Annotated in this window: 81 protein-coding genes and 1 pseudogene (1 of these 82 only partly in view); 39 read left to right on the top strand and 43 right to left on the bottom strand. The window is 70.1% G+C overall.

Translation table 11 applies throughout. The features are described 5' to 3' along the window. Positions 1-89 precede the first annotated feature (89 nt). Positions 90-5480 carry a GH92 family glycosyl hydrolase gene (locus tag HH310_RS01780; RefSeq protein WP_169173573.1) on the bottom strand — a complete coding sequence of 1797 codons (5391 nt, stop codon included), beginning with the start codon at positions 5478-5480 and terminating at the stop codon, positions 90-92. A gap of 546 nt (positions 5481-6026) precedes the next feature. Then, entirely contained in the window at positions 6027-7016 is a 990-nt protein-coding gene (locus HH310_RS01785; protein ID WP_169173574.1) for an ADP-ribosylglycohydrolase family protein, read from the bottom strand. A 228-nt stretch (positions 7017-7244) separates the two neighbouring features. Between HH310_RS01785 and HH310_RS01790 the strand changes: the two genes are divergently transcribed. The 4 genes from HH310_RS01790 (at position 7245) to HH310_RS01805 (ending at position 10082) form a co-directional block, all read left to right on the top strand. Next, positions 7245-7487: a hypothetical protein gene (locus HH310_RS01790; RefSeq protein ID WP_169173575.1), complete on the top strand. Its 243-nt coding sequence runs from the start codon at positions 7245-7247 to the stop codon at positions 7485-7487. After that, positions 7454-7762 (top strand): hypothetical protein, encoded by a 309-nt coding sequence (locus HH310_RS01795; RefSeq protein WP_169173576.1) that lies wholly within the window; start codon positions 7454-7456, stop codon positions 7760-7762. The genes HH310_RS01790 and HH310_RS01795 overlap by 34 nt, the downstream gene beginning before the upstream one ends. Then, a complete protein-coding gene (locus HH310_RS01800) occupies positions 7737-8801 on the top strand; it encodes a hypothetical protein (RefSeq protein WP_211191614.1) in 1065 nt (354 codons plus the stop codon). The genes HH310_RS01795 and HH310_RS01800 overlap by 26 nt, the downstream gene beginning before the upstream one ends. A gap of 561 nt (positions 8802-9362) precedes the next feature. Then, the gene (locus HH310_RS01805; protein WP_211191615.1) at positions 9363-10082 is read left to right on the top strand and encodes a hypothetical protein; all 720 of its coding nucleotides are present in this window, start codon (positions 9363-9365) and stop codon (positions 10080-10082) included. Here the strand turns inward: HH310_RS01805 and HH310_RS01810 are convergent. Further along, entirely contained in the window at positions 10075-11163 is a 1089-nt protein-coding gene (locus tag HH310_RS01810) for an aldo/keto reductase (protein ID WP_169173577.1), read from the bottom strand. The two genes, HH310_RS01805 and HH310_RS01810, sit on opposite strands and share 8 nt — an antisense overlap. A gap of 95 nt (positions 11164-11258) precedes the next feature. On the opposite strand from HH310_RS01810, the gene HH310_RS01815 reads away from it, so the two are divergent. Further along, positions 11259-12134 carry an AraC family transcriptional regulator gene (locus HH310_RS01815; RefSeq protein ID WP_211191617.1) on the top strand — a complete coding sequence of 292 codons (876 nt, stop codon included), beginning with the start codon at positions 11259-11261 and terminating at the stop codon, positions 12132-12134. Between the two features lie 26 nt (positions 12135-12160). Here HH310_RS01815 and HH310_RS01820 read toward each other — a convergent pair whose 3' ends face one another. Next, positions 12161-12514, bottom strand: coding sequence for a DUF1330 domain-containing protein (locus HH310_RS01820; RefSeq protein ID WP_169173578.1), 354 nt, complete (start codon positions 12512-12514; stop codon positions 12161-12163). 95 nt (positions 12515-12609) lie between these two features. Beyond that, positions 12610-13281 carry an SDR family oxidoreductase gene (locus tag HH310_RS01825; protein ID WP_169173579.1) on the bottom strand — a complete coding sequence of 224 codons (672 nt, stop codon included), beginning with the start codon at positions 13279-13281 and terminating at the stop codon, positions 12610-12612. A 71-nt stretch (positions 13282-13352) separates the two neighbouring features. On the opposite strand from HH310_RS01825, the gene HH310_RS01830 reads away from it, so the two are divergent. Continuing rightward, positions 13353-13919, top strand: coding sequence for a TetR/AcrR family transcriptional regulator (locus tag HH310_RS01830; protein WP_169173580.1), 567 nt, complete (start codon positions 13353-13355; stop codon positions 13917-13919). Here the strand turns inward: HH310_RS01830 and HH310_RS01835 are convergent, their stop codons facing one another. After that, positions 13920-14558 carry a TetR/AcrR family transcriptional regulator gene (locus tag HH310_RS01835; protein WP_169173581.1) on the bottom strand — a complete coding sequence of 213 codons (639 nt, stop codon included), beginning with the start codon at positions 14556-14558 and terminating at the stop codon, positions 13920-13922. It lies immediately after the preceding gene. Between the two features lie 174 nt (positions 14559-14732). Between HH310_RS01835 and HH310_RS01840 the strand changes: the two genes are divergently transcribed. From HH310_RS01840 to HH310_RS01865, 6 genes and pseudogenes are all read left to right on the top strand, one after another. Further along, on the top strand, positions 14733-17549 hold the full coding sequence (locus tag HH310_RS01840) for an AAA family ATPase (protein ID WP_282438364.1): 2817 nt from the start codon (positions 14733-14735) through the stop codon (positions 17547-17549). 78 nt (positions 17550-17627) lie between these two features. After that, positions 17628-18371: pseudogene (locus HH310_RS01845) on the top strand (alpha/beta fold hydrolase); the annotation flags it as partial. A 129-nt stretch (positions 18372-18500) separates the two neighbouring features. Further along, positions 18501-19331 carry an alpha/beta fold hydrolase gene (locus HH310_RS01850; protein WP_169173808.1) on the top strand — a complete coding sequence of 277 codons (831 nt, stop codon included), beginning with the start codon at positions 18501-18503 and terminating at the stop codon, positions 19329-19331. 45 nt (positions 19332-19376) lie between these two features. Continuing rightward, positions 19377-20210 (top strand): alpha/beta fold hydrolase, encoded by an 834-nt coding sequence (locus HH310_RS01855; protein ID WP_169173583.1) that lies wholly within the window; start codon positions 19377-19379, stop codon positions 20208-20210. A gap of 175 nt (positions 20211-20385) precedes the next feature. Beyond that, positions 20386-21048, top strand: a complete 663-nt coding sequence (locus HH310_RS01860; RefSeq protein ID WP_169173584.1) for a hemerythrin domain-containing protein — start codon at positions 20386-20388, stop codon at positions 21046-21048. 183 nt (positions 21049-21231) lie between these two features. Then, entirely contained in the window at positions 21232-22101 is an 870-nt protein-coding gene (locus HH310_RS01865; protein WP_169173585.1) for an alpha/beta fold hydrolase, read from the top strand. A gap of 50 nt (positions 22102-22151) precedes the next feature. Here the strand turns inward: HH310_RS01865 and HH310_RS01870 are convergent, their stop codons facing one another. Then, positions 22152-23573 (bottom strand): M1 family metallopeptidase, encoded by a 1422-nt coding sequence (locus HH310_RS01870; protein ID WP_169173586.1) that lies wholly within the window; start codon positions 23571-23573, stop codon positions 22152-22154. Positions 23574-23666: 93 nt separating this feature from the next. Here HH310_RS01870 and HH310_RS01875 point away from each other — a divergent pair, with 93 nt between their 5' ends. Beyond that, positions 23667-24242 (top strand): mismatch-specific DNA-glycosylase, encoded by a 576-nt coding sequence (locus tag HH310_RS01875; protein ID WP_169173587.1) that lies wholly within the window; start codon positions 23667-23669, stop codon positions 24240-24242. A gap of 156 nt (positions 24243-24398) precedes the next feature. On the opposite strand, the gene HH310_RS01880 is transcribed toward HH310_RS01875, so the two are convergent. From HH310_RS01880 to HH310_RS01890, 3 genes are all read right to left on the bottom strand, one after another. Then, positions 24399-26165, bottom strand: a complete 1767-nt coding sequence (locus tag HH310_RS01880; RefSeq protein ID WP_169173588.1) for a serine/threonine-protein kinase — start codon at positions 26163-26165, stop codon at positions 24399-24401. 62 nt (positions 26166-26227) lie between these two features. Next, positions 26228-26722, bottom strand: a complete 495-nt coding sequence (locus HH310_RS01885) for a sigma-70 family RNA polymerase sigma factor (RefSeq protein ID WP_169173589.1) — start codon at positions 26720-26722, stop codon at positions 26228-26230. 683 nt (positions 26723-27405) lie between these two features. Next, positions 27406-27897: a helix-turn-helix domain-containing protein gene (locus tag HH310_RS01890; RefSeq protein ID WP_169173590.1), complete on the bottom strand. Its 492-nt coding sequence runs from the start codon at positions 27895-27897 to the stop codon at positions 27406-27408. Positions 27898-28034: 137 nt separating this feature from the next. Between HH310_RS01890 and HH310_RS01895 the strand changes: the two genes are divergently transcribed. After that, the gene (locus tag HH310_RS01895; RefSeq protein ID WP_169173591.1) at positions 28035-30746 is read left to right on the top strand and encodes an AAA family ATPase; all 2712 of its coding nucleotides are present in this window, start codon (positions 28035-28037) and stop codon (positions 30744-30746) included. Between the two features lie 3 nt (positions 30747-30749). On the opposite strand, the gene HH310_RS01900 is transcribed toward HH310_RS01895, so the two are convergent. The 3 genes from HH310_RS01900 to HH310_RS01910 all read right to left on the bottom strand — a co-directional run bounded on the left by HH310_RS01900 (position 30750) and on the right by HH310_RS01910 (position 33261). Continuing rightward, complete coding sequence (locus tag HH310_RS01900) at positions 30750-31193, bottom strand: helix-turn-helix domain-containing protein (RefSeq protein WP_169173592.1); 444 nt, start codon at positions 31191-31193, stop codon at positions 30750-30752. Continuing rightward, a complete protein-coding gene (locus HH310_RS01905; protein WP_169173593.1) occupies positions 31190-31696 on the bottom strand; it encodes a sigma-70 family RNA polymerase sigma factor in 507 nt (168 codons plus the stop codon). The genes HH310_RS01900 and HH310_RS01905 overlap by 4 nt, the downstream gene beginning before the upstream one ends. A gap of 137 nt (positions 31697-31833) precedes the next feature. Beyond that, positions 31834-33261: an MFS transporter gene (locus HH310_RS01910; protein WP_169173594.1), complete on the bottom strand. Its 1428-nt coding sequence runs from the start codon at positions 33259-33261 to the stop codon at positions 31834-31836. A 131-nt stretch (positions 33262-33392) separates the two neighbouring features. Here HH310_RS01910 and HH310_RS01915 point away from each other — a divergent pair, with 131 nt between their 5' ends. Together HH310_RS01915 and HH310_RS01920 are read left to right on the top strand one after the other, a co-directional pair. Beyond that, positions 33393-36950 (top strand): serine protease, encoded by a 3558-nt coding sequence (locus HH310_RS01915; RefSeq protein WP_169173595.1) that lies wholly within the window; start codon positions 33393-33395, stop codon positions 36948-36950. Continuing rightward, positions 36938-37288, top strand: a complete 351-nt coding sequence (locus HH310_RS01920; RefSeq protein WP_169173265.1) for a CU044_2847 family protein — start codon at positions 36938-36940, stop codon at positions 37286-37288. The genes HH310_RS01915 and HH310_RS01920 overlap by 13 nt, the downstream gene beginning before the upstream one ends. Before the next feature lie 12 nt (positions 37289-37300). Here HH310_RS01920 and HH310_RS01925 read toward each other — a convergent pair whose 3' ends face one another. From HH310_RS01925 to HH310_RS01935, 3 genes are all read right to left on the bottom strand, one after another. Further along, on the bottom strand, positions 37301-40447 hold the full coding sequence (locus HH310_RS01925; RefSeq protein ID WP_169173596.1) for a S8 family serine peptidase: 3147 nt from the start codon (positions 40445-40447) through the stop codon (positions 37301-37303). 233 nt (positions 40448-40680) lie between these two features. After that, on the bottom strand, positions 40681-41934 hold the full coding sequence (locus tag HH310_RS44650) for an NAD(P)/FAD-dependent oxidoreductase (RefSeq protein ID WP_169173597.1): 1254 nt from the start codon (positions 41932-41934) through the stop codon (positions 40681-40683). Between the two features lie 345 nt (positions 41935-42279). Next, positions 42280-55215, bottom strand: coding sequence for a fibronectin type III domain-containing protein (locus HH310_RS01935; RefSeq protein WP_169173598.1), 12936 nt, complete (start codon positions 55213-55215; stop codon positions 42280-42282). 153 nt (positions 55216-55368) lie between these two features. On the opposite strand from HH310_RS01935, the gene HH310_RS01940 reads away from it, so the two are divergent. The 3 genes from HH310_RS01940 to HH310_RS01950 all read left to right on the top strand — a co-directional run bounded on the left by HH310_RS01940 (position 55369) and on the right by HH310_RS01950 (position 58808). Next, the gene (locus HH310_RS01940) at positions 55369-55713 is read left to right on the top strand and encodes a DivIVA domain-containing protein (protein WP_169173599.1); all 345 of its coding nucleotides are present in this window, start codon (positions 55369-55371) and stop codon (positions 55711-55713) included. A 112-nt stretch (positions 55714-55825) separates the two neighbouring features. Further along, the gene (locus tag HH310_RS01945; protein WP_169173600.1) at positions 55826-57490 is read left to right on the top strand and encodes a DEAD/DEAH box helicase; all 1665 of its coding nucleotides are present in this window, start codon (positions 55826-55828) and stop codon (positions 57488-57490) included. Positions 57491-57551: 61 nt separating this feature from the next. Then, a complete protein-coding gene (locus HH310_RS01950) occupies positions 57552-58808 on the top strand; it encodes a sugar ABC transporter permease (RefSeq protein WP_169173601.1) in 1257 nt (418 codons plus the stop codon). Positions 58809-58849: 41 nt separating this feature from the next. Here the strand turns inward: HH310_RS01950 and HH310_RS01955 are convergent, their stop codons facing one another. Next, positions 58850-61648 carry a family 43 glycosylhydrolase gene (locus HH310_RS01955; RefSeq protein ID WP_169173602.1) on the bottom strand — a complete coding sequence of 933 codons (2799 nt, stop codon included), beginning with the start codon at positions 61646-61648 and terminating at the stop codon, positions 58850-58852. Positions 61649-63014: 1366 nt separating this feature from the next. Between HH310_RS01955 and HH310_RS01960 the strand changes: the two genes are divergently transcribed. The 4 genes from HH310_RS01960 (at position 63015) to HH310_RS01975 (ending at position 69481) form a co-directional block, all read left to right on the top strand. Next, on the top strand, positions 63015-64070 hold the full coding sequence (locus HH310_RS01960) for a LacI family DNA-binding transcriptional regulator (protein WP_169173603.1): 1056 nt from the start codon (positions 63015-63017) through the stop codon (positions 64068-64070). Between the two features lie 830 nt (positions 64071-64900). Beyond that, positions 64901-65137, top strand: coding sequence for a DUF5318 family protein (locus tag HH310_RS01965; RefSeq protein WP_169173604.1), 237 nt, complete (start codon positions 64901-64903; stop codon positions 65135-65137). Positions 65138-65901: 764 nt separating this feature from the next. Further along, positions 65902-68172, top strand: coding sequence for a transglycosylase domain-containing protein (locus HH310_RS01970; RefSeq protein WP_248293556.1), 2271 nt, complete (start codon positions 65902-65904; stop codon positions 68170-68172). Between the two features lie 61 nt (positions 68173-68233). Next, entirely contained in the window at positions 68234-69481 is a 1248-nt protein-coding gene (locus HH310_RS01975) for an MFS transporter (RefSeq protein WP_169173606.1), read from the top strand. Here HH310_RS01975 and HH310_RS01980 read toward each other — a convergent pair. Continuing rightward, the gene (locus tag HH310_RS01980) at positions 69471-70868 is read right to left on the bottom strand and encodes an FAD-binding oxidoreductase (RefSeq protein ID WP_169173607.1); all 1398 of its coding nucleotides are present in this window, start codon (positions 70866-70868) and stop codon (positions 69471-69473) included. The genes HH310_RS01975 and HH310_RS01980 overlap by 11 nt on opposite strands. Before the next feature lie 114 nt (positions 70869-70982). On the opposite strand from HH310_RS01980, the gene HH310_RS01985 reads away from it, so the two are divergent. After that, positions 70983-73100 carry a DUF4153 domain-containing protein gene (locus HH310_RS01985; RefSeq protein ID WP_312033753.1) on the top strand — a complete coding sequence of 706 codons (2118 nt, stop codon included), beginning with the start codon at positions 70983-70985 and terminating at the stop codon, positions 73098-73100. 9 nt (positions 73101-73109) lie between these two features. Here the strand turns inward: HH310_RS01985 and HH310_RS01990 are convergent, their stop codons facing one another. After that, on the bottom strand, positions 73110-73802 hold the full coding sequence (locus HH310_RS01990; RefSeq protein ID WP_169173608.1) for a SprT-like domain-containing protein: 693 nt from the start codon (positions 73800-73802) through the stop codon (positions 73110-73112). A 333-nt stretch (positions 73803-74135) separates the two neighbouring features. On the opposite strand from HH310_RS01990, the gene HH310_RS01995 reads away from it, so the two are divergent. Further along, positions 74136-75128: a DUF4331 family protein gene (locus HH310_RS01995; RefSeq protein ID WP_169173609.1), complete on the top strand. Its 993-nt coding sequence runs from the start codon at positions 74136-74138 to the stop codon at positions 75126-75128. A gap of 14 nt (positions 75129-75142) precedes the next feature. Continuing rightward, positions 75143-76117, top strand: coding sequence for a hypothetical protein (locus HH310_RS02000; RefSeq protein WP_169173610.1), 975 nt, complete (start codon positions 75143-75145; stop codon positions 76115-76117). On the opposite strand, the gene HH310_RS02005 is transcribed toward HH310_RS02000, so the two are convergent. Beyond that, positions 76046-77065, bottom strand: coding sequence for a cytochrome d ubiquinol oxidase subunit II (locus HH310_RS02005; RefSeq protein ID WP_169173611.1), 1020 nt, complete (start codon positions 77063-77065; stop codon positions 76046-76048). The two genes, HH310_RS02000 and HH310_RS02005, sit on opposite strands and share 72 nt — an antisense overlap. Before the next feature lies 1 nt (position 77066). Beyond that, entirely contained in the window at positions 77067-78575 is a 1509-nt protein-coding gene (locus HH310_RS02010) for a cytochrome ubiquinol oxidase subunit I (protein WP_169173612.1), read from the bottom strand. 418 nt (positions 78576-78993) lie between these two features. Here HH310_RS02010 and HH310_RS02020 point away from each other — a divergent pair, with 418 nt between their 5' ends. Then, entirely contained in the window at positions 78994-79641 is a 648-nt protein-coding gene (locus tag HH310_RS02020; RefSeq protein WP_169173613.1) for a DUF4352 domain-containing protein, read from the top strand. Between the two features lie 22 nt (positions 79642-79663). On the opposite strand, the gene HH310_RS02025 is transcribed toward HH310_RS02020, so the two are convergent. After that, complete coding sequence (locus HH310_RS02025) at positions 79664-80797, bottom strand: flotillin family protein (protein ID WP_169173614.1); 1134 nt, start codon at positions 80795-80797, stop codon at positions 79664-79666. A 14-nt stretch (positions 80798-80811) separates the two neighbouring features. Next, positions 80812-81045: an NfeD family protein gene (locus HH310_RS02030; RefSeq protein ID WP_169173615.1), complete on the bottom strand. Its 234-nt coding sequence runs from the start codon at positions 81043-81045 to the stop codon at positions 80812-80814. 133 nt (positions 81046-81178) lie between these two features. Between HH310_RS02030 and HH310_RS02035 the strand changes: the two genes are divergently transcribed. Then, positions 81179-81718, top strand: coding sequence for a permease-like cell division protein FtsX (locus tag HH310_RS02035; protein ID WP_169173616.1), 540 nt, complete (start codon positions 81179-81181; stop codon positions 81716-81718). Positions 81719-81902: 184 nt separating this feature from the next. On the opposite strand, the gene HH310_RS02040 is transcribed toward HH310_RS02035, so the two are convergent. Next, positions 81903-82166, bottom strand: coding sequence for a hypothetical protein (locus tag HH310_RS02040; RefSeq protein WP_169173617.1), 264 nt, complete (start codon positions 82164-82166; stop codon positions 81903-81905). 697 nt (positions 82167-82863) lie between these two features. Between HH310_RS02040 and HH310_RS02045 the strand changes: the two genes are divergently transcribed. Next, a complete protein-coding gene (locus tag HH310_RS02045) occupies positions 82864-83418 on the top strand; it encodes a Uma2 family endonuclease (protein ID WP_169173618.1) in 555 nt (184 codons plus the stop codon). A gap of 158 nt (positions 83419-83576) precedes the next feature. Here the strand turns inward: HH310_RS02045 and HH310_RS02050 are convergent, their stop codons facing one another. The 12 genes from HH310_RS02050 to HH310_RS02105 form a co-directional block, all read right to left on the bottom strand. Continuing rightward, positions 83577-84374, bottom strand: coding sequence for an inositol monophosphatase family protein (locus HH310_RS02050; protein WP_211191618.1), 798 nt, complete (start codon positions 84372-84374; stop codon positions 83577-83579). Continuing rightward, positions 84371-85546: an alpha-D-ribose 1-methylphosphonate 5-triphosphate diphosphatase gene (locus tag HH310_RS02055; protein ID WP_211191619.1), complete on the bottom strand. Its 1176-nt coding sequence runs from the start codon at positions 85544-85546 to the stop codon at positions 84371-84373. Before HH310_RS02055 ends, HH310_RS02050 begins: the two co-directional genes overlap by 4 nt. A gap of 2 nt (positions 85547-85548) precedes the next feature. Beyond that, positions 85549-86283, bottom strand: a complete 735-nt coding sequence (locus HH310_RS02060) for a phosphonate C-P lyase system protein PhnL (protein ID WP_169173621.1) — start codon at positions 86281-86283, stop codon at positions 85549-85551. Between the two features lie 6 nt (positions 86284-86289). After that, positions 86290-88095: an alpha-D-ribose 1-methylphosphonate 5-phosphate C-P-lyase PhnJ gene (locus tag HH310_RS02065; RefSeq protein WP_211191620.1), complete on the bottom strand. Its 1806-nt coding sequence runs from the start codon at positions 88093-88095 to the stop codon at positions 86290-86292. Next, positions 88095-89207 (bottom strand): carbon-phosphorus lyase complex subunit PhnI, encoded by a 1113-nt coding sequence (locus HH310_RS02070; protein ID WP_169173622.1) that lies wholly within the window; start codon positions 89205-89207, stop codon positions 88095-88097. Before HH310_RS02070 ends, HH310_RS02065 begins: the two co-directional genes overlap by 1 nt. Beyond that, complete coding sequence (locus HH310_RS02075; protein ID WP_169173623.1) at positions 89207-89764, bottom strand: phosphonate C-P lyase system protein PhnH; 558 nt, start codon at positions 89762-89764, stop codon at positions 89207-89209. The genes HH310_RS02070 and HH310_RS02075 overlap by 1 nt, the downstream gene beginning before the upstream one ends. Beyond that, the gene (gene phnG, locus HH310_RS02080; RefSeq protein ID WP_312033788.1) at positions 89761-90186 is read right to left on the bottom strand and encodes a phosphonate C-P lyase system protein PhnG; all 426 of its coding nucleotides are present in this window, start codon (positions 90184-90186) and stop codon (positions 89761-89763) included. The genes HH310_RS02075 and phnG overlap by 4 nt, the downstream gene beginning before the upstream one ends. A 90-nt stretch (positions 90187-90276) precedes the next feature. Then, positions 90277-90984 carry a GntR family transcriptional regulator gene (locus HH310_RS02085; RefSeq protein WP_169173624.1) on the bottom strand — a complete coding sequence of 236 codons (708 nt, stop codon included), beginning with the start codon at positions 90982-90984 and terminating at the stop codon, positions 90277-90279. A gap of 162 nt (positions 90985-91146) precedes the next feature. Further along, positions 91147-91689: an HD domain-containing protein gene (locus tag HH310_RS02090; RefSeq protein WP_169173625.1), complete on the bottom strand. Its 543-nt coding sequence runs from the start codon at positions 91687-91689 to the stop codon at positions 91147-91149. Positions 91690-91720: 31 nt separating this feature from the next. Then, positions 91721-93268 carry a phosphonate ABC transporter, permease protein PhnE gene (gene phnE, locus HH310_RS02095; protein ID WP_211191622.1) on the bottom strand — a complete coding sequence of 516 codons (1548 nt, stop codon included), beginning with the start codon at positions 93266-93268 and terminating at the stop codon, positions 91721-91723. A 59-nt stretch (positions 93269-93327) separates the two neighbouring features. After that, positions 93328-94101, bottom strand: a complete 774-nt coding sequence (phnC, locus tag HH310_RS02100; RefSeq protein WP_211191623.1) for a phosphonate ABC transporter ATP-binding protein — start codon at positions 94099-94101, stop codon at positions 93328-93330. Further along, positions 94086-95057: a phosphate/phosphite/phosphonate ABC transporter substrate-binding protein gene (locus HH310_RS02105; RefSeq protein WP_169173627.1), complete on the bottom strand. Its 972-nt coding sequence runs from the start codon at positions 95055-95057 to the stop codon at positions 94086-94088. The genes phnC and HH310_RS02105 overlap by 16 nt, the downstream gene beginning before the upstream one ends. Before the next feature lie 470 nt (positions 95058-95527). Here HH310_RS02105 and lon point away from each other — a divergent pair, with 470 nt between their 5' ends. The 4 genes from lon to HH310_RS02125 all read left to right on the top strand — a co-directional run bounded on the left by lon (position 95528) and on the right by HH310_RS02125 (position 98930). Further along, positions 95528-97780 carry an endopeptidase La gene (gene lon, locus HH310_RS02110; protein ID WP_211191675.1) on the top strand — a complete coding sequence of 751 codons (2253 nt, stop codon included), beginning with the start codon at positions 95528-95530 and terminating at the stop codon, positions 97778-97780. An 88-nt stretch (positions 97781-97868) separates the two neighbouring features. Further along, positions 97869-98147, top strand: a complete 279-nt coding sequence (locus tag HH310_RS02115) for a hypothetical protein (RefSeq protein WP_169173629.1) — start codon at positions 97869-97871, stop codon at positions 98145-98147. Between the two features lie 58 nt (positions 98148-98205). Further along, positions 98206-98466 (top strand): hypothetical protein, encoded by a 261-nt coding sequence (locus tag HH310_RS02120; RefSeq protein WP_169173630.1) that lies wholly within the window; start codon positions 98206-98208, stop codon positions 98464-98466. A 110-nt stretch (positions 98467-98576) separates the two neighbouring features. Further along, positions 98577-98930 carry a protein-disulfide reductase DsbD domain-containing protein gene (locus tag HH310_RS02125; RefSeq protein ID WP_169173631.1) on the top strand — a complete coding sequence of 118 codons (354 nt, stop codon included), beginning with the start codon at positions 98577-98579 and terminating at the stop codon, positions 98928-98930. Between the two features lie 7 nt (positions 98931-98937). On the opposite strand, the gene HH310_RS44655 is transcribed toward HH310_RS02125, so the two are convergent. The 5 genes from HH310_RS44655 to HH310_RS02150 all read right to left on the bottom strand — a co-directional run bounded on the left by HH310_RS44655 (position 98938) and on the right by HH310_RS02150 (position 107770). Continuing rightward, positions 98938-100959: a TPM domain-containing protein gene (locus tag HH310_RS44655; RefSeq protein ID WP_312033757.1), complete on the bottom strand. Its 2022-nt coding sequence runs from the start codon at positions 100957-100959 to the stop codon at positions 98938-98940. 1158 nt (positions 100960-102117) lie between these two features. After that, positions 102118-104847: a bifunctional YncE family protein/alkaline phosphatase family protein gene (locus tag HH310_RS02135; RefSeq protein WP_169173632.1), complete on the bottom strand. Its 2730-nt coding sequence runs from the start codon at positions 104845-104847 to the stop codon at positions 102118-102120. Between the two features lie 3 nt (positions 104848-104850). Continuing rightward, a complete protein-coding gene (locus HH310_RS02140) occupies positions 104851-106176 on the bottom strand; it encodes an ABC transporter permease (protein WP_169173633.1) in 1326 nt (441 codons plus the stop codon). After that, a complete protein-coding gene (locus HH310_RS02145) occupies positions 106173-107084 on the bottom strand; it encodes an ABC transporter ATP-binding protein (RefSeq protein WP_169173634.1) in 912 nt (303 codons plus the stop codon). The genes HH310_RS02140 and HH310_RS02145 overlap by 4 nt, the downstream gene beginning before the upstream one ends. Positions 107085-107185: 101 nt before the next feature. Continuing rightward, positions 107186-107770, bottom strand: coding sequence for a class I SAM-dependent methyltransferase (locus HH310_RS02150; protein ID WP_169173635.1), 585 nt, complete (start codon positions 107768-107770; stop codon positions 107186-107188). A gap of 130 nt (positions 107771-107900) precedes the next feature. Between HH310_RS02150 and HH310_RS43495 the strand changes: the two genes are divergently transcribed. Together HH310_RS43495 and HH310_RS02160 are read left to right on the top strand one after the other, a co-directional pair. Further along, entirely contained in the window at positions 107901-109094 is a 1194-nt protein-coding gene (locus tag HH310_RS43495) for a histidine kinase (RefSeq protein WP_169173636.1), read from the top strand. Beyond that, entirely contained in the window at positions 109043-109711 is a 669-nt protein-coding gene (locus tag HH310_RS02160; RefSeq protein ID WP_169173637.1) for a response regulator transcription factor, read from the top strand. The genes HH310_RS43495 and HH310_RS02160 overlap by 52 nt, the downstream gene beginning before the upstream one ends. Positions 109712-109814: 103 nt before the next feature. Here the strand turns inward: HH310_RS02160 and HH310_RS02165 are convergent, their stop codons facing one another. Together HH310_RS02165 and HH310_RS02170 are read right to left on the bottom strand one after the other, a co-directional pair. After that, positions 109815-110978, bottom strand: coding sequence for a HAMP domain-containing sensor histidine kinase (locus tag HH310_RS02165; RefSeq protein WP_169173638.1), 1164 nt, complete (start codon positions 110976-110978; stop codon positions 109815-109817). A 26-nt stretch (positions 110979-111004) separates the two neighbouring features. Beyond that, a complete protein-coding gene (locus HH310_RS02170) occupies positions 111005-111649 on the bottom strand; it encodes a response regulator transcription factor (RefSeq protein WP_169173639.1) in 645 nt (214 codons plus the stop codon). Between the two features lie 110 nt (positions 111650-111759). Between HH310_RS02170 and HH310_RS02175 the strand changes: the two genes are divergently transcribed. The 4 genes in view from HH310_RS02175 to HH310_RS02190 are tightly spaced (each overlapping or abutting the next) and all read left to right on the top strand, a layout consistent with a single transcriptional unit that may run on beyond the window. Then, positions 111760-112392, top strand: a complete 633-nt coding sequence (locus tag HH310_RS02175) for a hypothetical protein (RefSeq protein WP_169173640.1) — start codon at positions 111760-111762, stop codon at positions 112390-112392. Next, entirely contained in the window at positions 112385-113458 is a 1074-nt protein-coding gene (locus HH310_RS02180) for a peptidoglycan-binding domain-containing protein (RefSeq protein WP_169173641.1), read from the top strand. Before HH310_RS02175 ends, HH310_RS02180 begins: the two co-directional genes overlap by 8 nt. Continuing rightward, positions 113455-114225 carry an ABC transporter ATP-binding protein gene (locus HH310_RS02185; RefSeq protein ID WP_169173642.1) on the top strand — a complete coding sequence of 257 codons (771 nt, stop codon included), beginning with the start codon at positions 113455-113457 and terminating at the stop codon, positions 114223-114225. The genes HH310_RS02180 and HH310_RS02185 overlap by 4 nt, the downstream gene beginning before the upstream one ends. Beyond that, positions 114222-115343, top strand: partial view of an ABC transporter permease gene (locus tag HH310_RS02190; protein ID WP_169173643.1) — the 5' portion only. It continues 63 nt past the right edge of the window; 1122 of the gene's 1185 nt are visible here — the first part of the coding sequence; its start codon is at positions 114222-114224; its stop codon lies beyond the right edge, outside the window. The genes HH310_RS02185 and HH310_RS02190 overlap by 4 nt, the downstream gene beginning before the upstream one ends.

The raw sequence follows: 115343 nt of genomic DNA on the forward strand, positions 1-115343 counted from the left end.
GCGTACGGGGAAAGGTCGATCAATCAATTCCGGACAATGTCAAAAATCAGGCCCCGCCGGCGAACCGGCGGGGCCTGAGTCTCACTTGCCTACTTGGTGACCGTGAACGGCAGGTCGACCCGGGTGGCCGACTCCGCACCGGTCAGGGTGACGCCGGTGGCACCCGGCACGGCCGCTCCCGGCACGCTCACCGTGGCGTCGGTGATGACGCCGTCGGCGTTGGCGTGCAGTGCCGTGACCGACAGGCCGGACCCGAAGGTGCCGCTGACGGCCTCGTTCGGGGCGAAGCCCGAGCCGTCGACGGTGATCGCGGTGCCGCGCGGCCCCGCGGTGACCGTCAGCCTGGCCTGCGGGTGGTAGGCCGGACGCTGCGGCTGCCCGGTCACCTGCACGTTGGCGTCGGTCGCGGACTGCTTGGCCGCCTTGGCCACCGTCACCTTGAACGTGACAGCGTTGCTGGACAGCGTGTCCCACGTCGTGACGTGCACCGTGTAGGTGCCCGGCTCGGCGTAGGTGTGCGTTCCGCCGATCGTCCCGGAACCGTCCACAGTGGCGTCCGACGGAACCATACCGTCGCCCCACTGGACCCGAGCGTGGTATCCGGTGGAGTCGGTGACGCCGCCGGTCACCGAGCCGAGCTGAGCGGTCAGCGCGACTCCGGCCGTGCCGGTCTGGTCTGCCGGGGCGGCCGTCGACAGCGAAGGGTGCGGAGTGCCGTCGTCGGCGATGGCGAACACGTGGATCCGGCCCGCCGTACCGGGGTCGCCGGTCTGCTTGGGCAGGGTCACCGAGACCGCGGTCTTACCGGCCGGGATCTGGTACGGCGTGGTGGCGAACAGGAACGGAACGGCAGCGTCCTTGTCCGTGCCGTGCAGCCGGTACGCCGACTTGGCCACCACGATGTTGCCGAACGACGGGGTGCCGCCGGCGTTGCCGCCCAGCGTCCAGTCGCTGTACTGGATCGGCGTGGTGGCGGTGCTGCCGTCACTGAACGTCACCGTGGCGGTGGTGTTCTGGTTGCCCTCGGTTCCGGTGCCGATGAACGAGATGTTCCTGGCGTCGGCGGGCAGGTGGAGCCCGATCGTGCTGCCGTTCCCGGTGACGTTGTCCGGCTGGTTGGCCGGCACCTCGGGCAACGTGAACGACAGAGGAGTTCCGGGCACCGCGGTCCGCTTGCCCTGGGTCACCCCGGCAGCCGCGAGGGCCTGCCGCGAGTATTCCCAGCCCTGCGTGTCGCAGTTCGCCCCGGGCACACCGTCGTCGCCGATGCAGACGCTGTCGAACGCGGCGGCCAGCCCGTCGGCCGAGGTGTACGCCACGTCGACGTCGACCGTCGCCGAGTCCTGGCTGGTCCCGTCGGTCACCGTCACCGAGGCCTGGTAGTGACCGGGCTTGGCGTAGGTGTGCGAACCGCTCACGCCGTACACCGCACGCGACGACAGGGCGACCGTACCGGCGGTGGCCGGCGTGCCATCGCCCCAGTCGACGGTGGCCTGGTAGCCGGTCGCGGTTCCGCCGGTCACGGTGGCCAGCGGCACCGACAGCGCCACCCCCGACCGGGCCGGCACGGCGGTCGCCGCGGTCACCGCGACGTCGCCGCCGCCGAGTTGGACGTCGCCGCCGGAGAGCAGCTCGATCTCGGCCAGGTTGGCCTGAGCGGCACCGGTGGTCTTGGTGACGACCAGACGGAACTGGTTGAAGCGGCCGGGACAATCAATCTGGAACGGCCGGGTCTGGTTCCGCGAGGCGAACACCTCACCCTTGCGGGTGTCCACAGTGGTCCACGTCTTGCCGTCGCGGGAGCCCTGCAGCTTCCAGTCGGCCGGATCGCCCGGGTTGGCGCCCGACGTCAGCGTGTAGAAGGTCGGGCCCTGCTTGCTGCCCCGGTAGGTCCAGTTCACCTGCGGGGTGCCCGAGGTGAACGTCATCTGCGTCGCGGACGAGTCGTCGAACAGCTTCGACGCGTCCTGACCGCCGGTCGTGGTGGCGGTGCCAAGGCCGGGGCCGGTGGTGTCCTGCAACGGCTGTGGTACGGCGTTGCCCTTGGTCAGCGACTCCGGCGTGTCGTTCTTGCCGGTGCCCCACGACGACGGCTTCGCCCCCATCTGGAACTCGATGGTGCCGCCGTGCGCGAACACCGACGAGTCGACCGAGACGCTGCTCTGCTTGTGCCCGTTCACCTTGACGCTCTGCACGTACACGTTCTTGGTGTTGTTGCCGGGCGCCTTGACGACGATGTCGCCGGCCTTGCGGTGCACGGTCATCTGGGTGAACTGCGGCGACCCGATGACCCAGTTGGGCGAGCCGTTCTGCAGCGGGTACAGGCCGAGCGAGCTGAGGATGTACCACGACGACATCTCGCCGTTGTCCTCGTCGCCCAGGTAGCCCTGACCGATCTCGCTGCCCACGTACAGCCGCTGCATGATCTCCCGTACGATCGCCTGCGTCTTGGACGGCGCCCCGGCGTAGTCGTACATGTACGGGATGTGGTGTGACGGCTGGTTGCTCATGCCGAGCTGGCCCAGCCGGACCGCGCGTGCCTCGAGCATCTCGTGGATGGTGGTGCCGTAGCCGCCGGGGCGGTCGGCCTTCTCCGGGGTGGCGAAGAACTCGTCGAGCTTCTGCTCCAGCGCCTTCTTGCCGCCGTAGAGGTTGGCGAGGCCGTTGCCGTCCTGCTGGGCGGTGAAGGCGTAGTTCCAGCCGTCGGTCTCGGTGTAGACGCCACCCCAGTCCAGCGGGTTGCCGGCCTGGAAGTTACCGGCGGCGTCGCGGCCCTCGAAGAACTTCGTCTTGGTGTCGAACAGGTTGACGTAGTTGCGGGCGCGCTGCAGGAAGTACTGCGACTGCTCCTTGAGCTCGTCGCGCCGCGACTTCGGCGTGGCCGGGTCCTTGGCCAGGGCCGCGCCCATGTTGCCGATGCCGTAGTCGTTGATGAAGCCCTCCAGCGCCCACGACACCGACTCGCCGGTCGAGGTCGGGGTGTAGCCGAGGAACAACGACGTCTGGATGCCCTTGCGGCCGACCTCGCTGCGTCCCGAGGACACCGTCGCGTCCTTCACCGCCGCGTCGTACGCCGCGAGCGGATCGGGCAGTTTCACACCGTTGAGGTACGCCTCGGCCAGCGCCACGTCCGCACTGGTGCCGGTCATCAGGTCGGCGTATCCGGGCGACGACCAGCGGGCGATCCAGCCACCGTCCCGGTACTGCTGGACGAACCCGTCCGCGATCTTGGCCGCGATGTCCGGGTAGAGCAGCGAGTACGCCGGCCACACCGTACGGTAGGTGTCCCAGAATCCGTTGTTGACGTAGATCTGGCCGTCCACGAGCTTGGCACCGGTCGTGGTCGGGGTCGACGAGCCGGTCGGCGCCGACACCGGGCTCGCGTACTGCCAGTGCGGCTTCGACGCGGTGCCGGTGTTCTCCGACTGCGAGTTGGGGTAGAGGTTGAGCCGGTACAGGTTGGAGTAGAGGGTGACCAGCTGGGTCTCGCTGGCGCCCGTCACCTCGACCCGGCCCAGGCGGTCCTTCCACGCCGCGGTCGCGGACGCGTGGATCTGGTCGAACGAATGCCCGGTGACCTCGAAGTCGAGGTTCCGCTTGGCCTGCTCGACCGAGATGAACGAGGTCGCGAAGCGCAGCGTCACCGACGGCCTGGCCGACGTGTCGAAGGTGGCCGACGCGGCCGCGGTTGCGGTCGGTGCGCGGTCGAACGCGCCGGAGAAGAACATCCGGGTACGCCCGGCCGACAAGCCGCTGCCGTTGTCGACGAAACCGGTGACGGTGCCGTCGGCGGCGATCGTGAACGTGCCGTTCTGCAGGACCAGGCTGCCGGTGGTCTGCCCGCTCGCGAAGCCGAACTGCATGATGCCGCCGTGGTCGGTCGGCGACATCTGCGCTGTCATGCCGTTCTGCAGCTTGACGCTGTAGAAGTCGGGCCGGGCGACCTCGTCGTCGTGGCTGAAGGCGAGTGCCCGGCTGCTCGGCTGCCCGGTCAGGTTGCCACCCGCCGGCACCGGCATGATCGACATCTGGTTGCGGTCGCCCATCCACGGGCTCGGCTCGTGCGAGATCGCGAGTCCCTGCAGCATCGGCAGGTTGGCGGCGTTGTTGGCCCGCTGGTACTCGTACTCCCACGAGTTCGACGTGGCGTTGGTGACCGGGGTGAGGAAGTTGAAGCCGTTCGGCACGGCCGAGATCGGCAGGTTGTTGCCGCGCGAGAAGCCGCCGGACGCGTTGGTGCCGCGCCGCGTGTCCACGTAGTTGGTGAGCGTGGACCCGTCGATCGAGGCCGCCGTGCCGGTGACCGTGACGTCGTCGAGCCAGCCCTGGAACTTCGTGTTCAGGGTGGCGCCCGGGTTGTCGTAGGCGAGCAGGATCCGGTCGATCGTCTTGCCGTTCGCGACCGTGCCGATGTCCGACTGCACCGCGTTCCACTCGTCGGCGACGAGCACCTTCGAGTCGCCCTGGCCGGCCGCGGTCAGCGCGTACCCGTGCTGGTCGATCGGCGACCGCTTGCTCAGGTAGCTGCCGTCGGTGAAGTGCAGGTCGACCGCCACGTAGGTGGACGGATACTGCAGGTCACCGTTGGTCAGCTCGGGGAACACCTTGTAGCTCAGCCGGGTCTTCGGCCCGACCGGGAGGCGCACGTCAAAAAGCTTATTGCTCCCGTACGCCCGTCCAGCGTTCTCGGCGCTGCCGGCGTACCGCAGCGACGCCGTTCCGGTGAACCCGGCGTCCGGCAGCATGTTCGAGCCCTCGGTGGGTCCGGACCCGACCACGGAGATCATCGGCGTGGACGGCGGCCGCACGTTCGAGCCGTCGCTGATGTCCCAGTCGGCGAGCTGGATGAGCGAGTCACCCGAGTTCGCGGTGACGTTCAGCCGGTAATAGCTGTACGCCGCGGTGTTGGTGAAGCTGTAGTTGTTGGTCGCGAACCGGCCGCCGAAGCTCTGACCCGTACGGCGGTCCAGGTCGGTCCACTGCGAACCGTCGTTGGACCCCTGGATCGTGAAGTCCTTCGGATCCCGGCCGGGTGCGTCGTTCGCCGAGGTCAGCGAGTACTTCACGACCTTCACCGGCGCGGCCAGCTGGTAGGTGACCCAGCCGGTCGTGCTGAACGTCAGCCACTTGGTCGACGAGTCGATGTCCTTGAGATTGACCGCGACCTCGTTCGGCGCGTTCTCGGCGCTGGCCGTCACCGCGCTGACCTGGTCGAGCACGCTGCCGGGCAGGCCAAGACGCGATCCGGTCAGGTTGCCCTGCACCGGGTTGCCCTTGGTGTCCACCTCGGCGGTGCTGGCCGCGGGCTGCGGGTCGGCGCTCTCGAACGAGGAGGTGAAGTCGCCGGGCGGGGCCGGGGAGGCGTTCGCCGTGGCGGGGGTGACGGCCAGTCCGGCGGACACGAGTAGCAATGCGCCGCCGACGGATAGCCACCGTCGAGGCAGGAGGGAGGCAGCGCGGGAGCCGCCATTCAACTTCATGCAGAACTCCAGGGGAAGCGGGCGCTCGGTCTGCGCCCGTATCTAAGATCGTCAGCTTCACCGCGACTGACAACGATGTCAAGAAAGGATCTGGAAATGAGCCGGAAACGGATCGCGAGTGTTCGTGTCATCGCAGGTGAGGTCCGCCCCGACCGGCTCAGCCACCCCGCCACCAGCTCCGGCGCGGCACCGACCGGTTCATCGTGGAACGTTCCGGACCCCCACACACCACCGCGTTTAAATACAATTTCGACATATTCATATGTCGAGGCGACTCTTTGCCGGTACGAGTCCGCGACCACCCACCGCGGCACGCTCCCGCCGAGCCGATCCAGGTGCCCGCCGCAGCATCGAAGCCACCCAGCACCACGGCGGCGAGCATCGCGGCAACCCACACGAGGGGCCGCCGGGCGGGCAGCTTGAAGCGCTGCCGCAGGCCCGAGAGGATCAGGTGGAGGCCGGGCCGGCGCCCGTCCTGGCCATCTCCAGCAGGGTGGTGAGGATCTCGGCGCCGCGGTGGTTCAGCGTTACGGCGACAGCAGTCGCTCAATCCCAGGCTCGGCCGATGCGGGCCAGCCGTTCGGCGTACTCGATCTGGTTCTGCCATTCGGGCGGCCAGGCGCTGAGGCCGAGAGACGCCCCCGCGAAGGCGCCCGCCAGGCACGCGATGGAGTCGGAGTCGCCCGAGGTGGCCGCGGCGCGGCCGACGACGGCGACCGGCTCGTCAGGCGAGATCAGGTAGCAGTAGAGCGCCGTGGCCAAGGCCTCCTCGGCGACCCACCCGGCGCCGGTCGCCCGGCACGGGTCACCCTCGTACCGGCCGGCCCCAAGCGCCTGGCCGACCCGGTCCAGGGCATCGGCGCACTCGTCCCAGCCGTGCGCGATGAAGGTCTCCGGTCTGGAGTAACCGGGCTGCCGCCATAGTTCGCCGAGCCACTCGCCGCGGTAGTTGGTGCGCTGTTCGGCGCAGCGCTCACGCAGGGCCGCCAGAATGTCGGCCGGCGCCACCCCGCTACTAAGGAAGAAGACGGCGTACGCGGTGAGCTCGCTCGCCGCCAGCGCGGTGGGATGTCCGTGGGTCATCGCGGCCTGTAGCTGCGCGACTGCGGCCCGCTGGTCGTCGCTCAATCCCGGCATCAGGCCCACCGGAGTGACCCGCATGTTCGCCCCGCAACCCTTGGATCGAGCCTGAGTGGCCTCCAGCCACGGCAGCCCATCAGCCAGGCCGACACAAGCATGCAGACAGGTCATCCCGGGTGAGCGAGTGTTGTCCGGGCTCTTGAGCCACGCGACGAACCCGCGGCGCAACACCGGCTCGAGGCCTTGCGGGGTGAACGTGCGTGCCGCGAGCAGCGCCTCACCAACCGCCAGCGCCATCTGGGTGTCATCGGTGACCCGGGCCGGATCCCCGGTCAGCTCTCGCGGGCCCTGCACACCGTAGGTGGCAACGATCGAGCCGTAGTCCTGAAACTCGGTCGGCCTGCCCAACGAATCCCCGTACGCCAATCCGAACAACGATCCCGACGCGACACGCATCCCCACACTCTAGAAACCCGTCGATCCCGCAGCACCGGCCTCGGCCACCGTCTGAGCGATCGGAACCGTCGGCCTATCCCCCGGACCGATGCCCGCCTGCTCGATGATCGGCCGGGCGGGATCATGCGAGGTTCGGCGAAGCTTCACCGTGGAAGGCCGAGCGGGTGCTGGGCCATGTGTCAGAGGGCCCTGCCGACGTTCGCTTTCAAGTCCCCAGCATGGGCGGCCATGTCCTCGTTCCGTTCCGCCGGCACGCTCACTTTTCCTGACGGCGAGTCGACACCGGTCGACCAGCCGAGCCACGAACTGTGGGCCTGGCTCAGCCCGATCTTCATGGACGAGGATCTGACCGCGCTGGTCACCGTCACGGCCGGTACGCCGGAGGCGGACGTCCTGGAGCTCCAATATCATGCGCTCGCCCGGAGATACTGTGCGGCGTGGACGATGCGACAGAAAAGGGCTGGGAGTTGAAGCAAGGCGACCGGCTGATCGGGACTTTGATTTTCGAGGGTCAAGACATGTTCTGGTCTGACTGCCGGTTTCAGCCGGGGCCGGGATGGGCGGGAGTTCGGCCGCTGTTCGACCGAGTAGGGGATGCCTGGCGGAATCACGACACCGATGCGGCGATCGCAGCCGATGAGGCGATCTGTGCGGCGGGCCTGGTTTTGCAGCCGAGTGACGGGAGCGCTGCGCTCACCGATTTCCTTTTGCGGATTGACGGTGACAAGGCGCGATTCCGCTGGTGAGCGCTTTACGATGCGTCCCGGGCTGATCAGCGAGGTGCGGCTGGACAGGCTTCGGCACGTCCGCCCGGCAGCAGGCTTGGGCTGGGTGGTCACCGAGGCCACCGAGGCCGTCAGCCTGTTGGACCACGATCTACAACTGGTGCGACGAGTTTCGCTACCATTCGCGGTGCCACGCCTTGACGTCAGTGCGACAAGCCAGTTCATCGCGATCGCCGACAGTCACGAACTCGTCGTTCTCGACAGCGCCGGAGACATCCGCTGGCGACGTCCTCGGAGTCATCTCCGGGCAGGGACGGCCGACACCGAGACCTCGTTTCACATCGATGCCGACGGCATCCTTTGGATCCGCATGGCCACCACCCGGGAACTGCTGGCTCTTGACGCTGGAACCGGGATAGAGATAGATCGCGCGACACTGGTCGGTCCGGATGCCGCCTGGTTCGTGCACCGGCCTACCGACGCCTCCACCGGTCTGGGGCTCCTTCACCCGGACCCCTCGCCCAGCGCCCTGATCAGTCTGGACAACAGCCGCATAGTGTTGCGTCCGCTGCGCGGGTTTGATCTCGCCGACTTCAGCCCGGCAGGATCGCGCTACCTCACGATGAGTATCGACGGCTTCCTTTCGGTAAGAGAACTCGCTACCGAGACCGTGTTGGTGGAGCGACACCTCGACGACCTACCTGGCTTGCCATACCGGATTCGTTACGCCGACTGGTATTTCGAATATCCGGCGCTGTTCCTGACCGACGAGATCATCTTGGTGAAGATCAGCTCGCGAGACTACTCGGAGGACGACAGTCACCTTCTGCTCTCAGCACGGAGTCTTCGCTACCGCTCACAGATCGATTACCCGACCCCGCGATGGCCCGGCTCGATCGTCAGCGCGGAAAGATCCGGCCGCTGGCTCACTCACTATCACGAGGAAAGCACGCTACGGCTCTGGCAGATCGCCGACACCTCGCCGCCACCCGCGGGCCCGCAGGCAAGACCAACGCCGCTCGACGATGAACCCACCCCGGGCCAGCTCACGCTCTTCTGAGCGGCTCGGCCGAGTCTCGATCTCCCACCTGCCCAGAGCTCACGATGTGGGACTCGGGTCCATTCTGCGGGACGGGCGGCCACATCGTGGCCGCCGAGTCCGCGATGTGAGATCGAAGTCCATTGTAGAGTCCGCTTCGTCTCCTCTCGCGGCCTTTGTTTCCCCGCTTTCCGCGACGTTTCGTAGACCTTGGAGATTTAGGGCTCGCATGTGGGCGCAAGTCTCCAAGATCTGCAGAAAACCCACTATGCGGTCGGAATGCCCACATAGTGGGACCACTGCGCCCGTTCGCGGCCCAGGTTCCAGCCGCGCCAGCCGTCCTCCTGGCGAGGTCTGGTCCCGCGGCCAGGAGAAGGCACGCTGCAACCGGCGCGACGAGCCATGAGCCCGCACGACAACAAGCGGCACCCCATGCTGCGCGCCGGCAGCACCTAAACAACCCGCTGGCACACCTGGCGCTCCCGGCCGAGTCGGCTCCACCTGGCGTTGCCGGGACGGCGGCCGCGGTCCCGGGGTGGTCGTGATCAATTCGCCTGCGTCGTGCGGCGCATCCTGGAGACCATGGGTCAGCCAGAGTGGCTGGCGGGGCACCGGGAGGGCAACGGTATGAGCAGCGAACTCTTCGATGACGCGTCCGAGCCGGTCCGGGGTGAACGGCGCTGGCCGATGGTGGCCGCGGTGGCCGCGGCGATCGTGCTCGCCCTGCTACGCCCCGCGGAGATACGGATCGCCCCGCCCTGGGTCCTGCCCGTGATCGAGTTCTTACTGCTGATCGCGTTGATAATCAAGGATCCGGGACGGATCGACCGTCAATCGACCCTGTTGCGGGGGCTGTCCATCGGCGTCGTGGGCGTGTTGGTGCTCGACGCCCTGTCGGCGACCATCAAGCTCGTTCTGATCCTCATTCACGGTGGTGCGCTGACCAATTCGGCCGGCGAGCTCCTGCGGGCCGGCGGCATCGTCTGGCTGTCCAATGTGATCGCCTTTACCCTGCTGTACTGGGTGTTCGACGCGGGTGGGCCGGCCGCCCGCGCACACGGCATGCCCCGCAATCTCGACCTGGCCTTCCCGCAGCAGCTCAATCCGGAAATCGCCGCGTCCGGCTGGCGCCCGAGATTCATCGACTACCAATATCTGGGGCTGACGTCGTCCACGGCGTTCAGCCCGACCGACGTGCTCCCGCTGGCGCCCTGGGCCAAGACCGCCATGGGAATGCAGGCGCTGATCTCCCTGGCCGTGCTGGGTCTCGTCGTGGCCCGCGCGGTCAACGTGTTCACCTGACCAGGGACGGGTGCTCCGGCCACTGGACCCAGTCGACCCACATGCCGCCGAACTGCAGGGACGGCGCGTTGCGGTTCGAGGCAGCGGGCACGGCGAGCTCGGGTTGCGACACCACGTCCAGGGTCGCGCGCTGATCGGTGGTCAGGACCAGGTCCACCGCCTCGAGGTTGGCCTCCAGCTGCTGCACGGTGCGGGCGCCGACCAACGTCGCGGTCACCCCGGGACGATCGCGGACCCACGCTGTCGCGACCGCCGCCGGGCTCGCCTTGGCCTCGGCCGCGACGTCGTTCACCGCGTCGATGATCGGGTAGTAGCGGTCCGCGGGCTGGCCCAGCATGCCGCCGCGGCTGCCCTCCGCCGGCAACGGCTGCGACCGCGAATACTTGCCGGACAGGAAGCCGTTCTTCAACACACCCCAAGGCACCACACCGATCCCGTACGCCCGTGCAGCAGGGAAAACCTCCGCCTCGGCCGTGCGCTCCGCCAGCGAATACTCCGTCTGTAAGGCGACCATCGGGGTCCACCCTTTGGTCTGGGCCAGCAGGCTCGCCTCGGCGATCTTCCAGCCCGGCAGGTTCGACATGCCCACGTACCTGATCTTCCCGGCGGTGACCAGGTCGTCGAGCGTGCGCAGGGTTTCGGCCATCGGGATGACCGGCTGGTAGTCGTCCCGCCAATATGGATCGAAGTTGTTCAGCAAATACAGGTCGACGTAGTCGGTGCCGAGCCGGCGCAACGAGTCCTCGAGCTGGCGGATGATGCCCTTGCGTCCGGCGCCGCCGCCGTTCGGGTCGCCCGGGTGCAGGTTGGCCCAGAACTTCGTGCTCAGCACCAGCCGGTCCCGCAGCTCGGGGCGCGCGGCCAGGTAGTCCCCCACGATCGTCTCCGCGTGACCGCGCGTGTAGACGTTCGCGGTGTCGACGAAGTTGCCGCCGTGGTCGAGGTACGCGGCGAGGATGTCCGCCGACACTTCCGGCGACGCCCCCCAGCCCCACTCCTCGCCGAAGGTCATCGTCCCCAGGGCCATCGGGCTGACCCGGAGTCCGGAATGCCCGAGCGACACATACGAATTGATAGGCACGTCGCCAATTCTCACGCGCCCGCTCATAGGTCCGTAGAACGATGCGATCAGCCGCGTACACAATTCGCTCAAAGCCCGCGTGCCATACTCGGTTCGTGGACCCCCTGTCCGAGCTCAGGGATTTGATCAGCAGGCTGGACCGTACGCCTCGCCGCGGGTCCTGGCTTCCCGGAATGCGGGTGCTCGCCGCCACCGATCCCACCGCCCCGCGCCCGTCCGTGACTCAGCCGACCTTCGCGCTGGTCGCCGGCGGGGAAAAACGCACGGTGCTCGCCGGCCACGAATTCACCTACGGCGCGGGGCAATATCTGGTGACCACGCTCGATTTACCGGTGACCGCGCACATCACCCGCGCCGACCCGTTCTCGGCGTTCGGCCTGGCGCTGCGGCCCGAACTGATCATCCAGTTGCTGGTCGACTCCCCCAAGGCGGACAGCCCGGGTCCGGGCATCGGTACCGCCGACGCCGGCGACCGCTTACTGGAAGCGGTGGTCCGCCTGCTGCGCCTGGTCGAGCATCCGCACGATTTCGCGGTGCTGGCGCGCGACGCGGAGAAGGAGATTCACTGGCGGCTGCTGACCGGGCCGCTGGCCGGGCTGGTCCGGCAGGTCGGCTACGCGGACAGCCACGTCGCGCTGGCCGGCCGGGCCGCGCGCTGGATCACCGACCGGTTCGATCAGCACATCAGGATGGCGGAGCTGGCCGCGCACATGGGGGTCAGCACCGCGACCCTCAACCGCCATTTCCGGGCGGCCACCGCGATGAGCCCGCTGCAATATCAGAAACATGTCCGCCTGCAACGGGCCCGCATCCGGCTGGCGGCCACCCCCGACGACGTCGCCGCGGCCGGCTTCGCCGTCGGGTACGACAGTCCGTCCCAGTTCAGCCGGGAGTACCGGCGCATGTTCGGGTCGCCGCCCGGCGAGGACGCGCGGCGGCTGTCCGTCGCGGCCGACGCCGGCGATCTTTGATCGGAGCGGGCCTCACAAGGGACGGCTCAGCTCGCCGCCGCGAGGGCGGTGCGCACCTGGGCCGCGAAGCCGGCCACCGTGAAACCGGACGCGGGGCTGTCGATCAGGACGATGTCGGAGACCGCACTGGTCAGCCGCAACGGCAGGATCGCCTGATACTCGGACGAGTGGTACCAGGTGTCGGCGGCGGTCCGGTCCGGGAACTCCATCAGGATGGCCGTACCCGGCCAGGCGCCCTCGATCACCTCGACGTCGCCCATGGCCAGCCATTTCCCGCCGTACGGCCGCGCGGTGTCCTCGACCTGCTCGAGGTAGTCCAAGCCCTTGTCGTTCGGGACGCCACCGGGGATACGAAGGTGGGTGATCACATAGGTGGTCATGTGTCGCGCTCCCTGCCGGTTTAGATTACTTCCACAATCTAAAACGTGACCGTTCGCTGGCGCCAGCAATGTGGTGCGCGTCTCGGGCTGTTTGCTCACGCGGACAACGAGGACTTCACCCGCTGGGCGGTGGCGTCGGCGAGCACCTCGGGCAGACCCGCGGCGACACCGTCGAGGGCTACCCGGGCGACCCCGGCCGGGTCGACCTTCTGATCGTCGGGGATGAAGCCGGCGAGGTCGGTGAACATCCATCCCATGATCAGCGAGGTGACGGCGACACCGTGCGGGGCGAGTTCCTCACGCAAGGCGTCGGTGGCCGCCCAGCTCGCCGCCTTGGCCGCGTTGTGCGCGCCGAGCGCCCCCGCGTGATACCAGGCGAGCACGGAGAGCGCGTTGAGAATCGCCCCGCCCCCGTTGGCCTCGATCACCGGCGCGAAGGCCCGGATCACCGTCAGCGGGGCGAAGTAGTTGACCTCCATCTCGCGGCGGACATCGTCCATCGAGGCGGTGAGGACGGAGGCCGGGTGCAGGGCGCCGGCGTTGTTGACCAGCAAGGTGACGTCGCCGGCGGCCTTGGCGGCCCGTTCGACGGCGTCCGGGTCGGTGATGTCGATCTCAATCGGGACGGCGCCGGGTAAGTCCAGCGTCCGCGGGTTACGTACTCCGGCGTAGACCTTCGCGCCGTGTTCGAGCAGCTGAGTGGCGAAGTGGCGGCCGAGGCCGCGGTTCGCGCCGGTGACCAGAGCAACGGAGTTCGAGATGTCCATGTCGATAGATTACGAAGATCATGTAATCGGGTCAACGCGATAGATGACACACACCATCTACACTTGCGTTCATGGGACGGGTGTCGCAGGCGCAGGCTCGGGAAAACCGCAGACAAATCGTGGAGACGGCCGCACGGCTGTTCCGCGAGCGCGGCGTCCCCGCGGTCAGCGTCGCCGACGTGATGGCCGAGGTGGGACTGACGCACGGCGGGTTCTACAAGCACTTCGCTTCCAAGGACGCGTTGGTCACCGAGGCGATCGGACAGGCGTACAAGGAACAAATCGCCCACGTCGAAAGCTTTGGCCGCACCGGGGACCCGGCGGCCCTGCAGGCGGTGCTCGACGACTACCTGTCCATCAGCCACCGCGACGATCCCGGCACCGGGTGCCCGTCCACGGGGTTCGGCGCGGACGTGGCACGCACCCCGGACGACGCGACGGCCCGCGAGGCGTACGCGCAAGGGGTGGAAAGGTATGCCGGCCGGCTCGGGCCCGACGGCCTCGCGTCGCTGAGCACGATGGTCGGCGCCATGGTCCTGTCCCGCGCGACCGCGGGCACGGAACTCTCCGTGCGCATTCTGGCCGAAGCCAAGGCCGCGGTGTCTGGCCGTACTCTGCCGGCGGTCGGCGCTAAATAGTTATCGCGGTGCGCGACCCGCGGACTCGATCACCGCGCGCCCGGCATTGACGAGCGAACGGGCGACGACCTTGGGGTCGCCGAGATGTCCGTTCACCATGGCGCCGTCGCGCAGCATCACCAGTTGTTCGGCGACGCCGGAGACGTCGCTCACACCCATCTCACCGAGAAGGTCCTCGATCACGCCGCGGAACCACGACCGGTGCGTGGCCACGACCTCGCGGACCGGATGGTCGGCGTCGGCGTACTCGACGGCGGCGTTGATGAAGGGGCACCCGCGGAATCCGGGGGTGCAGCTTTCGACGCCGATCGATTCGGCGATCAACCGGAACGTCTCGGCGGGGTCGCCCGGGGTGGCCCGCCGGGCCGTCTCGACGGCGTTGCGCTCCCACTGGGAGCGGCGTTCGAGATAGGCCACGACCAGGTCATCCTTGCCCGGGAAATGCCGGTAGAAGGTCACCTTGGTGATGCCCACCTTGGCGATGATCTTGTCGGCACTGACGGCCCGGATGCCCTGCGCGTAGAACAGCACCGCGGCGGCCTGGATGATGATTTCCCGCATCGACGGCTTCGTCGGCCCCCGCCCGGGCTCCGGCGCCGGCGACCCGGCCGCTGATGCCGGCTCGACGCGCTGTGTCATGCATTCCACCTTCCCATGGCCGCCTTGTCGTCGCCCACACGCCTTGCTACCGTCCAGCCGGTAGAGTTACTAGTTCGTCTACCTGCATGGACTTTAGCAACGGATACATGTGCGCCGCTATTTCCTGACGCCGGTATCGAACACTGACAACCCGGCCAGCTTCAGGGGCACAGCATGCCGACGAATAAAACACCTCTCCGCGGCAGGACCCAGTTTTTGGAATTGATCGGGCGACGCCTGATCGAGGCGAATACCGGACAGGGAAGCTTTCTGATCCTCGAGGGTCGTCCGGGCCTGGGTAAGACAGCGCTGCTGCGGGCGGCCGCGGAGAACGCCGGGCGGATGGGCATCCGGGTCGGCCGGGGGTCGGTGACGGCCAGCGACCAGGTGGTGCCGATGGGACCATTCGTCTCGGCCCTCTTCGACGGTCACGACCCGATGGCCGATCCGGGCAAACGTGGCCGGCTGCACTATTCGCTGGAGCAGAGACACCGCTTGCTGGACGAGCTCGAGGCGTTGCTGGAACAGGCGGCCTTGCGTTCGCCGATCCTGTTATGCCTCGACGACATGCAGTGGGCGGATGCCGGATCGCTGGTCGCTCTGCAAACGCTGCCCTCCCGTCTGGCGAACGTCCCGATCGTCTGGCTGGCGGCGTTCCGGGCCGGTCAGATTCCGCCCGGACCGCGAGCGACCCTCGAAGCCCTGCGAGGGTGGGGCGCCGATTCCCTGCTCCTGACGCCGCTCGAGGCGCAGGCCACCGAAGAGATCGTCACGGATGTCGTCCGGGCCCGGCCCGACCAGGCCCTGCTCGGTCTCGCGCAACGGGCGCACGGCAGTCCTTTCCTGCTGATGGAAATGCTCCGTGGGCTCGAGGAGGAACGGCTGCTCCAGGTCGAATCCGGCCGGGCGTCGCTGATCGAGGCCAGGCTGCCCCGGCGGGTTCGCGACAGCATGCGCGACCGGCTCTCCCGCATGTCGGAGATGGCCGGCCGCCTGGCCAGCATCGCGGCGGTGCTGGGCCGGACCTTCTCCTTCGAACAGCTCGCGGCAATCCTCGACGTGTCCCCGGTGACGTTGCTCGCTCCGGTCGACGAGCTGCTCCGCGCTGAGCTGTTCTTCGAGGTCGACGGCGCGCTGGGCTTCCGGCACGACCTGCTGCGCGAGGCGGTGCAGGCGACGCTGCCGGCATCCGCGCATCGCGCCCTGCAACGGCAAGCGGTCAACGCGCTCATCGCGACCGGGGTTCCTCCGGTGGAGGTCGCGTCGGCCCTCGCGGCCAGCGCGGTGGAGGGCGACATCGCCGCCGCGCGCACCTTGCAGGCCGCCGCCACCGCACTGTCCAGCTCGGACCCGAGCACCGCCGCCGACCTCTGCTACCGGGCACTCGAGCTCGCACCCGACGATGACGCGCTGCGCGGGGCACTGGCCACTCAGACGGTTCTCCTGCTGCACGCCGCCGGGCGGGTGCGCGAGGGAAAGGACTTCGCCGACCGGATGCTGCGGCAGTTCCTGCCGGACGACCAAGAGGCAGAGGTACGCCTGACGCTGGCCGGAATGATCGCGCTGGCACCGGATGTCCGGGCTGCCGCCGGTCGCCGGGCCCTCGAGCTGCCGTCGTTGCCGCCCGCCCTGCGTGCCCGCCACCTCGCGGTTCTCACGCACAACCTGCTGGTGGCCGGTGAACCGGCGCAGTCCGAAGCGCTTCTGCCGAGTGCCCGCGAGATGGTGGCGACGAGCGCGGACCCGACGGCCGCGTTCGCTCTGGAACTGGCCGAAGGCGGGCTCGCCTACGCCCGCGGCGACTTCGGACGCGCACTCGAACTGGTCAGCAGCGCGGGCCGCAAAGGAGGTTCCACGGCCGACCCGGCGCGGGCCTTGCTGGCCCGGGAATGGCTCAGCGAGCAACTGGCGCTGCTCGGCCGGTACGGCGAGTCGATGCAGATCACCGTCGAGTGCCTGAAGGCCGCCCAACAGGGCCGGCAGGGCTTCGGCGTGCGGCTCTGGGAGGCGTGGTACGGCCGGCAGCTGTTCCAGGTCGGGCGCCTCGCCGACGCTTCCGCCTTCCTGGAGGCGTCGGTCGAGAAACTGGAAGGGCCGGACGTGGTGGGCGTGTTCGAAGCCGCCGCGATCGTCGCGCTCGGCCGGGTCGCGATCCACACCGGCGACGCTCTCCAGCTCAAGCGATGCACCACGATCATGCGGGAGGTCGGCAGCACGAACGCGCTCTCGGTACGCCGCCACGCGGTGTGGTTGCTGGCTCACCAGGCGTCGGCCGTCGGTGATCTGACGGAGTTGCGCCGGCACCTGCGCCTCCTCGGGGACCGGGAACGACTCAGCCTTCTGCCGCACTTCCCCCAGGACGTGACCGATCCGGTGCACCTGGTCCGGATGGCCGTGGCGATCGGGGACGCCGACCTGGCCGAGGCGATGGTGGAGCTGGCCGCCGACCGGTTGCGCCGTAACCCCGACGTGCTTCTGCTGAAGGGCATCGCCGCACACGCCCGCGGGATCGCCGCCGGATCACTCGACGACCTGCTCGAGGCGGCACGCTGGTTCGAGCAGGGTCCGCGACCGCTCGCCACCGCGTCCGCGCTCGAGGACGCCGGCGTCGCGGCGAACGCGCACGGCCGCCAGGACGAAGCCGTCGCCATGCTCGGGGACGCCCTCGAGACCTACACCCGCGCGGGGGCGGCCTGGGACGCGGGCCGGGTGCGGGGACGGCTGCGCCAGCTGGGCGTGCGACGCCGTCTTTCCACAGTGGTGCGTCCGCAGCAGGGCTGGGCCGCCCTGACCCAGTCCGAGCTCGACGTCGTGCGCCTCGTGGCCCAGGGCATGACCAACCGCATGGTGGCCGAGAAGCTCTTCCTGTCGGCGCACACGGTGAGCACCCACCTTCGCCACGCCTTCACCAAGCTCGAGATCAGGTCGCGGATCGAGCTGACCGACTTCGTCGCCCGGCACGAGCAGAATGCCTCACCCGCGCTGAGTTAACGCTTCACGTGACCATGCGATGTGGCCGGCCGTAAAGGCTGCGATTGTTTGTTTCAGACAACGCAGCAAGGAGCGGTCATGAAGGCAGCGCACTCGAATCGGGCCGACACCATCGTCCTGGTGCACGGATTGTGGGTCACCTCGCGGAGCTGGGAATACTGGATCGAGCAATATCGCAAGGTTGGATACAACGTTGTCGCACCGGCGTACCCCGGTCTGGACATCGCGATCGACGATTTGCGGCAGGATCCGACGCCTATCGCGGACCTCACCATCGAGGGCGTCGCGGCGCACTACGAGAAAATCGTGCGTGCGATGGCGAACCCGCCGATTCTGATGGGTCATTCGTTCGGCGGCACGATCGTGCAGATTTTGCTCGACCGGGGGCTGGGAGCGGCCGGCGTGGTGATCGACTCGGTGCCGGTCAAGGGCATCCGCACGGTGCCGCTGACCCAGGCCAAGGCGGCTTTTCCGGTGCTCGGGCACATCTCGAACCGGCACAAGGCGGTGCCACTGACGCTGGACCAGTTCCACTACGCCATCAGTAACACCGGCACGATGGAAGAAACCCTGGCGGCCTACGAGCGGTATTACATTCCGGCGCCCGGGCGAATCGTCTGGGACGGTGTGCTCGCGAACTTCACCTCGCACCCGGCCACCGAAGTGGACTTCGCCAAAGCGGACCGGGCGCCGTTGTTGTTCGTCTCCGGCGGCGCCGACCATCTGATGCCGCCGTCGGTCAATCGTTCGAACTACCGGCACTACGCCGGCCACTCCGGCCCGATCGTCGCGTACGCGGAATTCCCGGGACGTTCGCATTTCACCATCGGCGAGCCGGGCTGGCAGGACGTTGCCGACTATGCGCTGAGCTGGGCCGAGAACCCGCGGCCGATCGACGAAAAAATTTCTTCGGACGGCACCTCCCGCATTCACAAGAACGGAGAGACACGGATGGCATACATCAAGGTCGGCGAGGAGAACTCCACCGACGTCGAGCTCTACTACGAGGACCACGGAACCGGCCGGCCGGTGGTACTCCTGCACGGGTTCCCGCTCAGTGGACGCTCGTGGGAGAAGCAGGAAGCCGCGCTGCTCGACGCCGGCTACCGGGTGATCACCTACGACCGGCGGGGCTTCGGGCGCTCCAGCAAGACGGGCGGCGGCTACGACTACGACACCTTCGCCGCGGACCTCAACACCGTCCTGGAAACCCTGCGGCTCGACGACGTCACGCTCGTGGGCTTCTCGATGGGCACCGGTGAGGTCGTCCGCTACCTCAACGCCTACGGCTCGACCCGGGTGCGCCGCGCGGCCCTGCTCGGACCGCTCGGACCGTTCCTGCGCAAGACCGAGGACAACCCCGCCGGTGTCCCGCAGGAGTTCTTCGAGGGCATCAAGTCCGCCATCCGGGCGGACCGCCCGGCGGCGATCAAGTCGTTCCTCGACAACTTCTTCAACATGGATGTGCTCGGCGGCACCCTGGTGAGCGACTCCGCCTGGCAGGACGCCTTCAAGGTCGCGCTGGACGTCTCGCCCATCGCCGCGGTGCGGTCCGTCGACGCGTGGCTGGAGGACTTCCGCGCCGACATCGCCTCGATCGACGTCCCGGTCCTGGTCGTCCAGGGCGACGCGGACCGGATCCTGCCGCCGCCGGTCACCGGCGACCGGCTCCCGGCACTGCTGCGCGACGTGAAGCACGTCTCGATCGCGGGCGGCCCGCACGCGATCGGCTGGACCCACGCCGAGCAGGTCAACCAGGAACTCCTCAACTTCCTCGGCTGAAAGCCACGCGACAACGCCATGAACGAACCACCAGAAAGGAAAAGCATGTTCTCTCTCTCGAAGAAGGCTCGCCGACTGGCCATGGGAGCGGCCGGGGTCGCTGTGCTGGCCGGCGTCGCGGGCTTCGCCGGCCCGGCCATCGCCGGAACCAACTCGGCGCCGAAGCCGACCGTCGTGCTCGTGCACGGAGCATGGGCCGACGGATCCAGCTGGGACCAGGTGACGGCGAAGCTGCAGCACGACGGCTACAACGTGGTCGTGCCGCCGAATCTGCTCACCGGCGTCAAGACGGACGCCGCGGATCTCCGCTCCTACCTGAACACCATCAGCGGGCCGGTCGTCCTGGTCGGACACTCCTACGCCGGCATGGTCATCACGACCGCCGCGCTGGGCGACAAGCAGGTCAAGGCGCTGGTGTACGTCGACGCGTACATCCCGGCGAAGGGCGACTCCGTGCTGTCGCTGACCGGGGCGAAGCCGGGCTCGGTCTTCGCGGCCCCGCCGGCCACCCTGTTCAACCAGGTCCCGATCCCCGGCAACACCAAGGAGGCCAACCTGTACGTGAAGCCGTCGGTCTTCGGCAAGGCGTTCGCCGGTACGTCGCTTCCCGCCAAGGAGGTGGCGGTGGTCGCCGCCCGGCAGCGTCCGCTCGCGTCGGGCGCCCTGGAGGAGAAGTCCGGCACCCCGGCCTGGAGCACCATTCCGTCGTGGTCGGTGATCGGCAAGCAGGACGCCGTCATTCCGCCCGCCGAGCAGGTCGTCATGTCGAAGAGGGCCAAGGCGCACACCCTCGAGATCAACGCTCCGCACCTGTCGATGGTCACCGCGCCGGGCGCGGTCAGCGGGCAGATCGAGAGCGCGGCCAAGGCCACGGACTGACGCACGGAAACCGGCCGTGGCATCGTGCCCCGCGATGCCACGGCCGCCGTCGGGTCTGGCACGGCGCGACCGATTCACGTGACGTCTGCCATAGCCATTCATGTTTTGACACACCGACAAGAAAGACAATTGAGTGCCCATGACAACGACGAATCCTGGCTCGAAGACCCGGGAGATGGCCGCCGTCCACACCGCTTTCCTGCGTGAGTTCTTCGCGATGCCCGAGCTCGTGCGAGCCGTCCCGGACGGCGACCAGCAGCGTGCGGTCATCGTCGCCGATCACATCGCGCTGTTCATCGCGGGACTGCACGGGCACCACGAAGGCGAGGATGTGGAGATCTGGCCGAGGTTGCTGGAGCGCTGCGCCGAAGAGATCCGGCCCCTCGTGCACGGAATGGAACGACACCATGCGCTTATCGCGGCCGGCATCGATGCCCTGTCCGGCGCGGCCGCGCGCTGGCGGAGCGACGCGGGCGCCGAGCATCGTGCGGTGATGGAGAGCAGCCTCGACGACCTTCTGCCGATTCTTCGTCAGCATCTCACCGACGAGATCGACTACGTACTCCCCCTTATCGAGAAATACATCAGTGATGACGAATGGGCAGCGCTCGGTGCGCACAGTCGCGGCACCATGCCAGCGGAAGCTTTGCCGCTGATCTTCGGGATCGTGATGTACGAGGCGGAACCGCACGTCATCGATGAAATGCTGGCCGAGTTGCCCGAGGAGGCTCGCGCAGCGCTCGCCGGGTCCGCACCCCGTGCCTACGCCGAATACGCCGAAAGGCTCTATGGCACGTCCAGCCCGGCGCGCTGGTCGACGTCGTCCAGCGCCGGCTGAACCGGCGCTCGGCGTCCGTCTCACCCGCGCCGCGGTAACGCTTCACGTGACCGTGCGATGTCGCCGGCCGGGAACGCTGCGATCGTTGTTTCCGGCACCGCCGCAAGGGCGGTCATTCTCCGCAACTTCCTCGGCTGAGCAGCCACGGGATACGCAAGGAACGCACCACAAGAAGGGAAAGTCATGTTGTCTCTCTCGAAGAGCGCTCGCCGACTGGTCATGGGAGCGGCCGGCGTCGCTGTGCTCGCCGGCATCGCGGGGTGCGGCGGGCACGCTGCCACCGCAAGCACGCCGCAGCACTCCGCGACGCCGGCGGCGCAGCAGAGCGCGACGCCGAAGCCGACCGTCGTGCTCGTGCACGGAGCATGGGCCGACGGCTCCAGCTGGGACCAGGTGACGGCCAAGCTGCAGCAGGACGGCTACAACGTGGTCGTGCCGCCGGATCTGCTCACGGGCGTGAGCAGGGACGCCGCCGATCTCCGCTCCTACCTGAACACCATCACCGGACCGATCGTCCTGGTCGGACACTCCTACGCCGGCATGGTCACCACCAACGCGGCCCTGGGCGACAAGCAGGTCAAGGCCCTCGTCTACGTCGACGCCTACATCCCCGACAAGGGCGACTCCGTGCTGTCGCTTACCGGGGCGAAGCCGGGCTCGGCCTTCGCCGCCAACCCCGCGACGCTGTTCAACCAGGTGCCGATCCCCGGCAACGCCAAAGAAGCCAACCTCTACGTCAAGCCGTCCGTTTTCGGCAAGGCGTTCGTCGGCAACGCCATCCCGGCCGACCAGGTCGCCGTGGCCGCCGCCCGCCAGCGTCCCCTCGCCTCCGGCGCACTGCAGGAGAAGTCCGGCGCCCCGGCCTGGACCGCCATTCCCTCGTGGTCGGTGATCGGCAAGCAGGACGCCATCATCCCGCCGGCCGAGCAGGTCGCCATGTCAACCAGGGCCAAGGCGCACACCCTCGAGATCGACGCCCCGCACCTGTCCATGGTCACCGCACCCGACGCGGTCACCGGTCAGATCGAGAACGCGGCCAAGGCCGCCAACTGACCCCGAGCCCGCCGTGGCATCGCGGTGAGCGATGCCACGGCCGGTTTTCGTCAGGCGGGGTTGGCCGGCTTCGACGGGGTGTAGAGCCAGGTGGTGAACAAGGCGCTGAGGTCCTTGCCGGAGATCCGCTCGGCGAGGGCGGTGAACTCCTCGGTGCTTCCGTTGCCGTTGCGCTGGGACTGAGCCCACGTGCGCAGGATGCTGAAGAACTTTTTGTCGCCGACGTTCAGCCGCAGGGCCTGCAGCGTCATGGCGCCGCGGTTGTAGACGGCGCTGATGAACAGGTTCGGCGCTCCCGGGTCGGCGACCTTCGCCTTCCACAGCGACGCGGTGGCCGGGGTCGCGTACAGACGGTCGAAGTTCTGCTGCACGGTGCCCAGGCCCTCATGCTCGCTCCACAGCCACTCGGCGTAGGTCGCGAAGCCCTCGTTCAGCCAGATGTCGCGCCAATTCTGTACCGCGACGCTGTCCCCGTACCACTGGTGGGTCAGCTCGTGCACCACAACGCTGTCGCCGTCCTCCTGGTTGGCGAAGTCCTGCGGCGTGTAGATCGGGCGGCTCTGGTTCTCCAGCGCGTAATCCCACTCGCCGTCGGCGTCCACGATGCCGCCGGACGCGCGGAACGGGTACGGACCGAAGTACCCGGACAGGAAACGCAGCATCTCGGGCTCACGGGCGAAAGACTTGGCCACCCGGGCGTACGTCTCCGGGGGCAACGCGGGGTCGATCGCGTCCACGAACCGGATCCCATTTTTCTCGTACGACTTGACGTCGAACTTCCCGATCGCGGCCATGGCCAGGTACGTGGCCATCGGCTCACGCTGCTCCCACCGCCACGTCGTCCAGCCCTTGCTGGTCCGGCGGCCGTCCGGGACGCCGTTGGAGATCGCCTGCAGGTCCTTCGGGACGGTCAGCGCGATCGAGAACGAGGCCTTGTCGCTCGGGTGGTCGTTGGACGGGTACCACGCCTGCGCGACGTCCGGCTCGCCCAGGATGATGACGCCGTCGTCGGTGGTGAACGCGCCGCCGTCGCCGAGGTACGGGTCGTGGATGACCTTGGGTACGCCGTCGTAGACGATCCTGGTGTCGAAGGTGTGGCCCTTGCTGAGCGACGCGCGCGGCGTCACGGTCAGCTCGGTGCCGGCGCGCGACCACTTCGCCGATCGGCCGTCCACGGTGATCGATCGGATCGTGAGGCCGTCGAGGTCGAGGTTGAACGCTGATAATCGCTGCGTCGCGGTCGCCCGGATCGTCACCGCACCGGCCAGCACGTCGGTGGCCGGCGCGTATTTGAGCGCCAGGTCGTAGTGCTTGACGTCGTAGCCGCCGTTGCCGTCCAGCGGGTAGTAGGGGTCGCCCGCGCCGGTCGCTCCCGGCGTCCCCGGTGGGGACCAGGCGTTGGCGGGCGTACCCGCGAGCACGACGGACGTCGAGGCGACGAGGGCGAGGGCAAGAGCCAGCTTCCGTACCATGCGGAACAACTTATCGGTCGCCACCGATCGGTGCATCGCCGAACGGGGGCCGTCGGCCTGGCCGTCCGGTCGACCCGGACTATCCTTCCCCAGGTGGGATTCACCAGGGCTGAGCTGGCCACCTACCGCGGTCGCACGCTGCCCGACCTGATCGGCGACGATGTCCGGTTGCTGTTCGTCGGCATCAATCCCGGCCTGCTGACGGTGGCCATGCAGAGTCATTTCGGGCGGCGCGGCAACCGGTTCTATCCGGCGTTGTACCGCGCCGGGATCATCGACCACGTGATCGACGCGTCGAATGGGTTCGACCCGGCCGACGTGGCCCAGCTCAAGGCCCGCGGCGTCGGCATCACGAGCCTGGTCGCGGGCGCGACGGCGCGGGCCGACGAGTTGACCACCGCCGAGCTGCGTGAGGGGGCGATCGCGCTCCGGGAGCGGGTCGAGCGGGTGCGGCCGCGGGTCGTCGCGATGCTGGGCATCACGGCCTATCGCACGGCGTTCGAGAAGCGCGCGGCGGTCGTCGGTGAGCAGCCGGAGAGCCTGTCCGGCGCACGCCTCTGGGTGGTGCCGAACCCGAGTGGGCTCAATGCTCACGAAACGGTGGATTCGCTCGCGACGGCGTATGCCGAGGCTGCCCGGGCCGCCGGAATCGCGCTGTACGAGGTGTGACCGTCGTCATGTGCGGGGAACTTAGGCGCCTCGTGAACGTGAAATATTACATCGGCCGGAGTTCCGGACACTTTCCTCGGCCGAGCCGTGTGCGCCCCCGCGGCACATGGCGGTTTGCCCGGCCGTCCAACCCCCTGTGACGGCCGGGCAAGCCCGTCAACCGATGCCGACGGCGAAGATGTGCAGAGTCGGCGTTCCTTTGTGGATCGGTGCCACGCCGGCTGCGGGGAGGCGTACGGACGCAACTGTCTTGCCCGCGGTGAGCGGGACCGAGACGCCGAAGGCCCCGCACGGCTGGTCGAAACGCTCGTTGCCGCCGCGGTTCTGGTAGGAGCTGGTGACCACGGTGTTGTCCGAGGCGGTGACGAACCAGTCGGGTGAGGTGATCGTGTACGCCTGGGTCGTGCCGTCGGCGTAGGTGATCGTGCCGCCGGCCGTGATCGGGCCGTAGTCCGAGGAGACGAGGAAGGCCAGCTTGCTGCCGGAGCCGTGCATCGTGATGGTCTGGCCGGTGGCGATGGCGTTGTCGGCGCGGCCCGTTCCCGCGGTGGCCGGCCAGGTCACGGCGACACCGGCCGCGGTCACCGCCTTCCCGGGGGTCACGCCGCCGGCCGCGAGCGCCTGGGCCGAGAAGCTGGCGATGCCGCCGTCGAAGTCGCCGGCGTCGGTGTTGGTGTCGTCGGTGACGGCCACGTTGTTGAAGACCGCCGACAGGGAGTTCCCGGAGCTTTTGGCCGGGAGGACGGCCTTGGCGCCGGGCGGCCGTTGTCCGGCGGAGGCCGCGCTGGACGGTGGGTGGCCGGGGCTTCCGCTGGGATGGGCCGACGCCGGGGAGGTCACGCGGGGAGTGAGCGTCGCCGTGGCGGACCCGGGCGGAGCCGGACTGGACGCGAGACCCGGCGCGAAGCCACTCAGCGGCGCGACCTGCAGGCCCGGCGCGGTCCGCACACTCGAGCCGTGCGGCGCCCGGAACCACAGCACGCCGGAAACCGCCGCCGCGACAACAATCGCCACCGCAACGATCACGAGAGGGCGGCGTCGACTCCGGTTCGGGGACAACATCGGCGGCTGCGGGCTCGGCTGCGGGTCCGGCCGCAGGACCCCGTCGGCGGCCTCCCGCAGCAGCTTCTCCGCCAAGTCGCCGTCGGCCCGCTCCGCCGGATCCTTGCGCAGCAACGCCTCCAGCGCGGGCCGCAACGCCCCGGCGTTCTTCGGCACCGGCGCCGGATCGATCATCAACGACGCGAGCGTGGCCATCGGCGAGGATTTCACATACGGCGGCCGGCCCTCGACGGCCGCGAACAACGTCGCCCCCAGCGACCACAGATCCGACCCGGGCCGGGCCGGCTGGTCCAAGGCCAATTCCGGAGCCAGGTACGAGGGTGACCCGATGACCACGCCGGTGCTGGTCATCCCGGAGTCACCCGCCACGGCGGCCAGGCCGAAGTCGGTCAGCACCACCCGGCCGTCCTCGGCGAGCAGCACATTGGCCGGTTTGACGTCGCGGTGCAGGATGCCGGCGTCGTGCGCGGACCGGAGCGCGGCCAGCACCTCGAGGCCGATGCGTGCGGCCCGGCGCGGTTCCACCGGCCCGTCGTCGGTGACCGCGTCGAGCAACGACCGGGAGCGGACCAGCTCCATCACGATCCACGGCGCGCCGCCCTGCTCGACCACGTCGAAGATGCGCACCACGTTGCGATGGCTCACCTTGGCGATGGCGCGGGCCTCGCGGATCGCCCGCCGGCGCAGGTCGCCGAGCTCGGTGGTGGACAGCCCGTTCGGGGCGATCTCCTTGATCGCGACGGCACGGCCGAGGAGCTCGTCGTGCGCCTCCCAGACACGGCCCATCGCACCCTTGCCGAGCTGGCCCACGAAACGGTAACGCCCAGCCAGCGGTCGGTCGGAGAGCGGTTGATCGGACACCACGGAACCGTACCGGCGGCGCTTCGAAATTCCTGTGATCGGGCCTACACCGTGGCGGGCGCTCAGTCCTTGTCGTCGCCGCCGGTAAGGGAGGCTCGTCGTAATGCTTGGACCGCGTGGTGTGAGCGGGATTTGACCGTCCCCAGCGGAATGCCGTGCAGCGCGGCGACCTGGCGCTGCGATCGGCCGTGCACGTACAGGTCCGCCAGAATGGCCCGCTCGGCGGCGGTGAGCCGTTTCACCGCCTCACGGATGGTCTGGACGGTCAGCGCGGTCTCCATCGTCTCGTCCCGACCGGCCAGGCCGATGACGTCGTCCAGCGAGACTTCCCGGGGGCGGGTCCGGCGGCGGCGATACGCGTCGACGGCGGCGTGCCGGGCCACGGTGAACAGCCATCGCCGCGCCCCGGAATCGTCGGCCGGAATCGAGTCGATGGCACGCCAGGCCCGCAGCATCGTCTCCTGAAGAATGTCCTCGGCCTCACTGCGGTCGCCCGCGGTGAGGCCGAGCAGGAAATGGTGCACGGGCCGGGCGTACAAGGCGTATATCGCGGCCATGTGCCGATTTTGTTCATCTCCCACGGCAACTGAACGTCTGCCCCTGACTATTAGTTCATCAAGTCAGCCAGGAGTGACGACTGCCATGCCCGCTCGGCTTGGTGCGCGTTCGCAGCGGCGGGCCGCCGCGTTGAGTGCCGGTGGCGGGCCCGTTCGCTCGGGTCCCTTTCGGCAGTAGCACCTTCGGGCATTGCCACCTACGCAGGTCGGACATTTCCGGCGAGGCGCGGATCGCGTGGGCGTGCGCGGTCGCGGAAACGTAAACTGCCGCTTCCACTATCTGGGAGAGCCGTCCGCTGTGCGGGACCGGTGCCCACATGCTGAATCCGTGTCCACAGAGCGGGATTTCCGTCTACTTTCGACGGAGTTTCGCCCAACATTGCGGCTTTTACTCCCGCGTCTTTCCCGGGAAAATGTAGACCTTGGAGAGTTATGGCGCGAATATGGGCGTAAGTCTCCATGATCTCCGACAATCCCGGGATACGGCGGTGATGTCCATATAGTGGGACCCGGCGCGGACCGGGTGTCTCGGCCGGCACACCACCGGCGAAGAGCGGGCCGAACTCGGCCGGCTTGACGTAGACGTCGACGTCCATGACCTCGCCCGCCGCGTCGCGGATCGAGACCGCGCTGATGGACTTCTTGGGGTCGAGGGCGGATCCGGCTGCGCCGCGGTGAGCCGGCTACGGCCGGTTCGGCGCCCAGGTGCCGTTCGCTTCGATGGCGATGTCTTCCAGCTGCAGCTCCTTGCCGGAGGCGCTGAGAGCGACGATGCGCACCGGGTCGCCGGTGCCGCGTTCCACCAGCCGCAGGGGGCCGCCGTCGGGCTGCAGGTGCTTGTTGCCGAACTGCATCATCGCGAACAGCACGGGCAGCAGGTCACGGCCCTTGTCGGTGAGCACGTATTCGTAGCGGGTCCGCTGGCCGGGCTCCTGGTACGGCTGCCTGCTCAACAGGCCGAGCTCGGTGAGCTGCTTGAGCCGGGCCGAGACGATCGCGTCGGTGGTCTTGGTGCGCCGGACGAAGTCGTCGAACCGCGTGGTCCCGTACAACGCCTCGCGCAGGATGGTGACGGCCGAGCGGGTGCCGATGGCGTCCATCGTCATGGCCATCGAGCAATTTTCGAGGATCCAGGCGCTCCGGTCCGCAAGCACCCCTTCGAACGCGACTGCCATCACGACTCCTCACCGATGTTCTGGACGCCAAGTGTAGGAGCTGACTTTCGAATCGACAAGCCAGGCCCCGAAGGGCCTCCGACCTGGTACGACGTCGCCATGGTGCCCGCCCCGGCCACGGTCTAGTGTCACGATTTATGGATGGCGGTGCGTTGATCGGCCGCGAAGCGGAGCTCGCGGCGATGTACGCGGCCGTCGATGACATCGCGGCGCGCGGCGCGGTGCTGGTGGCCGTGGGCGAGCCGGGCATCGGCAAGTCGAGCCTGCTGCAAGCGGCCGGCACCCACGCCCGCGGCGGCGATTGCCTGGTGCTGGAGGCCACCGGCGTCGAGTCGGAGGTGGGCCTGCCGTTCGCCGGGCTGCACCAGCTGCTGCGGCCGGTCCTGCCCCAGCTGGACGCGATCCCGCCGGCGCAACAGCGGGCGCTACGGTGCGCGTTCGGCATCGAGGACGGTCCGGTCCGCTCGCTGTTTCTCACCGCGCTGGCGACGCTCAGCCTGATCAGCGAGGTCGCGGTCGCCCGGCCGGTGGTCATCGCGATCGACGACCTGCAGTGGCTGGACGAGCCGACCCACGAGGTGCTCGCGTTCCTCGCCCGGCGCATCGACAGCGACCCCATCGTGATCCTCGGCGCCTGCCGGACCGGATATCCCGGCTCGGTGCTCGGCGTACGGCTCGACGTAAACGGTCTCGACGAAGCCGACGCCCGCCGGTTGCTGCTGCGCCACGCCCGCGCCCTCAGCGTGGTGGACCAGGAGGCCGTGCTCACGCAGGCCGCCGGCAACCCGCTCGCCCTGGTCGAGCTCGCCGCCGCGGTGCCGAACGGGTCACCCACCGCCGATCCGGCGTTCATCCCGTTGAGCGCCCGGCTCGAGCGTGCCTTCGCCGCCCGGATCACCGAGTTGCCGCCCCGCACCCGCGACGCGACGCTCGTCGCGGCCGTCGACCCCGAGGGCGAGACGCCGGAGATCCTGGCCGCCACCGCCGTGCTCGCGGGCGAGCCGGTCACGCTCGACGCTCTCGAACCGGCGGCGGTCGCCGGCCTCATCGAGTTCGACCTGGTCCGGGTGCGCTTCCGGCACCCGCTGATCCGCTCCGCAATCGTGCAGTCCGAGACCGGCGGCCGGCACCGGGCGGCGCACGCGGCGCTGGCGGCGGTGCTCGAGAAGGATCCGTACCGGCGTACGTGGCATCGCGCCCAGTCCATCGTCGGCCCGGACGACGAGATCGCCGACGAGCTCGAGCTGAGCCATGTCGCGAGCATCCGGCGGGGTGCGGTCACCACGGCGATCGCGGCGCTGGAGCGTTCGGCGCAGCTGGCCGCCGACGGCGCGACCCGGGGACGACGGCTGCTGATGGCCGCCGAGCACGCCTTCGGGCTCGGCCGCGCCGACATCGTCGACCGCCTGATCACCGCCGCGTCGGTGACCCCGCTGTCGGACCTCGACCAGGCCCGGATGGAATGGCTTCGGGAGATCTTCAGCGACGGTGTGCCCGGCGACGACGAACGCATCCTCGAGCTGAGCCGCATCGCGCGCGAATCGGCCCGCGCCGGGGACACCGACCTCGCGCTGAACCTCCTGCTGGGCGCGGCCCTGCGGTGCTGGTGGGCCAACCCCGGTGCCGAGGCGCGGGCGCGCGTCGCGTCGGTCACGCTCGGCCTGCCGGACGTGCGGGACGACCCGCGCTACGTCGCCACGCTCGCGGTGGCCGAGCCGATCCGGCAGGCCCGGACCGTCCTGGACATCCTGTCGAAGGTCTCGGCGGAGACGGTGCCCAACGGGGACGCGCTGCGGCTGTTCGGTGCCGCGGCACACGCCGTGGGCGACCAGCCGCGCGCCCTCGAGTTCCTGGAGCGGTCCGAGAAACTGCTGCGCTACCGGGGCCGGCTGGCGCTCCTCTCGCAGGTTCTGGCCATGCAGGGGGTGGTGCGGCTCGACCTCGGCGACTGGACCGGCAGCGACTCGGCGACCGAGGAGGCCCGCCGGCTGGCCACCGACACCGGCCAGCCGATCTGGAGTATCGGGCCGCTCGTCAACGAGGCCCGGTCCGCGGCGCTGCGGGGCGACAGCGAACGCGCCCTGCGGCTGGCCGCGTTGTCTGAGCAGATGCCGGCGCTGCGCCCGTTGAACCTCTTCCTCGCCTGCGCGCAGCTGGCCCGTGGCTTCGCTTTCATCACCGCGGGCCGGCACGCGGAGGCGTTCGACGCGCTGCGACGCGTCTTCGATCCGGCCGATCCCTGCCATCACCCGCGGGAGCAGCTCTGCGGGGTCATGTTCGTCGCCGAGGCCGGCGCCTACGGCGATCGGCGCGCGGATGCCCGCCGCATCATCGCGCGCATGGAGGACCTGGCTCGCATCACTCCCGCGCCGTTGCTCGAGGTCCAGCTCCGGTACGCCCGTGCGGTGCTCGCCGACGACGACGAGGCGGAGGCGCTGTTCCGCGCGGGATTGGCGACCGACCTGAGCCGCTGGCCGTGGGTCAAGGCGCGCCTGCAATTCGCGTACGGGACCTGGCTCCGCCGTCATCGGCGGGTGACCGAGTCACGCGAGCCGTTGCGGCAGGCGCTGGATGTCTTCCGGCTGATCGGTGCACGGACCTGGGCCGAGAACGCGCAAACCGAGCTGCGCGCCGCGGGTGACCGCACCGCGACGTCCCCCTCGGTGTCCCCGGAACGCCTGACGCCACAGGAGCAGCAGATCGCCCGCATGGCCGCCGAGGGGATGTCGAACCGCGAGATCGGTCAGCAGCTGTTCCTGTCGCCGCGTACGGTCGGCTCGCACCTGTACCGGATTTTCCCCAAGCTCGACATCACCTCGCGCAACCAGCTCGCCGCGCGCCTTTCGTAAGGCCTACTCGGCGACGATCGCGATGTCGTCCAGGCGCAGGTCCGCATTGGACGTTCCGCGCGCGACGACCCGGACCGGATCCCCGGTGGCGCGCTCCACCAGCCGCACCGGTTCGTGGCCGTCCGGTTGCAGATGTTTGTCGCCCCACTGCTGCAAGGCGAACAGGGCGGGCAGCAGGTCCTTGCCCTTCTCGGTCAGCAGGTATTCGTCGCGGGTGCGCTGCCCCTCGTCGCGGTACGGGTGCTTGGTGAACAAGCCCAGCTCGGTCAGGTGCCGGAGCCGGGCGGCGACGTTGGGTGCGGCGCCGCGGGTGTACCGGACGAAGTCGTCGAAGCGGGTGGTCCCGAACAGCGCCTCGCGAAGTATCAGGAACGAGGACCGCAGGCCGATCGCGTCCAGCGACATCGCGATCGAGCAGGTCTCGACCGTCCAGGTGCCTCGATTCATACGACCGCCCGTTTCAACGCCTGAACCGCGTAGTGCGCCCGCGCCTTGACGGTCCCGACCGGGATGCCGTGGAAGGCGGCCGCCTGGCGCAGCGAGCACCCGTGCACGTACAGGTCCTCCATGGTGGATCGTTGTTCTTTGGTGAGACCGTCCAGTGCCTTGCGGACCACGAGCGCGGTCAAGACGGATTCCTCGGGCTCGTCGCCGGTCGCCCGGACCGGGACGTAGTCGAGGGGCACCTCCTGCGGCCAGCTCTGGCGTCGCCGGCAGGTGGCGGCGGCGCTCTGCCGCGCCGCCGCCAGAAGCCAGCGCCGCAGCTCCTGATGGTCGGCGGGCAGGAAGTCGAGGCGCCGCCACGCTCGCAGCATCGTCTCCTGCAGGAGGTCCTCGGCCTCGAACCGGTCGCCGTCGAACAGCGCGAGCAGGAAATGCAGCACCGGCTGGGCGTGCTCGTCGTGCAGCCGCGCCATGGTCAGACGTTGTGGTGCCTCGGCAACTCGCATGTCAGCTCCGGAATTCATCTGTAACACGACGCTAACCCCCTGACTGTTAGTCTATCAAGTCAGCTGGTCGTGACACGCGCCACGGCCGCTTTCCCGCATGGACCAGCCTCACCGGCGGGCGGTGCCCGGCGCTTGCGTCAGTCGACTGAATGGCGGTGTGACCTGCTCTTCGCCACCGACACGAAGCTGACCAGCAGGCCCGCCAGCGCGATGCCGGCGACCAGGTACACGCCCGGCCGGTACTGGGCGAAGTCGACGCCGGTGCCGGCGACCAGCGCGGTCACCACGGCCAGGGAGATCGCGGTGCCCACCTGGCTGCTGGACTGCACCATGCCGGATGCCAGGCCCTGCTCGTCGGGCCGCACGCCGTTGGTCGCCTGCGTGACGATCGCGGGGAAGCCGAAGGCCCAGCCGAAGCCGAACAGGATCATCGTGGGCAGCACCACCGGCGCGTAGTGCGGGTGGGTGCCGGCGGCGATGATGGTCCAGACGAGGCCCAGGCTCAGCGACAGCATCGAGGCCACGATCAGCGGCGCGGTGCCGAACCTGGTGATGAGCCGGCCGGTCACCGGGATGACCAGGACCTCGATCAGGCCCACCGGAAGCAGCGCCAGCGCGACCCGCAGCGGTCCCCAGTGCAGATCATTCTGCAGGTAGAGGGTCATGATGAACTGGAACGGAATCCACGACGCGAACAACGCGACGATGTTCAGGTTCGCCCGCACGAGCGCGCCGCTGCGCAGGATGCCCAGGCGGATGAGCGGACTCCGCACGCGGCTCTCGACGGCGACGAACGCGGCGAACAGGGCGGCGGACAAGACGTACAGGACGACGGTGAGCGGCGCCACCCAACCGCGGGCGGGTGCGGTCACCACGGCGTACACGATCAGCAATGTGCCGGCGACCAGCGTGACCGCGCCGCCCAGGTCGTAGCCGCCGCGCACCGACGGCCCGTCCTTGGCGATCAGCAGGTAGCCGATTACCAGCGCGGTCAGCGCGACCGGCACCGGGACGAGGAAGTTCCACCGCCAGCCCAGGCTGGTGAGCAGCCCACCCATGATCAGCCCGCCCGCGAAGCCGCCGGCCCCGAACAGGGTCAGGATCGCCAGCGCACGGTTGCGGTCCCGGCCTTCCTTGAACGTGGTCGTGGCGATAGACAGGGCGGTCGGCGCGGTGAACGCCGCCGCCACCCCCTTGATGAACCGGGTGGCGATCAGCAGGCCGCCGTCGCCGACGAGGCCACCGGCCAGCGAGGCGAGCATGAAGACGCTGAGCGCGATCAGGAAGATCTTCCGCCGCCCCAGCAGGTCCGCGGTGCGCCCGCCGAGCAGGAGAAAACCGCCGAAGCCGAGGACGTAGCCGTTGACGACCCACTGCAGGGACGTCGTGGACATGTGCAGATCGGTGCCGATGGACGGCAGGGCCACCCCGACCGCCGAGACGTCGAAGCCGTCCAGGAGCAGCGCGATGCTGAGCACGGCGACGACGCCCCAGAGCCGAGCGGGCCAACGGACGTTCGGCGCGGTGCTTGTCCTGGTCGCTGGGAGAGATTCGGTAATAGCCATATGGCCGAAGCTAAGAAGGCGGATATCGATTGCACAGGTTGCGGTGACGTTCGTTACGAGCCGGCGGCGCCGGGTCCAAAGTGCACCGGTCCGATACGGTAAGCGAGCCGAACACATCGAGAGGGTGAGTGATGCCGGAGGCTGGCCGGACCCCGCTGGAGGCGGCCGTCGTGCGCCTGTGGCGCCACGACAGCCCGGTCGGCGCGGGAGCCCTCGTCGGTCCGCGGCACGTGCTCACCGCCGCGCACGTGGTCGCCTCCGCCGTCGGCGCCGCCCCCTCCGGTGCGGCCCCGGACGACCTGGTCGAGGTCGACTTTCCGCTGCTCACGCCCGGTCACCGGCAGCGGGCCAGGGTGGTGGCGTGGCAGCCCTTGCGCGACGACCGCACCGGCGACGTGGCCGGGCTGGAACTGCTCGACGATCCGCCGCCGCGGGCGCGGCCGCTGGTCCTGGCCACCGGTCACGGCCCGGCGGGCAACCAGCTCCTCATGATCGGCTTTCCGCACCGGCTGGAGCTGGGCAGCTGGGTGTACGGCCGGCCGGGCGGCCCGGTCGCCACCGGCTGGGTCGAGATCCACAGCGAGCCGGGCCGGGAGTCGACGCTGGAACCGGGCTTCTCCGGCACACCGGTGTGGGATCCGGACGCCCACGCCGCGGTGGGCATGGTCGTGCAGCAGGTGACCGGCGCGCCGCCGAAGATGGGTTACATGCTGCCCGCCGACCGGCTGCTCGCCGGCTGGCCGGAACTGGCAGGCCTCATCGAGCGGACGCCGCCGTTCCGCGGCCTGCGACCGTTCACCGAGCAGGACAGCGCGCTGTTCTTCGGCCGGGAGGATCTCGTCGACCGGCTCGTACGGCACGCCACGGAGATGCCGGTGGTGTGCGTCATCGGTCCGTCCGGCGTCGGCAAGTCCTCGCTGCTGCTGGCCGGGGTGCTGCCTCGGCTGCGGGCGGCCGGCACGCTGGTCGCGGTGCTGCGGCCGTCCGACGCCGGCTCGCCGCTGGCCGCCCTGGCCCTGGCGATCGACCGGCTGCTCGCCCCGCGACGGGACCCGCTGGAGCGTGTCGACGCGGTGGCCGCGCTGACCGGCCGGTTCGTCCGCGGTGAGCTGCCCGACGTGGTGTCGGCCCTGACGACCGATCCGGACGGTACGGCACGGCGGCTGGTGATCGCGGTCGACCAGTTCGAGGAGCTCTTCGCGAGCCCGGCCGCCGACCGGGCGGCGCTCACCAGCGCGTTACGGGTCACGCTGCGTCCCGGCTCGCGCACCGGGCTGCTGCTCAACCTGCGCGACACGTTCCTCGGCGCGAGCCTGCGCACCCCGGAGGTCACCGAGTTGGCCGCCGCCTGGCTGGCGGTCACCGTCGGCGACATGAGTCTCGAGCAACTGCGCCGCGTCGTCACCGGGCCGCTGGCCGGCGCGGGCGTGGACTACGAACCGGGGCTGGTCGACCGGATCCTCGCCGACGTCCAAAGCTCGCCGGGTGCGTTGCCGCTGTTGCAGTTCGCCCTCACCGAACTGTGGGACCGGCACACCGGCGGCCTGCTCACCCATGCGGTGTACGACGACATGAAGGGCGTGCGGGGGGCGCTGGCCGGCTACGCCGAGAGCGTCTGGACCGGCCTGGAGCCCGGCGCCCGGGAAGCCGGCGAGCGACTGCTGGTGCAGCTCGTGCGGCCGCTGCCCGACGACCGGCTGATCGTGCGGCGCACCGCCCAGCGCGACGAGCTCGACGAAGCACAGTGGACGGTGGCGCAGCGGCTCGCCACCAGCCGCCTGCTGGTGCTGCGGGCGGCCGCGCCCGGGCCCGGTGTCGAGCTGGCCCACGAGTCGCTGCTGACCGGCTGGGAGCGGCTGGGCCGGCTGGCCGAGCAGCACCGCGAGTTCCGCATCTGGCAGGAGACGCTGCGCCAGCAGCGGGCCCGCTGGGTCGCCGAGCAGCACGCCGCACGCCGGTTGCTGTCCGGCGCCGACCTGCGCGACGCGAAACGCCGGGCGGACCGGCATCCCGCCGACCTCAGTGCCGCCGAGCACGCGTACGTCACGGCGAGTCTGCGACGGCGCCGCCGCCGGGCGCTCCTGGCCGGCGGCGTGGTGGTCGTTCTGGCGCTGTTCATCGGGCTGACGTATCGCGGCACCGGACAGCAGCGCTCGGAGCTGGCGGCGCGTGATCTGGCGACGGCCGCGAACCGCCTGAGCGGCCTCGACAGCTACGGCGCGGCGCAGCTCGCGATGCGTGCCGAGCGCACCGACGACGACGCGGACCTCGGCGTCGCCTGGCCCGGCGGGCTGGACGGGGTCGACCGGCTGGTACCCGACTACTCCTTCGTCGAGCGCGACACGTCGGCGCCGGTGCCGTCGGCCGGTCCGGCGGCGCCGCGCTGGGCGCCGCAAGTCACCACGACGCTGACCAGCCGGATCAGTGCCGACGGCAGCGCGATGGTCACCCTCGACCCGGCCCGCCACGTCGCCCTGTGGCATCTGTCCGGCGGCGTCGTCACCCGCGATCCGGCCCTGGACAAGCTGTTCGGCCCGACCGACTTCGTCCAGGACGCCACCATCAGCCGCGACGGCCGGTACGTCGGCTACACCGCCAAGCTCTTCGCCACCGTTCCGTCCGACCCGTTCGCGCCCGCCGGGCCGGACGGGCTCCCGCGGCCCGTCCCCCGGGCCCAGCCCACGTGCCCGGTACCCAGCATCACCTCGATCGTCGGCTGCCTGGTCGCGTACGACACCGTCGCCCATCGGGTGGTCTATCAACGAGCGTTCAGCCAGTTGGTGCTGCCGGTCACCGCGCTGAGCTTCGACCCGGGCGCCCGGACGATGGCGTACGTCGTCAGCAGCGGCACCGAGCTCTCCAGCCCGCACACCGTGGTCAACACGCTGCACAAGGTGGATCTGAGCACCCGCGCCGAAAGCCCGGCCCGCGTGCTGCCGTGGCACAGCTGGGTGCCCGCCCTGTGGCTCGGCCCCGGCGGCGGCCAGGCGCTTGTCACCGAGTTTCTGCCGCTGCACGAGCAGACCTCCTACGGCCGGATCGCGTTGTCGCGGATCGACTTGACAACAGCGATTCCCGTACGCCACGAGCTGCTCGACCAGACGTACAACCTAGACGTGAGCCTGGACTGGTCGACGGTGACCGCCCTGGTGCCCACCGGCGATCACGTGACGGCGGTGGTGCTGCGGTCCTGGTCCGGTGGCCCGATCACCCGGGTGAGCGACCTGACCGACGCGGAACAGGACGGGTCGCCGACGCTGAACGCGGACGGGTCGGCGCTGGTCATCGTCCCGTCACCGAAAGACTTCCTGCAGGCGTCCGCGAACGACGTGACCCAGCTGGCGGATCAACCCCGCCCGCCGTTGTCCGCGTGGACGCTGCCGAGCGGCGCGCGGCAGGCCACCGGTTCCGGTGGGTTCACCGACTTCTCGGTCGACACGGCCTGGCAGGCGTTGCTGCCGTTGAGCCGCGACCCGCTCGGCCCGGTCCTGGTACTGCACAACAGCACGGTCGGCGTGGCGTTCGGGCCGGCGTCGCTGCGCCGGCTCTCCGACGCCGCGAAGTCGAGCGGCTCCGGCTCGGTGTCCGCCGACCGGCTGTGCGCGCTGATGGCCGACCCCGCCAACGACCAGGCGGTACGGGACCTCGTACCGAAGGACGCCTACCAAGGAGCATTGTGCCCGAGCTGACACGCTTCGAACTTCGCGACGGCGAGTACGTCTTCGCCGAGTCCGAACCGGACGGACCCAGCATCTCGCCGGTGTCGCGGGCCGGCGATGTCCTGAAGTCGGCCACGGCGCCGTTCGGATCGGCCATGCGTCACGTCCGCGACGCCGCCGAGGAGGCGCTCGCCGCGCTGCGCGACATGGACACCCGCCCGGACACGGTGGAGCTGGAGTTCGGGGTGAAGCTGAACGCCGAGGCCGGTGCGGTCATTGCCCGCACCGGCGCTCAGGGTCACTTCAAGGTCAAGCTCGTCTGGAAGCGGGACGACTCGGAAGTCGAGATCGAGGTCGAGGAACCGTGACGGGTTCCTTGCCTACTTCGTGGCGTAGGCCCGCAGGATGCGGGCGGTGGTGCGGTTTCCGGCGGCGTCCGTGGCCGTCGCCCGCAACGACACGAAGCCCGGATGCGGCGGGTTCAGCACCGAGGTGACCCACTCGCCGTGCCGGGACACGACCGGCGTCCGGTGCCAGGTGGTGCCGTCGTCGAAGGAGACGTCGACGTCCACGTCGCGTAGCTTGGCCGCCTTGCCCTGGCTGGTCACCGGCAACGCGATCGCGGTCAGCCGGCCGGCCCGGGCGGTGTTGGTCAGGTCGAGCTCCGGGGCGAAGCCGACGGCGGTCAGCGGCACCGCGGTCTCGGCCACCGTGGTGTTCGAGGTGAACTCCCAGCTCTGGTCGATCCGCGTGGACAACCGGGAGGCCGGCTGGGTGCTGCTGTAGTCCACCCGCAGGCGCGCCTTGCCGGGGGCGACGTCGAACCCGACCAGCGACGAGTCCCGCTGGTCCACGACCTGGCCGTTGCGGGAGAGCGTCATGTGCTGGTTCGTCTCGGCGTTGCTGAAGCCGAGATGTCCGGCGGCGTCGCTGTAGTTGGTGAGGCGTACGAGAAGCTCGTCCTGTCGCCGGGCGATCGTCGGGAACTCCGGCAACCCGGGGGTCAGGGGGTAGGCGAACGCGGCGCCGTTCCAGCGCTCCACCCGATCGTGGTGCCGGGCCGCCGGTTCGTCCAACGTGGTCAGTGATTGGCCGGTCGCGTCGTACTCGGCGAACTCGGCGTTCCACAGGGTGTCGCCGGCGTAATACTCGGTGCGGACCGCCGGCAGGGTCGTCGATGGCAGGGCGGTGCCGTAGGCGTACGGGATCCGGGGTATGGCCGGGAAGTTGGAACGCTGGCCGCTGGCACCGGGGGTGTTCGCGGCATACTCGGTCCGCACGGCCGTCAGATCCCGCGCGCCGACGTGTTTGGTGTAGCCGGTCGCGAAGTGGCCGTTCTGGTACCAGCCGGCGGTGTAGGCCGCACTGTTGTCCGGCCGTGCGAACGAGGCGTTGAACTGCGCGGTCAGGTTCGCGACGCGGGTGCTGCCGAGGTCCGCGGTGAACAGCTGGCCCGGCCGGTCGCCCTGCAGCGTCGCGTCGATCTGGTGGTCGCCGGTCAGGAACGCCTGGGCGAACGCGGCCACCGGCTGCGCCGCACGATCGGGCACGGTGATGCCGGTCGGCCTGGCCTTGCGTCCGTCCATGTCCAGGTGCTTGGGGCCGGTCACGGTGGTCTCGGCGTTCACCATCAGCGTCGAGGTGCCGTCGGTCTCGAAGACGAGCGTGGCGGCGAAATACTTCCCGAACGGCACGCGCATCGTGGTGGCCGGCTCGTAGCTGACGAACTGCTGGCCGGTCGCCACGTTCTCGACGAAGGTGACGGCGGTTCCCGGCGAGCCGGGGGTGCGGTCGCGGGTGGTCAGGCTCAGGTCGGCGCTGGGCTGCTCGCGGAAGATGCTGACCGGCGTCTGCACGGCGCCGGCCGGTCCGGTGGCGACGATCCGGCCGCTGGACAGGCCGACCTCGGTGGCGTGCGCGGTCACCTCGACGGTGGCGGTCCCGTTGCCCGGCACGGTCACCGTGTCGGTGTTGAGCGCGAAGACCGACGCGGTGTCGACGGTCAGCTTCAGCGTGACCGGGTCCTTCGATACGTTGCGGTAGGTCAGCGTGCGGGTGACCCGGTCGTCGGCCGCCTGCGGATACTTGCGGAAGCCGAACCCGATCGTCGCGGGTGCCGCCGTGATGGGCTCGTCCAGTGCGCCGGGGATGGTGAGCTCCCCCGCCCCCTGCTCCTCGAGGGTGGCGCGGGCGTCCGGTCGTGCCGAGCCGATGAGCGCCCCCTTGCGCTGCTCGGACGTCCAATCCGGGTGCGCCTGCGTCATGATGGCCGCGGCCCCGGCCACGTGCGGCGTCGCCATCGACGTGCCGGAGAAGGTGACGTACGGGTCGCCGGTCGTGCCGTCGTCCAAGTAGGAGCTGCGTGCGGCGGTGATGTCGGTGCCCGGCGCGGTCATCTCCGGCTTCACGGCGTAGTCGCCCAGCCGCGGGCCCTTGCTGGAATAGTCGGCCGGCGCACCGTCCTTGTCGACGGCGCCGACCGTCAGCGCGGCGTCGGCCGAGCCCGGCGAGTTGACCGTCTGCGCGCCGTAGTCGTTGCCGGCCGCGACGACGAACAGCATGTCGTACTGGGCGCTGAGCTCGTTGACGGCCGCCTCGATCGGGTCGGTGCCGGGGGTGTCGGTGGAGCCGAAGCTCATGTTGACGACCTTCACGCCGGACTCGGCCGCCCAGCGCATGCCGTCCAGGATCGCCGATTCGGGGCAGCCGATCAGCGCGCAGACCTTGCCGTCGAGCAGGTGCGCGCCGGGTGCGACGCCGCGGTAGCGTCCGCCCGACGCGGCGCCGGTGCCGGCGATGGTCGAGGCGACGTGGGTGCCGTGCCCGGCCACGTCACGCGCGTCCTCGTAGTCGGCGACGAAGTTCTTTCGTGCCACCACCTTGCCGGCCAGGTCCGGGTGGGTGTCGTCGACGCCGCTGTCGAGGACCGCGACGGTGATGCCGGTGCCGTCCAGGCCGCGTGCCCAGGCCTCGGGAGCGCCGGTGCGCGGAACGCTGACGTCCAAGGTGGGGGTTCGCATCGCGTCCAGCCACAACTTGCCCTGCTTGAGGGACGTCTTGAGAGAGGGCCACCGGGCGGCCAGGTCGCGTACCGGGATCTTGGTGGCGAAGCCGTCGATCGCGCTGAGCGTGCGGGTGGCGCTGAGGCCGGCCACCACGTTGGCGTCGGCCATCACCAGGGGCAGGTCGGCGCGCTTCTCGACGTCGTCGTCCAGCAATGTGGACACGTCGAAGAGCCGCTGGTCGAGCCGGTCGGCGCGCAGCAGGGGGGCGGCGTCGCTGGGCACGACGTAGCGGTGCTTGCCGTCGCGGAACTGGAAGAACTGGATGCCCTTGCGGGGCTGGACGAGCGTGCGGTCGCCGTCGACGGTGATCCGGTCCCCGGTGATGAGGGTGAGGGACTGGACGTCGGCCGGGGTGGCGGTGGCGGGCGCTGCGAATGCCGCACCACCGGCCGGGATGCCCAGTACGCCGCCGGCGGCGACGAGGAGGGCGAGCGCGAGGGCGGCGCTGGAGCGATGCCGCATGGAGTCTCCATTTCGACGGGGGACAAAGACGGAGAACAATATGCAGCGACAGTGCCATAACATGATCGACTTCGATAGACCGGATCGATGAACGTCACCAATGTCACGGGGGGCTTGACGGTGCTCTGCGTGCGCTCGGGCCGGCAACGGTGACTCGAGCACTGCCGGCTGTCACACGGCGAAGCCCCGCGCGAGCATGCGCGCGGGGCTTGGAGAGGGGTCGCGCCCGCTGGTCAGGAGGTCAGGTACGACTTGATGCGGTCGGCGGCCCGCTCGGCGTCGTCGGCCATGCCGTACAGGACGCCGGAGCCGCGGTGGGTCAGCCACGGGAAGCCGACCACGTGCAGGCCGGGCGCCTCCAGCGCGCCACCCTCGTGCTTCGGGACACCGGTCGGTTCGAGCATGTCGTCGGGCAGCCACGAGGTGTCCGGCAGCATTCCGGTGCACCACAGCACCGTGGAGATGCCCTCGGCCGCCGCGTCGAGCGTGGCCGGAGCGTTCGGAACGGTGTCGAGGGACTGTTCGGCCGCGTCGGTGTCGGCGGGGGGAAACTCGCCGGGCTGGCTCTCGATGTACTTGTCGATCTGAGCGCGGATGCGAGCCGCGACGGTGTCCGCGAACTCGATGTTGCCCGCGAGGTCGTCGGCGAACGTGAACCGTCCGCCGTCGGCACCGGTGAGCCGGCCGAGCAGGATCACGCCGTCGCGGGCCAGCTGCTGCAGTGCCACGGTGTGCCCGCCGTTCACGCCGCTGACCATGGTCTGCGGAGCGTTGCGCATCATCGGGGGCGTCTGCTCGGTCGGCTGGTTCAGGTTGCCGGTGACGGTCAGCCACTGGAAGATGTCCCGGCCACGGTAGCGGCGAGGCACCCGCCCGACCATGCTCGTGGAGAGGTAGACCTTCCGGCCCGCACGGCGCAACTCCTCGGCAAGCTGGGTGCCGGACTGGCCGCCGCCCACGACGAGCACCGCGCCGGCCGGCAGCTGTTCCGGACGGCGGTAGTCGACGGCGTGCAGCGCGGTCACACCGACGGGCAGCTCGGCCACGTCCGGGATGTGCGGACGCCGCAGCCCACCGCTGGCAATCACGACCGCCCGAGCGTGCCAGTCACCCTCCGTGGTGCTCAGCACGTAGCCGTCGTCCTGACGGCGCAGCTTGCCGACCTCCACGCCGGTGCGTACCGGAGCGCTGATCGACTTCGCGTACGAGTCGAACAGGTCGGCGGTGGCGTCGCGCGGGAGGAAGGCGTCCTGGTCGAATCCCCCGAGATCCAGGCCGGGAAGCCGGACCGACCAGGTCGGGGTGACCAGGGTGAAGCTGTCCCACCGCTGGGTGCGCCAGCTGGAGCCGACCACGTCACGCTCCAGCACGACATGGTCGATGCCCAGCGCCGACAGATGCCGGCTGGTCGCCAGGCCCGCGGGCCCGGCACCGACAACAATGGCGTCCGTACGGCGGTCGGTGCGCTGATCTTGAGCAGATGTCACTGGATGTTCCCTTCGTGGCACCGGGCCGCGTGGATGAAACGGTCCGCCACGTCTACGTCTCCTCGAACCACCGGCCGGCGATCCGAGAACCCCGAAGGGTTCAACCGCTAGAGGCGTAACCCCAGGGTGAACAATCTGTACGTGTCCGGAACCACACTCGGAGCGTCGGTCTGAGGGCGGGCGGCCAGGTCAGGGGTGGCTAAGGTCTTCGCCGTCTCGGGCGAGCGAGTGTAGGGGACGCAAAAGGCCTGCCGAGCAGCTCTCGAGTCTTTGCCCATTTTCGGCGCATTTATCCGAAATTTAGGCCTCTGGTATAGACGCGTGGGATCCAGGACACACGACGGTCTACGGCATGGCCCGGTGACGACCGGGGCGCGCAGCCCGGCGGTCGGGCCCCGCGCCGAACTGGCGCAAGGTGAGGCCGACGGCGACCGCCAGCATGGCCGTCGCCGTCAGCCAGACGATCGGCGCGCCCGTGACCGGCATGTGCGTGACGGGTGCGAGCACGGTCAACGTCACCTTCATCGTGCGTAGCGTGCCGTCGGGTGCCGCACCCTGCGCGACCAACGAGTGGCGGGCACCGGAGAACGAGAGCGGCAGCGTGACCTCTTTTGCGAACCTACCTTGGTCGCTGGTGGTCGCGCGGCCCAGCGGGATCGGCGTCGAATAGGCGGTAAGCGTGACCGTCGAATAGCGGGCGTAACCCGAGCCGAGCACCACGAAACTCCCGCCGGGCTGGATGACCGGAAGGTCACCGTGGTCGGTGGTCAAGCTCAGCGCGGTGCCCGGGACCAGCGGCGGCGAGGTCGGAGCCACAGCGATCACCGAGTTGCTCGGCGCGCTGGGCCGGGAGTCACCGGTCAGGGCGCGGGCGATGACCGTGTACGTGTACCGGACGCCGGCCACCGCGCCGATCACGCACGTGGTCCGGGATGTGGCGCAGGTGGCCGGCCCGGGCGAAGCCACCACGAGGTAACCGGTCACCGCGCGGTCGTCCGAGGCAGCCCAGGTCACGGTGACCGACGAGATTCCAGCGGCGGCAACGGGTGCGGCTGGAGCGGCCGGCAGGACGGGCGCCGGCGACGGGGACGCGGCCGCGGTCAGGGACGGCACCACGGTGGTCGACGACGAGGCGGGGGGCCAGGACGGCGCAGCCGGGGTAAGCGACGGCACCACAGTGGACGACGAGACGGAAGGCGACGGTGCCGCTGCGGTGGGCGACGGAACCACGGTGGGCGATGACGAAGGCGACTCAATCGGCGACGGCGTCACGCTTGGCGCTGAGGAGGGTGACGGCGACGGCTGGGGCACGCCAACGGGCGTGACATCGTCACTGATGGCGGACTCGAGTGAATCGCCGACCCGGTTGGTGGCGTGCGCGGTAAACCGGTACGTCGTCCCGTTTGTCAGTCCGGTCACCGCGCACGGCGACGACGCGCAGATGCCAGTGCGGCCATCAGGGGAGGACATCACCGTGTACGCCGTGACGGGCGCACCGCCGTTCGAAGCCGGCGCGGCGAAAGCAACGTCAGCGGCGCCGTCCCGGGCCGTCACCGCAACGATCGTCGGCGCTCCTGGAACGGTCGCCGGGACGACCGGCGCCGTGGCGGCAGACGGCGGCGAATCCCCGGCAGCGTTCGTGGCGAACACGGCAAACGTGTACTCGGTACCGTTCGCCAAACCGGTCACCACGCACGGCGACGACGCACACGTCCCGATCCGACCGCCCGAATCGGCTACCGCGGTATAGCCGGTGATTGGAGCTCCCCCGGTCGAGGCCGGCGCCAGAAACGACACCTCAGCACGCGCATTCCCGGCCGCCGCCGAACCAATCGTGGGTGCCCCCGGAACGGTCATCGGAGTGACCGGCCCCGTAGCCGCCGACGGCGCCGAATCCCCGACAGCGTTCGTGGCGAAGACGGCAAACGTGTACTCAGTACCGTTAGCCAGACCCGTCACCACACACGGGGACGACGCACACGTCCCGGTCCGGCCACCCGGATCCGCCACCGCGGTATAACCGACAATGGCTGATCCCCCGGTCGACACCGGCGCCACGAAAGACACCTGGGCGCGCGCATTCCCCGCCGTCGCAGCCCCAATCACCGGCGCCCCCGGGACGGTCGCCGGAATGACCGGCGCCGTGGCAGCCGACGGCAGCGAATCCCCAACAGCATTGGAGGCGAACACCGTGAACGTGTACTCCGTACCGTTCGCCAAACCGGTCACCACACACGGCGACGACACACACGTGCCCGTGCGACCGCCCGGATCCGCGACCGCGGTATAGCCGGTAAGTGAGGATCCTCCGGTCGACACCGGCGCCACGAAAGAAACCTCAGCGCGCGCATTCCCGGCCGCCGCCGAACCAATCGTCGGTGCCGCCGGAACAGTCACCGGAACGATCTGCGCCGTGGCGGCCGACGGCGGCGAATCGCCAACAGCATTTGAGGCGAACACCGTGAACGTGTACCCGGTACCGTTCGACAGACCCGTCACCACACACGGCGACGACACGCACGTCCCGGTCCGACCGCCCGGGTCCGCGACCGCCGTATAGCCGGTAAGTGAAGATCCCCCAGTCGACACCGGCGCCACGAAAGACACCTCAGCACGCGCATCCCCCGGCGTCGCCACCCCGATCACCGGCGCCCCGGGCACCGCGGCGGGGGTCGCCGAAGCAGACATACCGGAGGCCAGCGAGTCGCCGACGCGATTCGTGGCGTACACAGTGAAGGTGTAGTTCGTGCCGTTGGTCAGACCGGTCACCGTGCAGGGCGACGCAGCGCACGAACCGATTCGGTTGCCGGGCGATGCCACCGCGGTGTAGCCCGTAATGGGCGCGCCGCCGTCGTCGAGCGGGGGAACAAACGCGACCACGACCTGCCGATCACCGCGGGTCACGGCGCCGATGAGCGGAGCGTCGGGAACGGTCGCCGGGGTCACGGCGGGCGAGGTGAAAGCTGACAGCGGGGAGTCACCGGCGCCCGTGGTGGCGTAAACGGCGAACGTGTAGGCGGTGCCGTTCGTCAACCCGGTCACTGTGCACGGCGACGCCGTACACGTGCCGGTGCGGCCGCCGGGCGACGCCACCGCCGTGTACCCGGTGATGGTCAAACCGCCGCTGTCCGCGGGCGCGGTGAACGAAACGTCGGCGCGCCCGTCAGACGCGACCGCCGTGCCGATCGCCGGCGCACCGGGCACGACCGCGGGCGTGACCGACGCGGACGCGGACGACGGCGGGGAGGTCCCGGCCGAGTTGGTGGCCGTCACCGAGAACGTGTACGTCGTGCCGTTCGTCAGCCCGGTCACCGTGCAGGGCGACGCAGCACACGAACCGGTATGCCCGCCGGGCGAGGACTCCACCGTGTAGGCCGTGATCGATGCACCACCGTCCGACGGCGGGGCGCCGAACGCCACCGAAACCTGGCGATCACCTCGGGTCACCGCACCGATGACCGGAGCGTCCGGGGCCCGCGCCGGCGTCACGGGCGGCGATGACGCCGCCGATGGCAGCGAGTCGCCGACACCATTGGTGGCGTACACGGTGAAGGTGTACGCAACCCCGTTGGTCAAGCCCGTCACCGCGCACGGCGACACCACGCACGTGCCGCTGCGCCCGCCCGGGTCCGCGACCGCGGTGTACCCGGTGATCGGCGAGCCCCCGACGTTCGCGGGCGCGACGAATGAGACGTCGGCCCGCGCATCACCGCCCGTGACGGCACTGATAGTCGGGGCGCCGGGCACCGCCGCGGGCGTCACGGAGGCGGACGCGACCGAGAGTGACGAATCGCCGACCCTGTTCGTGGCGTACACCCGGAAGGTGTAACCCGTGCCGTTGGTCAGCCCGGCCACCAGGCAGGGCGACGAGGAACAGGTCCCGGTACGCCCGTCCGGCGCAGACACCGCGGTATAGCCCGTGATCGACGCGCCACCGTCGTCGGCCGGAGCGGTGAACGCGACCCGAACCTCGGCACCGCCGCGTGCCGGCGTGCCGATCACCGGAGCGTCCGGGACGGTGGCTGGAGTCACGGTGGGTGACGCCGCGGATTCCCCGGACGAGCCGACCGCATTCGTCGCGCGCACCGTGAACGTGTATCCGGTGCCGTTGGCCAGCCCGGTCACCGTGCACGGCGACGACGGGCATTGCGCGGTGAGCCCACCCGGAGCGGCCGTCACCGTATAGCCGCTGACGATCAGCCCGCCGTTGTCCGCGGGCGCGGCAAACGAAACGTCCGCCCGTCCGTTCCCAGCGCTGGCCGAGACACCGGTCGGCACCCCGGGCGCCGCAGCCGGCACCACCGTTGCGGACGCGGCCGACACCGGCGAGTCACCGACCCTGTTGGTCGCCCACACGGTAAACGTGTAGCCGACACCGTTGGTCAGCCCAGTCACCAGACAAGGCGAAGACCAGCAATGCGCCGTACGGCCGTCCGGATTAGACAGTGCCGTGAAACCGGTAACCACCGCCCCACCATCGTCGGCCGGCCCGGTGAACGCCACCGAGACTTCCTGGTCGCCGCGAGTAACCGCGCCGATCGTCGGGGCATCCGGTGTGGTGGCCGGGGTTTCCGCCGACGACCACGACGACGGCAGCGAATCACCGACACCGTTCGTGGCGTACACGTGAAAGGTGTAAGGGGTTCCGTTGCTCAGCCCGGTCACCGTGCACGGCGACGACGCGCACGTGCCCCGAAAATTGCCCGGCGACGAGACGGCCGTGTAGCCGGTGATCGGCGACCCGCCCGGGCTGGCCGACGGGGTGAAGGCCACGACGGCCCGCGCATTCCCGGCGGTGACCGCGCCGATGACCGGCGCGTCGGGCACCGCGGCCGGCGTAATCGAGCTGGACATTGCCGACGGTGCGGACGTGCCGGCCAAGTTGCTGGCGGTGACGGTGAACGTGTAACCGGTACCGTTGGTCAACCCGGTGACAGTGCATGGCGACGAAACACAAGTAGCCGTACGCCCGCCCGGCGAAGCGGTTGCGGTATAGCCGGTGATGGCCGCGCCGCCGTCATCGGCCGGGGCGGTGAAGTCGACCTGCGCCTGCGTGTCGCCACGCCACGGGGTGCCGATCACCGGCGGGTCCGGGATCGTCGCGGGGGTCACCGTCGCCGACGACGCCGACTCACCCGAGTCGCCCTTGCGGTTGGTGGCATGGACGGTGAACGTGTAACCGGTTCCGTTGGTCAACCCGGTGATCGTGCACGGCGACGAAACACAGGTTCCCGTACGCCCGCCCGGCGAAGCGGTCACGGTATAGCCGCTGATGGCCGCGCCCCCGTCGTCGGCGGGCGCGGTGAAGGCCACGTCGACTCTCGCATTGCGCTCGGTCACCGCCCCGATGGTGGGTGCGTCCGGCGACACGGCGGGTGTCGCCACCCAAGACGGGCTCGACTCGGCCGAGCTGCCGTTGCCGTTGGTGGCGTGCACGGTGAACGTGTACGCGGTGCCATTAGCCAGCCCGCCCACCACGCAAGGTGACGACGCACAGGTGGCGGTGTGTCCTTCCGGGTCCGAGGTCACGGTGAATCCGGTAACCGCCGCCCCACCGTCGCCGGCCGCGGTGAACGCCACCGACACCTGCCGATCGCCTTCGGTGACGGTGTCGACGGCCGGCGTGCCCGGCGTGGTCGAGGGCGTCACCGGGGACGAGGCGACCGACTCACCGGAGGTGCCGCCGCTTCCGGTCGCGTGCACGGTGAAGGTGTACGCCGTGCCGTTGGTCAGGCCGGTGATGGTGCAGGGGGACGCCGTACAGGAACCGGTTTTGCTGTCGGGTGTTGACGTCGCGGTGAATCCGGTGATGGTTCCGCCGCCCGTCACGGCGTGCGGGGTGAAGGCGATCGTCGCGGACGCGTTCCCGGCGGTCACCCCGGTGATCACCGGCGGATTGGGCGACCCGATCGGGGTGACCGCCGCGCTCGCCGCCGATTCGGCCGAGTTGCCCGCGCTGTTGGTGGCGTGCACGGTGAAGGTGTGCGCGATGCCGTTGGCCAAGCCGGTGACGATGCAAGGCGATGAAGAACAGGTTCCCGTACGCCCGTCCGGCGTCGACGTCGCGGTAAAGCCGGTGATGGTCGCGCCGCCGTCGTCGGCCGGAGCGGTGAAGGTGACCGTCGCCTGGGCGTCGCCCGCGGTCGCCGACACAGCGGTTGGCGAATCGGGTGCGGTGGCCGGTGTCACGGTGTGGGAGGCTGCCGATTCGGGTGAGTCGCCGGCGGCGTTGCTCGCGTGGACGGTGAAGGTGTAGGCGGTTCCGTTGGTCAGCCCAGTCACCGTGCAGGGCGAGCTGGTACAGGTGCCGGTCACGTTGCCGGGTGTCGAGGTCGCGGTGTAGCCGGTGATTGCGGTGCCGCCGTTGGAGGGAGGCGCGGTGAAGGCCACCGTCGCCGACCGGTTCCCGCGGGTCGCGGTGCCGATGGCCGGGGCGTCCGGGGTGACATCCGGTGTGACCGCCGGGGAGGCGGACGACTCCGTCGAGCTGCCCGCGCTGTTGGTGGCGTGGACCGTGAACGTGTAGGCGGTCCCGTTCGTCAAACCGGTTACCGTGCAGGGCGATGACGTACAGGTGCCGGTCTTGTTGTCCGGTGTGGACGTCGCGGTGTAGCCGGTGATGGTCGCGCCGTTGTTCGCCGGCGCGCCGAAACTGACCGTCGCCGCGGTGTCGCCAGCGGTCGCCGACACCGCGGTCGGTGCATCGGGGGCGTCGGCGGGCGTCACGGCGTTGGACGCGGCGGATTCGGCCGAGTTGCCGGCGGTGTTGGACGCGTGGACAGTGAAGGTGTAACTGGTTCCGTTGGTGAGACCGGTGACCGTGCACGGTGAGCTCGCACAGGTGCCGGTCACGTTGCCAGGCGTCGACGTAGCGGTATAGCCGGTGATTGCCGTACCGCCGTTGGAGGCCGGCGCGGTGAACGCCACCGTCGCCGAGCGGTCGCCACGGACCGCGGTGCCGATGGTGGGAGCGTTGTGCCGCACGTCCGGGGTCACCGGCGGGCTTGCGGACGACTCGCTGGAATCACCCGCGATGTTCGTGGCGTGCACGGTGAACGTGTAGGCGGTGCCGTTGGTCAGACCAGTCACCGTGCAGGGCGACGCGGTGCAGACGCCGGTTCTGCCGTCCGGGGTCGAGGTGGCCGTGTAGCCGGTGATGGTGGCGCCGTTGTTGGGTGGTGCGGTGAAGGTGACCGTCGCTTGGGCGTTGCCGGCGGTCGCCGACACCGCGGTCGGCGGGCCCGGTGCGGCAGCGGGTGTCACCGCGTTGGACGCGGTGGATTCCGTCGAATCGCCGTCGGCGTTGGTCGCGTGGACGGTGAACGTGTAGGCGGTTCCGTTGGTTAGCCCAGTCACCGTGCAGGGGGAGCTCAGGCAGGTGCCGGTCATGTTGCCGGGTGTCGAGGTCGCGGTGTAGCCGGTGATTGCGGTGCCGCCGTTGGAAGCGGGCGCGGTGAACGACACCGTCGCCGACTGGTTCCCTCTGATCGCGACACCGATGGCGGGCGCGTTCGGCACCACATCCGGGGTCACCGCCGCCGACGCCGACGACTCGGCCGAGTTGCCCGCGCTGTTCGTGGCGTGGACGGTGAAGGTGTAGGAGGTGCCGTTGGTCAGCCCAGTGATGGTGCAGGGGGACGCCGTACAGGAGCCGGTTTCATTGTCCGGTGTGGACGTTACGGTGTAGCCGGTGATGGTCGCGCCGCCGTTGGTCGCCGGGGCGGTGAAGCTGACGGTCGCCTGGGCGTTGCCCGCGGCTGCCGACACCGCCGTCGGTGCGCCGGGTGCCGCGGCCGGTGTGACGGTGTTGGAGGCGGCGGATTCCGCTGAGTCACCGGCGGCGTTCGTGGCGTGCACGGTGAAGGTGTAGGCGGTTCCGTTGGTCAGACCAGTCACCGTGCAAGGCGAGCTCGCGCAGGTGCCGGTCGCGTTGCCGGGCGTCGAGGTTGCGGTGTAGCCGGTGATCGCGGTGCCGCCGTTGGAGGCCGGAGCCGTGAACGACACCGTTGCCGACTGGTTCGCGCCGATCGCCGTGCCAATGGTGGCAGCGTTCGGCCGGACATCCGGAGTGACCGCCGTGGTCGCCGCCGACTCGGCCGAACTCCCGGCGCTGTTGGTGGCGTGCACGGTAAACGTATAGACGACGCCATTGGTCAGGCCAGTGACCGTGCAAGGCGAGCTCGTGCACGTGCCGGTCACGTTGCCGGGCGTCGAGGTTGCGGTGTAGCCGGTGATGGCCGCGCCACCGTTGTTCGCCGGCGCCGCGAAGGTGATCGCAGCTTGGGCGTCGCCCGCGGTCGCCGACAGGCCGGTCGGTGGTCCGGGCGCCGCGGCCGGTGTCACCGCGTTCGAGACGGCGGACTCGGCCGAGTCACCGGCGGCGTTGGACGCGTGCACGGTGAACGTGTAGCTCGTCCCGTTCGTCAGACCGGTCACCGCACACGGCGAGGAGCTGCACGTTCCCGTGGCCCCGCCTGGCGAAGCGGTCGCGGTATACCCGGTGATGGCCGTGCCGCCGTTGGAGGCCGGCGCGGTGAAGGACACGGTCGCCGACTGGTTCGCCCGGACGGCGAGGCCGACGGTGGGGGCGTTCGGTCGGACGTCCGGGGTGACCGCCGTGGTCGCCGCCGACTCGGCCGAGTTGCCCGCGCCGTTGGTGGCGTGCACGGTGAAGGTGTAGGCGGTTCCGTTGGTCAGACCAGTCACCGTGCAGGGCGAGCTCGCGCAGGTGCCGGTCACGTTGCCGGGCGTCGACGTCGCGGTGTAGCCGGTGATCGCGGTGCCGCCGTTGGCGGCGGGAGCGGTGAAGGCAACAGTGGCCGACCGATCGCCGGCGGCCGCGACACCGATGGTGGGAGCGTTTTGACGCACATCCGGGGTGACCGACGCGGATGCCGACGACTCGGCCGAACTTCCGGCGCTGTTGGTGGCATGGACGGTGAACGTGTAAGCGACGCCGTTGGTCAGGCCAGTCACCGTGCACGGCGAGCTTACGCAAGTCCCCGTCACGCTGCCGAGCGTCGAGGTCGCGGTATAGCCCGTGATGGTCGCGCCACCGTTGGAGGCTGGCGCAGTGAAGGAAACCGTTGCCTGAGCGTTGCCCCCGCTGGCCGACACCGCGGTGGGCACGCCGGGAGCCGCGGCCGGGGTCACCGCGTTCGAGGCTGCGGACTCCGCCGACACACCGGCGGCGTTGGTCGCATGGACGGTGAAGGTGTAGCTCGTTCCGTTCGTCAAACCGGTCACCGTGCACGGCGACGAGGCGCACGTCCCCGTTGCCCCGCCCGGCGAGGCGGTCGCGGTATAGCCGGTGATCGCGGTGCCGCCGTTCGAAAGGGGCGCGGTGAACGAGATGGTGGCCGATTGATTACCGCCGGTCGCGACACTGATCGTGGGCGCGTTTTGCTGGACGTCCGGGGTCACCGATGAGCTCGCCGACGACTCGGCCGAATTTCCCGCACTGTTCGTGGCGTGCACGGTGAACGTGTAGGCGATGCCATTCGTCAGGCCGGTTACCGTGCACGGCGACGACGTACAGGTCCCGGTCTTGTTGCCCGGCGTCGACGTGGCCGTGTATCCGGTGATGGTCGCGCCGTTGTTCGGCGGCGCGGTGAAACTCACCGCCGCCTGGGCGTTGCCCGCCCCGGCCGACACCGCGGTCGGCGCGCCGGGGGCCGCGGCCGGGGTCACCGCGTTCGAGGCCGCGGACTCCGCCGACGCACCAGCGGCATTGGTCGCGTGCACCGTAAACGTGTAGCTCGTACCGTTGGTCAGACCAGTCACCGTGCACGGCGAGCTCGCACACGTCCCGGTAGCCCCGCCTGGCAAAGCGGTCGCGGTATACCCGGTAATCGCCGTACCACCATTGGAAGCGGGCGCGGTGAACGACACCGTCGCCGACTGGTTCCCGCCGACCGCGACGCCGACGGTGGGAGCGTTCTGCAGGACGTCCGGGGTGACCGACGCGGACGCCGAGGACTCGGCCGAACTGCCCACGCTGTTGGTGGCATGGACCGTGAAGGTATAGGCGACACCGTTGGTCAGCCCGGTCACGGTGCACGGCGAACCGGTGCACGTGCCGGTCACGCCGCCGGGCGAGGCCGTCGCGGTATACCCGGTGACCGCCGCACCACCATGGGAAACGGGTGCGATGAAGGACACCGTCGCCTGCGCATTACCCGCGGAGGCCGACACCACGGTCGGCGCACCCGGAGCGGAAGCCGGCGTCACCGCGTTGGAGGCCGCGGACTCCGCCGACACACCGGCCGCATTGGTCGCATGGACGGTGAAGGTGTAGGCGGTTCCGTTGGTTAGCCCAGTCACCGTGCACGGCGAGGAGACGCACGTCCCGGTTGCCCCGCCCGGCAAAGCCGTCGCGGTATACCCGGTGACCGCCGTACCACCATTGGAAGCGGGCGCCGTGAACGACACCGTCGCCGACTGATTCCCTCTGATCGCGACACCGATGGCGGGCGCGTTCGGCACGACGTCCGGGGTCACCGCCGCCGACGCCGCCGACTCGGCCGAACTGCCCGCGACGTTCGTCGCATGGACGGTAAACGTGTAAGAGACACCGTTGGTCAAGCCGGTGACCGTGCACGGCGACCCGGTGCACGTGCCGGTCCCACCGCCCGGCGAGGCGGTCGCGGTATACCCGGTGACCGCCGCACCACCGTTCGAAGCGGGCGCGGTGAACGACACCGCCGCCTGGGCGTTACCGGCAGCCGCCGACACCGCGGTCGGCGCGCCGGGAGCCGTTGCCGGCGTCACCGCACCGGATGCGCTCGACTCCGCGGAATCGCCGACCGCGTTGGTCGCGTGCACGGTGAATGTATAGCCGGTCCCGTTGGTCAACCCGGTCACCGTGCAGGGCGACGACGCGCACGTGCCGGTGCGCCCGCCCGGAGTAGCGGTCGCCGTGTAGCCGGTGATCGCCGTACCGCCGGTGGAAGCAGGAGCGGTGAAGCTCACCGCCGCTTGCGTGTTTCCGGCGACCGCCGACACGGCCGTCGGCGGCCCGGGGACGGCAACCGGTGTCACGGCCGCCGAGGCCGCCGACTCCGCCGAGCTGCCCGCCGCGTTGGTCGCGTGCACGCTAAACGTGTACGAGACACCGTTGGTCAGACCGGTCACCGTGCACGGCGACGAAGCACACGTCCCGGTCGCCCCACCCGGCGACGCGGTAGCGGTATACCCGGTAATCGCCGCACCGCCGTTCGAAACGGGTGCGGTAAAGCTGACTGCCACTTGAGCGTTGCCCGCAACAGCCGAAACCCCCGTCGGCTGCCCAGGCGCGACAGGCTGAATCACCGCGGCCGAGGCCGCCGACTCCGCCGAGCTGCCCGCCGCGTTGGTCGCGTGCACGGTAAACGTGTACGAGACACCGTTGGTCAGACCGGTCACCGTGCACGGCGACGAAGCGCACGTCCCGGTCGCCCCACCCGGCGAGGCGGTCGCGGTATACCCGGTAATAGCAGTGCCACCGTTCGAAGCGGGCGCGGTAAAGCTGACCACCGCCTGGGCATTGCCCGCAACAGCCGAAACCGACGTCGGCACCCCCGGCGCCGTGACCGCCGTCACCGAGCTGGACGCCGTGGACTCGCTCGAGTTGCCGACGGCATTGGTCGCGTGCACGGTAAACGCATAAGAAACACCGTTGGTCAGACCAGTCACCGTGCACGGCGACGAAGCACACGTCCCGGTCGCCCCACCCGGCGACGCGGTCGCGGTATACCCGGTAATAGCAGTGCCACCGTTCGAAGCGGGCGCCGTAAAGCTGACCACCGCCTGGGCATTGCCCGCAACAGCCGAAACCGCGGTCGGCACCCCCGGTACGGCCACCGGCGTCACCCCGCTGGATGCGGCGGACTCCGCCGAGTTCCCCGCCGCGTTGGTCGCGTGCACGCTAAACGTGTACGAGACACCGTTGGTCAGACCAGTCACCGTGCACGGCGACGAAGCACACGTCCCGGTCGCCCCACCCGGCGAAGCAGTCGCGGTATACCCAGTGATCGCCGCACCGCCGTTGGAAGCCGGCGCCGTAAAGCTGACCGCCGCCTGCGTATTTCCCGCGGTCGCCGACACCGCCGTCGGCGCCCCGGGAAGTCCAAACGGCGTCACGGCATTCGACCCGCTGGATTCCGCCGAGTCGCCCGCCGCGTTGGTCGCGTGGATGGTGAACGTATAAGAAACACCATTGGTCAGACCAGTCACCGTGCACGGCGACGAACTGCACGTCCCCGTACGCCCGCCCGGCGAAGCAGTCGCGGTATACCCGGTGATCGCCGAACCACCGGTGCTGGCCGGCGCGTTAAACGCCACCGTCGCCGACTGGTCCCCCGCGGTGGCCGTACCGACCGTGGGCGTGCCGGGCACCCCGAAGAAGGTCAGCGAGACCGAGCCGTTGTTGGCACCGGCGGCGCCGCCGACGACCCCGCCGTTGGCCTGCGTCCCCACCGACGTCGTCGTCATGTATTGGGGTGAGGTCCAGGACCCGCCGCCACCGCCACCGCTGGTCAGCACTCCGACGACGACCAGCCCCCCGCCACCACCACCGCCGTAGCCACCGCCGCCACCACCGGCCTTCCACGTGCTGAGGGCGACGCTGGCGCCGGCACCCCCGGCCGCGATGCTGTCCGTGGCCGCGTCGGCCGTGCCCGGATAGCTGCCGCCGTTGAGAGGCAGCACCGAGCCTCCCCCGGCCCCGCCGGCGCCCGCGGCTCCCGGGGATCCACCCAACGGCCCGCCGCCGACCGTATCGGCGTCGCCGCCCTTGCCGGTGTTGCCGGCATTGGCCGCGTCGGTCCCGGCCCCACCACCGCCCCCGGCGATGACGAGCTTCGACAGCACGCCGGGCCCGACGGCGATGATGCCGGAACCGTCGCCGCCCTGCGCCGTGACGCTCGCGCTGTAGCCGCCGCCCGTCCAGACCGAGAGCGACGACGTTCCGGCCGGCCACGTAATGGTTCCCTGGATCAGCTTTCCCCTGCCGCCGGCCAGCGCGGCGGGCACCGCCGAGTTGGCCGCCCCGCCCGCACCGGCCACCGAGACCACGGCCCGGGTCGCACCGACGGGGATTCCGAGCTTGACGTTGCCGACGGCCGAGCAGGTGACCAGATCGCCGAGCACCGGCGTGGTCCCGGTGGTGCACGGTGACGCGGCGGCGACCGGCGCCGGCACCACGCACAGCCAGCCGGCGGCGAGCAACAAGCCGAGCAGGGCCGACCGCCACCGGAAACGCCGGTGCCGCCGACCGCTCGCCTGTCGATGCCGACCGGGCATGTCCCCTGATCTCCGCGCGTGAAGCTCATTTGTCCCGACTTGCGCAGTTTATGAGGAAAACTCGCAACCATGCCCGAGGATTGGCATGTCAAGCGGTCCGAGGCGCCGAGTGGATCACCGAGGCGGGGTGCGCCGTAGATCTAAATTGTTTGCATGGTCTTCGATTTCACGGTGGTGCTGCGCGGCTACGAGCGGACCCAGGTCGACAAGGTCCTCAACCCCGCGCTCGAGGCGCTGGACTCCACCGATGCCTGGCGGCGGGCGGCGGCGCGGGACTCTCTGCGGGACAGCGCGTTCGACACTGTTCTGCGCGGCTACGACCGCGCCCAGGTCGACGCCGCGATCGATGCACTGCGGCAGGCGCTCGACAGCCCGGTGCCGGGCGACGATTTCCGCTCGACGCTGGGGTCGGTGCTGCGCATATTGCAACCCACCGACCAGCTCATCATCGACGAGGTCCGGCGGCTGCGCGAACTGGCCGACCGGCACCACCTCTGAGGGACAGGTCAGCGCGGGAGATCGTCTCGTACGCCTTCGCCCAACAGGTGCGCGCACTGCTGGACAGCGCCCGCTGAGCCGCACGTCCGAGCGGGTCTCTATGGTTGTCGCCATGAACCCTGATCCCCTCGAATCCGAGTCAGGTTTCGCCGGGCTGGGTCTACGGGCGGAACTCCTCAAGGCCCTGAGCACGCTCGGTTACGAAGAGCCCACGCCGATCCAGCAGGAGGCGATTCCCCCGCTGGTGGCCGGCCACGACCTGGTGGGCCAGGCGGCGACCGGCACCGGCAAGACGGCCGCGTTCGCGCTGCCCGTGCTGCAGGGTCTGACGCCCGGTGGCCGCGACTCGGGCCCGGCGGCGCTCGTCCTGGTGCCGACCCGCGAGCTGGCCGAGCAGGTGTCGCAGGCGGTCCACCGGTACGGCCGTGACCTGGGCGTCCGCGTGCTGCCGGTGTATGGCGGGCAGCCCATCGGGCGGCAGTTGCAGGCGCTGGCGCGCGGCGTGGACGTCGTCGTCGGCACCCCGGGCCGGGTGCTCGATCACATCGAGCGGGCCACGCTGCGGCTCGGTGACGTGCGCACGGTCGTGCTCGACGAGGCCGACGAGATGCTCGACATGGGGTTCGCCGAGGACATCGAGGCGATCCTGGCGGAGACTCCCGACGAGCGCCAGACCGTTCTCTTCTCCGCGACGATGCCGCCGCGGATCGACAGCATCGCGCGGCGCCACCTGCGTAATCCCGTACGGATCACGATGGGTCGCAAGCCCGTCGCCCCGGGTGACATTCCGCTGGTGCGGCAAAGCGCGTACATGGTGGCCCGGGCGCACCGGCCCGCCGCTCTCGGCCGGATCCTGGACGTGGAGGCGCCGACCGCGGCGATCGTCTTCTGCCGCACCCGGGAAGAGGTCGACCAGGTCACCGAGACGCTCAACGGCCGCGGCTATCGTGCCGAGGCGTTGCACGGCGGCATGAGCCAGGACCAGCGCGACCGGGTCATGGGCCGGCTGCGCAACGGCAGCACCGAACTGCTGGTGGCGACCGACGTGGCGGCCCGCGGCCTCGACGTCGAGCAGCTCACCCACGTCATCAACTTCAACGTGCCGGCGGCGCCCGAGGCGTACGTGCACCGCATCGGCCGGGTCGGCCGGGCCGGGCGCGAGGGTTCCGCGATCACCCTCGCCGAGCCGCGTGAGCAGCGCATGCTCAAGGCGATCGAGCGGCTCACCGGCCAGCGCATCACCCTGGAGAAGCTGCCGACGGTCACCGACCTGCGGGCCCGGCGGCTGGAGCTGACCCGTACGGCGTTGCAGGCAAGCTTGGAAACCGACGACCTGGAACGCTTCCGGGTCGTCCTGGATTCGCTCACCGACGAGTTCGACGTCGAGAACGTCGCGCTCGCCGCCATCAAACTGCTGCACGAGGCGGCCGGCGGCGACATCGAGGAGGAAGAGATCCCCTCGCCGACGGCCCCGCGCCGCGAGCGCGAGACCAGGCCACCGCGCGGCGGTGGGCAGCGGGACCGCCCGGACGACGGCGTCACCCGGTTGTTCTTCGGCATCGGCCGGCGAGCCGGGCTGCGCCCGCAGGACCTCGTCGGCGCGATCGCCGGCGAGTCCGGGCTCAGCGCCCGCGAGATCGGCGCGATCCAGATCACCGACCGTTTCTCGCTGGTCGAGGTCCCCGAGCCGGCCGCCGACATGGTCATCGCGGCCATGCAACGCAGCACGATCCGGGGCCGGCGACCGACCGTGCGGCGGGAGCGTTTCGTGCGCTGAAGCAAGAATCCACGACGATCGAGCATTCTGAATCCGATGTGTCCGGTGAATTCTTGGGCCCGTGGTCGCAACACCTGTGAAACCGGCGATCGGCATCGAGGTCGCCAAGCCCACCGTCGGCAGCTACATCAAGGATTATTGGGGCCGGGTCCGCGGCGGTGACCTGGGCACACTACCGGCGGTGCTCGGCCTGATCGTGCTGAGCCTGATCTTCGGCATCGCCCGCGACACCTTCTTCAGCTCGCTGAACTTCGCGAACCTGTTCAACCAGAGCGCGCAGGTCGTGTTCATCGCGATGGGCCTGGTGTTCGTCCTGCTGCTGGGCGAGATCGACCTGTCCGCCGGGTACGCCTCCGGGGTCTGCGGCGCCGTGATGGCGATCCTGCTGACCCACCACGGCTGGCCCTGGTACGGGGCGATCGCCGCCGCGCTGCTGTCCGGTCTGGTGATCGGCGTGCTCCTCGGCGTGCTGGTCGCGAAGGTCGGCATCCCGTCGTTCGTGGTGACGCTGGCCGCGTTCCTGGGCTTCCAGGGCCTGCTGCTCGTGCTGCTCGGCGGCGGCACCAACATCACCATCACGAACACGTTCGTGGTCAAGCTCAACAACGGCAACGTGCCGGTGCTGTGGAGCTGGATCCTGGCGATCGTGGCCGTCGCCGCCTACGCGCTGTCGCAGCTCAACAAGGTGCGGACCCGGACGAGGCGCGGGCTGCTCGCCGATCCGATGGGGATCGTGGCCGCCCGGATCATCGCGCTGGCCGTGGTGATCCTGCTGGCGACGTACTTCCTGACCCGGCAGCGGGCGGTCAACCCGGCGATCACCTCGGTCAAGGGCGTCCCGATCGTGGTACCGATTCTCGCGGCGTTCCTGGTGATCTGGACGTTCGTGCTCGGCCGGACGAGTTACGGCCGGCACGTCTACGCGGTGGGCGGCAACTCCGAGGCGGCCCGCCGCGCCGGCATCCCGGTGGACCGGATCCGGATCTCGGTGTTCGTCATCGGCTCGTTCATGGCCTCGATCGGCGGCATTCTCGCGGTCAGCCGGGCCAACTCGGTCGACCCGGCCACCGGCGGCAGCAACATCCTGCTGTACTCGGTCGGCGCCGCGGTCATCGGCGGCACCAGCCTGTTCGGCGGCCGCGGCAAGGCGATCCACGCGATCATCGGCGGCGCGGTCATCGCGGTCATCGACAACGGCATGGGCTTGCTGGGCCTGAGCTCCGGCACGAAGTACCTCTTCACCGGCCTGATCCTGCTGATCGCCGCCAGCGTCGACGCCCTTGCCCGGCGCCGGGCGGGAGCGGCGCCCCGGCCGTGAGGACCGGGGCGCCGCTTACTTAAGGGTTGACGACGACCGGCTTACTTACGGTTGACGACGACCGCGAAGCTGGTGTGCGTCACGTTGCCCGCGGCGTCACGTGCGGTGACCGTCACCGTCGAGCGCCCGACCGGGAACGTCGACCCGGGCGCCTTCGAGTAATGCACGGCCACGGCGCCGTCCCGGTCGTCCGTCGCCTCGGCCACAAACGAAACCCGGGCTCCCGTACGCGATGACGCCGTCACCACGCGTGTGGAAGGCACATAGATCTTGGGCGCCAGGGTGTCGCTGAGATCGACGCCCGCGACCCCGTCCAGGTCCTCACGGTGAGCGAGCACCTGGAAGCCGTTGTCGGTGAGCTTCATGTCGTAGATCTCGCCGCGCGGCGTCCCGCTGCTCATGTGGTTGTGCATGACCATGTGCAGGTTGCCGGCGAAGTCCGTGAACACCGAGCCGTGCCCCTTGTCCGCGAAGATCAGCGGCGGAAGCTGCTCCCACGGCCCGTTGATGTTGCCGGTCCGCGAGATCGCCTGCGTCTCGATGTAGGTGTCGTCACGGTAGGTGGTCCACAGCGAGACCAGGCTTCCGTTCGGCGTGTTGTAGAGCTCGGGACCGTCCGTGACATAGCCGGAGAGCTGCTTCGCCGACAGTTGCTTGTCGTCGGTGACAGAGGTGTACTTCCCGCCGTACAGCGGATCCTGATACCAGGGCGCGTCCGAGGCCTTCCACATGAAGATCGGCTGCCCGGCCGCCTTGGAGAGGTCGCCGGTGAGCGGGAGCGCGTCCATCGTGCCGTCGAGCTTCTGCAGCCACTCGTTGGCGAACACCAGGTACGGCTTGCCGGTCGGGTCCACGTACAGCGTCCCGTCCAGCGTGTCGAAGGTCGGGTCGGTGACCGGAGCCTTGACGTTCATGTCGGTGAACGGCCCCACCGGGGTGTCGGCCACCGCCAGGATGGAGGAGCGCTTGTAGGTGGGCACCCAGCGCGTCGAGTCCGGCCCGCTGACGCTCTCGGCCGTGGTCGCCTTCTGGTTGTCCAGCGTGGTGAACAGGTAATACTTGCCCTGGTAAAGGTGCACCTCGGGCGCCCACGGCGAGTCGTAGGCGTTCCACACGTCCGCACTCGTCGGCACCGTGTAGATCAGCTTCGGCACCGACCAATGCACAAGATCCTTGCTTTGGTACGCCATGACGCCCTTGGCCGCGTTGCCGCTGGTGCCCGAGTTGTTCGCCGTGTAGAGGAAGTACGTCCCGCTGGTCGCGTCGGGCAGGATGTACGGGTCGTGCAGCGGCATCTGCGGCATGGTCAGCGGGAAGCTGGTCGCCAGGTCCGCGGTGCCGGTGGGCGCGGGCTTCGGGTCGGCCGGCTTCGCACCCGGGTGCTCGACGTCGACCACGAAGGACTCCGACGAGCGGTTGCCGGCGGCGTCCTTGGCAGTCACGCGCACGGTCGTCTTCCCGAGCTTGAACTCCGAGTCCGGACGGACCGCGTAGGTCACCGGTACCCAGCCGTCGCGGTCGTCACGGGCGTACGCAAGGAAGTGGACCTTGGCCTTTTTGTCCTTTGTCGTCACCACGCGCGTTGACGGTACGTAGATGTCCGGCGCCTTCGTGTCACGCAGCGTCATGCCGGCGATGCCGTCGAGGTCGGCGCGGTGCCGGTCGAGGGTGAAGCCGTTCGCGGTGAGGCCGGCGTCGTAGATCTCGAGGTGCCCGGCCCCGGTGCCGGACAGGCCGTTGCGGGCCAGCAGTTCCCGCTTGCCGCCGAACGTCGTGAACGACATCGCGCTACCGCGGTCACCGGTCAGCAGGGCCTGCTCCTGCTCCCACGGGCCGTTGATGTTGCCGGTCCGGGAGACGGCCTGCATCTCGACGTACTGGCCCTGCTTCTGGGTGGTCCAGAGCATGACGAGGCCGCCGCCGGGCAGGGTGGTGATCTCCGGGTCGGAGACCTTGAACGGCGAGAGCTGGTCGGTGTTGGCCGCGTTGTACGTGGGATCGGCGCTGGCGAAGTTCCGGTCCTGGTAGAACGCCGCGTCCGAGCCCTTGAACAGGAAGGTCTGGGTGGCGGCGGGCCCGGTCAGATCGCCGGTGAGCCGGACGGCTTCCACGGTGCTGTCGATCTTCTGGATCCAGTCGTGCGCGTCGACCAGGTACGGGGTGCCGTCCGGGTCGACGTACAGCGTGCCGTCCTTGGTCATCAGCGACAGGTCGGTCGGCGGCTTCGCCGGGTTGACGTCGGTGAACGGACCCTTCGGCGAATCGGCCACCGCCAGCACCGTGGCCTCGGGGCTGGTGTCCAGGTAGCGGTTGCCCGAGCTGTCCCAGCCGGAGCCGGTCTTGCCGTGCTCGAGGATGTCCGTGCTGTTGTGCAGGGTGGTGAGCAGGTAGTACTTGCCGTGATACGCGGTGACCTCGGGCGCGGTGGCCGCCTCGTTCGCGTTCCAGGCCCCCTTCGGCACCGAGTAGACGTGGGCCGGCCCGGACCACTTCCGGAGGTCCTTGCTGGTGTAGACCACGATGCCGGTGTCGGAGGTGCTCTGCGCGTAGAGGTAGTAGGTCTTCGAGGCCTGGTCGGCGAGGACGTAGCCGCCACGGCCGTCGATGGACGACAGATTCGCCGACGCCGGGTCGCCGAGATGTCCGTCCGCGACGTCGCCATCGGCGATGGGCTGAGGTGTCGCGGTGCCCGCCGCGGCGATGTGCCGGGGTGTCGCGGTCTCCGCGTTCGCGGCGATCGGCAGGCCCGTCACCGAGACCACCGTCGCTAGTGCGACGCCCAGGACGGCGACTTTACCCCGCCGCCCCGACCACCGGTCGGTCGATCGTTCTCTTGTCACGAACTCACTCCAATGTGCATTCGGACGTCGCCGGCCGGCGCTGCGCCGACCAAATGGCAACGTTGCCATTTCAAGCTAGGCGCGTCTCGATCTTGCTGTCAATGCGCGTGCGGCGTCCTGTTTGCCCCGACTGGCAGTCAGCTCCGACGTGGTTGTTCCTGCGCGAGATCGGGGCGGATCCGGGTGCCGCGCGGGTCCAGGAGCGGTCGCACAACTCCGACTCACCGTTACGGACTGTGCTCCGGCATGTGCCCCCTCGGGCGATCCACACACGAGATCGGCCGCCGAGTTGACCAGCGAGCCGCGTGCTCGCAACGGCTGCACGCCTGGTCACCGCAGCGGCCGCGCACCCCGTCACCGCGGCGGCCGCCGCCTCGTCACCACGGCAGCCGCCGCCTCGCCACCGCAGCGGCCGCCGCCCCGTCACCACAGCGGCCGCCGCCCCATCACCACAGCGGCCGTCGCCCCATCACCACAGCGGCCGTCGCCCCATCACCACAGCGGCCGTCGCCCCATCACCACGGCGGCCGTCGCCTCGTCACCACGGCAGCCGCCGCGTCGTCACCGCAGCGGTCGCCGCCTCGCCACCACGACAACCCACGCCTGGGAACAGAGCGGCCCACGATTCGTCGCCGCAATGGCCCCAACCCGGTCACCATGGTGCCCATGCCTCGTCTCCGCGGTGGCCAGACATCTCGCCTCCACGGTCGCCCCATGCCTCGTCACCGATCCCACTATGTGGCGATCCCGGCCACATCCTGGACTTTCCCGCGACCTTGGAGACCTACGCCCACATACGAGCCATAACTCTCCAAGGTCTACAAAACATCGGAGAAAGCTAGCGAACAAAAGCCGCGAGATGGGACGAATATATACTCCATAGTGGACTCAGATCCCAGATCGCGGACCCGGTGACCACCATGCGGTCGTCAGTCCCGCACAGCGGACGCAGGTCCCACATCGTGGGCCGCACAGGGCGCCCGGCGCTGGTTGACCATGCCGGGTTGCCGGCCGCCGAGCAGCAACACGCGTCCCTTGCCACCGCGCCGCACTTCCGGCCATCGCGCCGCTCCCCCTGGGCCGCCGCTCTCCCGGCACCGCGCCAGTCTCCCGGCCACCCGCGCCGCATTTCCGGCCACACCGCTCTCGCTGCACCACGCCGCTCTCCCGGCACCGCGCCGCTCTCCCGGCCACCCGCGCCGCGCTTCCGGCCACCGCGCCGCTCTCTCGGCCACCGTGGCGAACCCGCTCGCCGAGCCGTCGTTAGCCCGGCAAGAGGAGCGGCCGCGCGTGGCCGTCAGCGGCCGAGTCTTGCTGCGGCGTGCGGCGCGCTGGGGCGGACCGGCCGGGCAATACGCTTGGGGCCATGTCGGACAGCACTGTGAACAGCCGGCGTGCGGGTGCCCGACCGTCCCTGCTCGAGGTGGCCCAGCTCGCCGGGGTCTCCCCCCAGACTGCCTCCCGGGTCGCCAAGGCTTCGGCCCGGGTCCGTCCGACGACACGCGACCGGGTACTCGCCGCCATGACCGAGCTCGGTTACTCCCCGAATCTGGCGGCTCGCGCGCTGCGTGTGGGAAGCTACGGCGCGATCGGCGTGATCGCGCACCAGCTCCACCGCACCGGAGAGTCACTCACCGTGCAGGCGATCGTCGAGGCCGCCCGCCGCGAGGACTACACGGTCAGCCTGGTGGGGATCGACGCGCCGACCCCGTCCGAAGTGAATACGGCGGTGCTGCGGCTGGCCCACCAGTCTATCGACGGGCTGGTGATCATCCGGGCCGAGGACGACACCCCGGCCACCCTGACCGTGCCGCCCGGGCTGCCGGTGGCGGTCTCCGACTCACACCTGGTGGGCCACCATCCCGCCGTCGGCACCGACCACCGGCGGGGATCGCTGCTCGCGGTGAACCACCTCCTGGAGCTGGGGCACCACACCGTGCACCACGTCGCCGGGCCCGAGCATTCCGGCTCGGCCGCCGAACGCACCGAGGCGTGGCGCGACGCCCTTCGCACTGCCGGACGGCCGATACCCGCGCCGGTGGTCGGTGACTGGTCGTCCGCGTCGGGTTACCGGGCCGGGGTCGAGTTCGCCGCCGACCCGGAGGTCACCGCGATCTTCGCGGCGAACGACGAGATGGCCGTCGGAGTGATGAGCGCCCTCGCCGATGCGGGCGTTGCGGTACCCGGCCGGGTGAGCGTGGCCGGCTTCGACGACATCCCCCTCGCGGCCTACGTGCGGCCTGCCCTGACGACCGTCCACCAGGACTTCGACGAGATCGGCCGCACTCTGGTCGACCTGCTGATGCGCCAGATCCGCGACGGTGCACCCCTGACCGACGAGCACCACCTGGTGCCGGCCCGGCTGGTCGAGCGCGCAAGCACCGCGCCACCGGCCCGACGTGGCGCCCGCACCCCCAAATAAGCACCCGAACACCGCGCCGCCCGCCGCACGCAGTCCCCACACCCGGTCCGCACGCAGTCCCCACACCCGGCCGAGCAGCGAGCACCGCGCCACCGGCCCCACGCGGCGCCCGCACCCCAAATGAGCACCCGAACACCGCGCCGCCGGCCCCACCCAGTCCCCACACCCGGCCGAGCACGCGACGCCACGCCGCCCGCCCCACCCAGTCCCCGCACCCGGCCGAGCACCATGCCGCACGCCGCACGCCGCACGCACTGCCCGCACCCGGCTGAGCACCCGAACGCCACGCCGCCCGCCGGCGCAGCGACCGCACTCGGCTGAACGCGCAAACACCGCGCCACCTGCCGCACACAGTGCCCACACCTAGCTGAGCACGCGAACGCCGAGCCGCCCGTCCCACGACGCGCCCGCGCCCGCACCCGCAAATGAGCACCCGAGCACCACGCCGCCGGCCCACGCGGCGCTCGCACCCGGCTGAGCACGCGAACGCCGCGGTGCCCGCCGCCCGCGGTGCCCGCCGCCCGCGGTGCCCGCCGCCCGCGGTGCCCGCCGCCCGCGGTGCCCGCCGCCCGCGGTGCCCGCCGCCCGCGCCCCGCGCTTGAACGCGCGCGCGGCGCGCGGCTAATTAGTTTCGATAATTCAACGTAGACGAATGTCGAAATGGTTCAGATCAAAGGAACCTCAACGGAACCTCAAAGCGCGCACGGAATGTAGCGGACCGATACATCGCAGGCCGCGAAATTACGCAAGATCTTTATGGCTAAGCATCGACGACAGCACTCTGCGTGACGCTTTTCGCCCTTCGTGGATCACCGCGTACTCTTTTCGCCATGCGCATCCAGTGGCAGGTCGTCGACTATTCCTTACAGAACCGAGCAGTGCCGCGTGACCTGCACACCAGTCGCATTGGGACGGTCGAGCCCGACGATATCTCGACACATTTGAAAACTGCCGCCGTGCCGCCCGACAAGCGTAATCCGGCCGTTCTCCGCTTATGGCGTCGCCGTCGAGAGCGCCACCAAGTCTCTTCCCGCGTACGCCCGTACGACCGAGGTGTGACCGCATGAACCCGAACGGTGATCCGCAGTCTTCGCGTGGCCGCGCCAGCGTGCCCGGGGTCGGTGGCTCCGGCCCGGACTCCGGGCAGCCTTCACGACACTCCGGATCCGCGCGCCCCACGCCCGACGCGAACGGCAGCCCCAGCGGCCGCGCGTCGACCGGCGGCGCGCCGGTGGGCCGCGCGTCGGGCTCGGCTTCGCCCGGCGGTGCCTCCGGCTCGGCTTCCCCCGGCCGTGTCTCCGGCTCGGCATCCTCTGGCCGCGCCTCCGGGTCAGCTTCCCCTGGTCGCGCCTCGGGATCGACCTCCCCCGCCGGCGGCTCCGGTTCGGCCTCCCCCGGGCGAACCGCAGGATCGGCCGCACCCGGGCGGGCCGCAGGATCGGCCACACCGGGGCGGGCCGCAGGATCGGCCACACCCGGGCGAGCCGCAGGATCGGCTTCACCCGGCCGCGCCTCCGTCGGCGGCCCCTCTGCGGGCAGCGCCGCGGCAGGCAGCGCGTCCGTCGGCGGCGCCTCGGTAGGCAGCGCCTCAGTAGGCAGCGCATCCGTCGGCAGCGCATCCGTCGGCAGCGCATCCGTCGGCAGCGCCTCAGTAGGCGGCGCCCGCCACGGCCGCGCCGCCGCTCGCGCCACCGTCCCGCCCGGCGGCGGCACACCCGGCAACGGCACACCCCCCACCGGCGGTCGCGGAGGCCGCAAAGACAAGTCGAAGGCCGCGAAACGCCGCCGCCGCATCAACATCCTGACCGCCGCGTCGGCGATCCTGGTCATCATGGTCGGCGCCGGCGTGGTCGGCGGCACCTACTTCTTCGACGACGTCGCGCTGCCGCCGCCGGTCAGCGAGGACCAGGCCAACGTCATCCTCGACGCGCAGGGCAACACGCTGGCCAAAATAGGCGACCAGAACCGCACCGTCGTGCCCGAGCCGAAGATAAACAAGGTGGTCGAGCACGCGGTCGCCGCGGCCGAGGACAAGAACTTCTACACGCACGGCGGCCTCGACTTCAAGGGCATCGCCCGCGCCGCGTGGAACGACGTCACCGGCGGCGAGACGCAGGGTGCGTCGACGATCACCCAGCAGTACGCGCGGCACGTGGCCGACCTCAAGGCCATCAGCATCAACCGTAAGCTGCGCGAGGCGGTGGTTGCCCAGAAGCTGGAGTCCAAGTACACCAAGGACCAGATCATGGGCCTGTACCTGAACTACATCGACCTCGGCGAGGGCCGGTACGGCATCGAGGCGGCGGCCGAGGGCTACTTCGGCAAGTCGGTGCTGACCCCGGCCGGCCAGCCCAACGCGATCACCCCGTACGAGGCGGCGGTTCTCGCTTCGATCATCAAACAGCCATACCCCACCAGCTCGTACGGCGGTTACGACCCGAACTACAACAAGAGCGGCGCGCAGGACCGCTGGCAGTACACGCTGCAGAACATGCTGGAGATGGGGTGGATCACGCAGGCCCAGTACGACCAGCGGAAGTACCCCACCGACATCAAGAAGCCGAGCTCCGGCAAGGCCGACACGTCGCTGAACAAGCCGGTCGACATCATCATCCGGCATGTCCGGGCCGAGCTCAGCACGATGGGCATCAGCCAGGAGCAGTTCGACAAGGGTGGCCTGACCATCACCACGACGATCAACCCGAAGGTGCAGAAGGCCGCCGAGGAAGCGGGATCGCGGCTGAGCAAGACGTCCCCTTTGCACGGTCGGCCGTCGTCATACCAATCCACCGTCATCGGTATCGACCCGAGTAACGGCGAGGTGCTCGGCTATTACGGCGGTGACGATCCGAACGGCACGGATTACGGCGGTTATCTGTCCGGCGACGGATCGAAGATCATCGGTGGTGTGTCACCGGGTTCGACATTCAAGATCTACACCTTGTCGGCGGCCCTGAAGAACGACATCTCCTTCGACACCCGGTGGGACGGCACACAGCCGAAAACCAACGGCACCCCGATCAGCAACGCGGGCCAGGACCCGGGCATCACCTGTCTCGGCCATGGTGGGATCAAGGACTGCACACTCGAGCAGGCGACGATCAAGTCGTACAACTTCGCCTTCTACGACATCGCGCGGGCCATCGGCCGGCAGAAGGTCATCCAGGCGGCCGAGCAGGCCGGCGTCACGCACATGTACACCGACGCCGGGAAGCTGGTCGACCTGAGCAAGACCAACCAGAGCACGTGGCTGTCGTCGGGCTACTTCGACAACGAGGTCGCCTTCGGCCAGTACCGTCTCGTTCCGCTCGAGCACGCCGAGGGTGTCGCCACGGTCGTGGACGACGGCGTGCACCATGCGGCCCACTTCATCAAGACGGTGAAGGAGGTCGACGCCGACACGGGCAAGACCCAGGTGGTTGGCCAGCAGAAGGAGGCCGGTAACCGGGTCTTCGACGCCGACCAGATGTCCAACCTCGAGGGCGTGATGAAGGAGATCGTCGACGCCGACCACCGCGACCTGGCCGACGACCGGGTGGGAATCGCCAAGAGCGGCACGTGGGAGTACAAGGAGGGCAGCGGTGACTGCTGGTTCGTCGGCGGCATCCCGCAACTCGCGGCCACGGTCTGGGTCGGCGCGGCCCACAACAAGATCGAGCTGAAGGAGAAGAACGGCAAGGACAACATGTTCGGCGCCGACGAACCGGCGGAGATCTGGAAGAAGTTCCTGGACACCGCCTCGAAGGCGATGGGCTGGTCCAACGAGTCCTTCCCCAAGCGGGTGGAGACCGGTGACCCGGACAGCCAGTTCCAGAACGGCCAGAAGCCCCCGCCCCCGCCCGTCCAGCAGCCGCAGCAGCCGCAACAGCAGTGCGTGCTTGGCTTCGTCGGCGACTGCCCCGGCAACAACGGAGGCGGAAACAACGGAGGCGGTAACAACGGCGGCGGCGGCAACAATGGCGGTGGCGGCAACAACGGAGGCGGCGGCAATAACGGCGGTGGCGGGAACAACGGCGGCGGGAACAACGGCGGCCCGATCCCCGGTGGGAACGACCTGCCGGGCAACGGGCCGGTAACCAACGGGCTCCAACCAACGGGATAAGGACCTGCAAGATCCGGAAACCGGGTTGAGGCGTACGGCAATGATCTGATCCCCTACATCGATGGATGGTTTACGGGGACTCGTCGCGAAAGTATTGCCTCCACCCGGTCTGCCCCGGACGTTGGCCGCCCAGTCGGCGGTCTACGGCCTGGGCAACGGGACCTATGTGGCCGGTAGCGTGGTGTTCTTCAGCCTGTACACGGGGCTGTCGCCGACCGCGATCGGGATCGGCTTCTCGTTCGCCGGGCTCCTGTCGCTGGTCGGATCGCTGCCGTTCGGCCACCTCGCCGACCGGATCGGCGGCCGGCACACCTGGGCGCTGGGATCGCTGCTGGCCGCGGCCGCCTTCGTGACATACCCGCTGGTGCACACGTTCTGGGCGTTCCTCGTGACACTCGGCGTGGTGACCGTCGGCGAGACCCTGGCGAACGCCGGCCGCAACGTTTACACGGCCGCGGCGGTGCCCCCGGAGATCCGGGTGCGGACCATGGCGTTCGTACGGGCGTACCTCAATGTGGGTTTCACCGCGGGCGCCGGACTGGCCGCCGGCGCGCTGGCCATCGGCACCCGGTGGGCTCTGGTTGGTCTGGTGCTGGTCGCGGCCGCCGGCATGACGGTCAACACGCTGGTCGTGATGCGGATGCCGCAGGCGCTCGTGGACCGGGCTCCGGGACGGCGACCCAGTCCGTGGGGCGTGCTGCGCGACCATCCGTACACGGCGTGGGCCGCCGTCATCGGGATGCTCTGGCTCAATCAGAACGTCCTCAACGAATTGATTCCCCTGTGGGCGGTCACCCGCACCGACGCGCCCCGGCCGGTGCTCGGCGGCCTGATCGCGCTCAACACGGTGATGGCCGTGCTGCTGCAGGTACGGGCAACCCGCGGCGCCGACAGCCTGCCCGGATCGGTGCGGCTGACCCGCTGGGCGGCGCTGGCCACGGCGATCGCGTGCCCGGTGATCGCGGTGACCGGGCGTACGCACGGCTGGGTGACCGTGGCCGTGCTGGCCGCCGCGGTGATGCTGACGACCGCGACCGAGCTGTGGATGTCGGCGGCGCAATGGTTCTTCGCGACCGAGGTGCCGCCGGCCGCGCAGCGCGGCGCGTACCAAGGTGCGACCAAGTCGGTCGGCGGCCTGTTTACCATGGTCGGACCGGCCGCGATGACCTATCTGGCGATCACCACGGGTGGCTGGGGCTGGTGGGTCGTTGGTGCGTTCTTCGGCGTGTGCGCGGTCGTGATCGGGCCGATCGTGGCGTGGATCGAGCGGACACCCCGCAACGGCGACCTCGTGGCCGCTACGGCCTGATGCTTTGCGCGTGGTGGAAGAAGTCGTCCGGGTCGTAGCGCCGCTTGATCCCCCGCAGCCTCGGATAGTTGGTGCCGTAGTAGGCGCTGGGCCAGTCCGCGAGCTCGGTGTCGGCGTAGTTCTGGTACACCTCACCGGTCAGGTGCGGGCCCAGCGCCCCGGCGAGGTCGTCGGCCCAGGCCACGTTGGCGGCGGTGTCCGCGTCGTCCTGCCACAACGAAACCACCGACACGTAATGCAGCGCCGATCGGTGGACGAACGCGGTGGCGTCGGCCGGCACACGCGCGATGGCGCCGCCCGCGAGCAGGTCAAGGCGGATCATCGAGTATCCCGAGCGGCGCCGCGCGAAGTGCTCGAGCATCGTGCCGAACGCATCGTCGTCAAACCCTCGGTCATGGAAATAGCCGCCGCGCCACCGCGACTGAAGACCGTAGGGAATCTCCTCGCCGAGCGCCCGCATCAGCTCGAGATACGACAGTTCGCCGAACGTATCGGCCGACGGCTTGCCGAACGAGCGGACCGGCGCGAGGGCGGCCGCGGCCTCGGCGGGCGGACCGACGTACAGCCCGTACAGGGTGATCGCCGCGTCACCGTCGGGATACGGGTCGGTGCCGAGCAGCAGGCACAGCGCCAGCCGGTCGTCGTCGCGGTCCGCGTACAGGTCGCGGTACATCCGGAACACGTCCTCCGCCTGCGCGACCGGCCAGCTGATGAACCCGCCCACCACGGTCTTCGGCACCTGGTCGAGCCGGTATCGCAGCCGGGTCACCACCCCGAAACCCGCGCCACCGGCCCCGCGTAGCGCCCACAAGAGATCCGGGTGTTCGTCCTCGGTCACCCGCAGCACCCGGCCGCCGGCGTCGACCATCTCCGCCTCGACGATGTGGTCACAGCCCAGCCCGAAACGCCGGCTCAGCAGCCCGTATCCCCCGCCCAGGCTGTACCCGGCGTTACTGACGGTCGGGCACTCACCACCCGGCACCGCCCAACCGGACGGCACCCCGTCAAAACCATCGACCGAGATTTCCCCGTACGTGATTTCGTCGATGTCCCGCCAGCCGGCGCCGGGGCCAACCGTGACCTCGGCGGCGTCCCGGTCGAGGGCGATGCCGCGCAGGCCGCCGACGTCGATGACCAGTCCACGCTCGACCAGCGACAAACCGCTCGCGTGGTGGCCGCCGCCGCGCACGGCCACCGGCAGCCCGGCGTCGCGGGCGAAGCGCACCGCGGTCACCACGTCCCGAGTGTCGGCGCATCGGCACAGCACCGCGGGCCGGGTGCGGATCCGGGTATTGAACAGGACGCGGGCGGCTTCATAGCCCGGGTCGTACTCGGACCGGATGTCGCCGCGGAAGTCCTGGCGAAGAGCCGTGAGATCGGGCCGCACGGATTCGCATTCTCCGCCGTTATGTGAAGAGGTCAAGCAGAAGTGCCCGACCGGGCCGCCCGATCTCGACGCCAAGCCCTACAGTGTGCGGACCCATCGAAAGAGGAGAGTGCCGTGGCCGAGACACCACCGGTGAACCGAGCTGCCTCGGACACCGAGCCGGCGCCCCAGCTGCTGGTCATGCCGCCGACCCCGGCGATCCCGTCCATGGTCTGGCCCGGGCGTGCCGGCGAGCCGGCGTGGGCGATTCCGGTGCAGATCGCGCCGGGCACGCAGGGTTACGCGGTGTTCCTGCCGATGGTTCCGGTGCCGCAGCAAGCCCCGGCGGCGACCACCCCAAAGCCCGCAGAGGCCACCTCAAAACCGACGGAGGACGCCACCTCAAAGCCGGCGGAGGGCGCCACCTCAAAGCCGGCGGAGGCTGGCGACGCAAAGCCGGCCAAGCCCGTCGCCACAACGCCCGCGAACCCGGTCGCCACAACGCCCGCGAACCCCGTCGCCGCAAGGCCCGCGGACGCCAGCGGGGACGGAGCGACAACCGTCCCGGCCCAGGCGAACGGCGGCGCGGCGACATTCCCCGTCCCGGCTCCGACGAACGGCGGCGCGACTGCCGTTCCGGCCGCCGGCGCGCGACCCCCGAGGCCGTGGGAGGACCGCGGCGCCGCCGCCATCCACATACCGCCTCCGGTAACCATCGGTATCGCCGGCCCATATCGCCCGGCCCCGACGCCGTGGCAGACCTGGCGGGACAAGCACTGGCGCGGCCCGTCGGCCGCCAAGGGCCGTGCCGTCCCGGCCGCCGTGCTGACCGGAGCGCTTGGCCTTGCCATCTTCGTGCCGCTGACCCGCTCCGGCATCGGCTGGTTCCTCGGCTGGCTCGTCCTGGTCGCGGGCATCGTCGCGGCCGTCCGGCGCACCGCCGTCCTGGAACGATCCGAGCGCTGGACCCGAATCGGCTTCGCCGCCGCGGCGCTCGCGCTCCTTGCCATCCCGGCCTTCCGTAACGCCTGGTGGCTGGTCACGTTCAGCGTGCTCGGCGCGCTCGGCTGTTCGGCGCTGGCCGTCGTGGGCGGCCGGGGCATCCGGTCCATCCTGTTCAGCGCGGTGGCCGTCCCGTACGCGGCGGTCCGCGGCCTGCCGTGGGTGCGCAACCACCTGCACGCCACGCACAACCCGGGAATCGCCCGCCGGGTCGGCTTCTCGATCGGCCTCACCCTGTTGGTGCTGCTCATCTTCGGCGGGCTGCTGTCGTCGGCCGACGTCGCGTTCTCGACGCTGCTCGGCCGGGCGGTGCCCGACCTCGACGGCGGGTCGGTGTTCAGCTGGATCTTCCTGGCGGTGATGGGCGCGTTGATCGCGGTGGCCGGCACCTACACGCTGTCGGCCCCGCCCACGACCTCCAGCCTGGACACCGACGGCCGGCGCCGGTTCGGCCTGGTCGAGTGGGCACCGGCCACCTCCGCGCTGATGCTGCTCTTCGTCGGCTTCGTGGTGGTGCAGTTCGCGGTGTTGTTCGGTGGGCGCCGGCACGTGCTGACCACCTCCGGCCTCAGCTACGCGCAGTACGCCCGCAGCGGCTTCTGGCAACTGGTCGCCGTCACGCTGCTGACCGTCGCCGTGCTCGGCGCGGTGGCTCGCTGGGCCCGTCGCGACCGCCCGATCGAACGGCTCCTGCTCCGGATCCTGCTCGGCCTGCTCTGCGGGCTCAGCGTCGTCATCGTGGCGTCCGCGTTGTCCCGCATGTGGACCTACCAGAAGGTCTACAGCTTCACCGGGGAGCGCATCTTCGTGATGTCGTTCGAGCTGCTCCTGGGCGTCGTCTTCGTGATGATCGCGGCGGCCGGTGTGCGCTGGCGGGGACGGTGGATCCCGCGGGCCACCGTCGGGCTCACCGTGCTGATGCTGCTCGGCCTCGCGGTCCTGGACCCGGAGAACTACGCGGCCGACCGCAACATCGTCCGCTACGAACAGGCCGGCAAGATCGACGCCTGGTATCTGCGGGCCCTGTCCGCCGACGCGACTCCCGCTCTGACTCGTTTGCCCGATCCCGTACGCCGGTGCACCCTGAGCTGGATCGCCGACGACCTGGCGAAGCCCGACCCGTGGTACGCCTGGAACCTGGGCCGCTCGCAGGCCCGCAAGGCGCTCGCCGACCTGGGCCCGAACGCGGTCGGCAACCACGCGGACTGCCGCGCCGCCGACCAGTTCGACCTGCCCAAGACCCGCCGCTGAGCAGCCCGCTCAGCCGGTCGGTGGCACGCGCTGCACGGCCGTGAACGCGACGCTCAGCAGCCCGGCCCGGGTCTGGACGTGATAGCGGGTGCGTCCGCGTTTGACCACGGTGCCGGACAGGTCGGCGTAGCGGCCGGTGCCGGTCAGCCGGACCCGCTCGCCGATCTGCAGCGGGATCGGCGCGGGCCCCGGCGCGGTCCGGCCGGCCCGGATGCGGGCCAGCTCGGCCTCGTAACGCGGGTCCATCGGCGCCGGAAGCCCCTGATGTGACCAGGTGTAGATCGCGGACGTGTTGAACCCGGAATAGCAGTCGCGGCACGACTTGACCCGGATCGGCCGGCGATGCGCTGTGGTGCGGTGACCGGCCGGGCACACCCCGGCCCACGGTCCCTCGACGCTGGGCGCGTCCGGCGGCATGCATCGCTCGCCCGAGGCGCCGATCCGGCGTGCGGTCGCCCGCCAGGCACGGTCATGTCCGTGGCGCGGGCCGACCAGGGCGTGTGCGATCTCGTGCAGCACCGTCTCGGTGACCTGCTCAACCTCGTACAGGGAAATCAGTGGGCCGGAGAGACCGATCTCCTTGCGGTCGAAGCGGCACACCCCGGCGCGGGTCTTGGCGTTGTCGAAGACCAGGCGCCAGCCGGTCAGCCGGTGACGCGCCATCAGGTCGGAAGCGAGCCGTCTCGCCTTGGTCAGTTCCAACCCCGCCGCTCCCCGTCGACTCGCACGATGCCAGACGATGGTGCCACGCGGGCCGCGAGACCGATGGCCCGGACGCGCGACTTGGATCTAGCTCACCCCGGCGCGAACAAAGCGCGCACGACGCGAGCAGAATGCGGCTTTTCTCCGAATTGGGCACCGCGAGACGCCAGCCCCGATCAACAAACCCGAGCGCCACCGGTCAGAACCAGGCGGAACCCCTTGCCCGCTCGCCCCCAAATCGCCGCACCGACCAGGGAGACTCCCGGGCCTGAAAGCGCACGTCGAGGGGCACTCTGGCGAGGTCGGCTTCATCATGCAGAGAGCTGAGCCACCATGTCCAACCATTACAGCGCGGCCAATCTCCGGTTCCCCGGCGACGACGCACGTCTGGACTTCACCGACCTGTACGCCTTCACCTCGCCCGACGATCACGGCAAGACCGTCCTGATCATCGACCTCAACCCGTACACGACCGGGATGAGCGCGATGCCCCCGTTCCTGATGAAATCGGAGTTCCATCCCGACGGCATCTACCGGATCAACATCGACACCGACGGTGACTCGCGGGCCGACGCCGCGTTCACGTTCATCTTCTCCGAGTTCAAGGACGGCAGGCAGACCGGCACCGCGTACTTCGCCACCGGCAGCCAGGCCCGCGAGCCCGACGCCGTCGGCCAGGTGCTGATCAGCGGCGTGCCGGTCGGCTTTGACGCCGGCGCGGAGCCGGTCGAGGCCGGCCCGATCCGGCTGTTCATCGGGGTGCGCAGCGACCCGTTCTTCGCCGACGCGGACGGCTCCTTCCACGGCTTCCGGTGGACCGGCCAGGACGCGTTCGCCGACCGGAACATCCTGTCCATCGCGCTGGAGGTCCCGAACGAGATGCTCAGCGTCCACTCGGCGATCGGGCTGTGGGCCACCGTCGGCGTGCGGCGCGACGGCGAGATCATCCAGGTGGATCGCGGCGGGCACCCGACGATCAACCCGTTCATCAACCCGAACAACGTCAAGAACGAGTACAACCTGCGGCAGCCGTCCGACGACCTGGCGAACTACCTGGAGTTGTGGTCCAAGCTGCTGGAGAGCAACGGCTACTCGCCGGCCGAGGCGCAGAAGGCGGCCCTGATCGTGCTGCCCGACATCCTGCGGTACGACCGTTCGCAGCCGGCCGGCTACCCGAACGGCCGCGCGCTGACCGACGACGTGTTCAGCGCCCGTTTCGCCTGGCTGACCAACGGCAAGGTCGGGCCCGACGGGCTGCAGCCGCACGACGACATGCTGAAGGAGTTCCCCTACCTCGGCCCGCCGAACCGCTACCCGGGGGCGTGACGCTCCGAGGCCGCGTGCCGGCCACGTCGTGGACGATCGTGATGACCTGCGGGGTCTTGTCGATCAACCTCCTCAACGATCACCAACGGGTGCTGTCCGTGATCATGATGTGGTTCACCGCCGCGGTGTGGGTGTTCCTGACCGTCGTGCTGGCGCCACCGCTGGCGGTTCACTACGGCCGGTTGTGGCGCGAGGCGGCGCCACCGGCGGTGCTGACGATCGTGGCCGCGACCGCCGCGCTCGGCACGCGGCTTGCCCTCGGCGGCCAGCGAACCGTGGCGGCCGCGCTGCTGGTCCTGACGGCGGTCGGGTGGGCGGCCCTGTCCGGGCCGGTACTGCGCCGGTGGGCGACCCCGACGGTGGGAATCTCGTTCCTGGTCAGTGTTTCGGCGGATTCCGTGGCGTTGCTGAGCGGCACGCTCGCCGTCCCCTTCGGAGCGCGGTGGCTGTGCGTCGCCGCGTTCCTTCTGGTGTTGCTCGGGCTGTGCCTCTACACGTTCGCGGCCGCCCGGTTCGACCCGCGGCAGCTGCTCACCGGGCGGGGTGACCACTGGATCCTCGGCGGGGCGCTGGCCATCTCGGCCCTGTCCGCGGCCAGCGCCACCCGGGCGGCGGCCACGCTCGGCGTGTTCCCGCAGCACCACCACGCGCTGACGGTCGGCACCCTGGTGTTGTGGTGCGTGGCCATGGCCTGGCTGCCGGTCCTGATCGTGGTCGAGATCCTGCGGCCACGGCCGAATCTCGACCTCCGCCGGTGGGCCACCGCCTTCCCGATCGGCATGTACGCGGCGTGCAGCTTCACCGTCGGCGCGGTCGCGGGCATCGGCGGGATCGTCGAGTTCGCCCGCGTGTGGACCTGGGTGGCATTCGCCTTCACGCTGGTGCTGCTCGTCGGCTTGGCCCAACGCATCGGAAGCTCACGGCCGGGTACTACTCTCTCCGCTCCCGAGCAGCCGGCGCCCTTGCAGCACCAACAGAAGGGCGAATGACGGCACCACCAGCACCACCGCCGTGATGGCGATCGCAATGGTCGCCACGAGCGTCCCGTGCGGCGCACCCGCGTCGTTCAGCGTGAGCGTGGTGCCGGGCAGCAGCACCGGATACTGGGCGACACCCCAGCCCCAGACCACCGCCGCGACCCCGAGGGCGGCGACCACCGGAACGCCCCGGAGCCGGTCCGCCGCCAGCATCACGAAGACCGCCAGCCCGCAGACGCCGGCGAGAACGACCAACGGCAGCGCGCGTCCGGTGAGACGGTCGTACATGGCCGGGTTCGCGTCGCGCAGCACGAGCAGGGTCGCCAGCGACAGCACCCCGGCCACGATCGCGGCGATCTGCGCCCGGACGGTGAAGTACCGCTGCATCTTCCAGTCGCCGCGCACGGCCGCTTCCCGGGTCAGATAGACGGCCGCCAGGTATCCGCACGCCGCGACGAACAGGAACCCGGAAAGCAGCGCGGTCGGGCTCGTCCACGCGGACAGGCTGGCCCGATCCGGGTCGGCGGGCACGGCACCGGTCGCGATCGCGCCGATGACGGTGCCCATGAAGAACGGGGTCACCAGCGAGGAGACGGCGAACGTCGCGCCCGCCGCCCGCCGCAGCGAGAGGCCGCCCAGCTCCTTGCGGAACGCGAACCCGGCGCCGCGCAACACGATCCCGGCCACCGCCAGCCACAGCGGCAGCGCACAGGTGACCATCACGGCGGAGAAGGCATGCGGGAACGCGGTCCAGAAGATCACCAGGTCGAAGACGAGCCAGACGTGGTTGGCCTCCCACACCGGGGTGATCGATTCGTCGATCAGCGTGCGCGGGTCCGCGCCGCGCGCCGTGGTGCCGGCCATCAGGTCCCACAGCCCGCCGCCGAAGTCCGCGCCGCCGAACAGCGCGTACAGGGTGACCGAGGCGAGCAGGATCCCGCCTACCGCGTCGCCGGCCATCTCAGTCGCCCTTTCCCGGCCGCCGGCGCCGGGCCAGCGTCCGCACGATCCCGAGGGTTGCGGCGCCGAGCACCGCGTTCACCGCGAGCATCGAGCCCAGGCCCCCGGCGGCGGGTTCCGGCGCGACGCGCGGCGGCTGGTATGAGTCTGGTTCGCCGTCGGGCGGCCCGTAGGGAACCGGCTCGCCCTCGCCACGGCCCCACCGCCGGGCCAGCCCGCGCAAGATGCCGATCGTGGCGACGGCCAGTACGGCGTACAGGATCAGCATCAGGGAAAGGCTGGTGACGACGCCGCCGTTGGTGGTGGCCGCCTCCGCGGTGGTCTGCATCCGGTAGACCACCCACGGCTGCCGGCCGACCTCGGTGACGACCCAGCCGCTCTCCATCGCGAGGACCGCCGCGACCCCGCTGACCGCCCCGGCCCACCAGAACACGCGCTGCGGCGGCAGCCGGCGTCGCCGCCAGTACTCGACGGCCGCCCATAAGCCGAGCAGCAACAGCAACGAGCCGAGCCCGACCATGACGTCGAAGGACAGATGAATCAGCGACACCACCGGCGGTCGTTCCGCGGGCGGCACGCTCTCCCAGCCGATCACCCGGGTGCCCGGCGCGAAACCCACGAGCAACGAGTCCAGGTACGGGATTTTGACGCCGCCGTACACGTGCCCGTTGACGTACACCCCGCCGAGCCACTCCGGAACCTGGCGGGCGGTCTGCGGCACGTACTCCATCGCGGCGAACTTCACCGGCTGGTCCTTGGCGATCGCGCGCGCGGCGGTGTCGCCCACGAAGATCTGGAACGGGGCCAGGATGGCGGCCGGCACGAACCCGAGCGCGAACCCGGCGTAGTGATACCGGTCGCGGCGGCCGCGCAGAATGCCCGCCGCGTACACGCCCGCGACGATGAACCCGCTGACCATGTACGCGGCCAGGATCATGTGCGGCATCTCGTAGATCGCCGCGTGGTTGAAGAACACCCGCCACGGACGGATGGAGGTGATCTCGCCGTTGACGCGGGTGAAACCGCCCGGCTGGTTCATCCACGAGTTGACCGCGATGACCGACATCGCCCCGAAGACGCCGCTCAGCGCGATCGGCACCCCGGACCACCAGTGCGCCCAGCCCGGCAGCCGCCGCCAGCCCCACAGATAGATCCCGGCGAAGATGGCCTCGAGGAAGAAGAACAGACCCTCGACCCCGAACGGGAACCCGAGCACTGCGCCGTAGTCGCGCATGAGGCCCGGCCACAAAAGGCCCATCTCGAACGAAAGCACCGTGCCGGTTACCGCGCCGACGGCCACGAGCACGCCCATGACCTGCGACCAGCGCCGCGCCAGCAGCATGGCGGTCTCGTCCTTGCGCCGCAGCCCGACGAACTCGGCCAGCAGCACGAACGACGGCAGCGCGATGCCGAGGCAGGCCAGGATGATGTGGTACCCCAGCGTGGTCGCCATCTGCGCCCGCGCCGGAATCACCTCGCCGGCCTGCAGAAGTAATCCGCCATCGGCCATCGGGTCTGCTCGCTCCTCCCCTGTCGCGCGCCAGATCCGCAGCTCAGAAGTCCCCGGCGGGGCATCGGGTAAACGCGGCGCGCGGCACCGGTGGTGTGACGGTCGTCCAAGACCCACAGGGCGTTGCGGTGGCCGCGCCAGGCACGGCCTGGACCTCGGCGCCCGCACCCCGGAGGAAACCGCACTGTCGATAGCGGCGGAAATCGTCGCGGACCGGTACGGAGCGAGCGGCGCCGTCCTGACCAGCGCGTCCAGCCCCATCCATCGCCGGGACGCTCCTAAGTAGCCGATCATCCGACGTGAAGTCACCGGTTCGGCCCACTGCGTGGTGACATCGATCACGGTTGGGTACCTTGCGGACGGGTCCTGGACTGGGCTCGGCCGCCATCCTGGTCTCGACCGGTCCGTGGAGCCCGTTATGACCTATCAGTCACCATCCGGATATCCCGGGCCGCGCTCCGTCCAGCCGTACGACACCGGCCGGCATCCGTACGGTCTGCCCGCGCCACCGGAGCCGACGCCGCCCCCGCCGCCGCCGGACGAGAAGCGGCGATGGCCGTGGATCGCCGGCGGCGTCGTCGTGGTGGCGGTTCTCGGCGTGGGCCTGTTCACCCTCGTGCGCGGCGGATCGGACGCGGATCCGGACGCCGCCGGTACGACCGCCGGCGCCGCGCAGATGGGCCAGCCCGCCACCGACGGCGGGTTCCAGTTCGTGGTCAGCGGCATGAAGTGCGGCGCCAAGTCGGTGGGCGGCGACCTGCTCGGGCGGCAGGCGCAGGGCCAGTACTGCATCCTCGACCTCTCGATCAAGAACGTCGGCGGTGCCGCGCGGAAACTCGACACCATGCCGCAGAAGGCGTCCGACGCGACCGGCGCCGACTACACGGCGGACGCGGTGGCCGGCACCTACGCCAACACCGACCAGCCGAAGTTCCTGGACGACATCGTCCCCGGCGACACGGTGACCGGCGAGCTGGTGTTCGACGTCCCGCCGGCCAGCAAACTGACGTCGGTCGAGCTGCACGAGTCGATGACCAGTCCGGGCGTACGGGTGCCGCTGAAGTAACGACGGCACCCGGCCCGTCCGCTCAGGCGGCTTCGCGGTGGGCGATCACCGCGGTGGGCGCGTCCGGCGTCGTCGGGGCGGTCATGCCCTTACGCACCGCGTCCAGCAGCGCCATGCCCTGGGCGGAGAGCGAGGCGACCACGCTGTTGAGGCCCTCGGCGCCGTCCAGCACGGTGAGGTTGGCGCCCTGCAGACCCTGCGCGGCGGCCCGCAGCAGCTCCGGCAGCTGCTGGATGACGAGCTGATCCAGGGCTATGCGGTCCTGGGCGGCGGCGGCCTCGGCGGACAACTTGGTGGCGTCGGCCTGCGCCCGGGCCAGCGTGGTGATCCGTTCCGCCTCGGCCTGGGCCGGCTTGACGACCTCGGCGACCAGCTCGGCCTGGCGCAGCTCGGCGTTCTTCTGGGCGACCAGCGAACGCTCGACGAGAACACTCTGCTGCGCCTGGGCTGCGGCGAGCGGGCCGGCCTGCGCGGCGGTCTGCTGGGCGTGATCGATCTCGGCCTGGTACTTGGCCTGGGCGATGGCGGTCTCCCGGGCGTACTCGGCCTGGTATCGCATGCTTTCCTGCTGGGCCATCGAGCTGGCCTGGTCGGCGGCCGCCTGGGCCACCTTGGCCTCCTGGTTGACCCGGGCCTGGTGCGGTGCGGCGAGCGCCTTGATGTAGCCGACGCCCTTGTCGTCGATGCGGCTGATCTGCAGCGAGTCGACGTCCAGGCCGATCCGGGCCATCTCGATCTTGCTGGCGTCCACGATCGCGTCGGCCAGCGTCTGCTGCTCCCGGATAATCGCCTCGACGGTCATGCTGCCGATGATGCTGCGCAGGTGGCCGCTGAAGATCCGGCCGACCAGAATCGGCATCTGCGACTGGTCGCCCTGGAACCGGCGGGCCGCGGCGGCGATCGACTCGTGGTCGTCGCCGACCTTGAACGCGATGACGGCCTGCACCCGGACCGTCAGGCCCTGTTTCGTATAACAGTCCTCCTCGACCTCGGCCTCCTGCATCGCCAAGGTCAGCCGGGTCGCCTTGGAGAAGATCGGGGCCACGAACGCACCGTGCCCGGTGACAATCTTGAACGGGAGCGCGTCCGCGCCTCGCTGCTTACGTCCACTGATCAGAAGTGCCTCGTTGGGTGCGGGTACGCGGTAACCGAACACTGTGGTGGCCTTTCTCAGCCGATGGTGGAGTCGTGGGGCATCGGCGCCCAGGGTTCGACATCGACCTGGCGTGCTCCGCGATAGTGGATGACGAGGACGTGCGCGCCGGCCGCGATCGGCTCGTCGGCGTAGGCCAGATAGTGATGGCGAACACCCTGGGCCACGACCCGGACCTCACCGGCCCGGTCACCACCCCGGATCGCCGTGATCACCACGCCGACCTTGCCGACCAGTGCCTGACCGCGCACCGCTGCTCCTCATGCATAGCCCGCCACCGCGCGCCAACGCGCGGTGCGGCTCGTGCAGTTCAGATTGTGCACCCGTTCCGCCACCGGCGCTGCCCGTAAATCTGGTGGCCGCGATGCGATAGGTTCCCCCGTCGTGGACGAATCGATGCCGGCCCCCGCGTTCCCGATCCCCGACTCACCCGCGCCGGAGCCGGAGCCGACGCCCGCGCCCGCCCGCCGGCGCGGCCCCGGCTGGCTGGTAACCGCGAGCCTCACCGTGGTGGCGCTGCTGGCCGGGGCGGGCGCGGCGTTCGCCGGGCTGTTGCTCACCGGTTGGCGGCACCAGCCCGTGCAGCACTACTCCGTCTACGTCTACTTCAAGAAAGACGTCACCGACGCGCAGCGCGAGGCCGTCCACGCGGTGCTCACGGCGATCCCCGGCAACCGCGGCGTGCGGCTGGAGACGAGCCAGCAGGCGTACGAGAAATTCAAGGAGACCTTTAAGGACCAGCCGGAGCTGCTCGACAGGGTGACCCCCAGCGCGTTGCCGCAGTCCTACCAGCTCGAGACGGTGTCCCGGGACGACTTCGACTGCGGGCTGGTCCGGCCGCTGCGCACCATGCCCGGCATGGACCAGTACACGGTGATCCTGACCCCCCGCGCCGGCCGCCCAGGCGCCAAGATCGCCTGCTGAGCGCCCGAGCTCAGAAGCCGGTCTCAGTTAGCGGCGAACATGAATGTAACCAGCGCCTGGTTACATTTCCCACCGCGTGGTTACAGCGCTAGTTACATTTGCTCGGGATGACGGCCGTTCGGCTGTCAAGCCGCCGGTCGACCGCGCCGGAAACAAGAGCGGCACCGCCTTTCTGGGCAGCGGACTAGTTGCCGAACGGCTTTACAGCGATGAATGAGGCGAGTTCCCGGGCGTCCCGGTGTTGGTCGTACTCGCGCAACAGCGAGATATAGCGACCTTTGTCGAGATTCACCAGCTCGATCGCGACATCTGCCTGAACGGCCTGCTCAAGGTCGTAAACAGCAGCCTTGGTAATCGTCTCCCCAAGAGCAGCGCGAATTCGCGGTGTCAATGAGTCCGACTCTTCGCCGGCAATCGGCGTCTCGCCGTACCCTGGCGACAGCGACATCAGGCCTGTGGGTGGCGCTCGGCCAGGAGCCGGTCAACTTCCGGCGACCTTACATAACCTGCCGGGACGCTGCGTCGCTCAAGCCGAGCCGACGCGGCCGCTGACCGCACAGCGAATCGCTTGACGGCGTCGCGAGACACCGCGCGGCGCTTAGCATCGGCTGGACCTTCCACCGCTGGTGATCCACTACCCGCGCAAATGGCCAGGTCACAACTGCGGAATATGGCCTCGTGAGGGGTTCTCGGGTTTGCTGATCATCGACTGCGTCTTGCAAGCAGGAGTGGGGCACCCTCATCCCAGGTCCTCGAGATCTCCGGCGGAGGCGTCGTCTCGGACTCGGCCAATGCGTGGTCACGTGAGAGGATCGTGGCAGCTCAGGACGCAAAGGGAGAGCCCTGGATACCGATGTCGCGTCAACGATCCTGAGAGGTCGGCTCCATGACCGGCTTCAGGCACGATTGACCGGTAAGACACTGTGCATCACTTTCGTCACGCTCGGCAAGCCGACCAAGTGGACCGCCATGCGCAGCCGCCGATCATGGAGAGCAGCTTCGACCGGTCACGGCCTTGGGGGCGGCCGCCTACGGGCACGGCGGGAGTTCGGTCATTTCGGAGGCGATGACAGTCGGTGCACCTGACCGGCTCGACCGGTATGTTGGTGGCGCAGGGACTCATCCGAGGCACTACGGAGGGAGGCATGATGAGTGCTCAGGCTGTCGGCGCGCAGATGCCGACCCACGTGACACTGGACGACCTGGCCAGCATGGCTGTCGCTGACGAGAACCACCGATATGAACTGAGTTCCGAGGGAGTGCTGTCGGTCATGCCGCCCGCGGATCCTGAGCATGCGCTGCTCGTGTCACGGATTTTCGCCTGGTTCCTGATGAACGGCTACGACCCCGACGAGGTCGTCACGGACTGCGGTATTGACGTTGGTGGCGGACGAGTTCCCGACCTCACCGTGTGGGCGAAGGGCTTGCCGCCGCAGCGGGCGCGGTCGAGTTACGCCGGCACGGCGGGGCTGCTGCTTGCCGTCGAGGTGGTGTCAAGCGGTTCCGAAGTTGTTGACCGGATCATCAAGAAAACTGAGTATGCAAAGGCCGGGATTCCGCGTTACTGGGTCGTCGAACGCGATGGCACGGCCGCTGTGTACCGGCACACTTTGAACAAGGCGGCGAACGAGTACGACCTGGACCCCAGTGGGCCTCGGCCGCTCGCCTGGCTGCTGTCCTCGGCCCCTGATGTGTCGTAGTCGCCGCTGATGATCCTGCCGGTCGCCCCCGAGCTGTGCCAGTCGGCGGCTTGCCCACATCTCGCCTCCTGACAGTCCGACTACCTGGGCAACCACGCCAGAATCCACGGCGGCACCGCCTCGAAGAGCGATGCCGCCGCGCACTCCGTTTCTGGCTGTCAGGCGTGGATCTCGGCGGCCAGCTGCTCGGCCAGCTCCGGTGTCGCCGCCACCACCCCCGACCAGCGCCGGCTCAGGTCCGGGTCGATCTCGACGGCGCGGCCGAACGCGTCCACCACCGCGCCGCCGGCCGCCGGGACCAGCACCAGCGCCGCGGCCAGGTCCATGATGCGATGCGTGTCCGAGCCCGCGTCGGCGAACGCGTCAGTCGAGCCCTGGGCCACCAGCGCCGCCTCCAGGCAGCTGGACGACAGGATGCGGACGCGGTCGGCGCGGCGGCTCACCCGCAACCACGTTGCCTCGTTGCGCGCGTGCGGGCGCAGCAGGCTGACCGCGGCGCCGTCCAGCGCACGGCGCCCGCTCGTGCGGTAGCGCGTCGGGGCGCCGGCCTTCGCGTGCCAGCTCTGGCCGGTGTCGAGCCACGTGGTGATGGACTCGATGGCCTTGCCGTCGACCGCGACCGCCCCGGCGAAGGCGGCGAACGGCACGCCCGCGACCGCGTTGGCGGTGCCGTCGACCGGGTCGACCACCAGAGTGACCGTGGAGCCGTTGTCGATGACGCCGATCTCCTCGCTCAGCAGGTTGACCTTGTGGGCGTTCACGGCCTCCGCCACCGCGGTGTCCACCAGGATGTCCAGCCGCGTGGTGAGGGTGCCGTCGGCGCCCATCTGCACCTTCTCCTCCAGCTCCGCGCGCGGGTACCGCTTGCGCGCGTCGTTGAAGGCGGCGAACGCGGCCCGGGTGACGGCGGCCAGCGCGGGGTGGGTCCCGTCCGGGATCTCGGGCACCGGTGTCACCGCACGCCTCCCATCGACAGCACCGACCGCACGACTGGCCACGGGTGCCGCGGCTCGACCAGCACGAGGTCGGCGCGCAGCCCCTCGGCCAGGCGGCCGCGGTCGGACAGCCCGGCGACCTCGGCCGGGCCGGAGGTCACCAGGGCGACGGCGGCCGGCAGGTCCACCACGCCCTGCTCGGCGAGCATCAGGGCGGCCGCGAGCAGTCCGGACGGCAGGTAGTCCGAGGCCAGCCCGGTGACCAGGCCACGACGGACCGCCTCACCGGCCGAGACGTTGCCGTTGTGCGAGTTGCCGCGCAGCACGTTCGGCGCGCCCATCACGACCGGCAGCCCGTGGTCGCGGGCCGCCTGCGCGGCGTCGAGCGTGGTCGGGAACTCGGCGACCGCGCCGCCGCGCTCGACCAGTTCGTCGATCTCGGTGGCCGAGACCGGGTCGTGCCCGAGCAGGCGGATGCGGGCTGAGCGGGTGCCGAGCCAGGCCAGCGACTCGGCGCGCACGTCCAGCCGGGAGTCCCGGTCGGCGACGTATTTGTCGGTGTACTCCTGGGCCTCGCCGTCGGTCATCCCCTGACGGCCCTTGACCCAGCGCTCGTAGTACGCGCGATTGGCGTACTGGCCCTGCCCGGGGGTGTGGTCCTCGTGCGAGACCAGGGCGCCGTCGGGCACCAGATCGAGCCGGTCCTTGAGCGCCGCGAGCCCCTCGGGGCTGCGCACGTCCAGCCGGTACAGGATGCGGTGCTCGACGAGCGCGCCCGGGTACGTGTCGATCGTCGCGCACATCGCCTCGGCGCCCGACACGGTACGGGTGAGCGAGCGGCGCGGGTTCTCGGTGAAGCTCACGCCGTGGTACGCGGTGGTCACGCCGGCCGCCCGCAGCTTTCCCTCGAAGGACAGCATCGCGAACTCGGTGGGCAGCTCGGCGCCGGGGCGGGGCAGCCGCTCGTTCTCCAGCCCGTCGCTGTGCGTGTCGACGAGGCCGGGCAGGGCAAGCAAACCCTGACCGTCCACATCGTACGCGGTACCGGGCGTGTGCCGTTCGACGGCGGCGATCCGGCCGTCGCGGACCACGATCCGCGCGTCGTCGAGCACCTGATCCGGGAGCACGGCACGCACGTTGGCGAGCACGTAGTCCAGCGGCGGCGCGGCCAGGGTCCAGGTTTCGGTCGTCATGCTCATGCCACACCTGCCAGTACGTCGTCCGGGGTGCCGGAGCGTTCGGCGAGTCCGCCGGACATCAGCACCACCCGGGAGGCGAGACGCCGCATCGCGTCCATGTCGTGGAACACCGCGAGCACGGCGACGCCCTGCGCGGTCAGGGATCCGATGAGGTCCAGCGCGGCTTCCCGGTTGGCCGGGTCCAGCGCCGAGACCGGCTCGTCGAGCAGCAGCAGCCGCGGCGGGCGGACGGTGCCGGCCGCGAGGTTGACCCGCTGCCGTTCACCGCCGGACAGGACGCCGCAGTCGACGTCCCACAGCGTCTCGTCGAGGTTCAGCCGGCGCAGCGCGGTCGCGGCCGCCTCGCGGGCCTCCGGCCGGTCGAGCCCGCGGCGGCGCGCGGCCGCGGCGACGACCTCGAGCGGTCCGGTTCGCGGCGGAGCGGACAGGAACTGCGACACGTAGCCGATCTCGCGGCCGCGCAGCCGGGCCATCGCCCGGTCCGGCAGCCCGGTCAGTTCCACCTCGCCGGCGGCCGTGTGCAGCCACACCTGACCGGAGTCGGGCAGGTAGGTGCGGTAGACGCAGCGCAGCAGCGACGACTTCCCGGCGCCGCTGGGCCCGGCCAGCGCGACGTGCTCGCCGGCGCTGACCTCGAGGTCGACACCGTGCAGGGAGGAGACGGTGCGGCCGTCGATGGTGTGCAGGACAAAGGATTTACGCAGTTCGCGCACGGACAACACGGATGCCATGGCGGCTCACCTCCGGGCGGCGGCGACCAGCCGCTGGGTGTAGGGGTGGTGGGGGTCGTGGAAGAGCTGGTCGGTCAGGCCGTGCTCGACGACCCGGCCGAGCTGCATCACCACGGTGCGGTCGGTGAGCGCCTCGATGACCGCGAAGTCGTGGCTGACCACGACGGCGGCGACGTCCCGCTCGGCGAGCAGCCCGCGGAGCAGGTCGAGCACGCCGGCCGCGACCGAGGCGTCCAGGCCGGTGGTCGGCTCGTCCAGCAGCAGCACCGGCGGATCGGTGGCCAGCGCCTTGGCAATCTGCACGCGCTGGCGCATGCCGCCGGAGAAGGTGCGCACCGGGTCGTCCATCCGCGATAGCGGGACCTCGACGCGTTCGAGCAGTTCCGCGGCCCGCCGCCGGATCGCGTGGAAGCCGCGCCAGCCGGCCGCGGTGAGCTGCTCGGCGATGTTGCCGCCGGCGGTGACGCCCAGGTTCAGTCCCTCGGCCGGGTCCTGGTGCACCACGGCCATCCCGTCGATGCGCAGCTTGCGGCGTGCCATGTCGGGCAGTCGCAGCACATCGGTGCGGCCGTCGTCGACGCCGGCCAGGTACACCTGTCCCGCGGTGGCCGGCTGATCGCCGATCACACAGCTCAGCACCGTCGACTTCCCGGATCCGGACTCGCCGATCAGGCCGAGGGCTTCGCCGGGCGCCACGTCGAACGAGACGTCCCAGGCCGCGACGACCGCACGGGTGGCCGGGCTGATCGCGGTGCCGTACTCGGGTCCGGTGCCGGCGACCGCGTCCGCCCCGCCCGCGCCGTGCACCTTCCCGATCCCGGTCACCCGCAGCGCCCACTCCGGCCCGCCGGTCACTCGCGCCGGCGGAACCCACGGCTGCACGTCGGCGCCTTGCGCCATCCGCGCCGCCGGATCGGGCAACAGATCCAGCGGTGCATGGTCGCGGTGATTGCTCAGGTCCGCGTCCTTTTCCCGTACGCGTGTGCACCATTCCGTGTCACTGCAGACGTACCCGCCGTCGGTGCCGGCGTCGACCAGGAACACGTCGTCGCTGCCGCACAACTGGCAGCGCGCACCCGGGGCGTGCTCGACTTCGAACGGCACGTCGTCGAACGCGAGCGGCGCCACGTCGGTGTGCGGCGGGATCGCGTAGATCTTCTTCTCCCGCCCGGCCCCGAACAGGTTCAGATGCTCGGCCTGGTGCAGCCGCGGCACATCCCACCGGGGGATCGGGCTGGGGGCCATCACGTACCGGCCGTTGACCAGCAGCGGGTACCCGCCACTCTTGGTGATCAGCCCGTTGCGGACGAGATCCTCGTACAGGCTGACCCAGATCTTGGCGTAGTCGGCCTCGGCGTGCATGCGGGCGGCCTCGGCCACCGACTTCTCGACGCCACGCAGCGGCTCCGGCACCGGCACCTGGAACACCAGGATGTGCTGCTTGCTGAGCACCTCCTCGGGAACCCGGTGCCGGGTCTGGATGACGGTGGCCTCGCGCGAGTCCGCGGTCGGCTCGGCCCCGGTGCTGAACGCGATCATGCGGCGCAGGTTCGTGGCGTTCACGCCGGCGTCGTCGCCCTGGTCGATCACCTTGATCGTGTCGGTGGGCCCGATCACCCCGAGGGTGACCTGCAGGCCGCCGGAGCCCCAGCCGCGGGCGACCGGCATCTCGCGCGATCCGAACGGCACCTGGTATCCGGGCACGCAGACCGCGGTCAGGATGGCCCGCCGGATCTCTCGTTTGGCGCCCTCGTCGAGCAGGCTGGTGTCCTGTTCGAGTTCGGCGACGAGATCCATCGTCGAGGTCGGCATCAGAACTCCTTCGCGAACTGATCGGCGAGTCGCACCGCCGGGACCGCGCTGGTCTCGGCGACCACCCGCATGGCCTGCTTGCGCTCGACGATCGACCGGAACGTCACGTAATGGGGCAGCTTGAGGTGCTCGAGGAAGCCGGCCGAGTCGAGCCCGTCCACGGTCAGCAGCAGGAGCTGCTCCAGCGGGCCGCTGCGGCCGAACCGCCGGTTCGCGATGTCCATGCTGGCCATCGCGATCGCCTTGCGCTCGTTGTGGCCGAAGCACAGCCCGTACCCGACGTCGAGCTTGGTCCGGTCCTCGTCGGGACCGTCGAGGTTCTCGATCGCCTCGGCCTCGGTGACCCGGAACTCGCCGACGTCGACCGGGTTGCCGGTGTGCGGGTGCCGCACCCGCAGCGGCAGGCGGCCGTGCCGGATCTCGCCCATCGTCACCTCGTGGACGTGGCCGTCCGGCCCGAGGATCGAGCGGTACCACATCGCGACCAGGCCGCCGGTCTCGGCGCGCGCCATCGAGGACAGCACCGCGGAACGCGCGGCCGGCGGCCTCGGCGGCTTGCGGGTGATGTCGACCGGTTCCGGGTCGTCGCGACGCCGCTGGTCGGTGACGAGGTCCAGCTTGCGGAGCAGGTCGAGGAACCGGCCGGGGCGGCGCTGTCCTTCGGTGCGCTCCCGCACGTCGCGGGGCTCGCGCGGCTGCGGCTCCGGCCGGTCCGCGGGCTGCTCCAGCAGGCGGCCGGTGTAGTCGGTGGTGCGGCCCAGCAGCTGGGGTCCCTCCGGCGCGCGGTAGGCGGGCACGATCCGGCGCAGCACGATCATCTCGTCCGGGTCGGTCGGTTCGCTGACCGCCAGCCGGGGCAGCGTGGTCCGGTGTGCCCGCACCAGGTGCGACGCCTCCAGCGGGTCACCTTCGGCCTGCCGCAGCGCCGCCGCGGCGGTGGGCTCGTGGTAGATGCCGCCCTCGCCCATCACCCGGTCGACCGCGAGGCGGAACCGCGCGGTGATCTGGCCGGTCGGCGCCCACGGCGCGTCGGCCTGGTCCCGGGCCCGCCGGACCAGGTCCTCCGCGGCGAGAATGGCCTCCAGCCCGCCGCGTGCTCCCGAGTACCCCATCAGACATCCTCCTTGTCGATCGTGGTGCTGCGCGGAATGCCGGCCATCCGCCCGTCCGGGGTGACCAGCAGCAGGTCGAGGCCGGCCCGGCCGGACACGATGCCATCGAGCCCGGCCAGCCGGGCGATCCCGGACACGCCCGGGCCGGACAGCGTCCAGCCGGTGCCCTCCAGTTCCGGCACCGAGAGGCTCACCAGCGCGCTCTCCTCCGGCGCGAACGCGCTGCCCCGGGCCATCGCGCGCAGTTCGCCGGGGGTCACCGTGCGAGTGGCGGCGACGAGCCGGGCCTGCCCGAGCGGTGCCGCAGGCGCGGAGGTGGCGGTGCCGACGATCTCGGCCCAGCCCTCGTCGTCGTCCAGCACGGTGATCGGTGTGCCCAGATCGGCCAGCGACAGCATGGGCAGCAGCGCCGCCGGCGTCAGGTCCAGCCGTTCCTTCGGCAGCGCGACCACCGTTCCCGGCCGGGCCAGCGCGTCGAGCACCGCCCGGAACACCTGCCAGGACTCGTCGGGGCGCAGCGTGCTCGCCGCGATCCGGTCCAGCAACACTTCGGTCATGTCAGCTCCTCGAACTCGACGATCGTGGGGGCCAGCTCCGCCCATTCCGCGGCGTCGCGCTCGGCGCGGCGGCGCGCGACCTCGCGGCACAGCTGCTCGACCCGCGCCGACCGCGGTCGCGCCCCCTGGACCTCGGCGTCCAGCACCGCGGCGGCCAGCGTGGCGGCCCGGTCGTCGCCCATCCGGATCGACCAGCCGCGGTGCCCGGCCAGCTCCACCTCGGCCCGGCAGGCGAGCACGTCGCCGAGCAGGAACCGTTCCGCGAGCACCGGCTCACGAACCTGCGCGGCGATCACGCCCACCTCGGGCCCGGACAGCACCCGCAGCGGGACGCCGTCGGTGAGGCACTCGTCGGCCAGTGCCACGAGCTCCTCGGTCTCCGCCTCCGCCAGCAGCCCACACCGCTGCTCGCGGGTCATCACTTCAGTCAAGGCCCCTCCCCTACCTGTTCGCGGCCGTGCGGCATCGCCGCCGGTCGCGTAGCGACCGGCGTCACACCGTCACGGGAGCTCTTACTGGTCGGTCATCTCGACGACCATGCGGACCGCGTCCGCCCTGGTCCAGCCGTTGTTGCACATCAGAGCCCGCCCGCTGTCGGCGTCCCGGCTGAGGCTCTCGATCAGGTAGACCATGGTGCTGGCCTCGATGCGCAGCTCCCGCGTCACCACCGGGGGTGGCACGTCGAGGCTCACCCGGCACCACGCGCGTACCGGCAGCACCTTCCCCATCTGGCGCAGCACGAGGTCGATCGAGTCGACCGCGTGCAACGCCAGATCGAGATCGGCCACCACGTCGACCGGGACCCATTCCTCGTTGAACCCGGCCAGCAGTTCGTTGATGTAGAACTCCCGGACCACCCGGTGCACCGGATCGCCCGGCCGGCGTTCCAGCCGTTCGGCGATCGGCGCCGGCATCGCCACCCGATCCGCCGCCCGCACCACCGACCGGGGCGTCGCCCCGGCGGCGGCCACGGTCGCGTGCCAGGACGGCAGACGGCTGCGCGAGATCACGTAGTCGATGCGGGAGTTGACGAACGTCCCGGCGCCCTGGACCCGGCGGACCAGCAGCCGATGTTCCAGCTCCTGCAGCGCCGCCCGGGCCGAGGCGCGGCCGACTCCGAACCGGTGGGCCAGCTCGGGTTCGCTGGCGACCTTGGTGCCCGGTGCGGAATCGGCCAGTTCCGCCGCCAGCGTCTCGGCGATCTCCAGATACCTGGTCATGCACGCTACGGTGCTCGCCAAGACTTGTACGAACAACGCACGGATACGAACTTCCCAGATTTCTTAGGTGAACAACAGAGGCAGTTGTTCCCCCCGGCAGAATGACGTTTTCGCTGGCAAATAAATTGTTCGAAATATCGGTGGTCCCGCGGCAATCACCTTTTACGAATCGGATCGCCATGCCTGCCGCAGAAGGGGCTCGAAATACGCCAGGTCGTGCGTCGGCGCGCCCGGCACCTTGGCCGCGTCGTCCCAGCGGCGCAGCATGGCGGCCTCCCGCGCCCACGGATGCGCCTCGAACTCGGCGACCTCGTCCGTGGTCATCGGGCCGCCCTGCTTCTCCAGCGACCGCACCGAGGCGGGGCTGAGCCCGTCGAAGTAGGCGGGGTCGACCACCACCAGGTAGCGCTTGGCCGGCACGTGCCGGCCGACCAGGAACGCGGCCCGCTCGCCGAGGTGTTCCGCGCAGAACGCCGCGCCGGCCACCTCGTGCGGCTGACCACGATAATGCCTGGCCACGGCCCCGAGGCGGCCGATGTCGTGCAACAGCGCGGCCAGGACGACCTCGGTGTCGGCACGGTACGCCAAGGCGTGCTCGGCCGCCTGCAGGGCGTGCTCGAGCTGGTTGATCGCCTCGCTGCCGTATCGGCCTTCGGCCTCCCGCAGCGTGTCGAGGGTGTCCTCGACGGTGAAGGTTGTCGTCATTGCGAACTCCTTAGTCATCGAACGACGCGAGTCATCGAACGACTCGGCGTATCCCCAGTGCCAGCAACTCCACGACCATTACCGTCCCGAACGTCAGCACCACGATGGCCCCGATGACGTCGTATTCCAGGACGCGGGACGCTTCGAGAAGCTGGAACCCGATGCCGCCGGCACCGACGATGCCCAGCAGCGTGGACGAGCGAAAGTTCTCGTCGAACTGGTAGAAGGTGTGCGAGACCACCGCCGGCGCGGCCTGCGGGAGGGTCGCCGTGACGAACACCTGGAACCGCCCGGCCCCGGTTGCCCGCAGGGCCTGTTCGACGTCGCGGTCGACCTCCTCGAGCGAGTCGGCGACGAGCTTTCCCATGAACCCGATCGTGGAGAGGCCCAGGGCGAGAGCCCCGGCCACCGGGCCGAGACCGGTGATCACCACGAAGACGATCCCCAGAACCAGCTCCGGGATCCCGCGGATACACACGATCAGCACTCGGAAGTACCGGGCGGCACGCGGCGCCACGTTGCGCGCGGCCAGCGCCCCGAGGGGCAGCGCCAGCACGATGCCGATCAGCATCGAGGCGAGCGCGATCTTGATGGTGTCCCACAGCGCGGAGAACAGGCCGGGGACGAACGACGGCGGCCAGGACTGCGGAAGGATGCGGCCGAGGGCGGTGAGGGCACCGGCGACCTGGCCGGGCGAGATATGAGCGCCCCAGACCGACGCCACCACGATCGCCACGGTGAGCAGAACGTAGAAGGCCTTCCGGATTCGGGCGAAGGTCCATTGCGGGCTGATCTGGCCCGATGTCCGGGCCAGCGGTGCGGTGGTCTTCGGGTGCAGCATCGCCCGCCGGATCGCCCCCGACATCAGCTCGACGATGATGCACAGGACGAGCACGATCAGCGCCAGCGCGATGCCGGTCGGATAGTCCAGCGTCTGCAGCGAGTTCGAGATCTCGAACCCGAGCCCGCCGACGCCGACGAAACCGAGCAGCACCGACGTACGCAGGTTGATGTCCACCCGGTGCAACGCGGTCGCCACGAAGGCCGGCATCACCTGGGGCAGCACCCCGGTGATCAGTTCCTGGAAGCGACCGGCGCCGCCCGCGCGCACCGCCGAGCGTGGCCCCTCGTCGATCTTCTCGATGGCGTCGGCGTACAGCTTGCCGACCATGCCCACCGAGTGCAGACCCATGGCGAGGATGCCGGCCAGCGCCCCGAAGCCGAAGACGCCGAAGAACAGGGCGGCCAGCACGACGTCCGGGATCGCGCGGGCCACCGCGATGACGGCCCGCGCGACGTAGCGCACGATCGGGTGCGGCGTGGTGTTGGCCGCTGCCAGCACCGCGAGCACGACACTGATCACGACGGCCATCGCGGTGCCGCAGATGACGATGGCCATCGTCTCGCCGGTGAGCCGCAGTACCTCGCTCACCGGCGGGAAGGTCAGCGGGAACGCCCGGCCGGCGAAATCGACGGCGTTGTGCGCGCTGTCGACCAGGGTGGCGACGTTGATCTGCAGATCGTCGAACGCCCATACCGTCAGGCCGAGAAACGCCAGCAGCACCAGAGCGGCGACCACCGAGCGGATCCTGGGACGGTGCAGTGTCGCCAGCCGGGGCCCCGGACGCGTGAGCGTCGTCATCCGCTCGCCGCCAGGGCGCCGCGCCCGTAGATCTCGGTGGCCGCCCGGTGGTGGTCCACGTTGCCGGCCTTCTCGTCCAGCACGACGTTGCCGGAGCGCAGCCCGACGATCCGGTCGGCCCAGGACAGCGCCAGTTCCACCTGGTGCAGGCTGCACAGCACGGTCAGGTGCTGTTCGCCGGCGATGTCGCGGATCAGGCGCATCACTTGCCCGGACGACTCCGGGTCGAGGGACGCGACCGGCTCGTCGGCCAGCAGGATCTCCGGCCGCTGCATCAGTGCCCGCGCGACCGCGACCCGCTGCTGCTCGCCGCCGGAGAGCGTGTCGGCCCGCTGGAAGGCCTTCTTGGCGAGGCCGACCCGCTCCAGGTGGCCGAGTGCTTCCAGGCGCACCTTCTTCGGATAGGTCATCAGGCCGAGCCGGGGGCCGCGCAGCCGGCCCAGCTCGCCGGTGCAGACGTTCTCCAGCACCGACAGGCTGCCGACGAGATGGAACTGCTGGAAGACGAAGCCGATCCGGCGGCGCAGCTGCCGCAGCCGGGTGCCGCGCGCCCGGTTCAGGTCCGTGTCCAGCGTGACCACGTTGCCGGCGTTCGCCTTGTGCAGTCCGTCCACGTGCCGCAGCAGCGTCGACTTGCCCGAACCGGACAAACCGAGCAGCACCACGGTCTCGCCGGGGTCGACGTTGAACGAGACGTCGTCGAGGGCGACCGTGTCACCGAAATGCTTGGTGACCTTCTCGAACCGGATGGCGGTCATGGCGTCGTGCACGCCTTCGCCTTGGTGATGTTGCAGACGTCGCGCACCGGCTGGTAGAACGCGTCGTTCACCGCGGTGTAACCCCAGTCGCCAGAGTCGTCGATCGCCTTGCACCCGGCACCGGTGCACAGGTTGTTGGCCTTGAGGTAGTCGACGTTGGCATGCTCCTGGAACGCCGTCGTGATCTTCTGCTTCAGGTCCGGCGAGAGGCTGTCGAGGATCGCCATCGGGGAACCGGGAATGGTGGTCGACTTCCACACGACCTTCAGGTCGCCCGGCTTGATCAGGTGGCGCTGCGGCAGCAGGGTGTCGACCATCGAGTCGTAGGCGAAACCGGCCTGGCACTGCTTACCCTTGGCGACGGCGATCCCGGACGAGTCGTGCCCGCCCGCGAACACGATCTTGATGTCCTTCTGCGTGTTCACCCCGGCCTGGGTCAGCCCCGCGGTCGGATACAGGTAACCCGACGTCGAGTCCGGGTCGACCATGCACACGGTATGGCCCTTGAACTGCGCCAGGTCCGTGATGGTCGAGTTCTTCGGGACGATGCCGTACGACTGGTAGCCCGGCTTGTCGCCCTTGTTCAGGATCGAGGACGCGACCGGGCTCACCTGGACGCCGGTGTTCTTGGCGATCACGTAGGACAGTGGCCCGTATCCGCCGATGTCGACCTTGCCGACGCGCTGCGCCTCGATGAGCGCGGCGTAGTCGGTGACCGGCGTGAACTTGACCTGCTTGCCGGTGTCACGCTCGAGCACCTTGATCAGCGGCCCGTAGTCGGTCTCGGCAGTGGTCGCGTTCTCACTCGGGACAACCGCGAAAGTCAGGACGGCGGGGTCACTTCCGCCGCCGCTGCCACCACTGCCGGCGGCGCTCGCGCTGGTTTTAGCCGCGCTCTGCCCACATGCGGCCAGCAACACCATCACTGCTCCGGCGAGCGCGACCGCACCTCCCCACCGCTTGCTCATATGTCCTCCAAGACGTTTGAATTCGGGGAAAGACTCAAACGCTGGTTCACCCATACCGCGACGCCCGGGTTACACGCGGCGAAACGCACACCGTTATCTCGCGGCAAACGACCGGACAACTTGACGATCGATCAAAAGACCTGGTCGATGATTCGTCGCGGCAATGTGACTCACGCGACCCGGGACATTTCACAAAGAAATGTTTCTCGAAGATAAGCGGTGGCGCGAAAGGCGCGCTATGGCCGTGCGGCCCGCGGCGGCCGCGGCGGCAGCGGCGGAGCCGGGGGCGGTGGTGGTGCGGTTGGGGGCGGGGCCTTGGCGTACGGGATGAATTTCGCTCGCAGTGAACGCCGGAAGACGGTGGCGGGCGGCTTGGTTGAGGGGCGCGTAACCAACTTCTCGGAGGTGCTCACGTGAGCAGCAAAAAACTCCCCGTGTTGTTCCTCGATGACGTCGTGCTGCTCCCGGGCATGGTCGTCCCGGTCGAGATGGACGAAGCGGCCCTGGCCGCCGTGGACGCGGCCCGCACCTCCGCCGGCTCCGAGCTGTTGATCGCTCCGCGGCTGGAGAACCGGTACGCGTCGTACGGCGTGGTGGCGAAGGTCGAACGGGTCGGCAAGGTCCGTGGTGGCTCGCCGGCCGCGGTGTTCCGGACCGGGGTGCGCGCCCGCATCGGCATCGGCGTGACCGGGCCCGGCGCGGCACTGTGGGTCGAGGCCGACGAGGTCGAGGCCGCGACGCCCGGACCGGATGCCGGCGAGCTCGCCGCGGAATACAAGCAGCTGGTGGTCACGGTGCTGCAGCGTCGTGAGGCGTGGCAGGTCATCGACTCGGTCAGCGCCATCGACGACCCCGGCGACCTGGCCGACACCGCCGGCTGGGCGCCCTACCTGTCCGGTGAGCGCAAGCTGGAGCTGCTGGAGACTCCCGACGTGGAGGCCCGGCTGCGGCTGCTGATCGAGTGGACCCGCGATTTCCTGGCCGAGTCCGAGGTCAGCGACAAGATCGAGACGGACGTCCGCGAGTCGGTCGAGAAGCGCAACCGCGAATACCTGCTGCGCGAGCAGCTCAAGGCCATCCGCAAGGAGCTCGGCGAGGGCGAGGCGGACGGCAACGACGACTACCGCGCCCGGGTCGAGGCGGCTGCACTGCCGGACGACGTGCGCGAGGCGGTGCTGCGCGAGGTCGGCAAGCTGGAGCGGGCCGGCGACCAGAACCCCGAGGCGGGCTGGATCCGCACGTGGCTCGACACGGTCCTGGACCTGCCCTGGAACGTGCGCACGTCGGACAACGTGGACCTGTCGGCGGCGCGCGCGGTGCTCGACGCCGATCACCACGGGCTGGACGAGGTCAAGGAGCGCATCGTCGAATACCTCGGCGTTCGCGCCCGCCGCGAGTCGCGTGGCCTGTCGGTCGTCGGCGGCCGCGGGTCCGGTGCGGTGATCCTGCTGGCCGGTCCGCCCGGAGTCGGTAAGACGTCGCTGGGTGAGTCGGTCGCGCGGACGCTGGGCCGCAAGTTCGTGCGGGTCGCCCTGGGTGGCGTGCGCGACGAGGCGGAGATCCGCGGCCACCGCCGGACGTACGTCGGGGCTCTGCCCGGACGCATCGTGCGGGCGATCCGCGAGTCCGGCTCGATGAACCCGGTCGTGCTGCTCGACGAGGTCGACAAGGTCGGCAGCGACTACCGTGGCGACCCGGCGGCGGCGCTGCTGGAGGTGCTCGACCCGGCGCAGAACCACACGTTCCGCGACCACTACCTGGATCTCGACCTGGACCTGTCCGACGTGCTGTTCATCGCGACGGCGAACGTGCTGGACACGATCCCGCAGGCGCTGTTCGACCGGATGGAGCTCATCTCGATCGACGGCTACACCGAGAGTGACAAGGTCGCCATCGCCCGTGACTTCCTCGTGCCCCGGCAACTCGAGCGGGCCGCGCTGTCGGCCGGCGAGGTGACGGTCACCGAGGACGCGCTGCGCGAGATCGCGGCGAATTACACCCGAGAGGCCGGCGTACGTTCGTTCGAACGGCTCCTCGCCAAGGCGTTCCGCAAGGTCGCCCTGCGGGAGCTGCCAGTCACCGTCGACGCCGCCTCGCTGAAGGACTTGATCGGGAAGCCGAGGTTCATGCCGGAGTCGTCCGAGCGGACCGCCGTCCCGGGCGTGGCCACCGGCCTGGCCGTCACCGGAATGGGTGGCGACGTGCTCTACATCGAGGCGTCGCTGCTGCCCGGTGACAAGGGCGGCCTGTCGGTCACCGGCCAGCTCGGCGACGTGATGAAGGAGTCGGCGCAGATCGCGCTGTCCTACGTGCGGGCGCACGCGGACGAGCTCGGCATCTCGCCGGAGCAGCTCGACCACCCGATCCACCTGCACGTGCCCGCGGGCGCGGTGCCGAAGGACGGGCCGTCGGCGGGCGTCACGATGACGACCGCGCTGGTCTCGCTGCTGCTCGGCCGTAACGTCCGGGCCGAGGTCGGGATGACCGGCGAGGTCTCGCTGACCGGCCGGGCGCTGCCGATCGGCGGGCTCAAGCAGAAGCTGCTCGCCGCCCAGCGGTCCGGGCTCACCGAGGTGTACGTGCCGAAGCGCAACGAGCCCGACCTGGACGAGGTGCCCGCCGATGTGCTGGCGGCGCTGACCGTGCACGTGGTGTCCGACGTGCGGGAGATCCTCAGCACGGCGCTGGAGCCGGTGTCCGCCGGACTGGTCGCGGCGGCCTGAGGCGCGGGCCCCGGCGGTTGCGAAAACTGTTCGCAACCGCCGGGGCGCCCCACTCTGGTACCGGCCGCTCCGGTTACCGTTGACCACTATGACGACCTACTCCGGCCCGGCGCGTCTGACGCTCTCCGACGGCACACGCGTATCCGGCATGGCCTCACTCAGCACCAACCAGCGCGGCGGCATCGACGGATGGGGCGGTACGTTCCGCCCGGACCAGATCAGCGCGGACCTCAAGAACGCGACCGACGGCTTGTCGCTGGAGCTGCCGTACGACCAGATCGGCGCGGTCGAGGTCACCGGCGTGCGGAAGCTGCTGGCGACACAGATCCTGATGCAGCTCGCCGGGAGCGGACCGGCACCGTTCTGACCGTCATGCGCGGCGGAATCGTCGGCGAATCCCGGTCCGTATACGCCCCGATTGCCGGGTGCTCGACAAGCTGTTCCAGTCGCCGAAGCCGTTGCTGGAGAAGAAGTATCACGTGGTGTCGGTGGACGTCGGACAGTTCGACAACAACATCGACTTCGCGTCCGACTTCGTGGATCTGTCGGCCAGCGGGATTCCGGCGCTTGTGGTGCTTACCGGGGACGGCGATATCCGGGTGGCGACCGATGATGGGTCGTTCTCGCACGCGCGTGACATGGACAACGCCGAGGTTAACGCCTTCCTGAGCAAGTGGGCGGGTTGAGGCGCTCGCGGGTCGGGGCGGTCGCTGTCGTCGTGGGTCTCGTCGTTGCCGGATGTGCCCGGCCGACCGCTGGGCCGGCATTCGACGGTGGCGTCACGGTTGCGGCCCGGGTGGACGGTGATCTGCTGCGCGTTGCGTTTACGCCGCGGGCGGCCGGGTTTCATCTGTACAGCGTGGACCTGCCGGTGGGTGGTGTGGACGGTCTCGGGGTCGCTACCGCGGTTTCTGTTCGAGGTGGATTGCGGGCGGCCGGTAAGCCTCGCGCTGATCAGCCGGTCAAAGAGCTGAGCATCGAGAAGCTTGGCGTGCGGCTGCCGGTCTATCCGGACGGGGCGGTTACGGTGACGCTTCCGGTCACCCGGGTGGGTGATGGCCGCGAGGAAGCGGTTGTCACGTATGCCGCCTGCAGTGTGACCGTGTGCCTGCCGCCGGTGCGGGAACGGGTTGTCCCCGTGGTGGCGTGAGGTCGCTTTAGAAGCGTCCGCCGCCGCCACGGCGGCCGCCGCCGGTGCGGCGGCCCCGGGAAGCGCTGCCGCCGAATCCGCCTCCACCCCAATTCGCTCCCCCGCCGCCGGAGCGGGTGCCGCCGGCGAGGATGCCGCCCAGCACCGCGCCGGCGAAGGAGCCCGCGTCGAAGCCGCCGCCACCGCCGCCTCCCCGGGGCCCGCCCCAGCTCTGCACGTCGGTGCGGGCTGCCCGGCCGGCGCTTTCGGCGAGCCGTTGCGCCTGCTGGGCCTCGGTCAGCGCGGTGCCCGGGTCGGACGCCGCCATGCTCTCGGCCAAGGCGAGATGCCGCTGGGACTCGGAGAGCGACGCCCGCGCACCCGCGTCGACCACGCCCCGTCGCGTGGTGATGAAGTCGTTGGCCGCGGCGACCTCGGCGCGGGCCAGCGGCAACGCCTGCGCCAGCAGACCCCGCGCCCGGGCGTCGCGCTCGGCCGCGTCGCGTGCCTCGGCCAGCGCCGCATCCAGTGCCGCATCGGCAGCCTGCAGCCGGGCGACCGCCGAGACCGGATCCGGCTTTGCGGTCGCCAGCCCGGCCCGCACCTCGGCCAGCGCCTGTTCACCCCCGGCCACCGCGCCAGCCACCCCGGCCACCGCGCCGTCAACCCCGCCGCCACCGGCCATCGCGGCGCGCCCGGCGGCGATCTCCGCCGTCACCTCGGCGATGAGCGCGTCGGCGGCGATCCGCGCGGCCGGCAGGTCGGCGGCTGCCCGATCGACCGCCGCGATCAGCTGATCGGCCTGATCCACGGCTTGCTCGGCAGCCCGGACGGCGAGCGCCGCCTCGGCCCGATCACCACCCGGAACACCGGCGCCCGCGCTCTCCGGCGGCTGGCTCCCGTCCGCCGGCTTTGTCGGCTCGTCAAGCGCGGCGTGGGCCTGCCCGAGTGCCGACGCGGCGAACGCCAGCCGCTCGCGGGCCTGGTCGACGTTTGTCGCGATGGCGGTGACCGAGCTGCCCGCGTACCGGGAAAGGAGGTCTTGAACTGTCTGGGCGGCGGCGGGGAGCCTGGCCTCGATCGCTGCGCGGCGCCGGTCGACCTCGGAGGCCACCTCGGCGGCGCGACCCTCGAGATCGCGGAGCCGGTCGAAGGCCTCGGACTCCGCGTCCAGCCGGGCGTCGGCGGTCTGACAGCGCTCGATGATCTGCGTCAGCGTGCCGCGGCGGGTGGCCTCGTCGGGGGCCGGCACCTCGTCGAGCGTCATGCGGAGCCGGAACGCCTCCGCGACGTCCTGACGTGACGCGGCGAGCGCCGCGCGGAACGGCTCGGTCGCGGCCTCGCCGTACTGGGCGGTGGCCAGTTCCAGCTCGCGTTCGCTCGCCCGCAGGTCGTCGTCCAGCTCGATGAGCAGAGCGTTGGCCTGGTCGGTCAGCTCCGGCAGACTCGGCCCGACCGGTTGCGCGGCCGGCCGGCTTCCGCCCGCGGCACCCCGCCGGCGGCGCCGCACGAAGACCCACCCCAGCGCCACGACGATGACCGCCACGATGATCAGGATCACCCAGGTCAGGCCGCTGCTCCCGGCGCCGGCCGCCTTGGCGTAACCCTGAGCCGCGCCGATCACCGCGCCGGACCAGTCGCCCTTCGCGAGGGCCGGCTCGATGTCGTTCGCGGCGACGTCGGCCAGCTCCTTGTCGCTGAATCGGGCGTCGTCGGGGAACGAGTAGGCGTAGGCACGGTCCCCGGTCGCGACGGCCAGCAGGGCGTCGCGGTCACCGAGGTCGCTGAGCCGTGCCGTCTCGTCGGTCCACTCCTGCGCGGGCATGCCGTCGAACGAGTCGACCAGCACCACGAACAGCTGAATGCCGGTGTCCTGCTGCAGCTGGCCGAGCGCGTCGTCGACCGCGGCCCGGTCATCCAGCACACCGGCCGGGTCGGTCACCTGGGTGGCGAGGCGCTCGGGCGCCTGAGCCCAGGCCACCCCGGGCAGCAGCAGGGCCGCGGCCAGCACGAGCAGCGCGGCGAGGCTTCGGCGGGCAATCAGTGTCACGTGCTCAACCTAGACGAGCGCCCACGCCCGAGCCCGCCGACCAGCCCAACCCGAGGCGGTGCCCCTGAACTTCCCATCTCCGGCATTCCCGGCGGCCGTCGACGGCGTCTCGGCACCGCCGACGACACGCTCCCATTATTTGTCGCTGTTCAGCTGGTTCCGTCGGCCGGGAGTCCCCCGTGCGGGGCGACGCCGCCCGGCCCGGGCAGGTCCCAGCTCCCCACAGTGGCCGCCCCCACCAGGTGTGGGCACCCGCGACGCCCGGAAGGCCCTGGCTCCCCACACCGCGACCGCCCCACCCGGGTGTGGGCACCCGCGACGCCCGGAAGGCCCTGGCTCCCCACACCGCGACCCGCCCCACCCGGGTGTGGGCACCCGCGACGCCCGGAAGGCCCTGGCTCCCCACACCGCGACCCGCCCCACCCGGGTGTGGGCACCCGCGACGCCCGGAAGGCCGTGGCTCCCCACACCGCGACCCGCCCCCACCAGGTGTGGGCAGCCGCCACGGCCGGAACGTCCCAGCTCCCCACAGCGACGGCCCACGCAGCTCCGCCACGCAAGGCCAACTCATCGCACGGTGAGCGGCGCGCGAAAACGGCCGAACAGTTCCAGTATTTGGGACGACAATCCGCTCATCGGGATCGCGGTCCACATCGTGGACGAAGGGCCCATCATGCGACACGATCATCCATTGTAGAGACAGTTTCGTGCGACAATGCCCTTTATGTCCCCGGGTTTGCCGTCCCGGAATGCGAACCTTGGAGAGTTGTGGTTCGTATGTGGGCGCAACTCTCCAAGGTCTCGAAATCGGGCCGCGGGCGGGCGTCACAGAAGCGTCCGAACGGGGAAAAACCACCGTCCTTTTCGGACTATCGTCGCTGAGCCGGTCGTTGGCGTCCACGGTCCGCCGATCCCGAATCGGCTGGCCCACCGGAGCACACAGCCACGGAGACCGACAGCGCCTCTGGGCTGTCGAATAGTCACGGCAACCAGTGACATCTCGCGCCGGAGGCACGCGGGCACATGATCGACCGCGGCCATTCCATCCAGCATCGCCCGCCGGCACGCGGTCTGTATGGCCCGCGCACCGCACGGGAAGATGTGGCCGAAGGCCCCCGACCAGGACGAACGGTCGGGGGCCTTCGGGGGTGGGGCGGGTCAGTCGGTGTCGGTGGACGGGATGTACGCGCCCGGCACCTGCGCCGGCGCGACGATCTTGCTTTCGCCGGGGTAGGGCTTCGTCCAGTCGTGGGACTGGTACCAGGTGAAGTGGTTCATCTGGGCCGGGTTCGCGAAGTCGGGCTTGGCGTCCGGCCCGGTCAGCCGCTGCTGTGACTTCCAGGTCTCCCACGTTGCCGCGACCTGCTTCTCGGCCGCGGGGATGGTCGCCGACGGTGCCGCGGCGGCCGCCGGGTCCTGCGCGGCCGGGACGTCCGCGCCGCAGGACGGCAGGGCGGTCAGCCCCAGCGTCAGCGACGTCCGGTTGGGCAGGGCGGTGAACGGCGTGAAGTCCGGCTTCTGGGTGAAGGCCGTCGTCATCGGCGTCGCCGCGCTGTCCTTCTGGTTCATCGGGTGGACCCCGAGGATCTGCTCGATGGTCCGGATCATCGTGATCTGCGAGTAGTAGTGACTGTCGACCTTGCCGTGCTGGGCGTACGGGCTGATGATCTGGATCGGCGCCCGGTGGCCGTCGACGTGGTCGAGCCCGGCCTGGGAGTCGTCCTCGACCACGAAGATCGCGGAGTCCTTCCAGTACTTGCTGTGCGAGATCTCGTCGACCATCTTGCCGACGGCGAGGTCGTTGTCGGCGACCTGGGCGGCCGAGTTCGGCGGGCCGCCGGTGTGGTCGCTGGACAGCCAGAACATGTTGAGGTTCGCCGGGCCGTTCGCCTCGAAGTCACGCTTCCAGATCTCGTACCGGTAGACGTCCGGGACGCTGGTGTCGAACTTCGGGAAGGCGGGGTTGGACACCGAGTTCAGCGACGGGATCGGCGAGGACGACGCCAGGGCGTAGGCGCTGTCCGCACCGGTCGCGGCCATGTTCTTGCTGTCGCAGTACAGGTTCTGCCAGGTCGAGCCGGCCGGCTTGGTGAGGAACTGGTGGAACTCGCCGAAGTCGCGCACGGTCTGCCCGGCCGCCTGCGCACCGGTCCAGATGAAACCGGTCTGCTGGTGGCCGAGCGAGTCGTCCTCGGTGTCGTAGCTGCGCAGATACTCGCCGGCCGACGACTCGGTGTATTCCGGGTTGTCCGCCTGCATCAGCCAGTTATGCCCCTCGGCCGAGTTCGTGCCGATGTCGTACGTGTTGTCGTACAGCCCGAACTGCGCAGCGAGAGCGTGGTTGTTCGGGGTCACGTTCGCGCCGAACTCGGCCAGCGACGCGTCGCCGTTGCCCTCGGGGATGTCGCCGAACATCTGGTCGTACGTCCGGTTCTCCTTGACCAGCAGGAACACGTGCTTGATGGTCGACGGGTCACCGATCTTCGCGGGCACCGGCACCGGCTTCGCCTTGCTCGCGCCCTTGGCCAGCTTGACCGACCCCGACGTCCAGCCGTTCTGCGCGAACACCTTGTCCGTGTACGACTTGATGTCCTTGTCGCTGGGCAGCCGGAACTTCTGCACGCTGCCGGTGGTGTCGTGGGTGCCGTGCCCGGCCGCCGTGGTGGGCCGGCGGGCGTCGATACCCCGGGTGTTGGAGACTAGCACGTCCTTGCCGACCGTGGTGATCTCGGCCGGGAAGTAGTCGGTCGGGAGCAGGCCGACGTAGCTGACCGGCTCCATCGCCTTCGTGTACTTGTAGACGGCGACCGCGTTGGCCCGGCCCAGCGTGACGAGTAAGTGGCCGTCGCCGGTGAGCGTCACCGCGTCCGGCTCGTAGCCGACCGACGCCTCCGGCCACGGCTGGGTCGCGATGGTCTGGACGACCTTGCCCTTCTTCGTGTCGATCACGGACACGTCGTTGCTGGCCGTGTCGGTGACGAACAGGGCGCCCTTCGAGGCGTACAGGGCCGTGGGGTGAAGTCCGACCTTGATCGTCTGTACGGCGTTCGCCGGGTGCTTGAGGTCGAGCACGCTGACGGTACCGGTCGTGGTGGCGGCCGTGACCGGGTTCGCCGGCACCTGCGTACCGTAGGAGTTGATCGTGGTCTCGCCCGGCAGTGCCGTGCGGCCACCCTCGTTGCTCACGTACAGCTTGTTGCCGGTCGCGACCATGTCACGCGGTGCGATGCCGACCGGCCAGCTCTGCGTGATCGTGCCGGTCGCGGCGTCGATGGCCACGACCCGGTTCTGGCCGTTGACCGCCGAGTACACGGTGCTGCCGTCGGCCGAGAACACCGCCTCGCCGACCAGCGCCCGCCGCTTCTGGGCGTCCGCCGCGATCGGGACGGACACCGGGTTCGTCACGCTGCCGTCCGCGTTGACGGTGAGCTTGGTGTACCCGTCGGCCTGGCCGAGCCAGAGCTGCGTGCCGTCCGGCGAGTACGTCGGACCTTCCTGGCCCACCGTGTTGCCGGCCAGCCGCGGCACCGAGCTGGCGTTGCTGCCGACGATCTGCTGCACCGTCCAGCTCTTCAGGTCCACGATGGCCAGTGAGCCGGTGCCGTCGGTGATCGAGGCGGCCAGGTGGGTGCCGTCCGGGCTGACCGTGGACGACATGATCTTGCCGTTGTTGATGACGAGGCGATCGCCGATCGGGTCGATGTACTGATCGGCGGAGACCACCTTGCCCTTCTTGGTGTCCTCGCCGACCTTGTCCTTGCCGAACTGCGTGGTTGCGGCATACGAGACGCCGGCGCTGGCCGCCACGACCACGACGGTGGTGCCCGCGGTGATCGCCAGTGCCCGGCGGCCCTTGGGGATCTGCCGCCTTCGGCGGGTGACTTGCATGGACTATCCCTTCGTCAGCAGCTCGACGTTGCCGTCGAACTGCCATAGCGGATTCGGCGCGTCGCCCACGGGGGTGCGCACCAGGAAGTAGCCGTTCACTTCCTTCGGCCCGTCGCCGTCGGCCATGTAGCGGCCGTCCGGCGTCAGGTCGAGCTGGTAGATGGCCTGCCCGGGCGCCTGGACACCGGGCAGATGCCAGGTGACGACGCAGCGCCAGTCGTTGCCGGCGCCGACGGGGTCGAGCTTGCCGCCGCCCTTGTTGCAGTCCGTGGTCGTCTGTAGTTGCGCCTCGGTGACCGCGGGCCGGTTGAGCTCGTCGGTCTGCAGGCGGTAGAGATGCGCGAACGCGGTGGACACCGACCGTTGCACCTTCGCCTGGTCGATCCCGGAGCTGTTGCCGCCTAGAGACACCGCGAACAGGCCGATCGTGACCACGAGCAGCGCCGCGAGCGGGAGCACTCCCGCCGTCAACGCCCGGCGTCCCGAACCGTCGTAGGCCACGTTGGTGAAGTCACGGCGTACGAAAAGGAAGTAGGCCAGCGCGGTGGCGAGCACCGCCCACACCAGACTGACCCCGACGGCGGTCAGGAGCGGGCCCTTTTGCGCCGGATTCGCGAACAGCCCGTTCCACGAAATGAACGCGTAGCCGGGCAGGGCGAGGCGTACGGGAACCGGCACTGGAAGCATTTGGACCAGCTGCAACGCGAGCGCGACCAGTGCCGGCAGCAACAGCCCGATCGGCGACCGGCCCAGCGTCACCGACCCGAGCAGACCGATCGCGGCGAGGGCCAGCGTCGGCGCGAGGGCACAAAGCCAAGCAAGCAGCATCCGTACGGCGGTGTCCCCCGACGACAGCAGATGACCGTCGAGCCCGATCAGTGGCTGGTTACCGACCGCGATGAGCCCGCCGACCGCGCTCGACACCGCCAGCCCGGCCACCAGCAGCACGATCACCGACAGGCTGGCCAGTGCCTTCGCCGCGAAGATCCGGCGGGGCGAGCGGACCGCGACCAGCAGATGCCGCCAGGTGCCCAGCCGGTCCTCGGCGGCGAACACGTCACCGGCCACCACCGAGGTCAGCAGCGGCAGCGCCCAACTGCCCGCGAAGCCCAGCACCACCAGCGATCCGGCCCATCCGGACGCGTGCATCCAGCGGCCGAACAGCGTGTCGACCGGCAGCGTCCCTTGCTGACTCACCGCGGCCACGAACACCGCCGGGGCGATCCAGCAGGCCAGCACGATCAGCCGGATCCGCCACTGGGAGACCAGTTTCACCAGCTCGAAGCGGTAGCCACGAGGAACCGAGACGGGTCGTACGGCGGCGGTCATGAGTGGTCCTCCGTCAGGGTGAGAAAGGCCGCCTCGAGCGGGGACACGACCGGTGCCAGCTCACGCACCGCGATGCCGCCGCGCACCAGCCGCACCACCAATTCGTCCAAGGCCGGGATTCGCGTACGGATGACGAGCTCGCTCCCGTCGGCCACGGTGATTCCGGTCGTCTCCGCCGCGAGCCGGCGCGCGCCGTCCGGGTCGGAGGTGACCAGCCGGTAGTCGAGCTCCGGGTTCTCGGCGGCCAGCTTGCTCAGCGGGCCGGAGAAGGCCACCCGCCCGGTCGCCAGAATGGTGACCTCGGAGCACAGCGCCTCGACGTCGTCCATGCGGTGGCTGGAGAGCACGACGGCGACACCGTCCGCCGCGAGTCCTTTGAGGACGCGGTGGACGTGCCGCTTGCCGGACGGGTCGAGCCCGTTGGACGGTTCGTCGAGCACGAGCAGCCGCGGCCGGATCATCAGGGCGGCGGCGAGACCGAGGCGCTGGCGCATGCCGAGCGAGAACCCGTGCACCCGGTCGTCGGCGACGTCGGTGAGCCCGACCTCGCCCAGCACCTCGTCGATCTGCGCGGTGCGGTTGTCGCGCCCGCGGAGATCGGCCAGCGCGGCGAGATTCTGCCGGGCCGTGAGCGAGGGGTAGAGCCCCGGACCGTCCACGAACCCGGCGACACCGTCCGGCGCGTCGAGGGCCCGTCCGATCGGCCGGCCGAGGATCTCCAGGCGGCCGCCGTCCGCGACCGCGAGACCCAGCAGAAGACCGAGCAGCGTCGTCTTACCGGCGCCGTTCGGGCCGACCAGGCCGTGGATCCGCCCCTCCGCGACGTCCAGATCGACGCCGTCGAGAGCGACGATGTCGCCGAAGGATTTCGTGATCTCGCGTGCCCGGATCGCGGGACGTGCGCCCATGTCTATTGCTCCTACAATCGGTAGGTTTATAGATCTACATGGGTGCGTCGGACCGGGGACTGAACGCTTGCCTAACGAGAGACGACGGACTTCTTCAATCGTCAATACTTGATGGATGTCGAAACAGGAGCGGTCGCACGGTGCACGAAGGCCGGCGGCAAGTTCCGCCACACGACACGGCTCGTGCCCGTGGTGCCGAACCGCTGCGCGAGCTCGCCGGCGAACCGGCGTCCGGGCGGCGTCCAGGCCGCATGGGCGTACGCGAAGGTCGTGAAAACCCCGGCGGGCGCGAGAACCGCCGTCATGGCGTCCAGGATCCGCCGCCGGACCGGCTCGGCCATGACCGTCCACGGCAGACCCGACACGATCGCGTCAACCGGGCCGGACACCAGGCTCGCCAGGTCGGTGGCGTCGCCGTGCACGATCTCGACACCCGCTCCCCGGTAGCGGCGGCCGAGGCGGTCCGCGAGATGACCGTTGACCTCGATCGCGACGACCCGGGTCCCGGGCGTCACCCGGCGCAGGATCGCGTCGGTGACCACGCCGGTCCCCGGGCCCAGCTCGACGACCGTGCGGGCGTGTTCGAGGCCGATGCCGTCGGTCATCCGGTGCGCCAGGGCGGGCGAGCTGGCGGCGACCGCCCCGGTGAGCAGCGGGTGTCGCAGAAATTCGGTGAGGATGGACATGGCGGGGACGCTATGAACGGTGATCATCGCAGGGCGTCCTGCTCGCGGGCCGTCGTCGTCATCCCACAGGAGGACCCATTCCGCCGTACGGAATGACGACCGCCCCAACCGCAATCGGTACCGTGAGCCCGTGTTCCGGGATTCGCTGCTCGCCGTGGCCCTGGTGGCGCCCGCGCTGGTGGACCCGCCGGGCGGCTGGCTCGCGCCCATCATCCTGGCCGCCTTGGTCGTGCCGCTGATCGGGCGCCGTCGCCGGCCGGCGGCGATGACCGCGATCGTGCTGGCCGCCGCCTGGGCCGGGCTGCTCACCCGCTGCTGGACGGGCCACCTCCCGCTCGCTCATCTGTCGTTGCTGGTCATGCTCTACACGCTGATCGCGCAGGGCCGGCGCCGGGCGGCCCTGGTCGCCGGCCCGGTCACGGCCGCGTTCTTCGTCGTCTGGTCGCTCGCCGTGCGCTCCGGTGCGGACGCCGGGTGGAGCGCGCTCTGCTACGTCCTGGGGATCGCCACGGCCTGGCTGCTCGCCGAGTATGTGCGGGCCAAGCGCGCCTACCTCGGCTCGATCAAGCGGAGGGCAGAGCTGGCCGATTCGGAGCGCCGGGCGCTGTCGCGGGCCGCGGCCGCCGAGGAACGGTCGCGGATCGCCCGGGAGCTGCACGACGTGCTCGCCCACAGCGTGAGCGTGATGGTGGTCAACGCGGAAGGGGCCCAGCTGGCCCGGCACACCGACCCGGCCGCGGTGGACCGGACGCTCGCGCTGGTGGCGGCGACGGGGCGGGAGGCGCTGACCGAGCTGCGGCGCTTGCTGACGGTGCTGGACGCGGACGGGCCGATCGGTGCGCCGCAGCCGACCCTCGCCGATCTGCACCGGCTGACGACCGGCGTCGACGGCGCCGAGCTGCACGTCTCGGGTGACGGTGACGGGGTGCCGCCCGGCGCCGCGGTGCAGGTTTACCGGATCGTTCAGGAGGCGCTGACCAACGTCGTCAAACACGCCGGGGTGGGCGCGGGCGCGCAGGTCAGCGTCGACCTCGGGGTGCCCGGGCCGGACCGCAAGATCCGGATCGAGGTGACCAACGACGGCACCCGGTCGTCACCGGCTCTGCCCTCGTCCGGTCGGGGCCTCGCGGGGATGCGGGAACGCGTGGCGATGTTCGGCGGCGATCTCGACGCGGCCCCGCGGCCGGAAGGCGGCTACCGGATCGTCGCCACGCTTCCCCTCGATGCCCCCGTCACAGTAATTCCACAGGCGGACGCGGGCAGCATGGGCGGATGTTCGACCGGCCACCGTCGCGCGTCCTGCTCTGCGACGACCAGGAGATGATGCGGGTCGGGTTGCGCATGGTGGTGGACAGCCAGCCCGACCTGACCGTGATCGGCGAGGCGGCCGACGGCATCCAGGCCGTCGCCGCCGCCATCGAGCTGCGCCCCGACGTGATCCTGCTGGACGTACGCATGCCCGCCATGGACGGCGTGACCGCGGCAACCCGGATCCGCGCCGCCCTGCCCACCACCCGCATCCTGATGATCACCACCTTCGACCTCGACGAGTACGCCTTCGCAGCGCTGCGCGCGGGCGCCGACGGCTTCCTGGTGAAGGACGCCCCCGCCGCCGAGATGCTGGTCGCGATCCGGGGCGTCCTGCGCGGCGACCCGATGATCGCGCCGTCGGTCACCAGGCGGCTGCTGGACCGGTACGTCACCGCCGGCCCTTCCCCGCTGCCCGACCCGCGAGTGCAGCGGCTCACCGACCGCGAACGCGAGGTGCTCGGCCTGGTCGCCCGCGGACTGAGCAACGCCGAGATCGCCGGCCACCTGCACCTGGGCGAGACCACGGTGAAGACCCATGTCAGCCGCATCCTCGCCAAGCTCCAAGTGCGCGACCGCATCGGTGCGGTCGTGATGGCGTACGAGAGCGGTCTGAGCCGCCCCGGCGCCTGAACCCGGCCGCTTGATCCTCGCGCCGCCGCCCGGCGTCAGCCGTCCCGAGCTGGCCGGCCCGGTCCGCAGGGCCGCGGCATCCTGGGCCCGGTGCTCGCCGGGTTCATCGTGCCGGCAGAACAACAGTCACGCTCAGCCCTCCCTCCGGCCGGGCCACCGCCACGGCTTGGCCGCCGTGCGCTGTGGCGATCGACTTCACGATGGCCAGGCCGAGCCCGAACCCGCCGTCGCCGGTGCGGTCCCGCAAACGCCGGAACGGCTCGAACAGCTTGTCGACGCTCGCCGGGGCCAGCAACGGACCGGTGTTGTCGACGGTCAGCACCGACCGGAGGCCGTCGGTGCCGGTGCGGACCCAGACCGTGCCGTCCGGGACGTTGTAGCGCATCGCGTTGTCGACGAGATTGGCGGCGAGGCGTTCAAGCAGGATGGGATCTCCGCGGGCAGGCGCGGGAGCCAGCGACGTCTGCAACTCGGCCGCGCCCGCCGCCGGTGCGGTGGCGTCGATCGCGTCCTCGGTGACGGTGGCCAGGTCGACCGTCTCGCGGTCGAGCTGCCCGCGATCGGTGCGGGCGAGGGTGAGCAGCGCGTCGATCAGGGCCTGCGCGTGCCCGACCGCGGTCCGCACGTCGCCACCCATGTCGACCAGCTCCTGCCGCGTCGGCTCGGGCTTGGCGAGCACCACGTCGACGGCGGTGCGCATGACCGCGAGCGGAGTCCGCAGCTCGTGGCCGGCGTTGGCGATGAACCGGCGCTGATCCTCGAACGCCGCCTGCAACCGGTCCAGCATGTCGTCGAAGGTGTCGGCCAGTTCGCGCAGCTCGTCCCGAGGACCGGTCAACCCGACCCGAGCCCCGAGTCGCTCCTCGGACGCGTTACGAGCGGCCTCGGTTATTCGATGCACCGGGCGCAACACCCGGCCGGCCACGATCCACCCGGCCACGGTGGCCAGCAAAGTGACCGCCGCGAGGGTGCCGACCGAGTAACGCAGCAACTGGTCGAGGGTCGCCTGTCGCTGGCTGGTCGCTCCCTCCTTGACACCCTCCTGATAGGCGGCCTTGCATTTGTAGAGCAGGGCCGGGTCGGCGTACGGGTTGCTGGTGGCTTGCGCGCAATCCGCGGCGAAGTCCGGCGGGATGGACTGCTTCACGTTGGTGTCGCCACCCGCGTTGCCGTCGGGCAGGTTCCCCGCGAGCAGGCCGTAGGTGATCGCCACGAGGATCACCCCACAGGCGGTGAACAGCCCGCTGTAAAGCAAGGTCAAACGCATGCGGACGGTCAACCGCCAGGGCACTCTCATAACCGGTAGCCCCGTCCGACGACCGTTTCGATCAACGGCGGCGGGCCTAGCTTGCGCCGCAACCGGGTCAAGGTCACCGACACCACGTTGCTGAACGGATCGGTGTTCACGTCCCAGACGTGCTCCAGCAGATCCTCGGCGCTGACCACTCCCCCGTCGGCAGCGGCCAGCAGCTCCAGCACCCCGAACTCCTTGCGCGTCAACGAGAGCGCCCGGCCCGCCCGGCTTGCCCGGTGCCGCGCACGGTCCACCGTCAGGTCACCGCGGCGGACCAGGGGCGGTGCCGACGGCGAACGGCGGGAAAGAGCACGCAGCCGGGCGACCAGCTCGGGAAAGGCGAACGGCTTACCGAGATAGTCGTCCGCGCCGAGCTCGAGCCCGTCCACCCGATCGTCGATCGACGTGGCCGCGGTCAGCAGCAGGATCCGCGCGCCCGTGCCGGCCAGCGACCGGCACACCTGATCACCATGCACCACCGGCAAATCACGATCCAGGACGATGACGTCATACGCCGTGTGGGCCGCGAACGTGAGCGCGGCAGCACCATCGTGGACGACGTCGACCGCCATCCCCGCGTCACGCAGGCCCTCGCCGATTCGGGTGGCCAGCGTGACGTGATCCTCGACCACCAGCACGCGCATGCCGACATTCTGCAACGCCGGACATGACAACGGCCTAACAAGGTTTGTCATGCTGCTGTTAGCCCCGGGCCGCTAAACCTGTCTGCATTCCACGACCCGGAAGGTGTGTGATGAGACGCCTCCTGCTGGCCGTCACGGCCACCCTCGGACTGATCGCGTTCAGCGCGTGCACCGACGAACCATCCACGTCCACGGTGCCGAGGCTGTCCGCGACGAGCACCGCGAGCACCGGCACCACCGGCGACACCGGCAATCCCAACGCCGTCGGCGGCGACGCCAGCGCCGCCCGCCGGACGAAACTGCACGCCGCCGCGGACTGCGTCCGCCAGCACGGCGCACCGAACTATCAGGATCCGCTCCTGACCTCGGACGGCTATGTATACACCGACGACGTCGCCCTGCGCAGCCTCGACGGTCCGCAGCTCGACGCGATCGAGACCGCCTGCCAGGACCTCATCCGGGCGGCCTCGTTCTCGATGCGTGATCAGGGACCGGCACCGCCGAAACTGATCCAGGCCGGCGTGCGGTCCGCGCAATGCCTGCGCGAGAACGGCCTGCCCAATTTCAAGGACCCGACCGCCGACCGGCCGTTCTCCCCCGGCAAGGGCTTCGGCCTGGATCCCGAGGCCATCCCGGCCGGCGGGAAACAGAACCCGACAGTGATGCGGGCCCTGCAAGCCTGCCGCAAGATCCTCGACGAGGAGGCGGCGTTGTCGAGCTTGGGGAGTCTCGGCCATGCGTAGGCGTGCGATCCTGGGCGGGACCGCCGTCGCGGTCACCGCGAGCGCCGGGGCCGGCTGGTGGCTGCACGACACGCCCGCCACCCCCACCGACACCGGGGTGCCGACCGGCAGCGCAACAGTGCAACGCACCGACCTGTCGACCACCACGACGGTTCCCGGCACCCTGGGCTACGTCGGGGCGTACACGGTGAATTGGCAAGGACCGCCGGGCGGCACGGTGACCTGGCTGCCCCGGCCGGGCCGGGTGATCTCGCGCGGCCAGACGGTGTTCACCGTGGACAACCGGCCGGTCCGGCTGCTCTACGGCGACCGTCCCGCCTGGCGATCGCTGGAGCTCGGGGTCACCGCCGGGCCGGATGTGCGGGCCCTGGAACAGAATCTCGTCGTGCTCGGTCACGCCACGACGAGCACCATGACCGTCGACGGCCGATTTACCGGAGCGACAGCGGCGGCCGTTCGCCGCTGGCAGCGGGCGACCCACCAGAGCGTCACCGGCCGCGTGCCACTGGGCGATGTCACGTTCCAGGCCGGCCGGCTGCGCGTCACGACGCTGGGAGCGACGGCGGGCGGCCGGGTCGGCGGCGGCCCGGTCGTCTCCGGGACGTCGCCGACGGTGGCGGTCACCCTGGCCGTGCCGGTGACCGAGACCCACGCGGTGCGCCTGCACGACGCCGTCACCGTCACCCTGCCGGGCGGCGACAAGGTCCCGGGCCGGGTGACCGAGCTGTCGACGGTGGCGACCGCGCCCAGCGAACGCGACCTCGGCCGCGGCAGCGAGCTCCCGTCGGTCGCGGCGATCGTCACGTTGCAGCGCCAGGTCGCCGGGGCGGCACTCGACCAGGCTCCGGTCGAGGTCGACGTCGTCACCGAGTCCGCGAAGGGGGTGCTCGCCGTGCCGATCACCGCGTTGGTCGCGCTCGCCGAAGGCGGGTACGCCGTGTATCTGCTCGACGGCGGCGCACGCCGGCTCACCGGCGTCACGCCGGGCCTGTTCTCCCAGACCCTCGTGCAGGTCGCGGGTGCCGGGCTGCACGAGGGATCCACGGTGGAGGTGCCCGCGTCATGACCGCCGCCGCACTCGAACTTTCCGCCGTCCGCAAGGTGTACGAGCATCCGACCACGGTGGTGGCGCTGGACGACATCAACCTCGTCGTCCGCGTCGGCGAGGCGGTGGCGATCACCGGGGCGTCCGGTGCCGGCAAGTCGACGCTGCTGAGCATCCTCGGCACCCTGGAACAACCCACCAGCGGCAGCGTCCGGATCGCCGGCATCGACACCTCGGCGCTGCCCGACACGAAACTGTCCGCCGTCCGGGCCGGCAGCCTCGGCTTCGTGTTTCAGCAGTTCTTCCTCCTCGAGCACCTCACCGTGCTCGACAACGTGGCCACCGGCCTGCTCTATCGCGGTCTGCCGGCCAGGGTCCGCCGGGAACGCGCGGCCAAGGCGCTGTTCGACGTGGGCCTGGCGGGACGGATCGGGCATCGGGCCGGCCAGCTCTCCGGCGGCGAGCGGCAGCGCGTCGCGATCGCCCGCGCCGTCGTCGGCCGGCCGGCGGTGCTGCTGGCCGACGAGCCCACCGGCAGCCTCGACTCGGCCACCGGGGCGGAGATCACCGAGCTGCTGTACGCGCAGGCGAACGAACACACCACCGTCGTCGTGATCACACACAACACGGCCGTGGCGGCCACGATGAACCGAGAGGTGCGGCTGCATGACGGCCGGATCGTGAGCGACACCGCCGCCAGCGGCGCCAGCGGCAGCGAGACCGGCAGCGGCCAGCGCGTGACCGGCACCGGCCGCGGCTCGGCGGCTCTCGGCGAGGAGACGCGATGACCTCGCGGCTGCGTCTGCCCGACGCCATCGTTCTCGCCCTCGCCGGCCTGCGCGCCCGCCGCCTGCGCACAGCGCTGTCCGCTCTCGGCATCGCCGTCGCCGTCGCGGCCGTGGTCTCGGTGCTCGGCATCGCCCAATCCGCCAAGGCCGATCTGATCACCCAGCTCGGCGAAGACGGCAACCTGCTCACCGTCGCCTCGGCGCAATCCGTCAACGGACGCCAGGTGCCGCTGCCGGTCACCGCCCAACCGATGATCGAGCGCATCCCGCCGGTTCGGAGCGTCACGGCGGTCGGCACGATCGAGAACATTCCGGTGCGCCGCAGCGCCGCCATCCCGGCGGTGCAGACCGGTGGCATGAACGTGCTGGCGGCTCAGCCGTCGCTCCCGGAAACGGTCTCGGCGCACGTCCTGCAGGGCCACTATCTGGACGCGACCGCCGACCATTACCCGGTGACCGTCCTCGGGTACGAGGCCGCCAAAATCCTCGGCGTCGGCTCGCTGGACGCCTCCACCCAGGTCCTGATCGGCGATCACTACTTCACCGTCGTCGGCGTGCTCGCGCCCGTGGCGATCGCACCGGAGGTCGACGTCGCCGCGCTGATCAGCTTTCCGCAGGCCACGCAGTGGTTCGGGCGCGGCAACGAGCCGAGCCGCATCTACTTGCGCGCGGACCCCGACCAGGTCGCCGCGGTAGCGTCCGTCCTCACCGCCACCACCGTCCCCGACGGCCAGGACGACGTCCAGGTTCGCCGGCCGTCCGACCTGCTCGTGGCCCGGATCGCGGCCAAGAGCGCGTTCGTCGGACTGTTCCTCGGGCTCGGCGGCATCGCCCTGCTCATCGCCGGCGTCGGCATCGCCAACATCATGGTGATCTCCGTCTTGGAACGCCGCGGCGAGATCGGTCTGCGCCGCGCCCTGGGCGCCCGCCGCCGGCACGTCGCCGCTCAATTCCTGCTCGAGTCGACGCTGATGGCCGCGGCGGGCGGGGTCCTGGGCATCGGACTGGGGATCGCCGCCACCGCGGTCGCCGCGCGCCTTGGCGGTAACCCCGTCGCCATCCCACCGCAAGGTCTCGCCGCCGGAATCGGGGCGGCCTTGGTGATCGGTGCCCTGGCG

This window comes from Actinoplanes sp. TBRC 11911 (assembly GCF_012933445.1).
GTDB lineage: Bacteria > Actinomycetota > Actinomycetes > Mycobacteriales > Micromonosporaceae > Actinoplanes.

Bases quoted from the DNA above. Each gene is read 5' to 3' on its own strand.
- HH310_RS01780 (WP_169173573.1), bottom strand. From the start codon at position 5,480: ATGAAGTTGAATGGCGGCTCCCGCGCTGCCTCCCTCCTGCCTCGACGG.
- HH310_RS01785 (WP_169173574.1), bottom strand. From the start codon at position 7,016: ATGCGTGTCGCGTCGGGATCGTTGTTCGGATTGGCGTACGGGGATTCG.
- HH310_RS01790 (WP_169173575.1), top strand. From the start codon at position 7,245: ATGTCCTCGTTCCGTTCCGCCGGCACGCTCACTTTTCCTGACGGCGAG.
- HH310_RS01805 (WP_211191615.1), top strand. From the start codon at position 9,363: ATGGGTCAGCCAGAGTGGCTGGCGGGGCACCGGGAGGGCAACGGTATG.
- HH310_RS01820 (WP_169173578.1), bottom strand. From the start codon at position 12,514: ATGACCACCTATGTGATCACCCACCTTCGTATCCCCGGTGGCGTCCCG.
- HH310_RS01825 (WP_169173579.1), bottom strand. From the start codon at position 13,281: ATGGACATCTCGAACTCCGTTGCTCTGGTCACCGGCGCGAACCGCGGC.
- HH310_RS01830 (WP_169173580.1), top strand. From the start codon at position 13,353: ATGGGACGGGTGTCGCAGGCGCAGGCTCGGGAAAACCGCAGACAAATC.
- HH310_RS01835 (WP_169173581.1), bottom strand. From the start codon at position 14,558: ATGACACAGCGCGTCGAGCCGGCATCAGCGGCCGGGTCGCCGGCGCCG.
- HH310_RS01840 (WP_282438364.1), top strand. From the start codon at position 14,733: ATGCCGACGAATAAAACACCTCTCCGCGGCAGGACCCAGTTTTTGGAA.
- HH310_RS01850 (WP_169173808.1), top strand. From the start codon at position 18,501: ATGGCATACATCAAGGTCGGCGAGGAGAACTCCACCGACGTCGAGCTC.
- HH310_RS01855 (WP_169173583.1), top strand. From the start codon at position 19,377: ATGTTCTCTCTCTCGAAGAAGGCTCGCCGACTGGCCATGGGAGCGGCC.
- HH310_RS01860 (WP_169173584.1), top strand. From the start codon at position 20,386: ATGGCCGCCGTCCACACCGCTTTCCTGCGTGAGTTCTTCGCGATGCCC.
- HH310_RS01865 (WP_169173585.1), top strand. From the start codon at position 21,232: ATGTTGTCTCTCTCGAAGAGCGCTCGCCGACTGGTCATGGGAGCGGCC.
- HH310_RS01870 (WP_169173586.1), bottom strand. From the start codon at position 23,573: ATGGTACGGAAGCTGGCTCTTGCCCTCGCCCTCGTCGCCTCGACGTCC.
- HH310_RS01885 (WP_169173589.1), bottom strand. From the start codon at position 26,722: ATGGCCGCGATATACGCCTTGTACGCCCGGCCCGTGCACCATTTCCTG.
- HH310_RS01890 (WP_169173590.1), bottom strand. From the start codon at position 27,897: ATGGCAGTCGCGTTCGAAGGGGTGCTTGCGGACCGGAGCGCCTGGATC.
- HH310_RS01895 (WP_169173591.1), top strand. From the start codon at position 28,035: ATGGATGGCGGTGCGTTGATCGGCCGCGAAGCGGAGCTCGCGGCGATG.
- HH310_RS01900 (WP_169173592.1), bottom strand. From the start codon at position 31,193: ATGAATCGAGGCACCTGGACGGTCGAGACCTGCTCGATCGCGATGTCG.
- HH310_RS01905 (WP_169173593.1), bottom strand. From the start codon at position 31,696: ATGCGAGTTGCCGAGGCACCACAACGTCTGACCATGGCGCGGCTGCAC.
- HH310_RS01910 (WP_169173594.1), bottom strand. From the start codon at position 33,261: ATGGCTATTACCGAATCTCTCCCAGCGACCAGGACAAGCACCGCGCCG.
- HH310_RS01915 (WP_169173595.1), top strand. From the start codon at position 33,393: ATGCCGGAGGCTGGCCGGACCCCGCTGGAGGCGGCCGTCGTGCGCCTG.
- HH310_RS01925 (WP_169173596.1), bottom strand. From the start codon at position 40,447: ATGCGGCATCGCTCCAGCGCCGCCCTCGCGCTCGCCCTCCTCGTCGCC.
- HH310_RS01935 (WP_169173598.1), bottom strand. From the start codon at position 55,215: ATGCCCGGTCGGCATCGACAGGCGAGCGGTCGGCGGCACCGGCGTTTC.
- HH310_RS01940 (WP_169173599.1), top strand. From the start codon at position 55,369: ATGGTCTTCGATTTCACGGTGGTGCTGCGCGGCTACGAGCGGACCCAG.
- HH310_RS01945 (WP_169173600.1), top strand. From the start codon at position 55,826: ATGAACCCTGATCCCCTCGAATCCGAGTCAGGTTTCGCCGGGCTGGGT.
- HH310_RS01960 (WP_169173603.1), top strand. From the start codon at position 63,015: ATGTCGGACAGCACTGTGAACAGCCGGCGTGCGGGTGCCCGACCGTCC.
- HH310_RS01965 (WP_169173604.1), top strand. From the start codon at position 64,901: ATGCGCATCCAGTGGCAGGTCGTCGACTATTCCTTACAGAACCGAGCA.
- HH310_RS01970 (WP_248293556.1), top strand. From the start codon at position 65,902: ATGGTCGGCGCCGGCGTGGTCGGCGGCACCTACTTCTTCGACGACGTC.
- HH310_RS01975 (WP_169173606.1), top strand. From the start codon at position 68,234: ATGGATGGTTTACGGGGACTCGTCGCGAAAGTATTGCCTCCACCCGGT.
- HH310_RS01995 (WP_169173609.1), top strand. From the start codon at position 74,136: ATGTCCAACCATTACAGCGCGGCCAATCTCCGGTTCCCCGGCGACGAC.
- HH310_RS02005 (WP_169173611.1), bottom strand. From the start codon at position 77,065: ATGGCCGGCGACGCGGTAGGCGGGATCCTGCTCGCCTCGGTCACCCTG.
- HH310_RS02010 (WP_169173612.1), bottom strand. From the start codon at position 78,575: ATGGCCGATGGCGGATTACTTCTGCAGGCCGGCGAGGTGATTCCGGCG.
- HH310_RS02020 (WP_169173613.1), top strand. From the start codon at position 78,994: ATGACCTATCAGTCACCATCCGGATATCCCGGGCCGCGCTCCGTCCAG.
- HH310_RS02040 (WP_169173617.1), bottom strand. From the start codon at position 82,166: ATGTCGCTGTCGCCAGGGTACGGCGAGACGCCGATTGCCGGCGAAGAG.
- HH310_RS02045 (WP_169173618.1), top strand. From the start codon at position 82,864: ATGATGAGTGCTCAGGCTGTCGGCGCGCAGATGCCGACCCACGTGACA.
- HH310_RS02055 (WP_211191619.1), bottom strand. From the start codon at position 85,546: ATGACGACCGAAACCTGGACCCTGGCCGCGCCGCCGCTGGACTACGTG.
- HH310_RS02060 (WP_169173621.1), bottom strand. From the start codon at position 86,283: ATGGCATCCGTGTTGTCCGTGCGCGAACTGCGTAAATCCTTTGTCCTG.
- HH310_RS02065 (WP_211191620.1), bottom strand. From the start codon at position 88,095: ATGCCGACCTCGACGATGGATCTCGTCGCCGAACTCGAACAGGACACC.
- HH310_RS02070 (WP_169173622.1), bottom strand. From the start codon at position 89,207: ATGGGGTACTCGGGAGCACGCGGCGGGCTGGAGGCCATTCTCGCCGCG.
- HH310_RS02075 (WP_169173623.1), bottom strand. From the start codon at position 89,764: ATGACCGAAGTGTTGCTGGACCGGATCGCGGCGAGCACGCTGCGCCCC.
- HH310_RS02085 (WP_169173624.1), bottom strand. From the start codon at position 90,984: ATGACCAGGTATCTGGAGATCGCCGAGACGCTGGCGGCGGAACTGGCC.
- HH310_RS02090 (WP_169173625.1), bottom strand. From the start codon at position 91,689: ATGACGACAACCTTCACCGTCGAGGACACCCTCGACACGCTGCGGGAG.
- HH310_RS02105 (WP_169173627.1), bottom strand. From the start codon at position 95,057: ATGAGCAAGCGGTGGGGAGGTGCGGTCGCGCTCGCCGGAGCAGTGATG.
- lon (WP_211191675.1), top strand. From the start codon at position 95,528: ATGGTCGTCCCGGTCGAGATGGACGAAGCGGCCCTGGCCGCCGTGGAC.
- HH310_RS02115 (WP_169173629.1), top strand. From the start codon at position 97,869: ATGACGACCTACTCCGGCCCGGCGCGTCTGACGCTCTCCGACGGCACA.
- HH310_RS02135 (WP_169173632.1), bottom strand. From the start codon at position 104,847: ATGCAAGTCACCCGCCGAAGGCGGCAGATCCCCAAGGGCCGCCGGGCA.
- HH310_RS02140 (WP_169173633.1), bottom strand. From the start codon at position 106,176: ATGACCGCCGCCGTACGACCCGTCTCGGTTCCTCGTGGCTACCGCTTC.
- HH310_RS02145 (WP_169173634.1), bottom strand. From the start codon at position 107,084: ATGGGCGCACGTCCCGCGATCCGGGCACGCGAGATCACGAAATCCTTC.
- HH310_RS02150 (WP_169173635.1), bottom strand. From the start codon at position 107,770: ATGTCCATCCTCACCGAATTTCTGCGACACCCGCTGCTCACCGGGGCG.
- HH310_RS02160 (WP_169173637.1), top strand. From the start codon at position 109,043: ATGTTCGACCGGCCACCGTCGCGCGTCCTGCTCTGCGACGACCAGGAG.
- HH310_RS02165 (WP_169173638.1), bottom strand. From the start codon at position 110,978: ATGCGTTTGACCTTGCTTTACAGCGGGCTGTTCACCGCCTGTGGGGTG.
- HH310_RS02170 (WP_169173639.1), bottom strand. From the start codon at position 111,649: ATGCGCGTGCTGGTGGTCGAGGATCACGTCACGCTGGCCACCCGAATC.
- HH310_RS02175 (WP_169173640.1), top strand. From the start codon at position 111,760: ATGAGACGCCTCCTGCTGGCCGTCACGGCCACCCTCGGACTGATCGCG.
- HH310_RS02180 (WP_169173641.1), top strand. From the start codon at position 112,385: ATGCGTAGGCGTGCGATCCTGGGCGGGACCGCCGTCGCGGTCACCGCG.
- HH310_RS02185 (WP_169173642.1), top strand. From the start codon at position 113,455: ATGACCGCCGCCGCACTCGAACTTTCCGCCGTCCGCAAGGTGTACGAG.